Here is a 115343-nt window from a genome sequence, read left to right as displayed (position 1 = left end):
GCGCTGGAGTAGTATTTGAAAGTGTCCAGTTTGCCTGATTCATTACACCAGCTCTTATTCCGGCTGCGTTAGCAAATGGTGCTCCCGTTCCATTAAATTTACCTGATGTACCTAAAACATTTCCTGCTAAGGTTCCTGTGTAAAAAGAGCTCGTTCCTCCTACCAGACCTACAGGTATTACAGAAGAGTTTGGTCCGTCGGCGCAAGCCAAATCGTCCCAGCTTGCCTGAGAAGTCCCGGCACCAGAGCTACAATAAAAATAATGCAGCCCCGAGATAAAAGTTACACCGCCACTCTCAGGAATACCCGTACCACCCTGAAAAGCGATAACCTGATCTCCTACAGTCGATAAAGATAATCCGTTTGCAGGAGTACCCTCTCTTAAAGTAACCGTTCCGTTTGTAGTTAATGCAGCGGTATTTGGATCATAAGTAGAGGCCGTAAGACCTTTTATCATAATTTCTGTACCAACTGGAATAGCTGTTCCTGATGTCCAAGTAACGGTAGCTTCTGTAGAGAGGGCTGTTTGCCATACACCAGCACCAAAATAACCACGGTCAGTAAAATTAATTACTGTCCCCGCCGAAATATTGGTAAGAAGCACAAAGGAATAGACATCTCCCGCAGCGGGACTCGGATTGGAATCGTATCCAGTGAAGATAATATCTCCAGCTGACAGAGTCGTTTGAGAGTTAACAATGTAACTCTGTAAAAATATCCCCAGAAACAAGGCGATATTTATAAAATTCTTAATTTGAGCGTAAAAATGTTTCATAGTTAAATAGTTAAATTATAAAGAGGCAAACTGCTCGCCATTTTTTATACCAAAAGCGAGCAACTTGTACCCACTCATAAAACCTTCATCTGTATAAACAGTATTTATACGAAGCTGTGTATTATTGTAACATTGTATAATTAATCCCTTGTTTTCATTTATTTCTAAAATGGTCCCCGGGGAATGTGAATGTTCTGTAACATTTTTAGTAGGAGACACTTCAAGAATACGCATGTTCCATCCGCTCCATTGGGCGTAAGCGCCTTTATTCCAAGGATTACAGGCGTTTACTAATGCTTGTATTGATTTTGCATCCTGAGTTTCCCATCGAATACATACATCGCCTGCAGCTGCTTTTTTATAGTAATTTGCGTCTGTCTCGTCTTGAGGCACTCCCTTAAAATTGGTTTGCAACAGTGCTACTACTTCGGGCACCATTTGCGCTCCCAGATAAGATAAGCTAGTGCAAAGCATTCCGTGAGTGACATTAGCAGCTATTGGCAGCACACGTTTTAGCACTATATTACCGGTATCAATCTCTTTTTCAATCGTATGAACAGTAATTCCAGTTTCTTGCTTTTGTTGACGAATCGATTCAAAAACAGGATCACAACCACGCATTTCAGGTAAAAGTCCGTAATGAAAATTATAAAACAGGTTAGGATATTGTTCTATAATTTTTTCGGATAATTTCCAAGGAAACGTCATTGTAAAAACATACTTGATCTCACTGCTTTCAAGTAATCCCTGTAACTGATTTTCTACTTTTTCTTTTTCAAGCAATATTAAATTGACCCCTGTTTGACTTGCAAAAGCCGAACAAAAAGCCAGTACCTCATCGTTACCAACAGGTACTCCAATGGTGTGCAATTTATTCAGTCCATACAAGGTTTGCATCGCAGGAAAAGCCATGCGGTTATTACACAAAATAACGATGTCGCGTTGCATGCTCATGATTCGAGACAAGCATAGGCATTAAACCATGAGTTGGACGTTACATTCTGAACCGCCAGAATATGATATTGCAAACGGCTGCGTTCTTCGTCTAGATTTTCGGCTTCTGTGATATGCTCTAACTGACAGTTGCCTGTTTCTTTGTTTTTTGCAACTGTCGCGTAATAAATAGGCGCTGTAGAAAAACCTGTATCAGGATTCATATAGACTTTCCCCCTTGGCGAGTTGATTGTAACAGCGTCTAATGATTTTTCATTTGCAACTTCTATAAACAGAGCAGCTTCCCAGCCTAAAAGCGAGAATATATTGGCTTTGTTTTTTCGGATATTCTCCATGGTTGCAACAAAATCTTTATTTTCTTCGCTAACAATTTTTAATGACCAAGGAATAGAAGAACTCCAATCATATCCCGGATGAGGTATCTTACTTAGCCAAAATTCTTCTGCTGTAAAACCGCTTCCGTAAATTTTACTGGATATAATACTCTTAAATTTAGATGATTCTCTAAAAAAATCTTCTGCCATATCTCCGCAAAAAGAAGTCAAAAGGGCCGCATCTTTGTTTCCTTCAAGATAACCCGCCAATGGTTCCAAACTAAAATCTGAACGCTTCAAAGGCGTAATATGATTGTATGTGATAGATCCTCCTTTATCTTCAACTGAAGTTGAATAGGTATAAGGAGGACGATAACCTGCATCGTAAAAAGAACAGGTAAAAGCAAAATCCTTTAGCCCTTCTTCTGCTGCTTTACGAACAATCGCACGGGAACACAGATTACCTTCTAAAGAAATAAAATGAGCGTGTGATAATTTTTGTTGAAAGTTTGGAAAATGATAACCACTATCTAAGACGATCAGTAACTTTCCAGAATTTTCAAAAAGAGGATGAATAAATTCTGCTGTAATAGGATTTATATAAGCAATAATTATATCTGTATTATTGAGTAATAATTGTTCGCAGCAAATATAAATTTCTTCATTTTTGCCTGCCACACCTATATTCGATGATACGATTTCATGTTTGCCTTCTACTCCTAATTTTTTTAGAGAAGATTTAAAACCATCCATAATATCAAAAGCCATTGAAGGATAGATTACGGAACGCGTTAAGAGTAAAGCTATTTTCATAAACAATAATTAAAGATGTTTTATAACAAGGCAAATAACCCATTGGAAACATCCAATGGGTACATAAAATTAGTTTCTTGAAGGAAAAATTCCCATCAGGCATATTATATAATTCATCCCTAAATACGGCTGCTGAACTGGTATTGGCTGATTGCCTCCATTAATACCGATGGTAATCGATGCATTGATAGGTCTTAAAGACGTATCAGGTGTTTTTGTAGAATATAGGCCCGCTAAAGCCGCCAAACTATTTCCTGACGGAGATCCGTTATCTCCCTCATCTGAATAAGCCAATATGGTATAAGAACCAGTTCCCACATGTGTATGCGATGGCAAGTTTGCAATAGTTGCCGTTATATTATTAGATCCTGAAATTTGACCCAATTGATATTGATTGACAGTTCCTACGCCTGTACCCATAGGAACACGACCTCGCAAATCCGGCAGTGCAAATGTTTGTATACCATTGCCTCCGTAGGTTGTTCCTAAAAGACTAAATAAGGCTTGGTTTGTATTTATAGCAAGTAGTTGCCCTGCGCAAAAGGCCCAATATTTAGGCTCGAAATTGGGAGCAAATAAGCGAATTTCTGACATTGTTCCTTCCATGATTGATAGTTTTTAGGTTAGTTTCTAGTTGGAAAAATACCCTCAACGCAAATAATATAATTTGCAGATGTATAAGGTTGTATAATACTAAATGGGATTCCCTGACCAGCAGCTGCCAGATTTACAGTTGAAGTTTCAGGTTTTAGACTGGTATCTGCTGTCTCGGTAGAGTAAGCTCCAGTTAAGCCAGCTAACTCGGCATTGGTTGGAGAACCTGCTGTATCTGCCAGACTATAAGCCGGAATTGAAACGGTACCGGTTCCCATGTGGGTGTGTGCGGGCATTTGATTACTGGACATTACAGCAGTTTCTGCACCCCCAACCTGACCCAATATCATTTGCGGAAGTCCTGGTCCTTGACCTGTACCAACCGGAATGCGGCTGCGAAGATCAGGAACATTAAATGTTTGTACTCCGTCGCCCCCATAAGTAGTGCCAATTAGGGCATAAAGAGCTTCATTACCTGAAATGCTTAACGTACTGCCATCGCAAAATGACCAAGCCAATGGCGCAAAATTCCCTGCAAAAATGCGGATTTCTCCTATAGTTCCTTCCATAATAATCTTTTAAAGTTTATGATAAATTTGTATGTGTCTACTACTGGCGAGACGGAAATATTCCAAACATGCAAATAATGTAATTCAAACCAAGTGAAGGTTGGTTAAGAGTTAGTGGCTGGCTACTTCCTGCAATACTAACTGCCACACTAAAAGGCGCAGCTTTCATTGCTGTATCCCCTGCAATAGTACTATACATAGCAGCTTTTGCCGCTAAAACATTTCCGGTTGGGGAATTTGAATCTCCCTCATCTGAATAAGCCGGAATTGTAACATTACTTGTACAAACGTGAGTATGCGAAGGAAGCTGAGCATTGGTTAGCGTTACATTGTTTACCCCCGATTTTTGGCCTAAAGCATAATAAGACAGACCCGGTCCCTGACCTGTTCCTAAAGCGGTACGCCCTCTAAGATCGGGTAAAGCAAATGTGTTTTGCCCATCACCACCATAATTAGTTCCTAAAATAGAAAAGAGAGCAGTATTGCTTCTTATTTGAATGAGTGACCCATCGCAATACGACCAATCTCTAGGTGTAAATGTTGCTGCGAAAAGACGAATTTCTCCTATAGTTCCTTCCATAATTTATTCTTTAAATATTAATATTCAATTATTCAAAAGGTAGTTTTGTCACCTTATTTTACTTTCTATATTGTGACAGATTTTCAACACAAGACCAAATTACTTTAAATAAACGGTTCGAAACCAAGGGTATTTACCTGTTTTTAAATGATGTGTTAAAAAAATTCTTTCATTTGGTTTATAAAGTTGCTTACTTCTTCCTGCATTTAGAACTAAAAATACAGATCTAATTGCTCGTGACGGAATAATATGTCACAGAATGGCTTTTTCTTGTCATGAGATTATTCTTTAAAATAATTAAACATGAATAAATAGCGCTTTTACTTTTTGCTGCCTGTTTTTCTTTTGATGAAATAATTATTCTATTTGAATAAAAAGGAAAAATAATTGACGTAAATCGGGAAGTAGTAATTCTTGATTAAGGATATTGTAGTTGGCTAAAAATTATTGAGATCGAAACATTCATATTTCTGAAAAAGCATACAGGAGGAATAATTGATAAAAGTCGATGCAACTTTCAACAATAAAAAAAGGTTTTATACATCGTTTTACAACTTAGTTGCAATTGGATGGATAAAACCTTAGAAGGATTTAAAAAAAATCAGTAAAAAAAATAGCTCTTAAACAGCTTTTACTACATTGTGTGTATAAGTATTCTACAAAGGCGCAAAGCAGAAATTCATACAAGAAAATTCGAACGTAATCTAAAAAATACTCATGTTTTCAGGCTTGATCACAAATCCCAAACGCAACATGCTCGTGTGTTTGTTGTAATCAATCAGGCTTTCTGTGTAGCCCACAAACCATTGTAGCGTGAGATAATAATTCTGATTTTGGTAAGGCTTCCAGTTGACCTGTGTTTGCAAAGACCCATAATTAAGAAGCCCGCTTCCTTTTCTGAAAACAATATCTGCACTCCACCGTCCCGGAGTGATCTGATAAGTGGCACTTGCTTCGCCATACCCCACATATTTGGTAAGATCTGGATTGTCCTCCTTATCAACGATCGGAATCCATCCTCTCAAACCCACTGTCCATCGAGGCGAAAGCTGTGATTTTAGTGAAAAAGCAAGCATATTCCATGTTTTGGAATAAATAGAATCCCTACCGTTTGATTCGTGTTCAAACGAAATCGTTCCATACGTGAGTCTTCCGCCTTTTATATAAAATGGACGGACAATGGCAATACCTGGATTAAAATTAATTTCTGAAAATGGTTTTGAACTTGCATAAATATCCCAAAACGCTTCTTGAGTATACATTATATAAGGGAAAAAACCACCCAATAAAGGCTTTGAACTCAATCGCTGCTTAAAACTTACCTGATATTTTACATCAGCAGACTGGCGATTAATATCTGTATTAAGGGGAACCCCTGTTAGAAAATAATTGTCTTTATGAACAGAAAAACTAGCTTCTGTAAGTAAAGAATCTGCCGCTCTAAAATTTTTGTCATGTTCTAAAAACTGTGAATTTGCTGTGATTGAAAACAAAACACAAAAAATAAATAGGTATTTGAAATACATTTTTACGATTTAAATGAAAGCTTTTTGTAGCTTTTATACTAAGATACGTTATTTTAATGAATAAAAGATCTTAATGACTTCCTATTCGAGATTTCTGAATATTAAAAACGCCCGATAATTGGTTTGCATAAATGTCTTTTTAAATCTATTTTTGTAATACTCATGGAAAATATTACAATTACATACTTCATTAAAGTTACCCCGCCTTGATTTAAGCCTTTTGAATTGACAGGCAAAGCCTAAAAAATAGTACCGATATTATCTGTATGTTTTTCTGTTTCTAATAATGAACAGAGAAACATTACACCATAAACATATATTATGAAAAAAGTTTACAATCTATTCGACTTTTCACAACAAGTCAATTATAAAAATGAAATTCTAGCCGGTTTAACCGTAGCTATGACCATGATACCCGAATCTCTTTCTTTTGCTATTTTAGCAGGTTTTCCTCCTTTAATGGGATTATATGCCGCTTTTATCGCGGGACTGATTACAGCCGTTTTTGGCGGAAGACCCGGAATGGTTTCAGGTGGCGCGGGTGCCACTGTTGTAGTGCTAATCGCCTTGATGAAATCTAACGGACTTGAATATGTATTGGCAGCAGTCTCCCTAGCCGGAGTTTTTCAAATTTTATTAGGAGTTTTCAAATTGGGTAAATTTATCCGATTGGTACCGCAACCGGTAATGTATGGGTTTGTAAATGGTTTGGCTGTTATCATTTTCATGTCGCAGCTGGAACAGTTTAAAACGCTCATCAATGGCGAAATCGTTTGGCTTCAGGGCAATAGTCTTTACATTATGCTGGGATTGGTTGCCTTAACCATCGCTATTGTGTTTCTATTTCCTAAAATCACAAAAGCGATTCCTTCCTCATTAGTTGCCATCATCGTGATCTTTGTTTTGGTTTTGGTATTCAATATCCATACAAAAACTGTTCAGGATATTGCTTCTGTTCAAGGTGGTTTTCCTCCATTTCACATTCCACAAATTCCTTTAAATTTTGAAACTATAAAAATTATTATGCCTTACTCGCTAATAGTTGCGGCAGTTGGTCTAACCGAAGGTCTGCTGACATTAAACTTAGTAGATGAGATCACGGGTACACGCGGTAACGGCAATAGAGAATGTATTGCTCAAGGCGCCTCAAATATTACTAACGGATTCTTTTTTGGTATGGGAGGATGTCCTATGATTGCACAGACTTTGGTAAATCTTTCGGCAGGATCAAGAGCAAGACTGTCAGGAATTATAGCCGCCATTACCATTCTTCTAATTATTCTCTTCGGAGCACCGTTAATCGGAAAATTGCCAATGGCAGCATTAGTTGGTGTCATGATAATGGTCGCTTTCGGAACATTTGAATGGGCCAGCTTTAACATTATCAATAAAATGCCAAAGCACGATATTTTCGTCGGAATATTGGTGGCAGTAATCACTGTTCTGCTACATAATTTGGCTTTAGCTGTTCTTGTTGGAGTAATCATTTCGGCGCTTGTTTTTGCCTGGGAAAGTGCTAAACGCATTCGTGCAAGAACTTATATCGATGATAACGGAATTAAACATTACGAAATCTACGGACCTCTCTTCTTCGGATCAGTAATGAATTTTATGGGAAAATTTAATATTGAAGAGGATCCACAACACATTATAATAGACTTCAAAGAAAGCCGTGTCAGCGACATGTCGGCTATCGATTCTTTGAATAATCTAACAAGAAAATACAGTCAGGCCGGTAAAACAGTTGAATTAAAACACCTCAGTGCCGACTGCAGAGAACTCCTTAGAAATGCCGAGGCGGTAATAGATGTAAGCATAATCGAAGATCCTAATTACAGAGTAGCGGTGGATAAACGATAAAGAATCTATATTTTGACAGATATAGCTTATTTCAAAAGCTTACTTTCTTTAATAATTTTTCTAATTTCCTGTTCAAAATAATAAGCAATATCAAAATTTTCGTTCGCCTGATTTTCCATAACAATAACGCTGGTTTTAGTTTTTGGATAATAAAGATTGACCGATGTAAATCCTTCACTCGGATGAAAACCTGTATGTCCAATTTCCATAATACTGTCTTTATCATTTATTCGCAATCCATACCCATAACCAATAGGTTTATCACTAAAAAGTTGGTGTGTGTTAGTTATAGAATAAGTGGTCATCATTTTATAAGTATCCGGTTTTAATAACTTTCCCGTATGCAAACATTCGTTCCATTTTGCTAAATCGGGAGCTGAAACTATTAAATGACTGCCAAAATAATTATGAATGTCAAAATTTAATTGCTCGTTAAATTTAATAATTCCGTCTTTTTTTATAGTGTGCCCTTTTGTTAAAAACTTATTATTTATATCATTAGGGTAATAGCTATTGGTCATTTTACATTTTTCAAATAAGGCAGTTACTAACTCTTGAAAACTTTTATTACTTTGCTTTTCCAGAACTTGTCCTGCTACATAATAGCCAACATTGGAATAACGAAAAGCGGTTCCTGGTGCAAATTTTAAAGGTTTGTCAATATCTTCACTATCCAAGCCAGAGGTATTGTTGAGTAATTGATGAACAGTAATGGTGTCTGCCCAAGAATATTTAAAATCTGGCAAATATTTACGAATGGGTGTTTGTAAATTAATCGTCCCTTTTTCTACTTCTTGTAAAATAAGTGTCGCCGTAAATTGTTTGGCAATTGACATTGTCGAAAATCTATCAGAAGTTTTTAATATCGTTTTTTTATTGAAATTAGAATAACCGTATGCTTTTGCATATTTTATTTTTCCGTTTTGTTGAATAAAAACAACTCCATTAAAACTTCTTGGGGTTGTTACTTGAATCAAGCTGTCTATTTTTGTTTGATAGTCGTCTTTTATTTGTGAGAAAGAGTTGTGTGAAATAAATAAAATCGAAATGGCAATACAGGTTAGTTTAAAATAATATTTCATTTATGTATTAAAAATTATTAAGATGAATGTTTTTTTTTCGATAAAGACGATCGGATATAATAGTGTCATTTACCAGCATTTCTTTGTCAAAGAATCATTTGAATATTACAATTCTTATTCTATTTTGTGGCTTTAATTTGAATTTTAATTTTTAACGAATATAAGAATTATCTCAAATAAAAATCATTTCTATTTTTAAGTAAATACACACATTTAATAAGTATTTCATTTAGAGCTTTTAGCTTTTTAATCAGGATCTATAGTTATTCCTATTCTAACTGAATATTTCATTGCTATTTCGGTAAGCTTAATTGTTTTAGTAATCTGATTCTGGGTTTCCTCTTTTAGGTTACTGTAAAAATCACTCTGCACAATTTTATTTAAAAAATCATTTAATAAGTATGGATTTATTGTATTTTCCCATGAAGATAAAAACACCCTGCGGTCTTCAGGATTTGATTTTTGATAATAAAAATTAAAAGGGAATTTTTCTATATCTTTTTCTCCATATAATTGTTTTAACTCAACACTCTCATTTGTTATTAGGTCATGAAATTCCCAAGACAATTCAAAGAGATAATTATTATTTTTATATAGCTCATCATTATTATTCCAGTAAAAATCGTCACCGGGAATGATAAAATCTGCAATTGATTTTATATCTTCTAAATCATTTTTAAAAACATAAAATTCTTTTTGTGGTAATTGTAAATTAAGTGTTACTGGCATAAAATTCGATTTAAATCAATTAGATCTTTTTTTCTTTTTAAAAGTTTTTTATTCGTTATAATGTCTGCTATATTTAAATAGTTTACATCGTTATTATTAACAACTATAGTTCCTTTATTCTCAAAACTCTCCTTAAAAAGCAGACCATTCATTTGCGATATCAATTCTATCTTGCAATTATTCTTCACAATTTTAATATAAAAATTGTCTTCTATAAATGTATCAGATATAATTCCTGATTTTTGTAATTTTTCTATATTTTTCTTTTCGTTTTCAATCCAAATATCTAGATCATTAGGAAGTCTTTTAAATCCATTAAATAAGATTGCCCATCCACCAACCACTAAGTAATTGATAGAATGATTGGATAAATTTTCGATAATTTCAACATGTTCTTTTCTCATACGAATATTGATAGCATGCAAACTAAAAAGCAGAGTCGAAGTTACGGATTATAGTATCTTCATCATAATTTATAAAACAATAAATTATGATGAAGAAATCGAATACCCATGATAGGATTCGAAACAAAATCAATTTCAAATATTGGCTCCACAAAAAGCAAACAAATTACAAAATAACTTTCAAACCATAAAAAAAGCCTGAGAACATGGGTTCTCAAGCTTTTGCTAATTATTTGTGACCGCGGAGGGGTTCGAACCCCCAACCCTCAGAGCCGAAATCTGATATTCTATCCAGTTGAACTACGCGGTCAGTTTATTGTAAATTTATGATTTTAGAATTCAGATTTGAATTAAATCTGAATTCTAAAAGCTTTTTTTATACAAGTAATTTCTTAACGATTGTAGAAATGGTTTTTCCTTCGGCAGTTCCACCCAACTGTGCAGACGCCAATCCCATTACTTTACCCATAGATGCTATTCCAGAAGCTCCTGTTTCTGCAATAATTTTTGCAATTACAGCTTCTACTTCAGCTTCGCTTAATTGTGCTGGCAAAAACTTCTCAATTACCGCAATTTGTGCTAATTCTGGTTCTGCCAAATCAGGACGATTTTGTTCTGTAAAAATCCTAGCACTTTCTTTACGGGTTTTTACAAGTCTTTGCAATAATTTTATTTCGTCATCCCCTGTAAGTTCTTCTTTAGAACCTGATGCAGTTGCTGCCAATAACATTTCAGATTTGATTGCTCTTAATGCTTCCAATGCTACGGTATCTTTTGCTCTCATGGCGTTTTTAATTTCGTCCATGATTTGTATTTGTAAACTCATCTTTATTTTTATTTTAATAAGCCAGGCTTATATATTAATAGTTTTTTTGAATATTCTATAAAAATTGAAATTCTTTTATTTCTTCATTAGAAAGTCAAATTCTGAAATTCTGTGCGAAGATAAAAAAAATAACCCGAAAATTAAATCCAATTTTCGGGCTATCTCTATTTTGATGAAAGTAAAATTAATCTACATTGTCGTGCAAAAATGAATTATTTGAACGTAATTGCAAATCGTTATTACTATCTGTCCCTACTGAAATTCTAGAATTAGTTGGCCCTGACTGCGAATTAGATAAATCAATGCCTAATCTTTTGTAAGCAGGCTCTTTTTCGAGCTCATCAATTCTGGAAACATTATTATGAAATTTATAATTAAATTCCTTTAGCTTCTTTCTTCTTTCTTCAGCTCTTAATCGCAAAGTTTCTTCAATGGTCAATTCCATCGGAGAAATATTTTCAGATGCGTTAGAAGTAACTTCCTGAGCAAAATCAATTTTTGGTTTAAGCGTGATATTAAGTTCTGCCGGAATTACCTCTTCAATAGGTTTTTCAACCGGTTTCGAAGCGATCAGATCGTTCTCTACTTCCATGTACTCTTCTAAAGAATATTTAATTATTCCGTTTTCAGAAAGTTCTGTAACCGGAACAAACTGTACAGGATCGTGCACTTTTATATTACGCGTTTCGTTTGTTAATTCGAATAAAATTTTATTTTCTTCCTCAACAACAGGCTGTTTTTTTACTTCTGGCTCTTGTCTGAAAAGTGGTAAATCAAAAGAAAAAGTAGTTTGTTCTTCTCTTTCCATAAATCGATGTTGCACTGGTTTCACCTCTTCTACTTTGGTTGTTTCGGCAGCTGAAATGGTAAAATCGATATCGGTGATTGGCGAAACAATTTCAAAAGTTACATCCAGATTTTTAATAAATTCAGACATCACCACTAACTCCTCCTGATTGATCACTGGAGCAACAGCAATCGGAGTAGGTATTGTAGGAGCAACCGGATCTTCCATTAAATCAAAAACAATTTTCTCATCTGATTTAGCAGTAGTTGACTCCGCATTTAGATCAAAAGAAGTTAGTGTTTTATTGGTTAGATTATGAACACTTCTTTGCTCATCTTCTAAGGTATGTATGATTTTTTTAGGTTCTGTATTTACAATCTCGTTTTGTTGTTCGACATCAAAACCTGTTGCAATAATGGTTACAGCAATAGCATCACCAAGGGTATCGTCTTCACCAACCCCCATGATAATATTAGCATTAAAACCAGCTTCTGCCTGAATGTGATCATTGATTTCTCCGATTTCATCCAAGGTAATTTCGTTTGATCCAGAAACGATAAGCAACAATACGTTTTTGGCTCCTGTAATTTTATTATCATTTAATAACGGAGAATCCAACGCCGATACAATGGCTTCTTTTGCTCTGTTTTCACCAGCCGCAACAGAAGAACCCATAATCGCAGTTCCGCTATTAGACAATACGGTTTTGGCATCACGTAAATCGATATTTTGCGTATAGTGATGCGTTATAACTTCGGCAATACCTCTTGATGCGGTTGCCAAAACTTCGTCGGCTTTCGAGAATCCTGCTTTAAAACCAAGATTTCCGTAAACTTCTCTTAATTTATTATTGTTAATTACAATTAGAGAATCTACTTGCTTACGCAACTTCTCGATTCCTAAAAGTGCTTGCTCCTGACGCACTTTTCCTTCAAACTGAAAAGGGATCGTAACGATACCCACTGTCAGAATCTCTCTTTCTTTGGCTAATTGAGCAATAACCGGAGCAGCACCTGTTCCTGTTCCGCCACCCATACCGGCAGTAATAAAAACCATTTTGGTATTGCGATCCAACATTTTTTCGATATCGGCAATACTTTCAATAGCAGATTGCTGTCCTACATCTGGATTTGCACCAGCGCCAAGACCTTCTGTTAAATTAACCCCTAATTGAATCTTATTCGGAACGGCACTGTTTTGAAGTGCTTGCGAGTCTGTATTACAAACGATAAAATCTACCCCTTTAATACCTTGCTTAAACATGTGGTTGATAGCGTTACTACCACCTCCACCTACACCTATAACTTTTATAACATTTGATTGGTTTTTTGGTAAATCAAATGAAATGCTTCCAAATTCTGAGTTGCTCATCATGTTTTGGTTTTGAAATTCTTATTTAATACATTTTTTACTTCTTGACTTGGGGCAAAAAGTAATCCTTTTCTTTTTTTATTCTAATTTATTCTGCGTTGTCTAAAAAATCTTTGATTTTATCGACATATCGATCAAAAAATGATCTTCTTATTTTGGTCTCCGTAGATTCTTCTTTAACCACATTATTTCTAATTTCTCGTGGCGTTTCTTCGATAATTTCTACTCTTTCAACGTAATTTTCTTCTACTTCGTATCGTTGTTGCTGCACGGGTGGCGCATTTCTGTACACCACTTTTGTCTGCTCATTTACAACTTGCATTTGCACAGCACTTTGTGTACTATTTTCGATACTATTCATTACTAGACCAACTGCAGTTGCAAACAAAGGACTTGAGATTTCTTCACTAGAATTACCCGCCAGATGCTCGTTTGGATATCCAATTCTAGTGTCCATCCCCGTAATGTACTCTACCAATTGCTTAATATGCTTTAGTTGAGCGCCGCCACCTGTAAGTACAATTCCAGCAATCAATTTTTTGCGCGGATCTTCATGTCCGTATGCTTTTATTTCTGCAAAAACCTGTTCTATAATTTCAACCACACGAGCGTGAATGATTTTAGATAAGTTTTTAAGCGAAATTTCCTTAGGTTCTCTGCCTCTTAGACCCGGAATAGAAACGATCTCATTATCTTTATTTTCTCCCGGCCATGCAGATCCGAATTTTATTTTTAAAAGCTCTGCTTGTTTTTCGATAATAGAACAACCCTCTTTAATATCCTCTGTAATAACATTTCCTCCGAAAGGAATTACAGCGGTATGACGAATAATTCCGTCCTTAAAAATGGCTAAATCTGTTGTTCCTCCACCGATATCAATTAGCGCTACACCTGCTTCTTTTTCTTCCTGACTTAAAACTGCATCAGCCGAAGCTAAAGGTTCTAATGTTAAACCCGACAATTCGATTCCTGAGCTCTGAATACATCTTCCGACATTTCTGATAGAAGAAGCCTGACCTACTACGACATGAAAACTAGATTCCAATCTTCCGCCATACATACCAATTGGCTCTTTTATTTCAGATTGACCATCAATTTTAAATTCTTGTGGCAAAACATGAATAATTTCTTCTCCCGGTAACATGGCTAATTTGTTTACCTGATCAATCAAAAGTTGAATATCATTTTCGCCAATTACCTCTTCAGGATTGCTCCTGCTGATGTAATCTGTATGCTGAATACTTCTGATGTGCTGTCCGGCAATACCCACAACGACATCTTTTATTTTGTAACCTGAATTATTTTCTGCTTCAAGTATCGCTTGTTGAATTGACTGAATAGTTTGCGTAATGTTGTTTACAACTCCTCTGGCAACACCCAAACTTTTGGATTTTCCAATTCCTAAAATTTCCAACTTACCATACTCATTCTTCTTGCCTATCATGGCAACTATTTTGGTTGTTCCAATATCTAGACCTACTGCAATGTTATCTTTTCCCATTTTCTATTATTTTGTGCAAACTACTTGTTCCGTAAACCTTAAATCAATCTTTTTATATTTATAAAGCGAGCTATCTAAAACAGCTTTTTGAAAAAAGGCTTTATAATTTTCAAATTTTCGTTCAACATTTATCGTTCTTCCAAAATCAATGAAGTAATTATAATTTCTGTTAAACATTTTTAAGCTACCATTAGGCATAATTTGTATTGCAATGATGTTTTTCTTCAAAAACACATCGTCATAAATTAAGCGAAATAAAGTAGCTAAATCTTCGTTATTTTTTTCATTTATGGTTCCCGAAACAAGAGGAACTCTGGCTGTAAAATTATCAGAAAGCGGCATTCTACCACCCTTATAATCAATATAAAACGACCTTTGCCCGTCAAAAAAACGAGCTACAGGAGTCTTCTGTTTTACCACCGCTTTAAGAACCCCATCGATACTTACAAATACATCTGACTTTTCAATCATCTCTTGCGTATCAAGGGTTTTCTCTATTTTATTCAAATCTACTTCATCTTTTCTAATACTTGAAGCATCTCTTTTATTTTCTATCAACAATTTATTAACCGTTTCGGGAGTGACAAAAATTGTATTTTCTCCTACAAAAACTACCGTAGATTTTTTCAGTTTCCGATCTCCGTTTCGATGTTGAGCAAACGAATACAAAAAAAGTACAAGCCCAAAAATGAGCAGTAATCGAATGTTTGTCCAATTAAATAGTTTCATTTAACATTTTTTTGATTGACGGAACCATTTCTCCAATATCACCAGCTCCTATCGTAACAATTATTGGCACATCGCTAGCTTTGATGGACGCTAATAAATCTTCTTTTGCAACGATTTTTTTGTTCGAATTTGTCATTTTCCCCAACAACCATTCCGATGTCACACCTTCCATTGGTAATTCGCGTGCGGGATAAATATCCATCAAAAGTACTTCATCAAAAGCAGACAGACTTTCGGCAAAACCATCTATAAAATCTTTTGTTCTGCTAAATAAATGTGGCTGAAAAACAGCTAAAACTTTTTGATCAGGATATAATTCTCTAACCGCCTGATGCACTGCTTTTATTTCTGTTGGATGATGTGCATAATCATCAATATAAACTAATTTTTCGGTCTTAATCTGATACGAAAAACGTCTTCTGATTCCTCTGAATGAAGCAATAGCTCTTGCAATGGATTCGGTCGGGGTGCCAAACGTTTTGGCCATCGCAATAGCCATTAGCCCATTCATTAAATTGTGTTTTCCAGGCAAACCAAAATGCAAATCTTTGATAATTTCTGACGGCGTTTGCACATCAAAAACATAACTGGCGTTTTCTATACGAACATTAAAAGCTTTGTAAACCGCTTCTTCATTTATAGCACACTGAATGCCTTCTAAGGGTAATTCTTTGGTTATAAAAAGATTATTTTTGTCCGCTACTTTCGAAGCAAATTCTACGAACGATTCTTCGATAGCTTCACTTGTTCCGTAAATATCCAAATGATCGGCATCCATAGAAGTGATACACGCAATATTAGGATGCAAATGCAAAAAAGAACGATCAAATTCATCTGCCTCAACAACCGTAACGGTTTTTCCGCTTCCAATTAAATTCGAATTATAATTCTCTACAATTCCGCCCACAAAAGCGGTAACATCAGCGCCACTTTCAAATAAAATATGCCCTAAAATACTTGAAGTAGTGGTCTTTCCGTGCGTACCTGCAACTGCAAAACAAAACGTATCTTTTGTAATAATGCCTAAAACCTCAGCTCTTTTTTTGACCTGATATTCTCTTTCCAGAAAATAGTTCCATTCTGAATGCGATATTGGAACCGCAGGCGTAATAATCACCAATGTATTCTCTACGAAATAATCACTTGGAATTAAATTAATATTATCTTCAAAATGAATGTTAATACCGCTTTCAATCAGCTCATTTGTAAGCATTGAAGGCGTTTTATCATAACCAGAAACCTGTTTCCCTATGTTTTTAAAATAGCGGGCCAGTGCACTCATTCCGATGCCTCCGATACCAATAAAATAAACGTTATGTATCTGATTTAAATTCATTTTATTTTTATTTATAAGCGTCTAACTTTCGTTTTTATTTTATAAAAAACTAACTGTTAGCCCTTTGTCTTTTTACTTGTTTCTACGTTCAAGAAGCCCTAAAATAAGCTTCTGTTTTTTGATGCCGTTTTATAATTTCGATTAAAACTTACATTATAACAAATTAATAATCTGCGCTACAATATCTTTGGTAGCATTTGGCTTGGCCAACTTTTTTATATTGGCACCCAACTGTTTTTGTTTGCCGTCATCTTTCAACAGGGCTTCAAAAACAATACTAAATTGGCTTTCTAATTCTGATTCTTTCAATAAAATAGCTCCTTTTTCATCTACAATTGCCTGAGCATTTTTTGTTTGATGATCTTCTGCAACATTCGGTGATGGAATAAAAATAACAGGCTTCCCTACAATACATAATTCTGAAACCGATGAGGCTCCGGCGCGCGAAATGATCACATCCGCTGCAGCGTAGACAAAATCCATTCTTTCAATAAAATCAACGACTCTTACGTTTTGCTGACTGTGTTTTTTATACTCTTCAAAATATAATTTCCCACATTGCCAGATAATTTGAACATCCAGAGAAAGTAAAGTAGGCAATTCCTTTTCGATTAATTGGTTTAGCCTTCTAGCCCCCAAACTTCCGCCTAAAACCAAAAGTGTTTTTTTATTTGGATCTAAGCCATAAAAAGCAATTGCTTCATCTGTTTTACTGTCAATATCTATTAAATCCTGACGAACCGGATTACCCGTTAAAACCATTTTTTCTTTTGGAAAAAAGCGCTCTAAATTCTCGTAAGCAACACAGATTTTATTGGCTCTTCTGCTCAATAATTTATTGGTTATCCCAGGAAACGAGTTCTGTTCCTGAATAACTGTCGGGATTCCTGCTCCTCCTGCTGCCTGCAATAATGGACCACTGGCAAAACCACCTGTGCCTATCACTACATTAGGCTTAAATTGTTTGATAATACGTCTTGACTCCAGCAAACTTGTTGCCAATTTTAACGGAAACATCAAATTTTGCAGGGTTAATTTTCTCTGTAAACCAGCAATCCAAAGACCTTTTATTTCGTATCCCGCCTGCGGTACTTTTTGCATCTCCATTTTATTTTGGGCACCCACAAAAAGAAACTCTGCATCCGGAAATTGTAGTTTTAATTCGTTTGCAATAGCAATCGCAGGATAAATATGCCCTCCTGTTCCACCACCACTTAATATGAATTTATACTTAGTCATATTTTTTAAAATTATAACGCTTTAAAAACTATCTTTTTTTATTTATTTAAAACTGCGTTCATCGGATTTTTCGAATTATCTTCAATAGAATACATTTCTTCTTCCTGATCGCTTGGTAAATCTTCTTCGCTTAATTCCCTGTCAATTAATCGTTGAAGTGCTTCTTTGCGTTTTTCCTTTTCTATCTGCTCTTCGACAATTTCCTCGTCTTTTTTAGTCACGCTAATGATAATTCCGAGTGAAAAACAGGTCATCCAAATAGAACTACCACCACTACTTATCAGCGGAAGCGTTTGTCCTGTTACAGGCAATAATTCTACCGCTACTGCCATATTAATCATCGCCTGAAATATCATCGGAAACCCGAGGCCGACGACGACTAATTTTCCGAATAATGTATTAGCTTTGTGCGAGGCAATTACAAATCGAAACAAAAGCAATAAATACAAAAGCAAGATCGAAACTCCGCCAACAAGACCGTATTCTTCTACAATAATGGCGTAAATAAAATCGGAAGAGGATTGTGGCAAAAAGTTCTTCTGAACACTTTTACCTGGTCCTAAGCCTCCAAATCTTCCTGATGCAATAGCAATTTTTGCTTTTTCTATTTGATAATCATCTTCGTCTGGTTTGTCTGTCGTAAAATTTTCTATACGGCTTCCCCAGGTTCCTACCCTGCTAAAAAAACGTGATTCGGGAAATGCTTTCGCGATAAGCAAAAAGAAAACCAGCATAACAACACCTGAACCAATAATGAAACTAATATATTTTAAAGGATATTTACCAATAAATGTTAGCATAATTACCATTGAAAAAATCAACGCTGTTGTCGAAAAGTTAGCGGGTAAAATAAGTGCTAATGTGATAAAAACCGGTACCCACAACTGAATTAGGGAAGCCTGGAAGGGCTCATTTTCTTCTTTTGTTTTAGACAAATAACGAGCCACAAATATAAACAGCACAATAGCCGCCATTGTAGAAGTCTGAAAAGTGATTCCGATAAACGGCACCTGAATCCAACGACTCGCATTAGCGCCTGCAATTACAGTTCCTTTTAGTAATGTATAAAGCAATAGTATCCAAACGATAGGCAATGCAATTTTTGAAATCGCCCTAAAATAATGGTACGGTACTTTATGCACCCAATAAATGATCATGAAACCAATACAAATATGTGCCAAATGTTTGACCAAATAACCTAGTGTATTTCCTGTACCGTGACCTATGTAGGCCAAATTACTACTCGCACTAAAAACAGGCATAAACGAAAACAACGCCAATAAAGCCACGAATGACCATATTACCCTATCTCCTTTTAATTTGTTTACGAGTTGTTTCATATTTTTCTGTTTCACGTTTCTTTAGTTTCAGGTTTCAAGTTCGTCTAACCTGAAACTTAAAACTTGAAACTTTTTTTTATAAATTTTGCACCGCTTGTTTAAACTGCTTTCCTCTGTCTTCGTAATTTTCGAATAAGTCGAAACTTGCGCAAGCTGGTGATAATAAAACCGCATCTCCTTTTTCGGTTAAGCGTTGGGCTGTTTTTACAGCATCTTTCATATTATTGACTTCAACCATTATATCTACAACATCACCAAAAGCACTTATAATTTTGTGATTGTCTACACCAAGGCAAATAATTGCCTTTACTTTTTCGCGAACCAATGACATCAATTCGTTGTAATCATTTCCTTTATCAACACCACCTACAATCCAGACCGTTGGCACATTCATACTATCTAAAGCAAAGAAAGCAGCGTTTACATTCGTTGCTTTTGAATCATTAATATACTGTACATTCTGAATTTTCAGTACTTTTTCTAGACGGTGTTCAACACCTTGAAAATTAGATAAACTTTCGCGAATTGTTGCCTTTCTAATTTGCATCAATTTTGCTACAGAGCTTGCTGCCATTGCGTTTTTCATATTATGTTTTCCTTCTAACGCAATGTATTCTGTTTCCATTGTAAACTCTTCTTGGTTAATCTTTATTTCCATTTTATTGTCTTTTATAGAAGCCCCTTCATTGAATTCTTTAGACAATGAAAAAGGGATTAATTTTGCTTTTGTTTTGTTACTCTGTAACCATCCTGCGATTGCCTCATCATCTGCATCATAAATAAGGTAATCGCTCTCCGTCTGATTCATCGTTATTCTAAATTTAGAATTGATGTAATTTTCAAATTTATATTCGTATCGGTCTAAATGATCCGGACTAATATTGATGATGACAGCAATATCTGGTCTGTAATCTATGATTCCGTCCAGCTGGAAACTGCTTAACTCGAGCACATATACATCGTATTTGTCTTCGGCCACTTGCCATGCAAAACTTTTTCCGATGTTTCCTCCCAGCGCTACATTTAGCCCAGCGGATTTTAACAGATGATGGGTAAGCATTGTGGTGGTGGTTTTACCGTTACTACCCGTTATTCCTATTGTTAAAGCTTTGGTAAAAGGTTTTGCAAATTCGATTTCCGAAATCACTTTTATTCCAGCGGCAATAAGCTTTTTTACTATGGGAGATTTCTCTGGGATCCCCGGACTTTTCATGACAACATCGGCATTCAAAATCAGGTCTTCGGTATGTTTTTCTTCCTCCCAGTCAATTCCATTAATAATAAGAACTTCTTTATAACTTTCTTTTATCTTTCCAAAATCCGATACAAAAACATCGTATCCTTTTTTCTTTCCCAGAATAGCAGTACCTACACCGCTTTCTCCTCCTCCTAAAATGACTAGCCTCATCTATCGTAGTTTTAAGGTCACAATTGATAATATGGCCAACATGATAGCAACAATCCAAAAACGGGTCACGATTTTACTTTCATGGTATCCTTTCTTCTGATAATGGTGATGTAGAGGCGACATCAAGAAAATTCTTCTGCCCTCTCCAAAACGTTTTTTGGTGTATTTAAAGTAAGCCACCTGTAGAATTACAGAAGCGCTTTCTGCCAAAAAGATTCCTCCAAAGAGAACAATTAATATTTCTTTTCGAACTGCAATTGCCAAAACTGCAATAATTCCTCCAATAGTTAAACTTCCTGTATCTCCCATAAAAACTGATGCCGGAAACGAATTGTACCACAGAAATCCGATTAGCGCACCAACAAAAGCAGATATAAAAACCGTCATTTCTCCAGAATTGGGGATATACATTATATTCAGATAATTAGAAAAAATAATATTTCCCGAAACGAAGGTGAAAATCCCGAGTGCGAGGACCGATATTGCAGATGTTCCTGCGGCGAGACCATCTATACCGTCTGTTAAATTAGCTCCATTTGAAACCGCTGTTATGATAAAAATTACTACCGGAATAAAAATTAGCCAAGCCCATTTTTCGTATCCTTCACCTGTAAAAGCCAATATTTCAGCATAATCAAATTCGTTGTTTTTTACAAAAGGAATAGTCGTCGCTGTCGATTTTTCTTCTACAGGAGCAGGCAAAACCACCGTTGTATTGGTTGTTTTATAAATATCTGATCTTCCTGTATCGGTTCTAACAGTCACTGCAGGATTAAAATAAAGCACCGTTCCTACTATTATTCCCAAACCAACTTGTCCGATTACCTTAAAAATTCCTTTAAGTCCTTGTTTGTCTTTTTTGAATATTTTGATATAATCGTCAATAAAACCAATCGTTCCCATCCAAAGAGTGGTAACAATAAGCAATACGATATAGATATTATGCAAACGGGCAAATAACAAAACAGGTACCAGCGTTGCAAAAATGATGATCAGCCCCCCCATTGTTGGTGTTCCTGCTTTTTCATTTTGACCTGCAAGACCAAGCTCACGGACAGTCTCACCAACTTGCTGACTTCTCAAAAAATTGATAATTCTTTTTCCGTAAATCGTTGACAAAAGCAATGAAAGCATCAATGCCAGCGCCGATCTAAAAGTGATGTACTGAAAAACTCCCGTTCCCGGCACGTCTAATGTTTTGTCTAAATATTCAAATAAATAGTATAACATATATCTTGGTTTATCTGGTTAATCGTTAATTTGTTTATTCGTAAGTTTTTGATTTAATAATTATTCGACTAAACGAATAATCAATTAACCGATTAAACTTTTTTATTTTCCTAATTGTTCTAAAATTTCTTTCACCGTTTCCATATCATCAAAATGATGGCGAACTCCATTTACTTCCTGATAGGTCTCGTGTCCTTTGCCTGCAATCAGAATAATATCGTTAGGCTGTGCCAATTGGCAAGCTGTTTTTATGGCTTGTTTTCGATCGGTGATTCGTAGCATTTTTTTGTAATTCTGCGGTTCTACTCCTCTTTCCATTTCGTCCAAAATGACTTCTGGATTTTCGTTTCTCGGGTTATCCGAAGTTAAAATCGCTTTATCGCTAAGATCTGTAGCAATTTTGGACATTATAGGACGCTTTGTTTTGTCTCTGTTTCCTCCGCATCCCACAACCGTTATCAATTGCTCGTTTTTGGTACGGACATCTTCGATGGTTTTCAAAACATTCTCTAGCGCATCTGGAGTATGTGCATAATCAACGATAGCCGTAATATTACTCTCGGAAATTATATACTGAAAACGCCCTGAAACACTCTCCAAATCAGATAGCAATCGCAAAGCCTCAAGGCTATCCATTCCTAATTCTATAGCAGTTCCGTAGATAGCTAACACATTGTAGGCATTAAAAGTCCCGATTAGTTTTACCCAAACTTCGTTCTCGTTTACCTTCAATAACAAACCAGACATTTGGCTTTCTAAAATAATGGCTTTAAAATCTGCATAGGTTTTAAGCGCATACGTACGTTTTCTGGCTACAGTATTTTGCAACATTACCGCTCCATTTTTATCATCACTATTCGATAACGCAAAAGCTGTTTTAGGCAACGAATCAAAAAATGATTTTTTTACATCTCTGTATTCTGCAAATGTGGGATGGTAATCTAAATGGTCATGCGATAGATTTGTAAAAATTCCGCCAACAAAATGCAACGCTTCTGTTCTTTTTTGATGAATCCCGTGTGAACTCACTTCCATAAAACAATGCGTTACGCCAGCTTTGACCATTTCATTCAAATAATAATTGATCGTAATAGAATCCGGCGTAGTATGTGTCGCTTTATATTCTATCTTATCGACCATGATTTTTACAGTGGACAGCAAACCAACTTTAAAACCAGCGTTTTCAAACAATTGAAACAATAATGACGCAATAGTTGTCTTTCCGTTTGTCCCCGTTACCCCTACCAATTTTAACTTTTCAGAAGGATTTTCAAAAAAATTAGCTGCCATAAAAGCCAATGCAGCATTGGTGTCTTGTACTTTTATATAGGTAATTCCTTTTTCTAATTTTTCCGGCAAAGTATCGCAAATAATCGCAGTTGCACCTAACTGAATCGCTTTTTCGATAAAATCATGCCCATCAGAAAGTGATCCGCGAATGGCCACGAAAAGATCATTTTCTTCTATTTTTCTCGAATCAAAATCAATTTTATGAATGGCAATATCCGTCGAACCCGTTACAGATTCGATAGCTACTTTATATAATATGTCTTTTAATATTTTCACGATAATTCTAAAACTATGGTTGTATTTTTTACAATATTTTGTCCCGCCTGAATCGATTGATTCTTCACTTTTCCTACGCCATTTACTTTTACCTTTAAACCTAAATTTTCAAGCAAAGCAATAGCATCCATGCCAGGCATTCCTTTTAAATTGGGAATACTCTTGTGTTTTTTATTGACTTGCGCAGTGTAATTATCATAACTATTATCCTGCTTTGGTATTCTTTTTTCTAAATTTTTTATCTGATTTGTCGATGGTGCATCAGTAAATATTTTTTGGGCAATACGCTTAAAAACGGGCCCGGCGACATCTGCTCCGTAATAATTGTTTTTTGCCGTATTAGGTTTATGTACCACCACAATACACGAATATTTAGGATGATCTGCTGGAAAATAACCCACGAAAGAAGACGCATAATACAAGCCTTCTTTACCTGCTTTTCCGTAATTTACCTGAACTGTCCCTGTTTTTCCTGCCATCGAAAAATCTTTCGAGTATAATTTAGAACCAGTTCCTTTTTTAACCACATTTAACAGTACTGCTTTTAATTTTTTGATGGTTTCCGGCGAACAAACCTTTGGGTTAATAACCTCTACATCAAACTTTTTAATGGTTTTATTCCACTCTTTGATTTCTGAAACAAATTGTGGTTTTACCATTACACCATTATTCGCTACCGAATTATAAAAAGTCAAGGTTTGCATTGGTGTTACCGAAACTTCATAACCAAAAGCCATCCACGGAAGTGAAATACCAGACCAACCTCTTTCTCCCGGATACGGAATTACCGCTTTTCCTTCACCTTTAAAATGTAATCCTAGAGTTTTATTCAACCCGAAACTTCTAATATGATCTACAAATTTCTTCGGATTATTTTTATAGTTTTGATAAACCGCCTGGGCCATTACCGTATTTGACGAAAGTTCGAATCCTCTTGCCAACGATATTTTTCCGTAACCTCCTATGTGCGAATCACGAACAGACCTTCCGTAATACTTAACTACTCCTCCATGTGTATCATAAACAGTACTTGTATCTGCTACTTTATCTTCTAAAATAGCCATTAAATCGACTAATTTAAAAGTAGAACCCGGCTCATGAGATTCTGCTACCGCATAATTGGTCGTTTCATAATAAGAGCCGTCATCTGCTCTTCCTAGATTAGCAATTGCCTTTACATGACCTGTTTCGGTTTCCATCACCACAACGCAACCGTGATCGGCTTCATATTCTTGCAATTGTTTCAAGAGTGCATGGTGTGCGATATCCTGAATAAATACATCAAGAGTCGAAATCACATCAAAACCATCCTGAGGATCTACTTCGTTTACATCACGAATAGGTTTCCATTGCCCTTTGGCTATTTTTTGTTTTAAAATTTTACCGTCTTTTCCGTTCAAATAACTTTTAAAAGCCCACTCGATTCCTTTTCCAACCTCTACTCCAGTTGCCGGATCAACTCGATCGTAACCAATTGTTCTCTCAGCAATTTTCCCTATCGGATGCTCTCTAATTGTCTCTTGCTCAATGATTACACCGCCTTTGAATGCACCTAATTTGAACAATGGAAAACCTTTTATTTTTACATATTCTGTATAACTTAAATTTCGGGCAATCAAATAATAACGATTTTTATTTGCTCGGGCTTTTCTTAATTCATTCTGAAAATAACTACTTGATTTTCCTAAAACAGATGCCAAAGAATCTGCCAATGGTTTTACATTTTTCTCAAAAGTCTCTGTTTTTGGCGCTTGCGAATCAAAACGAATTTCATAATTTGGAATCGAAGTTGCCAGCAAACTTCCATCTGCCGAATAAATATTTCCTTTATTAGCTGGAATTACAAAATTTCTAACCGTACGCTGTTTGGCTAATTTTCTGTAATAATCTCCCTCAATCCACTGAATATTGGTCAATTTAACGACAATAGCAATTGCCATCACAAAGATGAAAACTGCTACCAGGTAAATTCTGTAGGATATATGTTTATCGTCTACTGCCATATTCTTTTAAAGAAACTTTTTTCTTCTTCTTTTTTAACTTCTATTTTTACAGGAGGCACTGTTGATGGAAAAATTTGCTTTTCGAGCATTTTATCCGATATGGTTGACTCCATTTTTAATTTCATTAATTCAGAGCGTCGGTCTACAAATTCTGACCGCAATTCTTTTACTTCATTGTTCAGTTTGGCTATTTCAAAAACCTTCTGCTCGTATCGCTGCGTATTGGCAATCATTATTATAGCAAGCAGGATGATAAAAACAATGAAACGCCAGTTTTTTACCGCATCATCATTGATAAGAAATCTGGCTTTTAAGATGTCAAATACTCCGCTCTTCATTACAAACTATTTATATTTTTTCGGCAATTCTCAATTTTGCACTTCTTGCTCTGTTATTCATTTTAATTTCGGCATCATCCGGAACAATTAATTTTCCGATGGTTTTAAACGGAACCGAAAAATTCCCATAAAAATCGCGCTCTGGTCCCCCTTCAAACATTCCGTTTTTAATGAATCTTTTTACCAGTCGATCTTCTAGAGAATGATACGAAATCACCGAAAACCTCCCTCCTGGATTTAAAATCTCAAGCGATTGCTCGATAAACTCTTTTAGTACATCCATTTCCTGATTTACCTCGATACGAATCGCCTGATAAATTTGAGCCAATATTTTATTTCGTACCCTTTCAGGTAAAAATTTCGCTAACACATCCTTTAACTCATCTGTCGTTTTGATGGGATGATTTTCTCTTGCTTCTATGATTGTTCTTGACAAAACGGGGGCGTTTTTCAATTCTCCGTAATCCAAAAACACTCTTCTCAAATTGGCATCGTCATACTCATTAACCACTCTGTAGGCGTTTAAATCGTTTTTCTGACTCATTCGCATGTCCAAATCGGCATCAAAACGGGTCGAAAAACCTCTTTCAGGAACATCAAACTGATGCGATGAAACACCTAAATCGGCCAAAATTCCGTCAACCCTTTTTATTCCGTGAAAACGTAAAAATCTTTTTATAAATCTAAAATTCTCATTAATTAAGGTAAACCTTTCATCCGGGAGCGCATTTGCAAGCGCATCTTCATCCTGATCAAAAGCAAATAATTTTCCGTTTGGCCCCAATCTTTTCAATATTTCTTTTGAATGACCTCCGCCGCCAAACGTTACATCTACATAAATACCGTCGGGTTTAATATTTAAACCATCAACTGTAGGATGAAGCAAAACCGGATTATGATATTCCATTGTCGTCGTCATTAATATTTCCCATTACTTCTTCGGCCAGATCTGCAAAATCCATATCTTCGCCGCTTATTGATTTTTCGTATAAATCTTTATCCCAAATCTCGACAATATTAACTGCAGATGAAAAAACCACATCTTTCGAGATACCCGAAAATGCTACCAAATCCTTCGGAACCAACAATCTTCCTAATGCATCAATTTCTACCACTTTTACACCAGCCGTAAATCTTCGGATAAAGTCATTGTTCTTTTTTACAAAGCGATTTAGCTTGTTGATTTTTTGCATCATCAAGTTCCATTCTTCCATTGGATACAATTCTAAACAAGGCTGAAAAACAGAGCGCTTCAAGACGAATCCGTCCTGAAGAGAAGAAGCCAATTGCTTTTTTAAGGGCGCAGGCATTAGGAGCCTCCCTTTAGCATCGACTTTACACTCGTATGTTCCTACAATTGTGTTCAAGAAAATGTATTAAAATGTTATACAGCAAAAATATAAAAAATATTACCACATTTTACCACTATATACCACTTTGTTAATAAGTTTAACCACTTTCTCCCTCAAAAACCTAATTTTTGGACAATCAGAAGATTAGCTGATTATTAGTTTATATTATGTATTGCCTAAATAATCGAAAAAAGCTTCCTTATTCTCTTAAAAAAATTGATTTTTGATTATTATTTTAACATTAAATAATACTATTCAAAAGTCAAAATACAACTGATTTTTAAGCATTTACTGATCAATAAAAAATTATGTAGTTAAAAAAGGTTTTCAAAAATTCATTTTTATGTATTAAACCCTATATTTGTCGAAATTGAAATTGGCATTAAATTAAATGGATAAACATTACAAAAAAGAAGGTAAATACAGCTATTATGAAGCTGGAGAGGGAACTCCTATCGTTATTTTACACGGCCTAATGGGAGGTCTTAGTAATTTTGACGCAGTTGCTGCCTATTTTCCAACGAAAGGATACAAAGTTGTGATTCCGGATTTGCCAATTTACACCCAGAGCATCTTAAAAACCAATGTAAAAAGCTTTGCGAAATACGTAAAAGATTTTATTACTTTTAAAGGTTTCGACAGAGTGATTTTGTTAGGAAACTCTTTAGGAGGCCATATCGCTCTTTATCATACTAAATTGTACCCAGAGAAAGTTGCAGGACTTATAATTACCGGAAGCTCTGGTCTTTACGAGAGCGCAATGGGCGACAGCTACCCAAAAAGAGGGGATTACGAATACATAAAAAAGAAAGCCGAAGACGTTTTTTACGATCCTAAAATAGCGACTCCGGAACTTATAGATGAAGTATATGCTACGGTAAACGACCGTATCAAACTAATCAAAACACTTACTATTGCCAAAAGTGCAATACGTCATAATATGGCAAAAGATTTGCCAAAAATGACTGTAGATACTTGTATTATTTGGGGTAAAAATGATGCTGTTACGCCTCCAAATGTGGCCGAAGATTTTAATAAATTATTGCCTAATTCAACCTTGTATTGGATAGACAAATGTGGACATGCCGCTATGATGGAACACCCTCAGGAATTTAATACTATTCTTGAAGAATGGCTTACTAAGACCAATTTATAGCATTCAACTTTCGACTTAAGGAGGTTTTTAAAACCAAAAAACATGAAAATTAATACAGCCGAATTTATCATTAGTAATTCTGATGTGTCAAAATGTCCCAAAGACTTTTTGCCGGAATATGCTTTTATTGGAAGGTCAAATGTAGGCAAGTCGTCATTGATCAATATGATTACCAACCATAAGAGTTTGGCGAAAACCTCTGGCAGACCTGGAAAAACACAATTAATCAATCACTTTAAAATCAATAACAATTGGTTTTTGGTCGATTTGCCGGGTTATGGATATGCCAAGGTTTCAAAAAAGACAAAATCAGTTTTTCAGCAATTTATTACCGATTATTTTGAAACCAGAGAACAATTGGTTTGTGCTTTTGTTTTAATTGATATTCGACACGAGGCACAAAACATAGACATCGAATTTATGTCGTACATGGGCGAAAGCGAGATTCCGTTTTGTATCATTTTTACCAAAGCCGACAAAATTAGCAAGACGAAAGTTGACTCGCATATTGCAGCCTACAAGAAACAAATGATGGCCAACAACTGGGAAGAGATGCCGCAGTACTTTGTAACTTCTTCTACAGAAGGCACTGGAAAAGAAGCTCTTTTAAGCTATATAGACGAAGTAAATCAAGACGTTTTTAAGAATAACAGCGAGTTTTAAATTTTAAAACATCAATAAAAAAATCCTAAATTTCAAGCTTTAAAACTGGAATTTAGGATTTTTTAATTACACTAAACTTTGCTCCTTCCAAAGATCAAAATACTTTTCTTTTTTCTCCAAAAGCAAATGATGATTTCCAGATTGTGATATCAATTGAAGTATAGAAGAGTTTTATAGAAAAAAAAATTACAGCCTTTCATTTTACACAATTTTTTATTTATTGAATTTAATACTATACGAATTGACCATAATAATGTAAACTCCTGATTGACTAAAAGTTAAATCAACTTCTTTTGAATCACTAGTTCCTTTTTGAATCAATTTACCAGACATATCATATATTTTATAATTACCGATAATTTTGTTACTGATTAATTTGTTATCCTTTTTAGCATAACCAATAACGAATTTACTATCCGCTTTTTGTTCGTTAGTATTTAAAATAGTGGAAGGTTTTAAAGTTACTGTATAATCTTCAACCTGACCATAGGCAGGTGTAGTACATACTCCGGTTTCCTCACTTGCTCTTACTCTGAATCTCAGAGGAGTATTAAGCGTTGCAGTTACAGGCGGAACAATATTTTTCGTCCAAATAGCATCAGTTGTAAATCCATTAGGAGTAGGTACTTTTGTAATAGAATTTGCTACCAATTCGGATGTTTCAAAAGTACCACTATTATCATAGTCTATCCAAGCTTGAATATATTGAGGGTTTCCAGTAATATTTATTTGAAGTGTATAGTTTTGTTCAACCGAAAGATCAGTAAATACAGAAGAATTTATACAATTTTGAGAAGAATAATTAACATAAAATTCTTTATTAGAAGTGCTTCTACCACCACTTTTATTGTTTATGTTTCCTAACGACACTAATGTAGGTCCTTCGCCATAATTATAATGACTAATAGGATCCGCTATCGTACAAGTTGTAGCTTTCAATGTACCCCCACCCGAATTATCTATTAAAGGAGTTGCCCCTAAAGATTGTGTTAGGTTTTCTCTATTAGTTAAAAATTGCAAAAGAGCTCTATCTCTTTGTCCCGGGGTAAATTTTCTATTGCTATTATAGCTCATCATGTTATATTGTATTCCATCATATAATTGATTAGTACAAGGATTTGTCATTGAATTATCGGGTAGAGGATTGAGATAAGCAGTATTAGGAGAAGTATCACAAACTTTATCATTATCGATAGTACAATCATTATTAACAGGACATACTTTAACCGCAGCATCAGGATCACTACCATCAAAAGTATGAATTAAACCTAATGAATGACCTAATTCGTGGGGTAATATTGATACATCAAAATTACTAGAACCTGTTACTAAATTAGATTGGAGAAAAGCATCATAGTTTGCATTAGGGTTACTCGGATAACCTGCAAAAGAGCGAACCGTATTCACAACATATATATTAAAATAAGATGATTCCTGCCAATGAGGTGCAAAAGTTCTAACTTCATCTGCCTGTACTCCTGAACTTCCAACACCATTAGTAGGATAGCTACTTAAAGTACTGGCGTCATATCTTACGATTCCTGTTGTTTCTGAACAGTCTTTTGTTCTTTTGGCCAATACTAGCTTAAACGGCATTACAGTACCATCATTATTTCCAACTCCTTCAGCAGAAAAAATTCCGCCATAAGTGGTTGCAAATATTTTGTTAAGATTATCAATCCATTTTTGTACTTCAGTATCAGATGGGTTATATAATGTTCCAATAGCTTCATTATTAGGAATTATGATATGTACAACTATCGGAATGGTGTACATGATTCCAGTATATTTCGTATTAGCATTTACTGTTGCTCCTTTTGATTTTAAAAACTTTCGAATATCAAGGGAGCGAAATTTAGCTTCATTGGCTTCTCTTTTTTCTTTTAAGGAAGGGTCTTTTGCTTCTAATTCTTTTTGTATTTCATCAGTAAAGCAAAAGTTTTTTTGTGCATGGGAGAAAAAAAATGCTCCACAGGCAATAATGAGTAAATATTTTTTCATGATAATAAATTATAAAAGTTCATAATGAAGTTATTTAAACCCTAATAAAAAGAAAAAATTTACAAAATTAATTTTTAAAGAATTAAAATTATAGTCCAAAACTTACAAACAAAGATAGGATAAAAAATTGAATTTCAAGATTTAAAACTGAAATTTAAAATTTTTATTTGTAGTCAAAATCTTTAAGAAAATAGCGGCAATAAATTAAAACAAAACTTTTTTAAACTACATTTGAAAACAATAAAATACAGTGTATGAAGCATTTCAGACCCGTCCTATTCCTTTTTCTCTTAATTCTATCCTCTTGCCAATCATCAAGCTACATGTTCATGACCGGACAAAGAACAGGAGTTGATTTTTCATCGGGAAAGTGGCTTTTGAATGAATTAGATTGTCCCAAAAATTCTAAAGATAAAATGACTTCAGAATCTTTAGCGTTTTTTAGAAAAAGCTTAGGAGACAGATTGTTTTATATTAATGACGTCAATGGATTATTGGTGACACGAAAAATTCATTTAAATCCTAATCGTTTCAAGCTAAAAGAACTCAAAGACGGAACTGGTTTTGACTTTTTTATTAACATCTCAACCAAGAAAAATAAAAGTGACTTTTCTACCATAGAGCTTTATCAGGATGATAGTGAGTCAGGGAAAAATGAGGCCGTTGTAATTCTGGAAATTTACGATTTGAACTTGCAGCAAATCATTTATTCCCAAAATGTAGTGGGTATCACTCACAAAGGAAATACAAAATCAATGTGGGAAACAGAAAAATCAAGCAAGCTTATAGACAATGTAACATTCTACAAAAATGCAAATAAGTTGATGCTGGGAGCTTTAAAACGAATTTTTAAAGACCTGAAGAAAAGATCGATTAAATAACAAAATAGAAAAATCCAAATTCCAGATCATTTAAATTGGAATTTGGATTTTTCTATTTAATAATTGAACATAGATTACTTCGTCAGTTCTAATTTTTCAGCGAAATAATCACAAAAATCTTTCATCGTATCCGACATTTTTTCGTCATCAGTAGCACGTCTAAAAGTGTCCGACATAGCAACCAAGGTCTGATGAAAGAAAATTTTCATTTCGTCTACAGGCATATCTTTCGTCCACAAGTCAATACGCATGGTTTCTTTGGCTCTGCTATCCCAAATTGAGAGCATAATCGCTTTGGCTTCTTCAGCTTCTACTCCGCCGTCCTGCGCACTCCACGATAATTTTTCCGGAACGCGGTTTTCGTCTAATTCTATATTGAATCTAATTTCTGAGTTTCTGGTATCTGACATTACTTTTTAGGTTTGTATTTTGATTTTTCAAATATTTCTTTTGCGTTGGTTTTTAACAATTCTGGCAAGGTAGCATTAGTGTTTTTCATGTAAGAACGCACGATTTGCCATCCAATCCAGGCGCCAACTCTTCCCGGACTATCATTGTCTATTTCTAAATAAAACTTAGAAAAAGGTGCCGGAGTCATAAATCGGGTCGTTAATTTAGGATCTGCGCTAAACAACATTTCACTTTCTATAAAATAACGCCACATATACGATTCATTTTCTTCGCACCACTTTATTTGCTCGGGCGTGTAACCCATTTTTTCTGCATCTGTATACGAAGGCAACAATAAATCTTTGGTATACAATTGTTTTCCTTCAAAAATCATTTGAGACAACAAAGTCTTATCAGGAAAAGGAGGAATATTTCTGAATGCAAAACTCGCAACCACATCGGGCATGATCTGTCTTTCTTCAAAATTTTGCTTCAAATAATTCGGAAATTCATAAAATTTATGTTCTTTTCCTAAATACAACTCCAATGCAATTACCACAAGATCATCTGCATAAATAGCTTTGGTATTATAATCCATCTCGCCAATAACGGTGATTACTTTGGGCGTTTTGGTTTTTGGAAAATAATATTTCACATGCTGAAACAAGGCATTGAATTCCTGACGAACCGGTTCGAAATTATTATATTTTTTTTGCACTTCGGTATACACTTCTCTCCAAAGCGGATCCTGCATTTTACTTAGCCACACCGCATCCTCATTTCCCGGAGGAAAAAAGATAGGATATTGTTTTTTTACTTTGGCTAAATCTTCTGGCTTAGCTTCAAAAAAAACTTTATCAAACCGTTCTACTTTAATATCAACCGGAATTTCTTCTACTGCTTTTTCTACTTTAGTTTTTTGATCACAGGACAAAAAAAACAAGCACAGAACCACTACAAAGCGATAAATTTTCATTTTATTTTAATTAGATTTGTGTTGCTATATTGTTAAGTAATTGAATACTTAAAATATTTTTGCAAATATACATCCCTGCATCTTAAAACATGAATTATTATGGCGAAAAAAAGTACTATTCAGACAGAAAAAGTAAATACTCACATTGTAGAGTGGTTAAAAAATTATGCTAACAATGCAAAAGTGAATGGTTTTGTGATTGGAATTTCTGGCGGAGTTGACTCTGCTGTTACTTCTACTTTATGCGCGCAAACAGGTTTTAAGGTTTTATGCGTAGAAATGCCCATTCACCAGGCCGAAAGCCATGTAACAAGAGCAAAAGAGCACATTGAACAATTGAAACAGCGTTTTCCAAACGTTTCGAGTATAGAAACAGATCTAACGGCCGCTTTTGGAGCTTTTAAAGACACAATGCCCGTTACGACTGATGAACCCAAGATGCACCTGTCATTGGCCAATACAAGAGCCCGTTTAAGAATGACTTCTTTATATTACTTAGCAGGAATTCATGGTCTTTTGGTAGCCGGAACTGGAAACAAAGTAGAAGATTTTGGTGTTGGTTTTTATACTAAATATGGAGATGGAGGTGTCGATTTAAGTCCGATTGCTGACTTAATGAAATCAGATGTGTATGCTTTAGGAGCTTTTTTGGAGGTTCCGGAATCAATTTTAACAGCAGCTCCTACAGATGGATTATTTGGCGACCACAGAACCGATGAAGAACAATTAGGAGCCAGTTATGATGAACTTGAATGGGCCATGCTTGCCTCGGAGTCAGGAAACACAGCATCTGACTATAAAGAGAGAGAAAAAACTGTCTTTGAAATTTATAAACGTTTAAACACCAACAACAAGCATAAAATGGAACCAATACCCGTTTGTTTGATACCAAAAACGTTAAAATAATATTTTTAACACTTTTAGAGAATTAATTACAGAATTTATTTATTAATTTTACAGCTCCAAAAACATGATTAATTCTAAAAAAGGTAAAAACTATGATTAAAGTATGTCTAGCAGACAACCATCCTGTGACTCACTTTGGCGTAAAGTCGTATTTTAAAGACCACGATCAGATTTCGATCGTTGCCAACGTAGGAAATTTTTCAATGGTAAAAGATATTCTTCAAACGAAGGAGATCGATATCCTAATTCTAGATCTAGAATTAGAAGGTCTTTCGAGTATATTTGAAGTAAAATCTGTACTGAAAAGCTTTCCAAAAACAAAAATTGTAATTTTCAGTGATCTTGCCGAGCAAATGTACGCTCCCAACGCCATTAAAGCTGGAGTATCAGGGTACGTACACAAAACTGAAAAATTAGAAACCTTAGGTATTTCAATTATCAAGGTTCAAGAAGGAAAAATTATCATCAACGAGACCGTTCGCAAAAACATGGCCCTTATTGCTAAACAAAGCAAGAGCGAACGTTTGTACAGAAAACTTTCTAATCGCGAGATTGAAGTTTTACGTTACCTAAGTGATGGTAAAAAGAACAATGAGATTTCTAAAATCTTAAGTTTAAACGAAAAAACAATCAGTACTTACAAGTTACGATTGTTGACTAAATTGAATGTTACTAACTTAGTAGATTTAGTAAATAAAGCAAAGACTTTAGAGATTATTTAATGGTATCGCGACATTACTCTTCCTAGTTTTTTCGAAAAAGAATTGACTAATTTTGAGTAATCAACAACCATAGACAAAAGCTCTGTATTATCTGAATTATCAGGTTGTATAGAGCTTTTTAATTATTGATAATTGATAACCACTACTCCTTTCGCCTTCGCTACTTTATTTTTTAAATCATTATAATCATTAGCCATAGAAAGAACTTCGCTATTATCCTCTTTAGGATCTGTTAATAATGAATTCTTTAAATCATCAATTAGCTTTATAATTAATAGCATGCGCATTGCCAAAATAGTCTGAGAAACGTTTAATGTTACAGTTGCAAACTTATCTTTAGCAAAAATATTTTGGCCTTCCCAATTGTGCAAAGAAACTTTTTCATCTTCCATTAAAATATCAGTCACTTCCTGAGCAAATTCTGGATGTAAACGCATCAGATATTGCTCTAAACTAAAATTTTCGTGATGATGATAAAAACTTATTAAATCATTATAAATATCTTTAAATAAATTATTTGAAAATTCAACTTCATCTTCCTGCAAACTCAGATAAATTTTATCATAAACTTTCATCTCTCTCTTTTCAACAATTTGTTCAGTTATTCCTTCGTCATTTAACTTAAAATAAACATCTTCAAAAACTTCAGTTATATTACCATAGAGTAATAATATTTCTATAATCTTTCTTTCAAAACGATATAAAATATCAACTTTTTCTACGGATTCTTTTATATACCCCGACTCTCCCAGATAATCTTCCGGTGGTCCTACTCTTGGATCTTCCGGATCTCCTCCGGAAAAACCAGTATTTTTTGGTTTTTGATTTCTATAAACTTCAAAAGGTTTTTGATCCTGCTTTTGCTTTTTATTTGCTTCTGCAATATCTTTTTGAATCAGCTGCGCCAACGTACTCATCAAAACCTGCTCAGAAATATCCATGATTCTGGCACATTCCTGAATGTAAATTTCGCGTTGAATACGATCTGGAATTTTAGAAATACTATTGACCATATCGCGAATCAAATCGGCTTTTTTTATAGGATCGTTTTTAGCATCTCCCATCAAGATAGAAGCTTTAAACTGTATAAAATCTTTACTATTTTCTTCTAAATAAGCTACTAAATCATCATGAGAATTTTTTCTGGCGAAACTGTCTGGGTCTTCTCCATCAGGAAAACTGCAAACTCTTACGTTCATTCCTTCTTCAAGAATCAAATCAATTCCCCGAATAGAAGCTCGTAGTCCTGCAGCATCACCGTCAAAAAGTACGGTTATATTTCTTGTCAGACGATTGATTAACCTAATCTGATCTGGTGTTAAAGCAGTTCCTGAAGATGCTACCACATTCTCAATTCCGGCCTGGTTAAACTGTATTACATCGGTGTAACCTTCTACCAAATAACAATTATTTTGTTTGGCTATTGATTGTTTGGCCTGAAAAATTCCGTAAAGCACTTTACTTTTATGGTAAATATCACTTTCCGGCGAATTCAGGTATTTGGCCGCTTTTTTATCATTGGTTAAAATACGACCTCCAAAACCCAAAACACGGCCAGACATACTCTGGATAGGAAACATCACACGCCCTTTGAAACGATCAAACGGACGATCTTCTCTTGCAATGGTTAATCCTGTACTTTCTAAAAACTCTAATTGATATCCTTTTCCTAATGCTTCTTTTGTAAAAGCATCCCAAGTTTCAGGAGAATATCCTAAGCCAAATTTTTTGATGGTTTCGTTGGTAAAACCTCTTTCTTTAAAATAAGAATAACCAATTGCCTTGCCTTCTTCAGAATTTAAAAGGACATCCTGAAAATATTTGGCAGCAAATTCAGAAACCAGATACATGCTTTCACGCACATCTGTTATGGCTTTTTCTTCGTCTGTTTGTTCGGTTTCTTCAATTTCGATATTGTATTTTTTGGCCAGATATCGAATGGCTTCCGGATAGGTAAACTGCGAATGCTCCATTAGGAATTTAACAGAATTTCCTCCTTTTCCGGTACTAAAATCTTTCCAGATCTGTTTGACAGGAGAAACCATAAACGAAGGAGATCGCTCATCAGAGAACGGACTCAATCCTTTGAAATTACTTCCTGCTCGTTTTAAATTAACAAAATCACCAATAACCTCCTCTACTCGAGCAGTTTCAAAAACAGTATCAATTGTATTTTGTGAAATCAAAACGTAAAATATTTATTAAAATTGAAAGCCTGCAAAAATACGCAAATCCTTCTTGAAAATTGGAAGATTTTAAATAAAAAAAGTGCCTCTTTTGAAGCACTTTTACAATTAACTAATTCAAACTTGTTTTTTAATTCAAGTCGAAACGAACTCCTAATGAAATATTTTTTTCATCTACCAGATTATCTTTAAACACAGGATTCAAATCATATTTTAAATACAAACTTGTTGATCCGTACCCGATATACGAACTCAGACCGTAGATAAAATTATTGACATTAAAATCTCCTTTTGTTTTCTCTGTACTTTTCAAATCGCCGGATTCATACTGTAAAATCTGCTTTGATTTTACATTGATTCCTGCGTAACCTCCAAACCCCATTCTAAATCCCTGATGCGTTCTAAAATAGCGCTGATCGCCATTGTGTCCGTCTTTCGAAAAATCAAATTCTAAATGTACTGGCGCAACCAAATACACACTTCTAAAACGAGATTCTTTAAGATGTACAGGATTTGTAACCAAATCTGTCTGATCGCCATTGACTACAAAGCTTTTATTATCTGTTGGGCGAATATTATTGTACATAACCGAAAGTCCGTATTTGGCATGTAACAAATTATTTTCTTTCAAGATCCTCGAATTGTAAGTCAGACCCCACTCATAAAAATGTGAACCTGTAAAACGGTATTTAGCATCCTGAAGCTTTCCATCGACCATTATATTGTTTAAACCCGCTGCAAATACAAATTGTGAAGTAGTTCTGCGCTCGCCGCGTATCGAATCGTTGTCTCTATTTTTACTGTTCCAGTTGAAGGTATAGGAATGTTTTCCATCTTCTGATTTAATTTTTCCCTCTACTTTTTGCTGTACCAAATCGCTGAGTTCGTTTTGCGCCAGCGTAACTTTTTCCTCGATAATAACGGCTCTGGCTTCTGCCAATTCTTTTTTACGCTTATCCGCTTGCTCTTTTGTGATTTTTCCTTCAGACAACTGAACATTGACAGCTTCTACTTCTTCTTTTAATGTTTCTTTCTCTTCTTTGGTAATTTTCTCTATTTTATCGCCAATTTTTTTTGCTTTGGATTCAAATGTTTCCTGGCCTAACACTTTACTGACAAATAAAAAAACTAAAATAACGAGGTAAACGGTAAAATTTTTCATAATTGATTTTTTTAATGATTGTTGATGATTTGATGATTGTTTGTTGTACTTCTAAATAAAATTGATGTCAAAGTTTATTCTTGCTGATTTCTATTGGCCAACGCGACTTTTACCGTCTGGTAATTTTTATTGACTTTGGTAATCATTTTTTCTCTAAACGAAAGCTCCAATTCGCCATCTACCTGATCGAGTAAATCGTTAGCATTAATTTTTATTTTCGTTTTTGGTTTAGCCAAATGCTCTGCCACCATAGGCTCTTTGGATGAGGATAACAACTGATCTGCACTTTCACTTTTTGAAGTTTCGACCATTGAATTTTGATTGTTAATGGATTGTTTTTCTTGATTGTTTTTGATGATGATTGAAGACTCCGCTACTTGATTTTGCTCTTTTTTTATTAATTGATTTGATTTTTGACTTGATTTTTGATTCTCTTTTTGACTTGATTTTTTTACAAATATCTCTTCTCTGCTCGCTACTAAAATTTTATTTGAATCATTTGTATGTAAAACAGGTTTTATAACCGAATCTTTTTGACTGTGTTCTTCAACAGCGACATTATTTTTTGGCATTTCTACTGCATGTTTTTTTTGTTGAAAGAAGAAAGTTCCAAGCAATAAAAATCCAACAAGGCTGGCAGCTACATACAGCCAACTTTTTTTCGCAGTTGGAAATGATCGAACTAGCGGTTTTTTTTCTTCGGCAATACTCAACATTGCATCTAGTCGGTCCCAGGCTTTATCGCTAGGTGCTATTGTGCGCTGATTTAGTTTTTTACGGAAATCCTTTTCAAAATTATTCGGTTCCATTATCTTGTTTTTTTAAAATAGTAATTTGTGTTTGCAGCATTTTACGTGCGTGCGATAATTGCGATTTTGATGTTCCTTCATTGATTCCTAACATCTTGGCAATTTCATTGTGCTTGTAACCTTCGATAGCGTATAAATTAAAAATCATTTTATATCCGTCTGGCAAAGAATCAATTAAAAACTGAATTTGATCTATCGTAAACTGGCTGTCAATTTCATTAAAACTTTCTTCTGTATAAATTTCATCTTCGGCAAATTTTACTTTTTTCTGAACTCTTAAATACGAAATACATTCGTTAACCATAATTCTGCGGATCCAGCCTTCAAAACTTCCTTTGTTTTCAAATCTGTTTAAATTGGTAAACACTTTCATAAAAGCCGTTATCATAACATCTTCGGCCAACTGAATGTCTTTTATATATTGACGACAAACACTGAGCATTTTAGGAGAAAACCTACTGTATATCTGCTGTTGCGCTTGTCGGTTATTTTCGACAGCCAACTTTATAAGTTCGGTTTCTTCTTGATGTAAATGAATAATTTTCATTAATAAGCGTTCAGATTTTGTGTTACTAACAGACTTCTATTAGCATAGACGAGTTACTTCGTAAAATAGTTGCATGGGGATTGAAAAATTTAATGATTAAAATATTTAAAAATTAAATTTACAAATACAAATAACTGAATATCAGTACATTTATCTAATTTAAAAATTTTCTAATTATCTAATTAAAAAATTTATTTTTTTCTCTCAATAACGTAGTTGACCATCAAAATGAGGGAGTCTTTAAACTCAGAATCTGGGTAATGCTCTAAAAGTGAAAGTGCTTCCTGCTGAAATTCGACCATTTTATTTTCGGCGTAAGCCAAACCATTATGGTCTTTTACAAAAGCAATGACTTCTTTGACGCGTTTTTTATCTTTATTATGGTTTTTGATCGAGTTGATCAACCACTTTTTTTCTTGCGGAGTACAAGTATTTAAAACATGAATTAAAGGCAAAGTCATTTTTTGCTCTTTTATGTCGATTCCGGTTGGTTTACCGATGGCTTCCTCGCTGTAGTCGAATAAATCATCTTTGATTTGAAAAGCCATTCCGATCAGCTCGCCAAATTTGCGCATATTCTCTACCTGAACCTCATCTTCAATGACCGATTTTGCGCCAAGAGCACAACAAGCAGCAATAAGTGTTGCTGTTTTTTTTCGGATGATTTCGTAATAGATATCCTCGGTAATATCAAGTCTTCTAGCTTTTTCTATTTGAAGCAATTCACCTTCACTCATTTCTCGAACAGCCACAGAAATGATTCGAAGTAAATCAAAGTCGCCATTATCTATTGAAAGCAATAATCCTTTCGATAATAAATAATCGCCTACCAGAACCGCTATTTTGTTTTTCCAAAGCGCATTTATAGAAAAAAATCCGCGGCGGCGATTACTATCATCCACCACATCATCATGTACCAAAGTCGCAGTATGAATAAGCTCAATCACCGAAGAACCGCGATAAGTACGTTCGTTTACAATTCCCGAAGAAACCATTTTTGCTGTTAAAAAAACAAACATCGGACGCATTTGCTTGCCTTTTCTGTTGACAATATAATAAGTAATGCGGTTTAACAAAGCCACTTTTGAAGTCATTGACTCGTGGAACTTTTTTTCAAAAAGTTCCATCTCGTTAAAGATGGGCTGTTTTATTTGAGAAGTAATATTCATTTCGGCTTCAAATATACTATATTAAATAAAAAAACGGTATCTATTTAAGGTTAGTATAACAGTATTTTATGTACTAATATAAAAAAAATTAGTCGCGATTAGTTTGTAAAAAAGCATTACAAACAAGATCGAGACTAGTTCGTAATGCTTTTTTTATCTAAAAATAAAATTATCCTTCTTTATTGGCCAATTGCCCGCAAGCAGCATCTATATCTTTTCCGCGACTGCGACGCACTTTTACGACAACACCAATATTTTCTAAAGCCTTTATATAAGACATGATAGACTCTTCTGAAGCTTGCTGAAACTCGCCATCATCGATCGGGTTGTACTCTATCAGATTGACTTTACAGGGCACGTATTTACAAAATTTAACCAAGGCATCAATTGACGCTTTATCATCGTTAATCCCTTTCCAGACAACATATTCGTAAGAGATTTTGTTTTTGGTTTTTTTATACCAATATTCTAAGGCTTCCCGCAAATCTGCCAGAGGGAAGTTTTTACTAAAAGGCATAATTCGAGCGCGAACTTCATCTATAGCCGAATGCAATGACACCGCCAGTTTGAACTTGACATCATCATCGGCCATTTTTTTTATCATTTTCGGAATTCCCGAAGTCGAAACCATAATTCGTTTTGGAGACATTCCTAAACCTTCCGGTGATGTAATCATATCGATTGCTTTGATGACATTATTGTAGTTCATCAAAGGCTCACCCATTCCCATAAAAACAATATTCGAAAGTGGATGATTGTGATACAAGCGACTTTCTTTGTCAATTGCAATTACTTGGTCGTAAATTTCGCCTGGCTCCAGGTTTCGCATACGCTTTAATCGCGAAGTGGCACAAAAATTACAATCTAGACTACAACCAACCTGGCTCGAAACACAGGCTGTCGTTCTGGTTTCGGTAGGAATTAAAACCGACTCGACCACTAAACCATCATGCAGGCGAACGGCATTTTTTACGGTTCCGTCGCTACTGCGTTGCATCGTATCAACCTTAATATGATTGATCACAAAATTATTCTCGAGCATTGCCCTTGTGGACTTTGCTACATTGGTCATATCCTCAAAACTGTGAGCACCCTTGCTCCAAAGCCATTCATACACTTGATTACCACGAAAAGCCTGATCTCCATTGGTAACAAAAAAATCACGCAATTGCTCTTTTGACAAGGCTCTAATATCTTTTTTCTCGGTTTGCATGGTGCAAAGTTACAAGTATTTATGGAAACCTTTTTGTTTCTGAAAAAACTTTACAATCAATCTTTATCAATTTGAAAATTTGGCACGAGAATTGTTTTTCAATCGAAAGAAAAATAATCTTACAAAGAGCTCAATCATTTAAATTTTGTATTTTTATTTTTTCACCTTTATAACCTTTATATTTTATCAACTAAAAACATTTAATTTATCATGAAAAAACAAATTTTAAGCGTAGCTGTTCTTGCATTATTAGCTTTAGGTCTTCAATCTTGTGGAGACAAAAAAGAAACAAAACCTGAAGACGAATTGACTATTGGGAACAAAGTAGATACTTTGGCAACAGATATCGAAGAAGCTAAAGACACAGCGGTAACCAAAGTAAAAGATGCAGCTGATGACGTAAAAGATGCGACTAAAAAAGCGGCAGATGATGTAGAAAGCGCTGCAAAAAAAGGAGCTGAGAAAGTAGAAAACGCAGCCAAAGCTGTAAAAGACGGAACTGTAAAAACAGCCAAAGAAGTGGATGCTGCTTTGAAAAAATAATTTTTTGAAACCATTATCTGAAACCATTCGTTACGGCGAATGGTTTTTTTATGGAAAAAAGTGAGCCGATATTTTGTATTTTTGCTTTTCAAAATTTAGATGATACTACTCATGCATTTTATATCACAAGACCTAGAAGATTATATCGAACAACATTCTGAAAACGAACCCGAATTATTGGCTCGACTGAACAAAGAAACGTATCAAAAAATTCTTTTACCCCGCATGCTGAGCGGGCATTTTCAAGGGCGGGTTTTAAGTATGCTGTCTAAATTGATTCGTCCTGTAAATATTCTTGAAATCGGAACCTATACGGGTTATGCGGCTTTGTGTTTGTGCGAAGGCATGCAGGAAAATGGACAACTCCACACGATTGATATTAAGGAGGAATTAGTAGATTTTCAGCGAAAATATTTTGATCAATCTCCATGGGGGAATCAAATTTTTCAACATTTGGGCGAAGCGGTACATATTATTCCGAATCTCGATGTGAAATTTGATTTGGTTTTTATTGATGCCGACAAAGAAAACTACCTTAATTATTGGGAAATGATTGTCCCGAAAATGAACAAAGGCGGCATTATTTTGTCTGATAATGTTTTGTGGAGCGGTAAAATCCTCGAACCTGTACACCCAAATGATATAAGTACTAAAGTACTGTTGGAATACAATTTACTTCTAAAAAATGATACAAGAGTAGAAACGGTTTTACTGCCTATTCGTGATGGTTTAACGGTGAGTAGGGTGCTGTAAAAGTTTCTGAGACGCTAAGTTGCTAAGATGCTGAGTTTTTTTGTTGGTTTGAATGTTTATCATTATTGTAAAAAAAATCAAAAATAAAGGTTTTGTACCAAACATCAACAACTTCCAAATGGATTAGAATGGAGCGAGAAAACGGTTCTGAAAAACTGATTTTTATTTTGAAACCTAGAGCCCTAGCCCAGATGGGAGCGGCATCCTTTTGTTTTTTTCTTTAAAAAACAAAAGATACAGCGGACAGCTGGAAATAGCTCCTGAAAATTATCCCGGAAAGTAACGAGGCTTTAGTTTTTGATAAATTTTGAAAAGTGTAAAACCAAAAAGAGCTCCGAAGAAATAACCTGCAAGAATGTCTCCCGGATAATGCAAACCTAAATAAATTCGGCTATAAGCGAAGATCAATGGCCATAAAAATAAGAATCCCAAATACTTGAATTGGTCTCTAAAGATTAAATACAAAAAGGTAGCGACTGCCATAGTGTTGGCAGCATGACCAGAGAAAAAACTGTATGATTTTCTGACCTGAACTACTCGGATAATCTTGTTGATATCTGTATTATTACACGGACGTAGACGCTCGAAGGTGTGTTTGAAAAGATTGGTGATTTGATCTGTAAAAGTAAGCAAAACGGCTACGAAAAGCACAATAAACAACAGTTGTTTGGCGCCTACTTTTTTATAAATTACATAAAACATCAACAAAAAAAAGGGTGTCCAATTGAGCTGACTCGTGATAATGAGCCACAATTGATCGTATTTTTCAGCACCTAAACCATTAAGAAATATCAGTAAACTTGTATCTAATTCTTGTATTTTTTCGAGCATTACATTTGGCGTTTTACAGGTCCTGAGATACTATCTATGTCTTCTTTTACTTGATTGATTTCTGTGGCAGTATCACCCAAAAGACTGTTGCTATCTCCTAACAAATTTGTTTTGGCATTATTGATTTCGGCATTGATATTTCCGGTGATATCGGTCAAAGATCTAGTATCAAGTCCGTTTGATTCGGCTCCTTTTTGTATTTCACTTTTAATATCATTGGTGGCATTTTTAAGCTGCGCCATTGCCTTACCCATAGTACGTGCAATTTCCGGCACTTTGTCTGAACCAAAAAGCATGAGTACTACAAACAGTATGAAAACTAATTCTCCTCCTCCTATACCGAACATATCGTTTTTATTTTATGTGTTACAAAGATATTAAATTTTGTTTCCGAGAGTTTTAAAATTTACTTAAAAAAAAAAGACTCTTTTCAGAGTCTTTCTAGTGTTATGGTTAGTCAAATTTTGACTTTTCTTCTACTTTAGGCCAAGTGTTGTTGGTTACATCAATATCGGCAGTCATCAATTTTGGATCAATCTGAATGCTCTTAATTGCTTTTGAAGTAGCGTATACTTTTCTGGCAGTGTCATTGTTTTTTCTCCAGATTTGTGCCGGATACTGGAAGTTTTCTTTTGTACCGTCTTCATAAGTAAGCTCTACCAAAATTGGCATAATCATGCCGCCTGGTTTATTAAACTCTACTTCATAGAAGTATTTTGGCGATTTTAAAGCTGCTTTTTCTTCGGCAGTAAAAGTTTGATTTATATAATCAGACAATGGCTTCAAATCATCTATTTTTAAGGCTTTTTTGTTTGATGCACTCACCTCTGCATTGTCTCCGGAAACTAAATACACAAAAGGGCCTTTGTCAAATCCGAAACGTCCTTTTCTTACTTTTACATCTTTAAGATCAGCAGTTGGAGTTTCAGAAACATAATATTGTTTTACCTCTTTGATGCCTATGTCTACGAAATCTGTTGAATAAAACCATCCTCTAAAAAACCAATCTAAATCTACGGCCGAAGCATCTTCCATCGTTCTGAAGAAATCTTCCGGCGTTGGATGTTTGAATTTCCAACGGTTTGCATACGTTCTAAAAGCATAGTCAAATAACTCTCTACCCATCACCACTTCTCTCAAAATATTAAGTCCTGTAGCCGGTTTTCCATAAGCATTGTTACCAAATTGTACAATAGTTTCAGAGTTTGACATAATAGGCTCTAAAAACTTTTGGTCACCACTCATATACGGCACTATATTTTTTGCAGGCCCGCGTCTTGAAGGAAAATTGGTTCCTAATTCCTGTTCTGCCATGTACTCCATAAACGAGTTCAAACCTTCATCCATCCATGTCCATTGACGCTCATCTGAGTTAACAATCATAGGAAAAAAAGTATGTCCTACTTCGTGAATCACCACGCCTATCATTCCGTTTTTTACTTGCTCGCTAGTCACTCCATTTTCATCAGGACGACCAAAATTCCAGCAAATCATCGGATATTCCATTCCCTGATCTTCTGCAGAAACAGATACCGCTTTTGGATAAGGATAATCAAATGTATGCGAAGAATAACTTTTTAAAGTATGTGCAACTGTCATCGTAGAAGTTTCGCCCCAAAGCGGATTGGCTTCTTTTGGATAAAGTGATTCTGCCATCACTACTTTGCCACCTAATTTTACTGCCATTGCATCATAAATGAATTTTCGTGAAGATGCAATACCGAAATCACGTACATTTTTGGCGCTAAATTTCCATGTTTTTTTCTTTTCAGAGAAACCTTTTTCAGTAACTTCAGCTTCGGCTTGTGTAACAATCACAACTGGTTTATCAAACGATTTCTGAGCTTGCTCATAACGTTTTACCTGTTCTGCTGTAAAAACCTCACTTCTATTGGTTAATTCTCCTGTTGCATCAACTACGTGATCTGCTGGAGCCGTAAAATTGACATCAAAATTTCCAAAAGGCAAAGCAAACTCTCCGCTTCCCCAGAATTGCATATTTTGCCATCCTTCGACATCATTATACACTGCCATTCTTGGGTAGAACTGAGCAATTACATATAATTTATTACCTTCTTTTTCGAATAATTCGTAACCAGAACGTCCTCCTTCATTTCTATAATTATTAATGTTGTACCACCATTTTATAGCTAAAGAAATTTTCTCTCCTGCTTTTAATGGAGTAGCCAAATTGATACGCATCATCGTTTCGTTGATGGTATACGACATTGGATTGCCTTTTGCGTCTTTTACATATTCGATATTAAAACCACGCTCTAAATCTTTTTTCAAATATTCGCTTGAAAATTTGTCAAGAGGTAAAACCTGATTGATTTTTTCGCTTTCTACCAAACTTGATTGTGTATTGGCTTTGGCTTGGTTTTGGTCTAACTGAATCCATAGATACTCCAGATTATCCGGCGAATTGTTTGAATAAGTAATAATTTCTGAACCAATTAATTTTGAGTTTTTATCATCCAGCTCCACATCAATCTTGTAATCTGCTTGTTGCTGATAATAGGCTGGACCTGGTGCTCCAGAGGCCGTACGAAACATATTTGGGGTTGCCAACAAATCATACATTTGACTAAATTTGTTGGTATCATATTTACCTTGTTGTTTTGGTGCAACAACAGTATTTTTTTCCTGAGCCAGAAGCATAGCAGGAAAAATTAGTAGTAACGAAAGCTTTTTCATAAAAAGTTTTTGGATTTTTTTGAGGCTGTGAAAATAGCAATTAAAATAATAATTTTAACGATTTATTAGTACTTTAACACTTCTTTCCTTGAAGATTCTGTAAACAGAACGGTCTTTTTACCTCCGAAGGCAGTAATATGTGTAATATTCTGTTGTTCAGCATTCCAATCTAGTAAAATAGTATTCGAAATTTCTAAGATATTGAATTTGTCAACAGCCGTAATTCTGGCATAACAAACCAAAACATCATCGGCTTCTAATTCTTTCGAGAGAAAGACAACAGATTTTGTTTGCCCGTTTATTTTTATGGCAAAATTTTCTGAAAGATATTTTTTCAACAATTCAACATCCGCATCAGTTTCTTTTTCTGTGCCCAAAAATGTCTTTTTATTGTATTTTTTTTCTATTCCTTTACGTAAATCATCTACAAAAATTCTGGATGTAATTTGAAGCATTTTTTTCTCAGAGGCATAATTAATCTGAAAAACACCCATATAAAACTTATGAAACGAAAAAGCTGAAAACAAAAAAAAACATAAAATTAGTAAGGGGTAAAAAACAATTTTTCTCATTTTCCCTCAACTGTAACTTTTTTAAACTCTTGATTTTTGGTAATCATAAAATCCATCAAGTGAAACTGATCCTCCGGCTTTAAATATTTTTTTGACGCAACATCATTCGAACAAAACAATAAAAACAAATCTATTTCATCCTTTTTTAGATTTAATGTTTTACTGTAAAAATCTGATGTAAAATTAAGTTTTGCATATTCAATAAAAGCAACATCACTAATTTCTTCTTCTTTCAGATCTTCACTTTCTTTTTTATGCAAAAGCTTTTTTACATCTTTAAAAATTCGAACAAAATCAGTTCCGTATTTAATGGTCTGATCCGATAACATGGCTATATTTTTGGCCGTCGATTGTTTATCATCTTCAAACTGCGTGTCTATTATACCCTGCGAACCTCCTCTAAATGCTTTTACTTTTAATTCTTTGCCAATAATTACTTCTTTCAGTTTATTATTGACAATATCCAAATGCACTAAAAAAAGACGATCATCACAATTTTTCTGGGTTAATACAATTTTTTTAGATTGAAACGCCAAACTCGAAAAAAGCAATGTATCATTGGGTTGAGCCATTATATCAAATAATCCGTTGGAGTTGATAAATGTTTTAATGTTTGCATTAATATTCAGTACATAACCACTTTCTAAAACGATAGAATCGTTTACCACTTGCCCGTGCAATGGTTTTCTAGAATTAGTTTGCCCTAATGCAAATTGACATAACATACATAAAAAGAATACTCCTATTTTATTTTTCATTTTCAATAATTTTAAGATATTGTTGAGCCAAACGTGTAATTAAAAACATACTCATCGTTTTGTTCTTAGTATCCAAAGATACGGCAAATTCAGGATCATTGACACAATAAATTTGAAAGCCTTTTATATAATTTACATTAATTTTAAGTCTTTCTGTGTAATATGCCTCATCAAAAAGATACTCTAATTTATGAAAAAGTGCTTCTTTTTTCTCTACTGCAATTTCTTTTTTAAGCATTGATTTGCGTCCAGAAATACTATTGAGCAAACCATCAATACCGTTTCCGGAAGTGGCTGTGTATAACTTTCGCTCGGCAGGCGTATACGTTTTTTGACCTCTGGGAACAATACCCAAATTTTCGGCATTGATATCTGCATTTTCGTTTACAATAACCTCTTTCAACTCAATTTCTTTAGCTGTCATTTTTATTTGAAAAGAGGTCGTATTTAGATCTTCGGCAGATATTCTGCGTTTAAACGGCTCCAGATTGACAGCAGAAAAAACCAAAACATCGCCTTCCCTGACCAAAATCGAAAATATTCCGTTTGCATCAGAAACGGTAGTATGTTGTGTATTATTATTGATGATATTTACGCCTTCAACCGAAGTGGATTGTTCTAAAATTTGCCCAAAAATTTCTTTGGAATTGGCAGTCTGCCCCAATGAAATTTGAAAAAAAAGTAAAAGTAAAACCAGTAATGTATTATTATTTTTCAATGGCAAGTATTTCTTTGTATTTGACCGCTAATTCTCCGAGCAAAAACTCTGTTGATGTTTTGTTTTTTGAATTCAAAATTACTGTAAACTTATCATTTTCAACAACAAAATATTCAAAGCCTTTTACATATTCGAGAGGAATTTTTAGTACATCTACAAAATGTTCTGTAGAAAACATTTTCTCCAGTAGCTTCATATCAAACTGTTTTTTCTCTACTTTTAATTCTTTTTTAAGCATTGCTGTTCTTCCAGAAAGGAGATTCAAAAAAGAATCTGCAGAGATCGAACCACCCGCCATTCCTCCTATTGAAGCTTTTGCATCTAAATCTGTCGCTGTAAATAATTTTCGTTCTGCTTCTGTGTATGTTTTTTGTCCTTTGGGAACAATTCCCAACGAAACGGCATTGATGTTATCATATCTCTTGATAATCACTTCCTGCAGTTGATGAATGACAGGACTTAGTTTTATAATAAAATTCAAATCTGAAAAACTGTCAGGTGTTAGTAAAATTCTGGATTCTTTAAATTGAATGGAAGAAAAAACAAGTGTATCACCCACTTTTGCAGCTATCGAAAAAGCACCAGAAGCATCTGTTGTACCCATGACTTCTGTTTGCACGTTTACCACGTAAACCCCTTCTAAATCACCATAATTGGCACTAATTTTTCCCTCAATCACTTCTTGTCCCAACACTAACTGAGTCAATCCTAAAAACAAAACACAAGCAACTTTATTTATCAAAATATAAAAAAATTAGATTTTCTCTTAAAGTTGTAAAAATATCCTAATATCTTCCAAATTTAGTATTAAGAACATGGTAAAAAAATGTTAATTCGTTTTGTTATGCATTTAAAGCAAGTTAAAATTATAAAATAATTCTTATAAAAGAAACAATTGGCATATAAATTGTAAGAAATGAATTATAATAATTTAAATAGAAGAAACAATGAAAAAGACAATTTTATTATTTAGCATTTTAGCTTCCAGTATGATTTTTGCACAGGAAGAAATTAATTCTACTAATTCATGGTTAAAAGCTGGATTAAACGTTGGGATGCCTGTTGGTGATTTACATGATTTCTCATCGGTGGCAGTTGGAGCAGATTTAAGAGGTCAATATTTGGTAACACCGCATTTTGGAATTGGAGGTGCTACCGGTTACACTCATTTTTTTGGAAAAAACGGTGGCGACGATTTTGGCTTAATTCCAGTAGCAGCTTTTGCCCGTTATTACTTTCAGACTGAAGGGGTATTTATTGGCGCAGATTTAGGCTACGGATTTCTGACAAATGCACAAGACAACGCTGGTGGATTGTATGTAAATCCTCAGATTGGTTACCATAACTCTAAATGGAATATTTATGGTTTTTTTCAAAACACATTTGCAGAAAATGATGTAAATATTCAGAATGTAGGTATTGGAGCGACTTATAATTTAAAATTCTAAAATTTCTAAAATTAAAACTCTAAAGGCTGTATCCATTCGATACAGCTTTTTTTATTCCCTCTAATCAAAATTCACGATTCATGTTTTAGTATCTTTGTTTTCGTATTTTACTTAAACCAATTTATACCAGAACATGAAAAGTATTATCATTGCTAGTACATCTACGCTACATGGAGGAAGTTATTTAGACTATCTTTTACCTACTTTACAACAACATTTTAAAGATTGCAAAACCATTCTTTTTATTCCTTATGCCCGTCCAAGCGGAATTTCTCACGAAGAATATACACAAAAAGTGACAGCCGCTTTTGCGAAAATTAATATCGAGGTAAAAGGAATCCATGAATTTGAAAATCCTCAATCTGCCATAAAAAACGCTGAAGGAATTTTTACCGGAGGCGGAAATACCTTTTTACTGGTCACTCAGTTGTATAAAAACGACCTTATGCAAATTTTATCTGAAACCGTAAAAAAGGGAACACCATACTTAGGAACCAGTGCAGGCAGCAACATCTGCGGACTCTCTATGCAAACTACCAACGACATGCCAATCATTTACCCGCCAAGTTTTCAAACGCTGGGTTTAATTTCTTTCAATTTGAATCCGCATTATTTGGATCCGGAAAATCAGTCTACACACATGGGTGAAACTCGCGAAACCAGAATAAAAGAATTTCATGCGTTTAATGCTATTCCGGTTTTGGGCCTTAGAGAAGGAAGCTGGCTGGAAGTAAAAGGAGAAAAAATCACGTTGAAAGGCGACTTAAAAGCACGTTTATTTTTGCAAAACAAAACTCCCGAAGAATTAGAAACCGAAAGTGATTTAAGCGCTTTAAACTAAAACAAACTCTAAAAGTTATAAAAACAAAAAAGCCTTAAACTAAAGTTTAAGGCTTTTTGAAGAGCGAAAGACGAGGCTCGAACTCGCGACAACCAGCTTGGAAGGCTGGAGCTCTACCAACTGAGCTACTTTCGCATTAACAGGGTGCAAAGATAAATAATAAAATCAATTAAAAAAATAAATTAATTAAAAATCTAGCAAAATTTCAAATTTTATAAAAAAACCGAAACATTTAAGTTCCGGTTTTTAGAGCGAAAGACGAGGCTCGAACTCGCGACAACCAGCTTGGAAGGCTGGAGCTCTACCAACTGAGCTACTTTCGCATTACTGGTGCAAATATAAAAAATAAGTTAAGTTTAAAACAAGCTTTTCAGGTAAAAAATTCAAATAAACTGCGCTATTTTTTATAATCTATTTAAAACTAAAAAGTTATCGCTTATTTTTTTCTCGTCAATTATGAATAATATTAAAGAAATTACCCCGAAAGAAACACATATTGTACGTCATTCTGTTTTAAGAAAAGGAAAACCGATAGAAAGTTGTCACTTTGATGGTGACGATTTAAACACTACGCATCATTTTGGTTTGTTTTCTGAAGAAAATCTTACAGGAATTATTTCGTTATTTTCAACTAGCAATGCTATATTTGCAGCTCAAAAACAAGCTCAGATTCGAGGAATGGCAGTTTTAGAAACGCATCAAAAAAGAGGAATTGGCGAAGCTTTGGTGAAGCATGCAGAAAAATATTGCATTGAAAATCAAGTAAATACAATATGGTTTAACGCTCGAACAGCAGCAGTAAAATTTTACGAAAAATTAGGCTATCAGGTAGTTGGCAAACCTTTTGATATCAAAGAAGTCGGGGAACACTATTTAATGTATAAAGAATTAAAATATGAATAAACTTTACTTTTGCTTATTACTTTTAGCCATTACCAGTTGTAAAAAGGAAGAACCTGTTACAAAAAAAGCACCTTCTATTATTTTAAGTGATGAAAGAAAAGTCCTTATTGATACTGCTGTAATTAACTCTTTTAAAAACGAAAACGTAAAACTTTTTTATCTTTCTTCTGAGAATAAAACGGTTTGGGGAAATCTTAAAAAAAGAAAATTTGTTTTAAATCAGTTAAAAAAATCTGAAAAATTAGGATTAAATCCTGATGATTATCATGTACCGAAACTTATTCAGTACGAAAAAAACATCAGCGGTCTTAATGACAAACAATTAGCTCATTACGACGTTATGCTAACCTATAATTTTGAAAAATACCTGACTCATTTATACAAAGGAAAATTAAACCCTAAATTACTTTACAGAGATTGGGCATTGGAAGAAAAATCTTTTGATGTGAATACTGTTCTGATAAAAGATTTCAACCAAAATCATCTGGACAGTCTTGTAGAAAAAATTCAACCTAAAACACTTACTTACAAACAATTATTAAAGTCTTTACAGTTAATAGATCAATTTCCTGACGATAACATCAAAAAAATTGAATCGGCAGAAAAAATAACGTTAAACGATACTAATCCAGCATTAATAAACATCAAAAAAAGGCTTTTTTACTGGAAAGATCTCACAGGACGAAAAGATAGCCTGACTAAAATCTACGACACTAAAACATTCGAATCTATAAAAAGATTTCAGAAAAGACATGGTCTTGCTGCTGATGGTGTGATTGGCGCAGGAACTTTGAATGCTTTGAATTTTACTAAAAAACAAAGAAAACAACAAATTATAGCCAATTTGGAACGCTGGAGATGGTATGCCAATGATTTTTCGAAAAACTATTTTATTATCAATATTCCGAACTACAGTTTAAATGTTGTCGAGAATAATGATACAACTGTAGTACGAAATGTTGTTGTTGGCACCTATAAAAGAAGAACTCCGATTTTAACATCAAGGCTAAAGACTGTCGTTTTTAATCCCACCTGGACTGTTCCTCCTACTATTTTAAGAGAAGATGTTGTGCCTGCAATGCTGCGCAACAGAAACTACTTATCACGTAAAAATATTACCATTTACAATAGCGCCGGAGACATTGTAGATCCTTTTGAATGGAATCCTAAAAAGCCACATAGTTATCGCTACGTACAAAGTCCCGGCTACAATAATTCTTTGGGATTAATGAAAATATTATTTCCTAATAATTATAGCGTTTATCTGCACGACACCAATCATCGTGACTATTTTGGCAGACATAATCGCTCTTTGAGTTCTGGTTGTGTACGGGTAGAAAATCCGTTGGAATTGGCGCAACACATCCTAAATGACAGCTTAAACAATTGGCCAAAACGAAAAATAGATTCGATTATAACTACCAAAAAAACGACAAATATAAAAATTGCTAAAAAATACAAATTATACCAATGGTACTGGACCGCTTGGAGCGAGAAAAATAAATTGATTTTTAGAAATGATATTTACAATCTTGACGCCGATTTGTACAGCAAACTACGAAATTAATTTCTCTTCTGAAACAAAACTTCTTGACGGATGGTAAATAAACAAACAAGATTTGTTTTTTATTACCTCGATAATTGCATTCGTTAATTCTACAGGAAGAGCCGGGCAACCCTGACTTCTTCCTAAACGTTTGTTACCTCTTATAAAAGATTCAGAGACATAATCAGCGCCATGAATAACGATAGCTCTTTCGCGGGCATTATCATTTACACCTTTTTCTAATCCATCCAAACGAAGCGAAAGCCCGTGTTTCCCTTGGTAAACTTCTCCTGTTGCATAAAAACCTAAACTACTTTTGTTGGATGAATTTTGGTTCGAAAAAAAAGAAGCAATTTCGTCTCCGGTATTTTTGCCATGTGCTACAAGCGAGTGAAAAAGAATTTTGTTTGCTACTAAATCGATCACCCAAAGGCGTTTTGTATTTGAGGAAAGGCTAAAATCTACCAAAGTGAGAATATCTTTTTGGATAAGACCTTTTTCTTTCAATAAATAAAAACCTTTTAAGGCTTCCGAAAAAGATTTCATTTCAGGAAGTACAAAATGATTAGAATCTATCATGTGATAAACACTTTCGATCTTAGCATCAATTGTCAAATTATCAACTTTTGCGAACGTCTTAGTTTCTAATTTTTTAGTCTCAGAAGTATTTTTAGAATCTGTGCCAAACGACAAAAACAAAAATAATAGCGCGGGATAAATCTTATAAATCATTGAATTTCTTTAGGTTAATCTTAGGTTGGGGTTTGGCAAAAGTATAAAAAAAATATAGCCAGCAAAATTAATGACACAAAAAGTGCCCTTTTTTATGAATTTTTAACAATTCAGTAATATAATGAGCTAATTTTATGCTTTTAATAATTGCCTTTGGGGTAATTTTAACAAGCTAAACCTTCCAACAATTTGATTTACAATTAATTAATACAAAAATCAACTTTATAAATCAACTTTAAAAAGTGTACCAATTGCTTTCAGATAAAATTCTTCCTTTTTCAGCTCTCGTGATGAGTAAAACAATGGTCTCAAAAAAATTTGTTCTTAAGGCTTTACTTTATTCGTTTTTTTCGTGATAACAAGAGAAAATCAATATCAAATCATTAGCCAATAGAATCTTTAAAATACTTTTTTTTGATTTGTCTAAAATATTTCACGATACGAATACCTTCAAAAACAGGATTACAAACAGTGTTATGTATGAATAAATTTTAAAAAATAAACACTTCTACAATTAAATTAATATTTTTTATAGGGCTAAATTTCATAAAACATAATTGTCAAAATGCTTTCCTTCACGTTTTATAAATGGCTTATCTTTGTAAAAACTAAAAACTAATGAACAAGAAAGTAATCCTTATGATTTTGGATGGTTGGGGAAAATCTCCTGACCCTAAAGTATCTGCAATAGACAATGCAAATGTTCCTTTTATAAACAGCCTGTACAAAAATTACCCAAGCGCTCAACTTCGCACCGACGGATTAAACGTTGGTTTGCCGGAAGGACAGATGGGTAATAGCGAGGTAGGTCACATGAATCTTGGTGCCGGGAGAATTGTGTACCAGGATTTGGCCAAAATAAATCTTGCGGTAGCCCATAAAACGCTCGCAAAAGAACAAGTGCTTATTGATGCTTTTACTTATGCCAAAGACAACCATAAAAAGGTACATTTTGTGGGATTAGTTTCAGATGGAGGCGTTCACTCACATACGTCTCATCTACGCGGATTAATTGACGCTTCGCAAGAATATGGTTTACAAAATGTTTTTGTTCACGCTTTTACAGACGGTCGTGATGTTGATCCTAAATCTGGCGCCAAGTACATTCATGATTTAGAAGATTATATCAAAGATACTCCTGTAAAAATTGCTTCGATCATTGGTCGTTATTATGCCATGGATCGCGACAAACGTTGGGAGCGCGTAAAATTGGCGTATGATTTGATCGTAAATGCGATCGGAACTCCATCAAAAAATGCGGTTGCAAGTGTCCTTGAAAGTTATGCCAATCAGGTAACGGATGAGTTTATTGAACCGATCATAATGGTCGATGAAAATGAAATCCCGCTGGCTACGATTGTAGAAGGCGATGTTGTGATCTTTTTTAATTTCAGAACAGACAGAGGCCGTGAACTTACTGAAGCACTTTCGCAACAGGATTTTCACGAGCAAAACATGCACAAGCTCAACTTGTATTATGTAACGCTAACCAACTACGACGAAACGTACCAAAACGTAAAAGTAGTTTACAACAAAGATAATATTACTGAAACTTTGGGCGAAGTTTTAGAAAAAGCAGGCAAAAAACAAATACGCATTGCCGAAACAGAGAAATATCCGCACGTGACATTTTTCTTTTCTGGTGGTCGAGAAACTCCTTTTGAAGGTGAATCCCGTATTTTAAGAAATTCTCCAAAAGTGGCAACATACGATTTACAACCCGAAATGAGTGCGTTTGAACTTACAGCTGCCCTTGTTCCGGAACTCAATAAAGGAGAAGTAGATTTTGTATGTCTGAATTTTGCCAATGGCGATATGGTAGGACATACGGGAATCATGAGCGCCGCAATTTTGGCTTGTGAAGCTGTTGATGCATGCGTTAAACAGGTTATAGAAGCCGCTCTTGAAAACGATTATACGACTATTGTAATTGCCGATCACGGAAATTGCGAAACCATGATTAATCCTGATGGTAGCCCAAATACAGCGCATACAACAAATCCGGTGCCGATTATTTTGGTCGATAAACACTTGAAAAACATTCAGAATGGTGTGCTTGGTGACATCGCTCCAACTATTTTAGAATTGATGGGGATTCCGCAACCTAATGCTATGACATGTCATTCATTATTATAGAAAAAATCTTTTTTTTAGATACTTTACATGAGCTGCTTTTACTATAAGAGCAGCTTATTTTTTACCTAAATAAAAGTTAAAATTTCTATATTGATAGTAATACTATTATATTTGCATTTTAAATAACTTTTATGGAAATTATACTATCAAATTTAAAAATGCAAGTCAACGAAAAGATCTATGTAAAAGATCCCGAAACATCTGCATTGGGAAAAAAAATTCTCGAGCAAAGTATTCTCCTCATTGACGAGATTGGTTTTGATAATTTCACATTTAAAAAATTAGGAGAAAAAATAGGATCTAACGAAAGTTCTATTTACCGCTATTTCGAAAACAAACATAAGCTACTAGTCTATTTATCTTCATGGTATTGGAGCTGGATGGAATATAAACTGGTCTTTAGCACCACAAATATTTTAGATAAAAAAGAAAAACTAAAAAAAGCCATTACCATAGTTACAGAAAAAATAACGCATGATGCTTTAGCAGATCATATTAACGAAGCCATCCTCAATAAAATAATAATTGCAGAATTTACAAAAACACTGCATACTAAAGAAGTTGATCAGGAAAACAAAGAAGGTTTTTTCTTAATATACAAAAGAGTTATCAATCGAATTGTTCTGATTGTAAAAGAAGTAAATCCCGAATATCCGTTTGCAAGATCATTAGTTTCAACTATTGTGGAAGGAAGTTTGCACCAACATTTTCTAACAGATCATCTAAAAACAATTACAGATTGTAATGAAACTGTGACAACAACTCAATTTTACCTCAACCTTGCAGAAAACGCTTTGCGCTAATTATAAAAACAATATGACACCACTAAAAAGATTTTACAACTTACTCAGGCTAGACAAAAAAGATATTTATCAGATTTTTTTCTATGCTATTTTTGCTGGATTAATCAGTTTATCGCTTCCGCTGGGAATTCAGGCAATTATTACTTTTATACAATCCGGAAGAGTTAGTGCCTCTTGGATTGTGCTAATTATACTTGTTGTTGCCGGGGTTGCGCTTGTAGGCGTTCTCTCTTTGATGCAATTACGAATCACAGAAAACTTACAGCAAAAAATATTTGTGCGCTCCTCTTTTGAGTTTGCTGGTCGTTTGCCAAAAATAAAATCAGTCGAATTATATGGCACTTATTTACCAGAATTAACGAATCGTTTTTTTGACACTATGACCATCCAAAAAGGAACTTCAAAATTATTAATTGATTTTTCGGCTGCTTTACTGCAAATTACTTTCGGAATCATATTACTGTCGCTGTACCATCCTTATTTTATTGTCTTTGGACTTTTATTGTTCTTGCTTTTGTACTTTATTTTTAAATTTTCGTACAGATCTGGTTTAGAAACCAGTTTGAAAGAATCTAAATTCAAATATAAAGTGGCAGGTTGGCTGCAAGAAATGGCCCGCAATAATTTTAGTTTCAGAAATGAATTAAACTATGATTTTGCACTTCAAAAAAACAATTCTATAGTGACTGACTATATCAATTATCGAGAGAAACATTTCAACGTTATCAAAAAGCAATTTACACAACTAATCATTTTCAAGATTATCATTACGGCGGGTTTACTGTCTATTGGAGGATATTTGGTATTGAGCCAACAGATGAATATTGGGCAGTTTGTAGCCGCAGAAATCATCATTTTATTGGTCATTAATTCTGTTGAAAAAATCATCCTTGGTCTTGAGAGTTTTTATGACGTTTTGACTTCTGTTGAAAAAATAGGCCAAGTAACGGATTTAGAATTAGAAGAAAATACCGATTTGCAAAACGAAATTTGCTACAACAACATCACTTTAGAAACTGAAAATTTAAAATTTAAGTTTCCGGATTCTCCAACCAACACGCTGGATTCTATCTCTCTTAAAATAGAACAAGGTGAAAGAATTGTAATTGAAGGCGAAAATGGTTCGGGAAAAACAACACTCATCCGATTATTATCAGGTTTATTAAAACAGAATTCTGGTGCTTTTTATATCAACGATGATACTTTTAGAAAAATAAGTTTAAAACAATATCGCTCGCAAATTGGAAGTATCATTCATAATGAAACCCCATTTGAAGGAACAATTTTAGAAAACATCACTTTTAATAACCCGGCAATAAGTTCTGAAGACTTAAAATGGGCCCTTGATGGCGTTCAGCTAAGCTCATTTATAAAATTACAGCCAAAAGGTTTAGAAACCCATATTTATCCGGAAGGGAAACAATTATCTTCTTCTAATGCTCAGAAAATCCTACTGGCACGAAGTATTATTCATAAGCCAAAAGTGCTTTTTTATGAAGATCCGACAGACACGATGGATGAAAATGCTGCTAATGAAATTATTGATTTTATCACTTCTGATAAAAACAAATGGACGATTATTGTTTCCTCTAAAAATCCGTATTGGAAAACAAAAGCGACACGAAAAATAACGATGAAGAACGGCATTATATTACTTGATCAAAAAAACAATACGCCATGCTAAACATATCTGACAATAAAACAAAACTACAGCCACTTGATCACTACGAGACTGTAAAAAACCTCAGCAACAGGCCTCATTTCAGAATTTTAAATAAAATAATAATAGGTACATCCATTTTAGGAATCGTTGCTCTTTTCCTGCCATGGACACAAAATATCTCGGGATCGGGTTCTGTAACGACTTTAAAACCCAACCAAAGACCACAATCGATACAGAGTGTTATTTCGGGTAGAATTGAAAAATGGTACGTACAAGAAGGCGATTTTGTAAAAAAAGGTGATACCATTTTGTTTATTTCTGAAATAAAAGAGGATTACATGGATCCTAATTTGGTTGCAAATACCAAAAATCAGGTTGATGCAAAAAAGAATTCGCTAGAATCTTATGATGATAAAGTGAATACGCTTTCGACTCAAATTCAATCTATAGAAAACGAAAAAATATTAAAACTTGAGCAAGCCCGAAACAAGGTCAAACAATCGATCTTAAAAATAAAAAGTGACAGCATGGATCTTGTGGCTGCAAAAACACAATTGAGAATTGCGAATACACAATACAACCGTTCTGTACAACTGAACAAAGAAGGTTTGAAACCGCTGACCGATGTCGAGGAAAAACGCTTGAAATTACAAGATGTTGATGCTAAAATTATTACACAGGAAAACAAATATCTCACCAGCAAAAATGAATTTATCAATGCTCAGGTTGAAATCAACCGAATTGGCGCTGAATATGCTGAAAAAATATCCAAAGCAAAAAGCGATCAGTTTACGACTTTGAGTAATAAATTTGATACAGAAGCTCAGGTGAGTAAATTAGAAAATCAGTACGCCAATTACAGTTTACGAAACGGAATGTACTACATCAGAGCGGTTCAAAGTGGCTATATCAACCGAGCATTGCAGGCAGGTTTGGGCGAAACTATAAAAGAAGGAACGCCAATTGTAACCATTATGCCTTCTCAGTACGATATTGCAGTAGAAACTTTTATCAACCCGATTGATTTACCTCTGATTAAAAAAGGAGAAAAAATACGCATTTGGTTCGACGGTTGGCCTACTATTGTATTTTCAGGATGGCCGGATATTTCCTATGGTACTTTTGGAGGGAAAGTGGTTGCTATCGAAAATTTTATAAGTGAAAATGGTAAATACAGAATCTTAATTGCCCCAGATCCAAACGAAGCACATTGGCCAAAACAATTGAGCATTGGCTCTGGTGCTCAAACAATTGCACTATTGGATACAGTACCAATTTGGTTTGAAATTTGGAGAACCTTAAACGGATTTCCTCCTAATTATTATAAAAGTGGAGAAAAAGTAACTAAAGAAAAAAAATAATGAAACCAATATGTATCGCTTTTCTTTTTTTGGCTTGTACCGTTTTTGGCCAGCAACCCATTTCTAAAGAACTTACCTACAATGAGTTTCTTGGATATGTAAAAAAATACCATCCTTTGGTAAAAAATGCGAATTTAGAAATAAGTAAAGCACAAGCCAATTTGATGATGGCCCGAGGTGGTTTTGACCCCAAAATTGAAGTCGATTTTAGTCAAAAACAATTTAAGGATAAAGAATATTATTCTATTCTAAACAGTAGTTTTAAAATACCAACCTGGTACGGAATTGAGTTAAAAGCAGGTTTTGATAATAACGAAGGTGTTTATCTAAATCCCGAAAATACGACCCCAAATCAAGGATTAACTTCTTTTGGAATCAGCGTTCCGATTGGTCAGGGATTATTAATCAACCAGAGAATGGCTGATGTTCGCAAAGCTAAAATTCAGATAAAACTAAGTGATTCTGAAAGAAAATTGCAAGCCGTAAACGTTTTGTACGATGCTTCAATTGCTTATTTTAATTGGAAAAAGAATTTTGAAGAAATGAAACTTTACGAAAATTACAACAAAAATGCTGAAATACGTTTGGAAGGAATAAAATCCTTAATTACGCAAGGCGATAAACCTGCCATAGATAGCATTGAAGCCGGAATTATAGTAAAAAACCGAGCATTAAGTCTAGAAGATTCTAAATTAAAACTAGCCAAAGCAAAACTAGAATTGTCCAATTTTATGTGGCTGGAAAACAATATTCCGTTAGAAATTTCTGAAGAACTGGTGCCGGAAACTGCGCTCGAAGCTACATTGCAGGAAACGTTAAAAACAAATGATTTGTTGCAAAACGATTTTAATCCGGAAACACATCCAAAATTAAATGCTTTGCAAAACAAAATAGACATTTTGAATGTAGAAAAAGATCTGAAGCAAAATATGCTTTTGCCGAAAATCAATGTAGGTTACTCCTATTTATCAGAACCAAGCTACATCGACAATTATCGTTTTGATGATTATAAAATTGGCTTAGAATTTTACTTCCCTTTATTTTTAAGAAAAGAACGAGGAAGTTTGAAATTGGCAAAATATAAAGTTCAAGAAAGCCAATTTGCTCTAGCTTTAGAGAAAACTCAGCTGACCAATAAAATAAATGCCCAAAAAACTGAAATTAATTCGCTGTTAAAGCAAAAAAAGTTAGCAAAAGATCTGGTAGAAAATAATATTACCATGCTGGACTCAGAGGAACGTCTATTTTCGTTTGGAGAAAGTTCTTTGTTTTTAATTAACACGCGAGAGAACAACCTTGTAAGTGCAAAACTGGCTTCTATTGCGCTCGAAAACAGATTTTACATGTCCAATTCAGAGCTTTTTAAAATCATGGCAAATCCTGATTAAAGGTTGCTGTTATTCTCATGAGTGATATGGGTTTATCATAACTCATATCACTTTTGGGATTACAATACAAAGTGATGATAGACGGACTCGAAAGCATAAATTACGAGCCCGATTAGCCCGCCAACAAGCGTTCCGTTGATTCTGATGTACTGTAAATCCTTCCCTATTTCTAATTCTAATTTTTCAGAAACTTCTTTTCCATCCCAACTTTTTACGGTTGAAGCAATCAAATCTCCAATTACTTTTTTATTATTAATCAGCACCGAAAGCACATCATTTTTGATAAAATTATTGATCTTATTCAGCATAGCATGATCTTCTTTAATGCCTTTTCCAAAAGTCTGAATCAGATTGGAAATATTATTTTTTATAGAAGACTGATCTCCTTTATCTAAATCATGATGGATGGACGTTTTTATTTCATCCCAAATTCCGTTGATGTAATCCTGAACTTCTTTTTTTCCGGCAAAACCTAAAATTACATTATTGATTTTACCCCTCATTTCCTCTGAATTTTTTACTTTATCGAGAAAATCATACACATATTGGTCAATCTTGGCGCGTATATCGCTTTCTGGATTTTTGGCTTCATTCAAGAAATCATACAAACCATTAAAAACACCTTCTGAAATGCTTTTATCGGCTAAGCCAAAGGTCAAAATTGGCGTTGATTCTTTTACTTTTTTTCGAATCAAATCTTTATTATCGATGAGTTCGTTGCACAAAACATCTATAATATTGGTTAGCATTTGTTCTTTCAATTGTCCTTTTTGCAACGGTTCTAATGCCAAAGCTACCCAATCTCCAAAATTAATTGCCTCGAGTTTTTCTTTAAATTGAATTTGAATAAAATGCTTGATATCTTCGTCGTTGATGGTTTTTAAAATACCCGGAATAATATTGACTGCGACCAGATTGGCAATTTTAACAGCATTTTCTTTTTCTGATAACCACTCTGAAGCTTTTGTTGCAAAATTAAATTCTTCTAATTTGATTTCTAATTTTTCACGGTTTAGAAATTCTTCCGAAACGAAACTGCCTAGGTTTTCGCCAATTTCGTTTTTCTTTAAAGGAATAATCGCCGTGTGCCAAATAGGGATTCCCAATGGATGGCGAAACAGCGCAACCACCGCAAACCAATCTGCAATTCCACCTACCATTGCAGCTTCGCTAAAAGCCTGTAGCATCGGAATTTTAAAATAAATGGCTACTATAAAAAGCAATACGGCAACTCCTAAAAGCGCCAAAGCATTGTTTTTCATTTTATTCAAAGCCTTTTGTTTGGATATAATTTCTTGATCTGCAGTGGTTTTCATAATTAAAAAATTCATTCTTTCGCTAATTTACGGCTTTTCTGCCAATTAAAATTTGAAAACACTTTTGAGCCGAATGGAATACGTAACATTTAGCGGTTTTTAAAAATTATTTGTTGAAATTAAATTCAAAATCAAAAACAAAAAGAATAATATTAAAATTGTACTTTTGCCAACTGAAAATCCGAAATTATGATTATTGTAAAATCACGTGAAGAAATCGAGTTGATGCGCGAAAGTGCGTTGATCGTTTCTAAAACTTTAGGTATGATTGCTTCTGAGATAAAAGAAGGAGTTACCACATTATATCTGGACAAACTGGCCGAGGAATTTATTCGTGACCACGGAGCGGTACCTAGTTTTCTGGGGTTGTATGACTTCCCGAATTCGCTTTGCATGAGCCCAAACGCCCAAGTTGTACACGGAATTCCGAACAATACACCTTTAAAAAGTGGCGATGTGATCTCTGTAGATTGTGGCGCTTATAAAAACGGATATCACGGTGATCACGCTTACAGTTTTGAAATTGGAGAAGTTGCTCCTGAAACCAAAAAACTATTGCAGGTAACCAAAGAATCTTTGTACGTAGGAATTAGAGAATTTAAAGCTGGAAATCGTGTGGAAGATGTTGGAAATGCGATTCAGAAATATACAGAATCTCACGGTTACGGGGTTGTACGCGAATTGGTAGGACACGGTTTAGGGCAAAAAATGCACGAAGAACCAGAAATGCCAAACTACGGAAAAAAAGGTCGCGGAAAACTTTTTGTTGAAGGTATGGTGGTTGCGATTGAACCGATGATAAACATGGGAACAAGAAACATCAAACAACTAAAAGATGGCTGGACAATCCTAACTGCCGACGGAAAACCAAGTGCCCATTTTGAGCATGATGTTGCTTTAGTAGACGGAAAACCAGAAATTTTATCGACTTTCTATTACGTCTATAAAGCACTCGGAATCGAAAGCAACGAAGAAGATGAATTTAGAAAAGTGCCATTAGTCCTATAAATAAAAACCCGAATCTAATCCTGTGAAAAAACTTTTCAAATTAGTACTTAACACTATTCCACGCCCATTATTAATTCGTTTGAGTTATGTAGCTCGTCCGATTTTGGCTCTTTCATTAAAAGGAAGCAAATATACTGATCCGATTGACGGAAAAAGTTTTAGAAGTTTTTTGCCTTACGGATACGGAAAACAGCGTAACAATGTGCTTTCGCCAAGCACGCTTTCGCTGGAGAGACATCGTTTGCTTTGGTTGTACTTAAACGACCAAACCGATTTTTTTACAGCACCCAAAAAAGTACTCCATTTTGCGCCCGAACAAGCTTTTTACAAATTGTTCCGCAAACAAAAGAATCTTGATTATACAACAACAGATTTACTTTCGCCTCTGGCAGATGTAAAAGCCGATATTTGTAATTTGCCTTTTAAAGATAATGAATATGATGTGATTTTGTGTAACCACGTTTTAGAACACATTCCGGATGATACAAAAGCCATGCAGGAATTGTTTCGCGTTTTAAAACCAGGTGGAATGGCCGTTTTGCAAATTCCGCAAGATTTATCAAGAGCAGTAACTTTTGCAGACGATACAATTACCGACCAAAAAGAGCGTGCTAAAATATTCGGACAATACGATCACGTTCGCATCTACGGTCGGGATTATTTTGACAAGTTAAGAAGCATTGGTTTTATTGTTATTGAAGAAGATTACACCAATAAGATGACGCCTGAAATGGTTGAAAAATACTGTTTGGCAAAAGGTGAAATTATCCCACTATGCTTTAAACCGGAAAATTAAACCCTATTTTCATCCTATAAATAATATAAGTTCATTTAAAAAGTTTTCAATTTATTGCTATTTTGAAAACTTTTTAATTTTAGATAATTTCCTAAATTACACCCCAACCAAATCCCTCAACTTGGAACCTTCGAAATCATTTCAATTTTGTTTTGACATCGGTTTAGATAAAAACCTGGATACTTATATTCCAACAGCTTACATTCTTGAGCATACGGATGAAATTAAATATTTAAATAAAAAAGCAAGTCCGGATGTACTGGAAAGTTTCGGAATTGTTTTTGAAAATTTAGATGCCAGTACAAAAAAAATACTCACTGTTTGCGAGTCTTTAAAATCTGAGTTTATTTTCAAGAAATTCAGTACCAAAATCAAATCGGCAAAAACAATTGCTGATTTGCAAAAAGATGCCAAAATTGAGTTTGCCATTCGCCAGCATTTAAAAACAAATTTGAACATATTTTACACTCTGATTGTAGAAGAAAAATTTCCATTGTCTGTCAATATGGGCGTTGAAAAGGATTTTTATCGATCCAGAGTTGCTACAGCTGCGCTTTATTTAGAACCTCAAATTCAATTTGAAAAACATTCCGAAGGAATTACATACACACTTTCTTTAAAAGAAAACCAAACGTTATTTTCGCCAATGGATAGCAGCATAACTATTCTTTTGGATGAACCTGGCTGGTTGATTATCGACAAGAAATTAGGGCAATTAAAAGACCTGAATGCTAAAAAACTCTCGCCTTTTTTAAAGAAAAAATCAATTGAAATACCCTCAAAACTAGTTGATACTTATTTTAAAAATTTTATTCCAGAAATTGCCAAAAAAATAGACATCGAAGCCACCGGTTTTGAAATCGAGCATCGCGATAAAATTACTTCGTGTACGCTGCAATCTGTTTATGATTTTTTTAAAAACTGTTATTATATCACGCTTTGTTTTGATTATGATGGCTATTTATTTGATGCCAATAAAACAAAAACAAAACATACTTTTGTTGATTTTAGTATTTCAAATGAACCCAGAATAATTCAACACAAAAGAAATTCTGATGAAAATTTGTACACCAACAAATTACTCGAAATTGGACTATTAAAAATTAAAAATGAATTGTTTGGATGCAGTCGTGATGAAGAAATTCATGATCCGTACGCCAATATTCAGTTTATTATTGATCATAAAGAAGCTCTAAAAAATCTGGGATTTACAATAGAAAATTTAAAACTCGAAAGTAAAGAAATCAGTACAGAAAAGGCTATTATTTCCTCTTCTACAGCAACAACAAAAGAAGATTGGTTTGATGTAAAAATAATCATTACCAGCGGTACATTTAGTTTTAGCTTTAGCGAAATTATCACAAACATAAAAAGCAAAGAAAGACTCTTTTTGTTGCCTGACGGCAGTTATTTTCTGATCCCTTTAGAATGGCTCACCAAATACAGTTCGCTAGCCAAATTAGCCAAAACTGAAAATGGAAACCTTCTTTTGCGTAAAAATAATTTTGCAGTTTTGGATGCATTTCCGGAACTAAAAACAACCTCAACTCCAATTTATAATGCAGAATATACTGCCTCTGAATTGCTAAAAGCGACTTTAAGACCGTATCAAATTGAGGGTGTAAAATGGCTTTTAGGACATTTTAACTCGAATTTGGGGGCTTGCCTGGCCGATGATATGGGACTTGGAAAGACATTACAAACCTTAGCCGTTCTGGTTGCAGTGCAAGAGCAATTAGGCTTTACAACGAAGACAACAAACTTTGATTTGTTTCAAAATGAAACTGTTGTAGAAAGAGAACCTCTAAAAACCTTAATCGTTTTGCCTTCGTCACTGGTTTTTAACTGGTACAACGAGGCTCAAAAGTTTACGCCGCATTTTTCAAAAATGCAATATGTTGGCAATGACAGAAAACTATTGTCGCATAAGTTGGCTTCATCAGATTTGATTTTTACCAGCTACAATATTGTTCACCGCGATATTGCAATTTTAGAAAAATATAATTTCCGTTACTTAATTTTAGACGAAAGTCAATACATTAAAAACAAAAACTCTAAAATTTTTAAAGCGATTAATCAAATAAATACGGCTCATAAGATTGCATTGAGCGGTACACCAATCGAAAATTCCTTAGACGATTTGTGGTCGCAAATGCAATTTATCAATCCGGATATTTTGGGGAGTTATGCTTTTTTTACAGAAAATTTTAAAATTCCGATCGAAAAAAAGCAGGACGAGAATAGTTTGGCTGAATTAAAAACACTTATTCAGCCTTACATTTTAAGAAGAACCAAAGAACAGGTTTTGAAGGACTTACCCGAATTATCAGAACAAATTTATTATTGTAATATGGATCCTGAGCAGGAGAAATTATACGAAAAAGAAAAATCAAAAGCCCGGAATTTTTTATTAAAAACAGATGGTTTTAGCCCTGACAAAATTAGCATCATCAACACTTTGATGAAGTTGAGACAACTAAGCAATCACCCGAAAATGATCGATAACGAGTCTGAAATTGATTCCGGAAAATATATTGCAGTCACCAATTATCTAGAAAATCTGGTGAAAGGAAAACAAAAAACCATCATTTTTAGCTCCTTTGTTACTAATTTGAGTTTTTACACTTCTTGGTGCAAAGAAAACAAAATTGATTTTTGCGAAATCACAGGGGAAACCAATACCAAAAAAAGAGAGCAGCAAGTAAACCAGTTTCAGGAAAACGAAAATACTTTGTTCTTTTTTATTTCGCTAAAAGCTGGCGGCGTTGGACTGAATATTACCAAAGCATCGTATGTTTTGTTTTTAGACCCGTGGTGGAACCCTTTTGCCGAAAAGCAAGGTGTGGGAAGAGCACATCGAATTGGACAATTAAACAAGGTCAATGTTATTCGTTTTATCTCTAAAAATACGGTCGAAGAAAAGATAATCAAATTACAGGAAAACAAAAAGCTGCTTTCGGATTCGCTTTTAGAAGAAAGCTACATCAGCAACGAGATAGAAGCCAATTTAGAATACATTTTAAGCTCTTAATACATTTTATTTTTAAAAGCATTAAAACGCAGCCTCTTCTTACGTTACATAAAATTGTTATATTTACAATCTTACAACATAATATGATGGTAAAATTTTTGTATCAAAAAATACTGCTGCTTTTTATTTTTTCTTCGGCTACAGCTCAGGTAATACAGACCGAAGTTGCTCCTCCATACAATATCAAAACAGTGACATTTGTTCAAAATGGCAGTAATGTTGTGCCTATTTTTGAGTTAGGTTCTGAATTTGAATTGCAATTTGATGATTTATTTGGCAATGAGGCTAATTATTATTTTGAAATCATTCATTGCGACTATAACTGGAAACCAACCGATATTCTGAAGAATGATTACATCGCAGGAATGGATAATCAAAGGATTATGAATTATTTGAATTCATTCAATACGCTTCAAAATTATTCACATTACAAACTATCTTTTCCTAATCAATTTACGACTCAATTGCGTATTTCAGGTAACTATATGCTGAAGATCTTAAACGAAGACAGAGAAGTTGTTTTTTCGAGAAAATTATTATTGTACGAAAATCGCGCAACAGTTAGCGCTCAGGTCAAACGAAGCCGAAACCTTAGTAATATTGATCATAAACATAATCTTGATTTTACCGTAAATTCTAACGATATTGTCTTTCAAAATCCTATAAAAAGTATAAAAATATTTTTGATGCAAAATGGAGACTTCAATACTTCTATAAAAAATATCGTTCCACAATATACTTTAGGCAATCAATTGGTTTATAAATATGATGCCGAAACACAATTCTGGGCCGGAAATGAATATTTATACTTTGAGAACAAAGACATTCGTACAGTTAGCAATAACATTGGAAAAGTGGGTTTGAATAGTGACATTTACAGCTCTTTTTTATTCACAAGTCCAGCCAGAGCAAACCTTATTTATACCTTAAACCAAGATATAAATGGAAATTTTTTGGTTAAAAACATCAACGGCTCTGATAACGCCATCGAAGCTGATTATGCGTGGGTTTACTTTAGTCTCTCGGCACCCGCTTTTAGACTTAACAAAGACATTTATATCACCGGAATGTTTAATAATTACAATTTGACGCCCGAGTACAAGATGGATTATAATTCGGATAAAGGCACTTACGAAAAAGCCGTTATGATCAAACAAGGTTTTACTAATTTTCAGTTTACGGTAGCGGATAAAAATGGACAAGTTGATTACGAAAATGCCATTGACGGAAACTTTTACCAAACCGAAAATGAGTACACTATTTTGGTGTATTACAGAGAAAGTAATGACCGATATGAGCGCATTATTGGAAAAGGAAATGCTAACTCGATCAATATCATCAATTAAAACATTGTTAAAAGGATTTCGATCGAATCATTTTTTTTTGTAAATTTGCAGTTATAACGCACACATATATACTACATTAGTATGGTTTCTCAAATTACAAGAGGCATAAAGATATCGGTTCTAACTAGTTTTGAAGGTACTTACTTCAAGAACTATAAGATTCATTTTGCCTTTAGTTATGTGGTTACCATAGAAAACCACAGCAAAGATTCGGTACAACTAACTTCTCGCCACTGGGAAATTTTCGATTCCTTAAACGACCTAGAAGTCGTTGATGGAGAAGGCGTTATCGGCAAAAAACCCGTTCTTAAACCCGGAGAAAATCATACTTATAGTTCAGGTTGCCTCTTATCGTCTCCTTATGGCGCAATGAAAGGTCATTTTAATATGATTAATTTTACGACCACCAAAATCTTTAAGGTAATTGTTCCTACCTTTAGAATGTGTGCTCCTTTTGCCATAAACTAAGGCTTTATTCAAAAACTATCTTTTTTATCGTTATCTTAATCATAAAATTGTCAAATTATTAATTTGTACTTTGTACTTTTGTGCTGCATTAGATTTTTCGTAACAAAACGAATCCTCTTGCTCATAAATTGTCTAATTATCTAATTTTAATAACATGCTAAAAGGATTCTTTCATGTACCAAAAGCGGTAAACGAGCCTGTAAAAAGTTACGCACCGAATTCACCAGAAAAAGCCGCTGTTCAGGCAGCCTATACTTCCATGTGGAACTCTACAATAGATGTTCCTTTGTACATTGGTAGTGAAGAAATTAAAACTGGAAACACTAAAACAATTTCAGCTCCGCACGATCACAAACACATTGTGGGAACCTACCACTTAGCTGAAAAACAACATATTGAAAAAGCAATTGCAAACGCACTTGAGTCAAGAAAAGCATGGGCAAATATGGCATGGGAACAACGTGCTGCTATTTTCTTAAAAGCGGCCGAACTTATTGCTGGCCCTTACAGAGCCCGCATTAATGCAGCGACTATGATTGGTCAGTCTAAAAATATTCATCAGGCAGAAATTGATGCTTCTTGCGAATTGATCGACTTTTTACGTTATAACGTAGAATTTATGACTCAAATTTACGGAGACCAGCCGAAATCTGACTCTACAACTTGGAATCGCCTAGAATACAGACCTCTGGAAGGTTTTGTTTACGCTATTACGCCTTTCAACTTTACCGCTATTGCAGCAAATCTTCCAGCAAGCGCAGCAATGATGGGGAACGTGGTCGTTTGGAAGCCAAGTGACAGTCAAGTTTTTTCTGCAAAAATTATTATTGAAGTTTTTAAAGAAGCAGGTGTTCCTGATGGCGTTATTAACGTTGTTTTTGGAGACGCTCTAATGATTACAGATACTGTTTTGGCAAGTCGCGATTTTGCGGGAGTTCACTTTACAGGATCAACTCACGTATTCAAAGACATTTGGGCAAAAATTGGAGCCAATATTCATCATTATAAAACATATCCAAGAATCGTTGGTGAGACTGGTGGTAAAGATTTTATCATTGCACATCCAAGCGCAAATGTAAAACAAGTGACAACAGGAATTACTCGTGGTGCATTTGAGTTTCAAGGTCAAAAATGTTCTGCAGCCTCAAGAGCTTACATTCCGCAAAGTTTATGGCCAGCTGTAAAAGAACAATTGATTACAGATGTAAAATCAATGAAAATGGGCTCTCCGGAAGATTTCGGAAACTTCATTACAGCGGTTATTCACGAAGGTTCTTTTGATAAATTGGCCGGTTTTATTGATCAGGCTAAAAAAGATGCTGATGCCGAAATCATCATCGGAGGGAATTATGATAAATCTGTTGGATACTTTATTGAGCCAACCGTTATTGTAACGACAAACCCAAAATACGCGACAATGGAAACCGAATTATTCGGACCCGTAATTACTATTTATGTTTACGAAGATGCCAAATGGGAAGAGACTTTAGAATTGGTAGATACTACTTCTGAGTATGCTTTAACGGGAGCTGTTTTCAGTCAGGATCGCTATGCAATTGAGGTAGCTACAACAAAATTGCAAAATGCTGCAGGTAACTTCTACATCAATGATAAACCAACGGGAGCTGTTGTGGGAATGCAGCCTTTTGGTGGTGCAAGAGCTTCAGGAACTAATGATAAAGCTGGGTCGGCATTAAACTTATTACGTTGGGCTTCGCCTAGAACAATAAAAGAAACTTTTGTAACTCCAGAAGATTACAGATATCCGTTTTTAGGTTAGTCTTAATGTCAAAAGTCTTAAATGACTTTGTCAATGTACAAAAGCCGAATCTTAATTAAAGATTCGGCTTTTTACTTTATGACATTCGACCTTAAGACTATCTTTTCTAAGCCTGAAACTTCAATGGCAAATGCACTACTTTTTTAGTTTCAAAAAATTCATCTTCAAAAATTGTTGACAAATCATATAAAGTAGCTTTAGGAAAAGAGGCCAACTCTTCGGTTAAATCTCCTCCTTTTAGGTATAAAATTCCGTTTTTTAGGGTATGCTTGTGTTGCTTTTTGATTTTATCATGAATCCAAGAAACAAAATCAGGCATATTGGTCACAGCCCGACTAACGATAAAATCAAAATCTCCTTTTACCAATTCGGCACGTTTTTGTTCTGCTTTTACGTTTTTCAATTCTAAGGCATCTACTACGCCCTGAACCACTTTTATTTTTTTTGCAATTACATCAATTAAGTAAAAACGCGTTTCGGGAAACAAAATCGCCAGCGGAATTCCCGGAAAACCACCGCCAGTTCCTACGTCAAGAACAGTAGCTCCGGGCTCAAACTTCATTATTTTTGCAATTCCAAGTGAATGCAAAATGTGTTTGGTATATAAGGCATCAATATCTTTACGTGAAATAACATTTATCTTTTCATTCCAATCATGGTATAAAAAATCTAATTTTTGAAATTGTTCGATTTGAATGTCGGTCAAATCAGGAAAATATTTCAGAATCTCGTCCATTGCTCTATTTTTTTAACAAAAGTACTACTTTACTATTAAAATATTTAACTCAATTTTGTAAATTGAAAATTTATAATAATTACCTTTGAAAACTATTTAATTTTTTTATGAATAATACGGCACCAACATTTGCAAAGCAAGACAATCTGAAGTTTTTCAGAACACTTAACTCTCGAGTAAACAATTACTTTAAGGAAAATAACATCCAGAAAACCGGAAACTGGAAACTTCACCTTAAAGCAGTGATTTTGTTTGCTATTTTCTTAACACCTTATTTTTTAATCCTTACACTTGATATGCCTTTTTGGGGCCAACTATTATTGAATATTTTAATGGGAATTGGAATGGCAGGAATAGGCATGAACGTAATGCATGACGGTAATCACGGCTCTTATTCTTCTAAATCATGGATTAACAAAATCATGGGAGGAAGCATCTATATTTTGGCCGGTAATGTACACAACTGGCAAGTACAACATAATGTTCTGCATCACACCTACACCAACATACACGGTCATGATGAAGACTTGGACGCAGGAAGAATCATTCGTTTTACACAAAATGCCGAATGGCATCGTTTTCATAAATTTCAACATTATTATTCTTTCTTTTTATACGGATTATTGACTTTTAACTGGTCTTTGACTACCGATTTTAAACAAATGAAAAATTATTTAAAAAGAAAATTATCATACGGAACGCCACAAAGTCCTGCCAAATTATGGACAGTTTTGGTGATCACCAAGATTATCTACGCAGTAATCTGGATGGTATTGCCAATGGCTTTAGGAGTGTCTTGGTGGAAAGTTGTAATCGGATTTTTTGTAATGCATTACACAGCCGGACTAATTTTAAGTATTGTTTTTCAATTGGCACACGTTGTGGAGGAAACCTCTAATCCGGTTCCGAACGAAAATGGAGAAATCGAAAACACCTGGGCCATTCACCAATTGTACACGACAGCTAATTTTGCACCAAAAAACAAAATTGTAAACTGGTTTACTGGTGGATTAAATCATCAAATTGAGCATCATATTTTTCCAAATATTAGTCATGTTCACTACGGGAAAATTGCAGAAATTGTAAAAGAAACGGCACAAGAATGCAACTTGCCTTATTATGAGTTCAAGACCATGAGAAGCGCAATTGTAGCACATTACAAGCATTTGAAAGATCTTGGAATGAAACCTGAACTAGCGTAATTTATCATTACAAAATAGTGTATTGTAGCAATGTATAATCATGCTTTGCTACAATACATTCAACACAATATTAAACCGCAATTAACTACAAAATGAATCACATTCTTTCGGACAGAATTAACAACTTAGCGACTTCACAAACATTAGCAATGGCTGCTTTAGCGCGCGAATTAAAAGCACAAGGAAAAGATATTATCAGCTTAAGTTTAGGCGAGCCCGACTTTAATACGCCTGATTTTATAAAAGAAGCTGCAAAAAAAGCTATTGACGAAAACTACAGTACTTATTCTCCAGTTGATGGATATCAGGACCTAAAAGAAGCTATCTGTAGAAAATTTAAAAGAGACAACGGATTAGAATACAAACCAACCCAAATCGTAGTTTCTACAGGAGCAAAACAATCGTTATACAACATTGCGCAAGTAATGCTAAACGATGGCGACGAAGTTATTTTGCCAGCACCATACTGGGTTTCTTATTTCGAAATTGTAAAACTTTCTGGAGGAATTCCTGTAGAAGTTCCAACGTCTGTAGAAACAGATTTCAAAATTACACCAGAACAACTAGAAGCTGCCATTACACCAAAAACCAAAATGATGTGGTTTAGCTCTCCTTGCAACCCTTCTGGGTCTGTTTACAGCAGAGAAGAGCTTACTGCACTTGCAAAAGTTTTAGAAAAATACCCAAACATATATGTAGTTGCCGACGAAATCTACGAACACATCAATTTCTCAGGAACTTTCTGCAGCATCGGTTCTATCCCGGGAATGCTGGAAAAAACCATTACTGTAAACGGTGTAGCAAAAGCTTTTGCCATGACAGGATGGAGAATTGGTTACATTGGAGCTCCGGAATTTATTGCAAAAGCATGTACAAAAATTCAGGGACAAGTAACCTCGGGAGCCAATTCTATCGCACAACGCGCTACCATTACTGCTGTCGATGCAGACCCAAGCGTATTAAACGAAATGGTTCAGGCGTTTCACAGCCGTAGAGATTTAGTCGTGGGATTATTAAAAGAAATTCCTGGTGTAAAAATCAACGTTCCAGAAGGCGCTTTTTACGTTTTTCCAGACGTTTCTTCTTTCTTCGGAAAAACACTAAGAGGAACCGAAATTAAAGATGCCAACGATTTATCAATGTATCTTTTAGCAGAAGCCAACGTTGCAACTGTAACAGGCGACGCTTTCGGAAATCCAAATTGCATTCGTTTCTCTTACGCAACAAGCAACGACATCTTAAAAGAAGCATTACGCAGAATCAAAGAAGCTTTGGTTGCATAACAACTTACATAACTTTTCTACAAACGGCTTAAGATATAGAGTTTCATTACTTTATACTTTAAGCCGTTTTTTTATGGGGTTGCCTCCGGCCGGGCTGTCCGCTATATCTTTTCCTAGCTAAAAAGCCAGAAAAAGGATACCGCTCCCATCCCTAACCCGAACCAACTTATAAGACATATATCGCTCAAAAAGAAATATTGAGTTTCAAAATTTCCATTCTATAATCTTATAAATCAACATTGTAATTCTATAATAAACCAGCCTCCATAAAATCTCATCTTTGTAACAACATTAATTTAAAATTAGTATTATGATACATACAGAGGAAACCACAAAAGAAACAGTAAGCACATTAAACGGATTAATTGCAATACTGGAAGATGGAAAATTAGGTTATACAAATGCTGCCGAACAAGTAAGTAGCCCAGCTATAAAAACCGACTTTTTAGAGTATGCTCGTGAGCGCGCACTTTTTATTGTAGAATTGCAAGATGAAATTAATAAATTAGGAAAATCAACAGACGCTGCAGGTGGCGGACCACTAGGAGCTCTACACCGTGCCTGGATCGATATCAAATCTTCTTTTACAAGTGGTGACACCGAGGCCATTATCAATGCTTGTATTACAGGCGAAGAAGCAGCTATCGAAAAATACAAAATGGTTTTAGAAGAAAAAAATCTTCCGGCTGGGCAAATTGCAATTGTTTCAAAACAATTAAACAGCATTCAAAATACTTTGATCAAAATTAAAGCAAAAAAATTGCTATCCTAAATCAGTTTTCTGAAACGGTAAAAAACTACTTGATAAACAAATGGATATCAAGTAGTTTTTTTTGGCTTACCACTTATTTTCAATGATAGAAACACAATTCACAAAAATAAAAAATCATGGATAAAAAATACAGCACCACAAACAATGACGAAAAAAGTCAGAAAGAACGTTTGGGCGACAATGACAATGCGACACAAAAAGACACTTCAACAACTGCTGATAAAAAAGAATTCCCTATTACAACCGATTTGATCGAGGATCTGGATAAAGGAAAAATTGATCCTTTGACTGAAGGCAATACCAATTTAGGTTATGAAGAAAAATCGCCAAGAAAAAAAGAATTAGAACAAAAAGAACATCTGGATAGAGACGATAAATAATGTACTTCTATGTTGTGCTTCTATTTATAAAACTATTTCAAAAAAAGTCACTTCAGCATTAGCAAACTCAAATAAATTATAAGAACTTTGCACACTTTTTTCGTGCATTCGCGAAAAGCTAAAGTTTTAAAAATGAAGAAGAAAATTGAGATATTAGCTCCAGCTAAAGATTTGATTCAGGGAATGGCTGCCATAAATAGTGGTGCAGATGCACTCTATATTGGCGCTCCGCAGTTTGGCGCACGGTCTAATGCCACCAATTCTATCGAAGATATTGCCTCTTTGGTACAATATGCACACTTATTTAATGCTCAGGTTTTTGTGGTAATGAATACGATTTTGTACGACAACGAACTCGAAACCTGTCGCCAAATGATTTATCAGTTGTATGATATTGGCGTAGATGCCTTGATTATTCAGGACATGGCAATCATGGAAATGGACTTGCCTCCTATCGTACTTCATGCCAGTACCCAGGCCAACAATCGTGATGCCGACAAAATTAAATTCCTGAAAGATGCCGGAATCAAACGTGTGGTTTTGGCCCGCGAACTCAACTTACACCAAATAAAACAAATAAGCGATCACGCAGATGTTGAACTAGAATTTTTTGTAACAGGTGCTTTATGTGTTTCCTTTAGCGGAAATTGCTACATGAGTGTTGCCAACGGAGAACGCAGCGCCAATCGCGGTTCTTGTGCTCAAAACTGCCGTTTACCTTACAACTTAATCGACGGAAACGGAGAAACATTAATCAAAAACAGTCACTTACTTTCTATAAAAGATTTAGATATTTCAGACCAAATTCCGAATCTAATCGAAGCCGGAATTTGCTCTTTTAAAATTGAAGGCCGACTAAAAGATATAGTGTACGTAAAAAATAATGTCTCGTATCTGCGTCAAAAATTAGATAGCTTTCTAGAAGGAGAAGGAAGCGAAAAATACACAAAAGCTTCTTCTGGAAAATGTACTTTTACCTTCGATTCTTCTTTAAACAGAACTTTTAATCGTGGTTACACCGATTATTTTGTAAACGATAGGCACAACTCTATCGGCTCTTGGGAAAGCCCAAAATCAAAAGGCCAATATATTGGAAAATTAATCCAAACTACCGGAAATGCTTACGAAATAGAAAACGGCGAGTTATTAAACAACGGTGACGGACTTTGTTTTATCAATGAAAATAATGAAGCAGACGGAATTTACGTCAACAAAGCCGAAAACGGTAAAATATATCCAAACGTTTTAAAAGAAATAAAACCTGGAACTTTTATTTACCGAAATAATGACGCTGCTTTCATCAAAATTGTAGAAAGAGAAGACAGTGCAGTTCGAAAAATTAGCACAACTTTAGTGCTAACCGAAAACGAAACTGGCTTCGAACTTACTGCAACCGATGAAGACGGAAATGTAAGCATCGTGACTTTAGAACATTCAAAAGAACAAACTAAAACCGGCGAATCAATCGAAGAAAACATCAAAATACAATTGGCAAAAACAGGTTTTACGCCTTATACTGCAGATGAAATCAATGTGATGTTTTCTCAAAACTGGTTCCTTCCTATTTCAAAAATCAACGAAATGAGAAGAACAGTTTACGATCAACTGACCCAAATTCGTTTAGCCAACTACAAACGCGAAGAACACCAATTGGTCAAAACATCGCATCCTTACCCAGAAACCAAATTAGATTTTATGTACAACGTTTCCAACAAAACGGCACGTAAATTCTATGAGCGTCACGGTGTAACCGAAATCGAAAAAGCTTTTGAACTGCAATGGGATCCGGGAAAATCGCGTGTAATGACAACGAAATATTGCATTAAATACGAATTAAAAAAATGCCCTATACACCAAAAAGACATAGTTGGTGTCAAAGTAAAAGAACCGTTAGTACTGAAACAAGGCGAATTAGAATACAAATTAAAATTCAACTGCAAACCTTGCGAAATGGAAATCTGGGAAAAAGATGCAGAATTTGAAATCGAAGAAGATCATCTTCATTAAAATACAAAACCGATGCTTTTTATAAAGTGTCGGTTTTTTTATTTTGGGCGTGACCACAAGGGTCGGGCTATCCGCTACAAGTCCTCGCTCTTCCTTCGTCAGGCTGTGGGCTTTCCGCTTCTATCCCTCACGCAAACGGCTTAACAAGAACTTTTATTCATAATTACATTTTACATTTACACAATATTGTCATTTCGACGAAGGAGAAATCTCCGCGAGAATAAACTTCATTTTTTTTAAACTCACAACAACAACTTTGCATTCCTTGCGTAAATCTTTGCGAACTTTGCGGTTAAAAACATTTTTCGCTACTTTTACTACTCGAACATTACAAAACTCCACAATGAAAATACTACTTCTAGGTTCAGGGGAATTAGGCAAAGAATTTCTCATTGCCGCACAACGAATCGGACAGACCATAATTGCAGTTGATAGTTACGAAAATGCTCCCGCAATGCAGGTTGCGCACGGTTTTGAAGTCATTAACATGCTCGATGGCGAAGCTCTTGACCGAATTGTTGCCAAACATAAACCCGATTTTATCGTTCCCGAAATAGAAGCCATTCGCACCGAACGATTTTATGATTACGAAAAACAAGGTATAACCGTAGTCCCTTCAGCGAAAGCGGCCAACTTTACCATGAATCGTAAAGCCATTCGTGATTTAGCTTCAAAAGAACTCGGACTAAAAACAGCCAAATACCAATACGCAACTTCTGCCGAAGAATTGCAAAAAGCCGTGCAGGAAGTCGGAATGCCATGTGTGGTAAAACCTTTAATGTCTTCTTCGGGAAAAGGGCAATCAACCATTAAAACCGAAAGTGATATCGAGAAAGCGTGGCAATATGCTGTAGCAGGCTCTCGTGGCGATGTAATTGAAGTAATTGTTGAAGCTTTTGTAAATTTTCATTCAGAAATTACACTTTTGACCATTACACAAAACAATAATCCAACCTTATTTTGTGCTCCCATTGGCCACAGACAAGAGCGTGGCGATTATCAGGAAAGCTGGCAGCCCGCAAATGTTGCTGATGCCGATTTATACGAAGCGCAGGATATGGCCGAAAAAATTACCGAAGCTTTGGGAGGGGCAGGACTTTTTGGTGTAGAATTTTTCCTGACTAATGAAGGTGTTTATTTCTCTGAACTTTCTCCACGTCCTCATGATACCGGAATGGTAACTTTGGCAGGAACACAAAATTTTAACGAATTCGAATTGCATTTACGTGCTATTTTATGCCTTCCCATTTTTGAGATTACACTTGAAAAAGCTGGAGCAAGTGCCGTAATTTTAGCTTCTGAAGATTCTAACAATCCTACTTTTACCGGAATCGAAAAAGTAGCCGCTTTACCCAAAACTGACTTTAGAATTTTTGGAAAACCAACCTCAAGACCTTACCGCAGAATGGGCGTTGTATTAAGTCATGATACTTTAGGAACTCCAATCGAAAATGTGGTAGAGCGCGCCAAAACAGCTTCAAAATTAATAACCGTAAATTCATAAAAAATGAAAAAAACACTCTTTGTACTATTCCTTTTTATCGGAATTGCAACTCAGGCACAAGACAATAAAACAAAAGAAAAACCTCAAATCGTAGAAGCAGCTTGCGGCGAATGTCAATTTGGTATGAAAGGCAATGGTTGTGATTTAGCCGTTCGCATCAATGGAGAGTCTTATTTTGTTGATGGTACAAAAATCGATCAACATGGTGATGCACATACGAAAGATGGCTTTTGCAATGCTATTAGCAAAGCTTCTGTTACCGGAAAAATCCAGAACAATCGCTTCAAAGCAACTTCATTTACCTTGATAAAAGAAAAATAATGGCTTTAATTCTCGAAAATATTGCTAAACTAGTTTCGCTAACTCCAGAAGAACAAGCACTTTTTATATCAAAAACTGAAACACATTTTTACAAAGCAAAAACCATTTTACTTAGTGCAGGAGAAGTTTGCAAACATTCGTATTTTGTGAATTCTGGTATTTTGAGAAGCTTTACTATCAATGATAATATTGTAGAGCATGTTCTTGCCTTTTCTTGCCAAGGATGGTGGATGAGCGACATGTACAGCTATTTTTCGCAAAAACCTGGGCAACTTTTTATCGAAGTTTTAGAAGATGCCGAAGTGGTTTCTATTTCTAAAGAAAATCAGGAACAGCTGTATCTTGAGATTCCAAAATTAGAGCGTTTTTTTAGAATTTTAATCGAAAATTCTTTGGTTGCCAATCAGCAGCGCTTAATGGATAATTTGAGTTTACCTGCTGAAGAAAGATTTGAGAAATTTTGCTCCAAATACGGAACGCTGGTCCATAAAGTACCTCAAAAGCAAATTGCATCTTTCATTGGTGTTACACCCGAATTTTTTAGTAAAATGAAAGCGCGACTTTTGAAGAAATAAAGTTTTGTTTATTTGCCACGAATTTCACAAATTTCCACGAATTATATTGACTCACAGATTGAATTAAAATTCGTGTGAATTCTTGAAATTCGTGGCAACATTTTTTTAATCCTTTTAATCTGTGAAATCTGTGGCAAAAAAAAACACGGCTAAACAGCCGTGCTCTTTATGAATTAAAATTGCTCCACCTCTGTAGAATGCTTCATTGCCGTGGTTGTTGATTTTCCTATAGTTACCGTATTTTGTACAGCATCAAAGTATGATGTCCCTACAAAAGCTTGGTGTTTTACCGCTCTGAATCCGTGTTTCTGCAACGCAAATTCTCTTTCCTGCAATTCAGAATAACCCGCCATTCCGCGCTCTTTGTAAGCTTTAGACAATTCGAACATACTGGTATTTAAAGCATGGAATCCTGCCAAAGTGATGAATTGGAATTTGTATCCCATAGCCGCCAAATCTTCTCTAAAAGTTTCCATTTCTGCCACTGATAATTTTGCCGCCCAGTTAAAAGAAGGCGAACAATTGTAAGCCAACATTTTATCAGGAAACTCTTTTTTCATAGCATCAGCAAACTTTTTTGCATATACCAAATCAGGATTACTGGTTTCCATCCAAATCAAATCAGCATAAGGAGCGTAACTCAAACCTCTCGCAATTCCTTGATCTATTCCGCTGTTAACATAGAAGAAACCTTCGTTGGTTTTTTCTCCTGTAATAAATTTTGCATCTCTAGGGTCAGCGTCGCTGGTCAATAAGTTAGCCGCATCAGCATCTGTTCGCGCAACAATCAATGTCGAAACTCCCATAACATCTGCTGCCAAACGTGCCGCTATCAATTTATTAATCGCCTCTTGTGTTGGTACCAAAACTTTGCCTCCTAAATGCCCACATTTTTTTGCAGAACTCAATTGATCTTCAAAATGAACCCCGGAAGCTCCTGCTTCTATCATCGATTTCATTAATTCAAAAGCATTTAGATTACCTCCAAAACCAGCTTCGGCATCCGCTACAATCGGAACCAGATAATCTTTTTTATCTTCAACCTCGTTTACTACCTGAATCTGATCTGCTCGTAACAAGGCACTATTTATTTTCTTTACGACCATCGGCACACTATTTACTGGGTATAACGATTGATCTGGATACATCTCTCCCGCCAAATTAGCGTCGGCGGCTACTTGCCATCCGCTTAAATAAATCGCTTCCAAGCCTGCATCAACTTCCTGAATGGCCTGATTTCCAGTTAAAGCACCCAAACCAGCAACATAATCCTGACTTTTTAACTTTCTCCATAATTTTTGCGCTCCCATTTTGGCAATAGAATGCTCAATTTGATACGATCCCTGAAGTTTCACTACTTCTGTAGCCGTATAGGGACGTTCAACACCTTTCCATCTCGGGTTCGTAATCCAATCGTTAATCAATTCCTGAATTCTGTCTTCTGTTGTTTTCATAAATAATATAGTTAAGTTGGTTAGTAAAGCATTTTTATAAATATTTGTAACATGGAATCGTCAAAAAGTCAATAAAATCAGTATTTACGACTAATCTTTCTAAAACTTTTTCGGCCAAAGGAAACTGTCTTTTTTCGTAAATTTCCTCACCCAATTCGTCTTTAATTTTCTTAAATTCACCCAAGGCCAATTCGTGATAATAGGCCAGATCTAATTTTCGACCATTATCCAAAACCACATTATTTTGGAGCCATTGCCACAATTGCGATCTTGAGATTTCGGCAGTTGCTGCGTCTTCCATCAAATTGTGTAATGCTGCTGCGCCTTGCCCATTCAGCCAAGAAGCCAAATACAAAACGCCCACATTGATGTTTTTACGAACGCCATTTTCGGTTATAATTCCAATCGGTGGCTCGATCAAATCTGCTTCGGTAATTTTGCGGTGTTCTCTTTTGATGTGAATTTGATTCGGACTTGGCATTCCGGCATCAAAAATCTCTTTTGCCAACGGTACCAAATCCGGATGCGCAACCCACGTTCCGTCGTGGCCATTGCGAACTTCTCGTTCTTTATCGGTTTTTACTTTCGCGAAAGCGACAGCATTAGCCTCTTCATTATTTTTTATCGGAATTTGAGCCGCCATCCCGCCAATAGCGTGAATCCCACGTTTATGACACCTCTGAATTACTAGATTCGAATACGCATTCATAAACGGTGAAGTCATATTAACCTGATCGCGATCAGGAACGATAAACTTCGGATTTTTACGAAATTTTTTGATGTATGAAAAAATGTAATCCCAACGACCACAATTCAATCCTACGATATGTTCTTTTAATTCGTAGATAATTTCATCCAGCTGAAAACTCGCTGTGATAGTTTCTATTAAAACCGTTACTTTGATCGTTCCTCGCTCCAGTTTCAAATAATCTTCGGCAGAATCAATCACCGTATTCCACCAGCGTGCTTCTAGGTAATGTTCTAATTTTGGAATATAGAAATACGGCCCAGAATTGTTTTCGAGCAATTTTTTATGATTATGAAAAACATACAAACCAAAATCTACCAGCGAACCCGAAACTGGATTTCCATCAATTAGAAGATGCTTTTCTAAAAGATGCAAACCTCTTGGGCGAACAATTAAAGTTGCAATTTTGTCATTTAATTGGTACGATTTGTTTTTAACGTCATCAGTATAAGAAATCGTTTTGTTTACCGCATCTATCAGATTCAATTGTCCATCCATCAAATTTTGCCAGGTTGGCGAAGTACTGTCTTCAAAATCGGCCATAAAGGTTTTGGCTCCTGAATTTAATGCATTAATGATCATTTTACGATCAACCGGACCTGTAATTTCAACTCTTCTGTCTAATAAATCTTTCGGAATTTGACCCGCTACCCAATTACTTTCTCTGATGGTTTTGGTTTCTGAAGGAAAAGTTGGCATGACACCTTTATCAAATTCGACTTGTTTTTGATCGCGCTGTAAAAGCAACAATTTGCGTTGCGATTCGAATTTTCGATGCAAATCCATAATAAAGGCAATGGCTTCATCTGTCCAGATTGCTGGATAAGAAAGCTTCTTTTCGGCTAAAAATTCCATTGCCGTCTCGGTAATCTCTAATTGGTTTTTCATAGCGGTTGATTTATCTGTTTCAATATTTTTAATAGAAAATTGATGTTCAATACTTTCGACACCACAATATTAGAAAAAAGTTTTTTACAAAACAAGCGAACGTTCGCTAAATGTGTAAAATATTTTTTTGGCGATTATTTTTTTAATACTTATATTTGATTTATGGACATCGAAAAAGACTATATAAAGCTGATCTTTGGGCTCAAACTCAAGCAAATCAGAACGCAAAAAAATCTTTCTCTTTTTGGCTTAGCCAAATTGACAAATCTTTCAAAATCGTATCTGAACGAGATTGAAAAGGGAAAAAAATATCCAAAAACCGATAAAATTTTGCTTTTGTGTGAACATTTGGAGACCAGTTATGACCAAATGGTTTCCTTAAAACTCGACAATAATCTCGCTCCGATTGGCGAAATCTTAAAATCAGGAATTTTAAAAGAGATTCCGCTTGAGCTTTTTGGTATTCAGGAGGCTGATTTGATTGACATCATTGCCAATGCTCCCGCAAAAGTCAATGCTTTTATTAGTACCATTATCGAAATTGCACAACATTATAACTTAAGCCGAGAAAGTTTTTTTCTGGCTGCTTTACGCTCGTATCAGGAAGCGCACAGTAATTATTTTGAAGATTTAGAACAGAAAGTAATTGAATTTTCTAATTCCTTTCAAATTAATCTAAATTCGAAAATTAGCATTGAGGAATTAGAAGCTATCCTAAAAGAAGAATACGATTATACCATTAAAGAAATTGCTTTTAAAGATCAGGAAGCTTTGGGCGATTTGCGCTCGATTTATGTGCCAAAAAGCAAGACTTTATTGCTTTCTACAGAAATCGACGCGCCTCAGAAAGCCTTTGTTTTAGCCAAAGAAATCGCTTATAATTACTTGCAATTATCAGATCGTTTATTAACGTTTAGCTGGATAAAATTCGACAATTTTGATCAGGTTTTGCATAATTTTTATGCTTCTTACTTTGCAGGAGCACTACTCTTGCCAAGACAATTAGTTGTAGAAAAGATTAATAATTTCCTAAATAATGAAAAACCAAATCCAGAGGAATTTGTTGCTCTTATAGCAAGTTTTGAAGTTTCTCCAGAATCTTTTTACCAGAGGTTGACCAATTTATTACCGAAAGATTTTCATTTGAAAAATTTATTCTTTTTGAGAATGTCTCACAAAATTGGCTCGGATAAATATCGAATAAAAAAAGAGTTGCATATTACCAACCAACAAGAACCGCATGCCAATGAAACCAACGAGCATTATTGCAGAAGATGGGTTTCTACAAAAACTATAGATGAGGCCATTAGGCAAAACAAACCACACTTTTTTGACGCTCAGATTTCGAGTTATGAAAATAGTGGCAATGAATATTTGGTCTTTTCATCGGCTACAAAAGATCCTTTTGTAGAAAATTGCATCAGAAGTATTTCGGTTGGGATTTTGATTAATGCCGCTATGAAAAAGAAATTCAAATTTATAGAAGGCAAACCTTTGGTGAAAAGAATTGTGGGTGTTACCTGCGAAACCTGCGCTGTAAAAGATTGCTTAGAAAGAGCTGCTCCGCCGATTGCGCTCGAAAAGAAAAAACGCCATGAAGATACTGATGCCGTGGTGCAACAGTATATTACGCAGTATAGCTAAGGTTTTTTATTGCTGATTTTAGATTGTTGATTTTTGATTGCTGATTGCTGATTTTGTGCGCAATCTTGTCATTCCGAGGAACGAGGAATCTCCGCGAGTAGCTCGACAAAGATTGGCGATTTACGTTATGGAGTTGCTTGTGGAGATCCCTCCTTCGTCGGGATGACAGACTGTGTGGTTACTTTGTCTTTTAATCAATACAACGCAACGTTTTTAAAACCTTTGTCACTTTGTTACTTTGTACCTTAACCCCTTAGCACCTTTTCTCACATGACTAATTATGAAAATAAAATTTCTAGTGTAGCCCTGATAGCAGCGGCATCCTATTGTTGCGGGGTTCGCAACAATAGATATAGCGAATAGCAGGACGAGAAGTATTTTGAAACTAAAATTACTGCTCCTGAAAAAATCTTCAACGCAGGACCTCAGCAACTTTCTTAATCTAGGTTAAGTGCCTTTTAGTGATGTTGGTCGTAAATTTGTACCATAGAATAATAAAACACATAGATCATGGAAAATATAGTCGTACACAAAGCAGCAACAAGAGGAAATGCGAACCACGGATGGCTTAATGCTTACCACAGTTTTAGTTTTGCAAGCTGGTATAACCCAGAAAGAATTCAGTTTGGAGCACTTCGTGTTTTAAACGATGATACGATTGCGGGCGGAATGGGTTTTGGGACACATCCTCACGACAATATGGAGATCATTACGATTCCGCTAGAAGGAGATTTAGCCCACAAAGACAACATGGGAAACACCGAAATCATCAAAAATGGTGATATTCAGGTAATGAGCGCCGGAACTGGGGTACAGCACAGCGAGTTTAACCCGAATGCCGATCAGCAAACAAAATTGTTGCAAATTTGGTTGTTTCCGAGCAAAAGAAATGTAACACCTCGTTACCAACAAATAACATTAGACGTAGCAGACAGACACAACAAATTTTCGCAAATTTTGTCTCCAAATGCAGACGATGAAGGAGTTTGGATTCATCAAGATGCCTGGTTTAATATGGGTAATTTTGACGCAGGTTTGACATCTGAATACAAAATAAAAAAAGAAGGCAATGGTGTTTATGCATTCGTTTTAAAAGGAAATGTAACCATCAACGGTCAGGAATTAAACACTCGTGATGCCATCGGAATTTCTGAAACTGACGTTTTGAACATCAAAGCCAATACAGACGCTGAGTTGTTATTAATGGATATTCCGATGAATTATTAAGTAGCGAAACAACACCTACTTTTTTCTCAAGAAACGATAAATTGCATGATTTTACAGGTATTTATCGTTTCTTTTTTTTTCCGCTTTCGCTAAAACGACCCAAAACTCCTAAACAACACCGAAACTTTACATCACGGACGTGAAACTTTACGTCAAGGACGTGAAATTTGGCGTCACGGACGTGAAATTTTACATCAAAGACGTGAAATTTGACGTCACGGACGTGAAATTTGGCATCACGGACGTGAAATTTGACATCACAGACGTGAAATTAGACATCACAAACGTGAAATTTCACGTAAATTGACACTGTTTCTTTCTATAATGTATCTTACTTCGTTTGTCTCCTATTCAAGCTCATAAAAAATCTCAGAATTCCTTCAGATAACATACACACTTTTATTTCTTAATCTAGGTTAAGTGCGTTTCGAATACTCTGATCGTAACTTTGTCCTATCAAAATGAAATAACTATTTAAAAATAAAAATTATGGCAACTACAAAATGGGCAATTGACCCAACACACTCAGAAATTGGTTTTAAAGTTAAACACATGATGTTTACAAATGTTTCAGGAAAATTCGGAACTTACGATGCATCAATCACTACAGACGGTGATAATTTTGAGAATGCAGCTATCGAATTCTCTGGCGATATCGCTTCTATCGACACTGCTAATGCAGACAGAGATGGTCACTTAAGAAGCGCCGATTTCTTTGATGTTGAAAACAATCCAAAACTGACTTTCAAAGCTTCATCATTCAAAAAAATTGATGCAGGAGATTATGAAATAACTGGAGATTTAACTATCAAAGGCATTTCTAAATCAGTAACTTTTCCTGTAGATTTTAGCGGAATCATGACTGACCCATGGGGAAATACAAAAGTGGGATTGAGTATTGAGGGAAAAATCAATCGTAAAGATTGGGGACTAAACTGGAACTCAGCTCTTGAAACTGGTGGTGTTTTGGTTGGTGAAGAAGTAAAATTGAATATCGAATTACAATTTGCAAAACAAGCATAATACGCATAATAATAGGTTTAATTTGGTTGGTTAAAAAGCCTGCACTTTTTAGGAAGTGCAGGCTTTTTTTGTTTGCCGTCATGTCCTAAAAAAAGTTTGCCTCGAATTACACAAATTTTCACTAATTTTTTTCTGTAAAAAACGGGATCTTTTCCTGTCCCAGATTAGAAGATTTTTAAAGATTCAAAATCAAAATAATCCTTTAATCTGTGGCAAAAAAATTAAACTAATAATTCGTGGAAATTTGTGTAATTAGTGGCAAAGTTATATTGGAGTATTTCGAAATTCGGTGGAAAACATTCCGGTTTGTTTTTGAAAAGTGCAGGCATTTTTTTTTAGTTTGCCACAGATTAAACGATTCTATAGATTTAAATCTGTGAAAATCTTTTTAATCTGTGGCATAAAAATATTTTAGTCAATAAACGAAAAAATAATTCGTGGAAATTTGTGTAATTCGAGGCAAAGTTATCTTGAAGTATTTCGAAATTCGGTGGGAGACATTCCGGTTTGTTTTTGAAAAGTGTAAGCATTTTTTTTTGTTTGCCACAGATTAAACGATTCTATAGATTTAAATCTGTGAAAATCTTTTTAATCTGTGGCATAAAAATATTTTAGTCAATAAACGAAAAAATAATTCGTGGAAATTTGTGTAATTAGTGGCAAAATCATCTTGGAGTATTTCGAAATTGAGTAGGAGACATTCCGGTTTGTTTTTTGAAAAATCTGGAGAAATACGAGTAATCTTCGTACCCAACTTTATAAGCCACTTCATTAACTGCTAATTCTTTGTCTATCAACATTCTTTTTATTTCCAGAGTTACGCGATCTGTTATTACTTCTGTTGCTGTTTTTTGTAAAATTTCATTGCAGATTCTGTTTAAATGTTTCAATGTAATATTTAGTTTCTCTGCATAAAAGGAAGGTAGTTTTTGAGTTTTGAAATATTGTTCTAAAAGAGCTTCAAATGTGCTTATTTTAATATTGTACGAATGTACTTGATGCGAATAGGTCTCACTGTATTTGCGGGCAATTTCGATATGAATGCAGTCTAAGAGATTCAACATTTTATCTAATTGCAATTTATTGTTTTGAAGATTCTCCTGAAACAACAAATCAAAATAAGGTACTATTTTCAGTATTTCTTCTGTTTCAAAAACCATTTCAGGTCTGTTAAGAATCGAATTATAAAAATTATAATCTTTGATTTTTTTCTGTCCGAAGTATAAATTATATAATTCTTGTGAAAAAATAATCACAAAACCTTCAATATCTTCTGATAAACTCCAATGATGCATTTGTCCAGGCTGTAAAACGAATAGACTTCCTTTTTTTATTTCGAATTGATCAAAATCAACTTCATGTTGTCCTGAACCATTCGTAAAAAACACCATTAAATAAGAATCATGACGATGTGGTTCTTCGACAAAACTGTGGCTTTTGAGATGCTCTTTAAAAGTATTCACATAAAAATCACGATGAATATCATTGCAGCTAAAATTCTGAACACTATATATTGGATATTTTTTCATGCAAATGTCTTTATTGTGCTATAAGTAGCGAAGATATAAAAAAGACTTTTATAAGCAGCTGAATTACCTTTGTATAAATAAAAAACAACAAGATCATGTCAAGTGCATTAACACATATTTTAAGTAACGAATGTCCTATTTGTCATAAAGGAAAAGTTTTTAAAGACAAAAATATTTTCCTGAATTTTGGTTTACCAAAAATGAATGAAACTTGCAGCCATTGCCATTATAAATTTCAAAAAGAACCTGGATATTTTTTTGGTGCTATGTACGTAAATTACGGATTAACCGTTGCGCAAGGTATTGCTACTTATTGTATTGCACAATTTTTTTTCGAAAAAACTTTCGATTTACGAATCATTCCAATTATTGCCGTTGTAATTATCTTACTCACTTCTTTCAATCTCCGATTTTCAAGATTAGCATGGATTTACATGTTTAAGGATTATACGAGCTAAAAAAATACTATTTTTGCCTTTCAATTGAAGCTAATTTTTCAATTATAAAAAATTCAATCTTTAAATTAGACAAATGAAAGCATACGTATTTCCGGGTCAGGGCGCACAATTTACAGGAATGGGCAAAGACTTATATGAAACATCGGCTTTGGCCAAAGAATTATTCGAAAAAGCCAATGAAATTTTAGGTTTTAGAATTACAGATATCATGTTTGAAGGTACTGCCGAAGAACTAAAAGAAACAAAAGTTACACAACCAGCAGTATTTTTACACTCAGTTATTTTAGCCAAAACTTTAGGAGCAGATTTTAAGCCCGAAATGGTTGCAGGACATTCGTTAGGCGAATTTTCGGCATTAGTTGCCAACGGAACTTTGTCTTTTGAAGACGCTTTACAATTAGTTTCAAAACGTGCTTTGGCGATGCAAAAAGCCTGCGAAATTAAACCTTCTACAATGGCTGCCGTTTTAGGATTAGCAGATAATATAGTCGAAGAGGTTTGTGCTTCTATTGATGGTGTTGTGGTTGCTGCCAACTACAACTGCCCGGGACAATTAGTAATTTCTGGCGAAACAACTGCTGTCGAAAAAGCTTATGAAGCCATGAAAGCAGCAGGGGCAAAACGTGCTTTGATTTTACCTGTTGGAGGAGCTTTTCACTCACCCATGATGGAGCCTGCAAGAGAAGAATTGGCCGCCGCTATTGAGGCAACAACATTCTCGACACCTATTTGTCCGGTATATCAAAATGTAACGGCAAACGCTGTTTCTGATGCAAACGAGATCAAAAAGAATTTAATTATTCAGCTTACAGCACCTGTAAAATGGACACAATCTGTACAACAAATGATCGCTGACGGCGCTACTTTATTTACCGAAGTTGGACCAGGAAAAGTACTAACAGGCCTGATTGGAAAAATTGATAAAGAAGCGGTTACTGCTAATGCATAATTTGTAGACAAAAACTAGTTTTTCATAGAAAATCTACATAAAGCAAAGTCCTCATAAACTAAATAAGTTTGTGAGGATTTTTTATTTCAGAGCTCTTTTGCTTCGATACAGTAATTATTAATAATACCCGTTATCAAATAATTCTGATCTCTTTTTTCAAAGAAAATATACCAAGTTGTTCGTGTATTCGTTTTATAAAAAACATATTGAGAACCTAAATATTGTAGTGAATGCGGTGATTTTTTGTGAGGAATCTTTTTTACTCTTTCAGGAATTACATCATAAATAGCAGAAACATATTCTTCCGCAGATTCTACAAAACCAAAATATTCTTTTTTATATAAAACTCTAACTAAATCATCAAGATACCGAATAACATCTGGGGTAAAGAAAACTACTATTTTCCCCACCATTCTCTGATTCTTTTAATAGATTCCTCTTTTGCTTCCTCCAGAGTCAGTCCTTTGGCAAACTCAGCATCAAAATCAAAAGTATCTGGGTCTATGCGTTTAAATTTTGATTGCTGAGGATCGTATTGTAGGGCCGGTTCTTCAACTTTATTGTTATTATTTTCTTTCTTCTCGTTCATAATCCGTTTCTTTAGATAACGAATTTACAATAAATTCATTACAACAAAAAATCCCAAATAATCAAAATGATCATTTGGGATTTTATTTTTTATCTAAAAAGTGCTATTTCAACTCAGACTAAGAGCGAACCTTCTGCTCCCATTTCCATGCACTTTCCATTGCATCGTCTAATGTTAACTGTGCTTTCCAACCTAAAACAGTATTTGCTTTATCTGTATTAGCATACGCTTCAGTGATATCGCCTTCGCGACGTGGCATAAATTGGTAAGGTATTTTCTTTTCGCTTACCTTTTCAAAACTAGTAATAACCTCCAAAACAGAACTTCCTTTGCCTGTTCCTAAATTGAAAGTCTCAACTTTGTGCAAATTCTTTTTATTCAGCAAGCGTTGCAATGCTATTACATGCGCTTTCGCTAAATCGACAACATGAATGTAATCACGAATCGCAGTCCCGTCTGCTGTTGGATAATCATTTCCAAAAACAGATAATTCTTTTCGTAATCCTATTCCGGTCTGGGTAATAAACGGAACCAAATTTTGAGGAACACCTAATGGTAATTCTCCAATTTCAGTAGTTTCATGAGCTCCTACCGGGTTAAAATAACGCAACAAAATTGCGCTGATATTGGTAACTTTTGCCGTATCTGTAATTATTTCTTCTCCTATTTGTTTGGTATTTCCATAAGGAGACATTGCAACCTGTACAGGAGCATCTTCTGTAATTGGCATCTTTTCGGCTTGACCGTACACTGTACAAGAAGAGCTAAAAATAAAGCTTGCCTCTGTTTTTTGCTGTAATTCTTGTAACAGATACACTAATGCGCTAATATTGTTTTCATAGTACAACAAAGGGTTTTCGACACTTTCTCCCACTGCTTTTGAAGCTGCAAAATGAATGACTCCGGCAATATCACTGTGTTTCTTAAAGAAATTCTGAACCGCTGTCTTTTCTCTTAAATCTAACTTTTCAAATAAAGGCTCTTTTCCTGTTATCTTGACAATCCCTTTCAAAACATCTTCCGAAGAATTTGAGAGGTTATCGATTATCACCACTTCAAAGCCTTCATTTTGCAGTTCGACTACAGTATGCGAACCAATAAATCCTAATCCTCCTGTTACTAATATTTTCATTTTTAATTATTTAAAAACTCTAAAACAGAATCTGTAATAAACTTAATTTGCTCATCATCTAACTCGGTGTGCATTGGCAATGCAATTACTTCTGTACACAACTGATTGGTTACAGGAAAATCTTCTTCCTGGTATCTTGAACTAGCATACGCTTTTTGGCTATGCAACGGAATCGGGTAATAAATGGCACATGGAATCCCTTTATCCTGCAAATGCGCTAACAATCCGTCGCGTTTTCCGTTCAGAATTCTGATAACATACTGATGAAAAACGTGGCAATCACAGCTTTCACAAATCGTTGGTGCCCAAATATCCGGACTCACACTTAGAGCCAAACTATATTTTCTAGCCGCATCTTGTCGTGCTTTATTGTAAGCGTCTAAATTGGGCAATTTAGCTTTTAAAACTCCCGCCTGAATACTATCTAAACGAGAATTTACCCCTACTACATCATGATGGTATCTTTCGTACATTCCATGATTTACAATACCTCGCAAGATGTGCGCCAACTCATCATCATTAGTAAAAATTGCTCCTCCATCTCCGTAACAACCTAAATTTTTAGAAGGGAAAAAAGAAGTTGCGCCCACATGACCAATTGTTCCTAATTTCTTTTTAGAACCATCTTGAGACTTATAATCGGCTCCAATTGCTTGTGCATTATCTTCGATTACATAGAGATTATGCTCGTTCGCAATTTCCATAATGGCATCCATATTGGCTGCACGACCAAATAAATGTACAGGAACAATTGCCTTGGTTTTTGGCGTAATCGCTTTTCTAATTCCGTCAAGCGAAATATTCATATTATTCATATCAACATCCACCAAAACTGGCGTAAGTTGAAGCAAAGCGATAACTTCAACAGTTGCTGCAAATGTAAAATCTGCCGTGATTACCTCATCGCCGGGTTTCAAATCAAGCCCCATCATAGCAATTTGCAATGCATCGGTTCCATTAGCACATGGAATAACGTGTTTAACATCTAAATATTGCTCTAAATCAGCTTGAAATTGATGAACTAAAGGCCCATTTATATAAGTATTTGTTTCTAAAACCTCTTGAATTGAAGCATCTACAGTCGCTTTTATTTTCTCGTATTGACCTTTTAAGTCAACCATTTGAATTTTTTTCATTTATCTTTCTTTAATTTAAAACTTTAAGATTTGATTTTACAACCGAATCATCAAAACAAAGAACAAAAATAGTTATTTAATACCTTCAAACAATGAAAATAATCGAAAGAAACGTATTTTAGCCCAAAAAATAAACTCATGCTTTTTCTCTATAATTTAGTTGTTTCTATTGCGTCGTTTTTTCTAAAAATCATCGCACTTTTTAGCCCAAAAATTAAACTTTTTGTTGAAGGCCGAAAAAATGTATTTGCAGTTTTGGAGCAAAAAATAAATCCTTCAGACAGAACGATCTGGTTTCATACAGCTTCACTTGGCGAATATGAACAAGGTCTGCCAGTGATAGAAAAAATAAAAGAAAAACATCCTTCTCACAAAATTATCATTACTTTTTTTTCGCCTTCAGGTTATGAGGTAAGAAAAAACAATACTGTTGCCGATGTCACTGTATACCTGCCTTTAGACACCAAAAACAATGCAAACAAATTTTTAAAATTGGTACATCCGGAAATGGTTTTCTTCATAAAATACGAATTTTGGCTGAACTATCTCAACGAATTAAAAAAACTAAAAGCACCTACTTATTTGATCTCAGGAATTTTTAGAGACAATCAAATGTTTTTTAAATGGTATGGCGGATTTTATCGAAAAGCACTTGAAACTTTTACGTATTTTTTTGTTCAGAATCAAAGTTCGAAAGAAAAAATTGAGGCTATTGGTTTCCATAACGTAATTATTTCTGGCGATACCCGATTTGATCGCGTGGCAGCAATTCTGGAACGAGACAATCATGTAGATTTTATAGCCGCATTTACAAACAACAAACCCACTGTAATCATCGGAAGCTCTTGGCCAAAAGACGAAACCCTGCTAATTGAATACATCAACCAAGCTCCCAAAAACATAAAATTTATCATTGCTCCTCATAATATAAAAACAGAACAAATTGCCAATCTTAAAGCTCAAATCACAAAATCTACAGTATTATTCTCAGATAAAGAAAACAAAAATTTAGCCGATTACACAGTTTTTATTATTGATACCGTTGGGTTATTGACCAAAATCTACAGCTACGGAACGATTGCTTATGTAGGCGGAGGCTTTGGAAATCCTGGTATTCACAACATATTAGAACCCGCAACATTTGGAATTCCGATTGTGATTGGACCAAATTATTCTAATTTTGCAGAAGCAGTTCAATTGGTAGCTATAGGAGGCTGTATGGTTATTGCTAACAAAGAAGAGTTAAATTCTACTTTTGATCGACTGCTTACAGATGAAAGTTTTCTGAAAGAAAAAGGTACAATTTGCAAGTCGTACATTCAAGACAACAAAGGAGCAACAGACTGCATATTAAAAACGATATCCTGAGCATTCTAAAACACCAATACATAGTTTTGATACTAATTTTACAAAAAAAATGCTTTAAAGGAGTTTATTTTCGCTTTTGCGGCTTATCGAATAATCAATCAAAAGGAAAATAAACTGCAACTAAACAAATCAAAAAAGCCAATTGTTTTTTAAAAATTCAACAAAAAATAAATAATACAAAAAATACAATAATATATTGCAATATTGCAGTTTTGGCATATTTATTGATAAATAAGATAATCGTGAGCAGCGAAAATATTTTAAAAAAAATATGAAAAAATATTTTACATATTAAAAAATTTATATCTTTGCCACGAATTAATAATTAACCTTTTATAATAAAGTAAGATGAAAAAAGTATTTTTAAGTTTAGCTGTTGTTGCTGTTTTAACTGTTGTATCTTGTAAAAAAGCTGACGCTGCAGCTACTGAAGCTGTAGATTCTACTGCTGTAACTGTTGATTCTGCTGCTGCTGTAGTTGATTCTGCTGCTGCTACTGTAGATTCAGCTGCTGCTACTGTTGATTCAGCTGCTGCAAAAGTTGAAGAAGCTGCTAAAGAAGTAAAAAAATAATTAGAACTTAGTTCTAACGATTTTAAAACCATCCATTGTGATGGTTTTTTTTTATTTGATTAAATTTTAATCAGTTGCAATAAAAAAAAGCGTTTTGAAATATTCAGAACGCTTTTTTTTATTCAATCACCTCTTGACCTACCATCTCATCTTCAAAAATCGAATCATTAGAAGAGAAATCCAAAATCTCTGCCTTAGCCCCATATTGCACAATTTCTTTTATACCTTTTTGCAAAAGCAATTCTGTTGTGTATTTTCGACTTGTAGCAAAGTGATCGCTACCCAACATCAATTTAAAGAAATACTTCCCTCCTGAGCCTTTAAACTTTAAAAAGTTAGCCGTTTCGATACTTGCTTTAAATCTTTCAATATCTTCTTCACATTCAAACTTCAATTCATAACTTAAACTTGTAAAAATCACTTTTCCTTTCCGAGAAGTAAATACAAATTTATATTCATCATTAAACCTTTTACTAATTACAAAAGCACCCATTTAAAGTTGATTGTTGATTGTTGATTGTTGATTGTTGATTGTTGATTGCTGATTGCTGATTGCTGATTGCTGATTGCTGATTGCTGATTGCTGATTGCTGATTGCTGATTGCTGATTGCTGATTGCTGATTGCTGATTGCTGATTGCTGATTGCTGATTGCTGATTGCTGATCTGCGAAATAAATTTACTTCGCAAATTTATTTTTACTAACAACTAAGTTTACACCATAAAAAAAGCCTCTTCAAAAGAAGAGGCTTTAGTACTCAGAGCGGGACTTGAACCCGCACGAACATTGCTGTTCACTGGATTTTAAGTCCAGCGTGTCTACCAATTTCACCATCCGAGCATTGTATAGTTTTGAGCGAAAAACGGGGCTCGAACCCGCGACCTCGACCTTGGCAAGGTCGCGCTCTACCAACTGAGCTATTTTCGCGTTTCAAATTCTAGTAAGAACTGCAACACCAGAGTTGTTCTGTATTGCGGATGCAAATTTAGGACATTTATTCAATTAAACAAGCCTTTTTTCAAAAAAAATTACACTTATTTTATAACCTTCTGATAACCTAAACTTTAAACACTAAAATTATTTCCTAACCAACATTCTTTTTATCTCATTAAGCTTCATCAGTGCTTCTACAGGCGTAATTGCATTGATATCTAAGGTTAAAATTTCCTCTTTTATCTGTTCTAACAACGGATCATCTAAATTAAAAAAGCTCATTTGCATCTCGTCATTTGCAGATTTGATTCCGTTTAAAGCATCGCTGGAATGATTTTTTTCTAATTTCTTTAAAAGTTTTTGTGCTTTCAAAATAACCGTTTGTGGCATTCCGGCCATTTTTGCCACATGTATACCAAAACTATGCGCACTTCCTCCTTTTACCAGTTTTCTGATAAAAAGAACGGTATCTTTCAATTCTTTTACAGCCACATTGTAATTCTGAATTCTTGGTAATGATTCTGTCATTTCATTCAGCTCGTGATAATGTGTCGCAAACAACGTTTTTGCTCTTCCCGGATGCTCATGCAAAAATTCGGCAATAGCCCAGGCAATCGAAATTCCGTCATAAGTACTCGTTCCTCTTCCTATTTCGTCTAATAAAACCAAACTTCTGTCTGAAATATTATTCAAAATTGATGCGGTTTCATTCATTTCGACCATAAAAGTAGATTCTCCCATCGAAATATTGTCCGACGCACCTACTCTGGTAAAGATTTTATCTACAATACCCATTCTAACGCTGTCAGCCGGAACAAAACTTCCCATTTGAGCCAATAATACGATGAGAGCCGTTTGGCGCAAAATAGCCGATTTACCCGACATATTCGGACCTGTAATCATGATAATCTGTTGACTTTCTCTGTCCAGATAAACGTCGTTGGCGATATAAGGAGTACCAACAGGCAATTGTTTTTCGATAACGGGATGACGCCCATTTTTGATTTCAAGTTCAAAAGTATCATCAATTTCGGGACACACATATTTATTTTCGACCGCCAATTGCGTAAAGGAGCACAAACAATCCAATTGCGCAACCAAATAAGCATTCATTTGAACGGGTTTAATATATGTTGCAATCCAAGCCACTAATTGCTCAAAAAGTTCCGATTCTATTTTCTGGATTTTTTCCTCGGCACCCAAAATTTTAGTTTCGTATTCTTTTAATTCTTCGGTAATGTAACGTTCTGCATTTACTAAAGTTTGCTTCCGAATCCATTCTGGCGGCACTTTGTCTTTATGCGTATTTCGAACTTCAATATAATATCCAAAAACATTATTGAAAGATATTTTTAAAGAAGAAATCCCTGTACGCTCCGATTCTCTTTTTTCTATGCCTTCTAAATATTCTTTTCCTGAAGAAGAAATAGCCCTCAAATCGTCTAATTCTTCATTAATTCCTTTCGCAATGGCATTTCCTTTTGCAACCGCAACTGGCGCATCCTGATTAAGCGTTGTTTTAATTTTTTCTCTCAGCAAATCACAACTGTGCAAACTGTCTCCAATAACTTTAACAGCTTCTTGCGGACTCTCGAGCGCCAATGTTTTTATCGGAATGATAGCATCTAATGATTCTTTTAAATAAACTATTTCGCGTGGAGAAACTTTCCCTGCTGCGATTTTAGAAATCAAACGTTCTAAATCTGAAATTTGCTTGATTTGATATTGAATATTATTCAGGATTTCAGGATTTGATTTCAGATACGAAACCACATCGTGACGCCCTTTTATCTTACTCGCTTCTTTTAAAGGTAGCGCCAACCAACGTTTCAGCAGTCGGCCGCCCATTGGCGAAAGCGTTCTGTCTATGACATCCAAAAGCGTTACAGCATTCGGATTGTAACTGTGATACAATTCCAGATTTCGAATCGTAAAACGATCCATCCAGACATACGCATCTTCTGCTATACGCTGAATTGCAGTGATGTGCTGTACGCGGTTATGCTGTGTTTCGGAGAGATAATACAAAATGGCGCCAGAGGCAATAATACCGTCTTTTAAATCCTCTACTCCAAAACCTTTTAAAGAAATAGTTTGAAAATGCTTGGTGATGATTTCTAAAGCGTAATCTTCTTTGTATATCCAATCTTCGAGGTAAAAACTATGAAAATCTTCCCCAAAAGCTTCTTTAAAATCATTTTTATTGTTTTTTGGAACCAGAATTTCACTTGGATTAAAATTCTGCAGCAATTTATCTATGTATTCTGCATTTCCCTGAGCTGTCAAAAATTCGCCCGTCGAAACATCCAAAAAAGAAACTCCGATACTTTTATTCGCAAAATAAACAGATGCTAAAAAGTTATTGGTCTTGGATTGCAACACTTCATCGTTTAAAGAAACTCCGGGCGTTACCAATTCTGTAACACCACGTTTTACGATAGTTTTTGTCATTTTCGGATCTTCTAACTGATCACAAATTGCGACACGAAGACCTGCTTTTACCAATTTTGGTAAATACGTATTAATAGAATGATGCGGAAAACCAGCTAAGGCCGTCTCAGTCTCCGAACCAGCCCCCCTCTTGGTTAATGTTATTCCGAGGATTTTTGACGCCCGAACAGCATCTTCACCAAAGGTTTCATAAAAATCCCCTACTCTAAAAAGCAGACATGCATCAGGATATTTTCTCTTGATTTCGTTGTACTGTTTCATCAAGGGCGTTTCTTTCACCACTTTTTCTTTCGCTGCCAAATCTTTGTTTTTTTAATTGAAAAATCAGATAGCGAATTTATGCTATTTTGAAGGAATAATAAACTGCTTCAAAAATTAAAATTTTTAAGGAAAATTTAAGTTCATATTTAAGAATTTTACATAGCTTTGTTGTTAATTAAAATAAAGATTCTAAAAGATGAAAAAAATAATTTTATTTGCTATGATAGCAGTATTAGGAGTAACCACTGCTAACGCTCAAGCTACTAAAAAAGCCAAAGCTAAAGTTGCCAAAGTTGAAGGAGCTGGAATGGCTTTTGAAACAGAAACTATCGATTACGGAACTATTGCTCACAATGCTGATGGTAAACGTGAATTTGTTTTTGTAAACAATGGAACTAAACCATTAATTATTACTAACACACAAGGATCTTGTGGTTGTACAGTACCAACAACTCCAAAAGAGCCAATCGCTCCAGGAGCAAAAGGTATAATTGGTGTAAAATATGCTACTGACAGAGTGGGTGCTTTTACAAAAACAGTAACTGTAACTTCTAATGCTGAAGGTCAACCAACAAAAATATTGACTATTAAAGGTACTGTTTTACCAGATCCAGTGAAAAGCTAATCTGAAAGCATTATAAAAAAATCTAAAAGCTTCCTTATCTTTGGAAGCTTTTTTTATGACTTGAATGTAACTCACATGAGAAAACTTGAAAACAGTGAACTAGACCGAAAGTCGGTTGAGGATTTTAAAAAATCGACAAAAACACCTCTAATTTTAGTATTAGACGATATTCGTAGTTTGCATAATATTGGTTCTGTTTTTAGAACTGCTGATGCTTTTTTGATCGAAAAAATAATCTTGTGCGGGATCACGGCTACGCCTCCAAACAAAGAAATTCATAAAACTGCTCTTGGCGCCACCGAAACTGTTGCTTGGGAACACCACGACAATATTTTGGAAGTTATTGAAAATCTAAAAAAAGAAAACGTTATTACACTCGCTATTGAACAAGTTGAAAGTTCCGTTTTTCTTCAGGATTTTACTGTCGAAAAGGATCAGAAATATGCTCTTGTTTTCGGAAATGAAGTCTATGGAGTGGCACAAGAAGCCGTTGCTCTTTGTGATGGTTGTATCGAAATTCCGCAATTGGGTACCAAACATTCTCTAAATATTGCTGTAAGTGCCGGAATTGTAGTTTGGGATTTATTTCAGAAACTCAGTTGGCCTAAATAAGAATGTGTTAATTGGATAATTCAAAAAATTATCTAATCGTCATATCAGCCGATTACCTTTTGAATTTCCTCCAAAATAAAAAGATAATCCTCGTGTTTTTTTACAAAATCACGATCTGAAACATCAATGATCAGTACATTCAAGTCGGTTTGGGATTTAATGTATTCTAAATACCCGTTATTGATTTTATCTAAATAATCGGCTGCTATATTTTGCTCGTAATGGCGTCCTCGTTTTTTAATATTTTGCAATAATCGCTCTGTATTTTGATACAAATAAATGTACAAATCCGGCTTTGGCATTTCTTTATAAATAATATCAAATAAGTTGCGGTACAAACGATATTCGTCTTCTGCCAGTGTGATTTTAGCAAAAATTAAGGATTTGAAAATATGATAATCGGCTACAATAAAATCCTTAAACAAATCAAATTGTGCCAAATCATCTGATAACTGCTGATAACGATCGGCCAAAAAAGACATTTCGAGCGGAAAAGCATATCGGTTTTGGTCTTTATAAAATTTAGGTAAAAAAGGATTGTCGGCAAAACGTTCTAAAACTGTTTTTGCATTAAAATCTTCGGCGATTTTGTGTGCCAAAGTAGTTTTTCCCGCACCAATATTACCTTCAAAAGCAATATAATTGAAGGTTTCTAACGGAATTTCCTTCAGCGGGTCTTTCAAATTCTGCACCACACTGCAAATACTATCGTCTGGTGTGATAGCAATCAACTCGGAGACTGTTTTTTGAAAAATAGGATGTTTCCAATCCAATTTTAAATCCTGCATGGGCAGCAAAACAAAATTTCGATTTTGCATCAAAGGATGCGGCACTTTTAATTTCTCCGATTCTATAATTTCGTAATCAAAAGCAATCAAATCAACATCAATAATTCTAGATTGGTAACCTTGCTCGCCCGAACGAATTCTGCCCAGTTGCTTTTCAATTTTCAAAACCTGATTCAATATTTTTTGTGCTGATGCATAACTATGTACAACCAACGCACAATTATAAAATGCATCACTCTCAAAACCCCAGGCTGGCGTTTCGTAAAGTTTAGAAACCTTAATTACAGTTCCCACTCCCTGATGTATCAAATTGATACACGTTTGGATGTTTTCTAACCGATTTCCCTGATTGCTGCCTATTGATAAAACGACCTGATGCTGTGATTTCATAATTAATGCAAATTAACTAAAACTATTTTAGAATTGATCGTATTATTTACTGAGATAGTGATGCATCAACACAAGAAGACCATCGAGCAAGTTGTTTTTATCAGACCAAAAAATATATTTTTATAAAAATTATCCGCACTACTTACTTTATTTTCAAGAGAATAGTTCTTGTCTCGAATTAGTCATTCACATTCAAATAACATGTATGGTTCAAAATAATGACTTGTTTTTTACCGTTAAAAATTTCAACATTTTTAGATTATATTTGTAACGAACCAACCTTTTTTGATACTTATTAAAAAAATATATTTATGAAATTTCTTGGAAATATAATCGCCACAGTTATTGGCATTTTTGTTTTTATTATGTTATCCTTTTTTGGTATAGTCCTTATAGGAGCAATTTTTGGAGGAGATGATAAAGTCTCTGTTAAAGCAGATTCTGTTATAGAACTTGATTTAAAAAACATTCAAAATGACTATGCCGGAAAATACAAAGATCCTTGGGTAACGGTTTTCTCCGGCCAAAAAGGAGTTGGTGTAACCGATGTAATCAATGCTATCGAAGCCGCAAAAAAAGATGAAAAAATAAAAGGAATATCAATTCTAAATGACCAATCATCATTAGGCTTAGCGCAATATAAAGACTTAAGAAATGCTCTGGAAAGCTTCAAAAAATCGGGCAAATTTGTTTGGGCGTATGCCAATACTTATTCCCAAAAAGAGTATTATTTAAACTCCGTTGCCAACACTATTTATCTGAATCCGGCGGGAGATTTAGACTTTAAAGGACTTTCTTCTGAAGTGATGTTTTTTAAAGATTTTCAAGAAAAATCAGGTATTCACATGGAAGTTATTCGCCACGGAAAATACAAAAGTGCGGTAGAACCTTTCTTAGAAAATAAAATGAGCGATGCCAATAGAGAACAAATTACGGCGCTTCTCAACTCACTTTGGAGTACTGTTGCCAGCGATATTGCAAAAAGTCGTAATATTTCGCTACCAAAACTGAATGAAATCGCCAACGGACTGTTAGCTAGAACGCCAGAAATGGCAAAAGCGCAACATTTGGTAGATATTGTAGCTTATGAAGATGTGTATCATAACGACATCAAAAAAGCATTAAAAGTGACCGGAGATGATGATTACAATAAAATTTCGATTTTAGATTACACTCAAAATAACGTGACAACAGCTTTAACAGATATTTCAAGCGATCAAATTGCGATTATTTACGCTCAAGGCGAAATTGAAAGTGGCGAAGGAGATGTAACCGTGATCGGAGAAGGTGCAATGCGTCGGTCATTGCAGGAAGCCAGAAAAAATGAAGACGTAAAAGCAATTGTGCTAAGAATTGATAGTCCAGGCGGAAGCGCTCTGACTTCAGACTTGATCTGGAGAGAAATTGAAATTACGAAAAAAATCAAACCAGTAGTGGTTTCTATGGGTAACTACGCAGCTTCTGGCGGCTATTATATTGCTTGCAATGCCAATAAAATTTTTGCAGAAAACAATACGATAACAGGTTCTATAGGTGTTTTTGGAGTTTTGCCCAACTTTACTTCACTGGCTACTAAATTAGGAGTTAATACGGAACAAGTAAAAACACATGAAAACGCAGCTAATTACAGTCCGTTTGTGCCTGTTGATGAAAAGTTTAAAGCCTTTACACTAGAAGGAGTTGAAAACATTTATAATACTTTTGTGACTCGTGTAGCACAAGGCCGAAAAATGACTTTTGCACAAGTAGATGCCATTGCGCAAGGAAGAGTTTGGTCAGGTTCTGAAGCCTTAAAAATAGGATTGGTAGATAAAATTGGAGGATTAAATGATGCCATTGCAGAAGCTGCTAAAATGGCAAAAATCAAAAGCTATAGTACACAAAACTATCCTGAATACGAGAAAAACTTAGATGATCTTTTGTCTAATTTGCCTTTTGCAAAATCTAAAGAAGCGTTTATAAAAGAAGAAATTGGCGAAGAAAATTATATTTTGATAGAACAAATCAAAAGGTATCAAAACAAAAAAGGCGTTCAGGCCATGATGCCATTTGGACTAAAAATTCAGTAAAATAACATAAAATCATTAATAATCCGTTTGAGTATCAATTCAAACGGATTTTTTTTATTTAACAAAAATAAAATATTTCTTACTTTTTATGAAAATTTTATCTTGGAACTCACGTAAAAAAAGTTATTTTTGTATGCATTAGTATCCATTTAAAACCCCAAAATCCAATATAAATTATGTTTAAAAAAGTTTTAAAAATCGCCGGAATCGTCATAGTGGTGCTTATTGCTGCTTTATTTGCTATTCCATATTTTTTCAAGGATGAAATAAAAGCAAAAATTACAGAAGCCATTAACGAAAGTGTCGATGCCAAAGTAAGTTTTGCAGATGCTGATCTAAGTTTGTTCAAGAACTTTCCAAATGCAACTGTTTCTATCGAAAAATTAGCCATTATAAACAAAGCTCCTTTTGAAGGTGATACTTTGGTTTCATTAGGCGAATTGAATTTAAAGATGAGTATTAAAGAGCTTTTCAAAGGAAAAGAAGAGCCTTTAAATATTCAGGGAATTACCTCCGAAAAGGGTTTGATCAATATTATCTTTAATAAAGATGGTGTTGGAAATTTTGATATTGCGCTAAAAGACCAAGAAAAAACAGCAAAAGAAGAAGAAAGCAAACCTCTTTCATTAAAAATTCAAAATTATAAAATTGAGAATTTTACTTTTAGGTATTTTGATGAAAGTTCTAAAATAAAAATGGTAATTGACAGCCTTAACCACGAAGGAACGGGTGATTTTACCAATTCAAAATTAGACTTGAATACCAAAACGACAGCAAAAGTTTCGCTGGACATGGACAAAGTCAATTATATGAAAAAAATAGCATTGACTCTGGATGCCGTTTTAGGAATAGATTTAGAGCAAAGCAAATATACTTTTAAAGAGAACAAAGCCTTGATAAATCAGTTGCCGCTAGAATTTGATGGTTTTATTCAGATGGTAGAAGCAGGTCAGGTTTATGATTTGAAATTTAAAACGCCAACTTCATCATTTACCAACTTCTTAGGTTTGATTCCTTCGGCCTATGCCTCAAGTTTAGATGGGGTAAAAACCACAGGTGATTTTACAATTGTTGGTTTTGCAAAAGGACAATTGACAGATACAACGGTTCCTAAATTTAATATTGCGATTGCTTCACACAATGCCTCTTTTCAATATCCGAACTTACCAAAATCGGTTGAGAATATTGTAATTGACACCAAAATCATTAACGAAACAGGAATCCTAAATGATACTTATGTTAATTTGGATAAACTTTCGTTTAAAATTGATCAGGATGTTTTTAGCGCCAAAGCGAATGTTAAAAACATTACGGTTAATCCTTACGTAAAAGCAGCTCTAAAAGGTACGATCAATTTGGCTAACCTTTCTAAAGCTTATCCTATAAAAATGGACAAACCGTTGGCAGGTATTTTGAAGGCAGATGTTACAACAGAATTTGACATGGCTTCGGTAGAAAAAAGCCAATATGAAAACATCAAAAATGCGGGAACAATGAGTTTGTCCGGCTTTAAATACACCGATGAAAACAACAAATCGATGAACATCAGCATTGCTGAAGTTGTGTTTGATCCGGCAAAAATTAATTTAAAGAAATTTAATGCTACTACCGGAAAAAGTGATATTGCCATCAATGGGGTATTAGAAAATTTCTATGGTTTTATGTTTAAAAAACAAGAGCTGAAAGGTAACTTTAATATGAGTTCTAACCAATTGGCGGTGGACGATTTTATGACTACCGGAGAACCTGCAACCGAAAAAACAGAGGCCAAGCCTACAGAAGCTATGAAAATTCCGGCTTTTTTAAACTGTACTTTAAATGCTAAAGCTACTACTGTTTTATATGATAATTTAAAGCTAAAAGATGTATCGGGAAGATTGCTTATTAAAGATGAAAAAGCAACCTTAGAAAACTTTAAAACTTCTATTTTTGGAGGAACAATTGGTTTGAACGGAGCTGTTTCTACCAAAACTAAAGTACCGACTTTTGACATGAGTTTAGGATTTAATCAAGTAGATATTGCGCAAACTTTTACGCAATTGGATATGATGAAAAAAATCGCTCCGATAGCAGGAATCATTAATGGAAAATTAAATTCGACTATAAAACTAAATGGAAATTTAGATGCTAAGGAGTTAACTCCCGACTTAAAATCGATTTCTGGAGATTTACTTGGGCAATTGCTTTCTACGACTGTAAATGCTAAAAATTCTACCTTGTTGAGTGCTTTAGGATCGAATATCAAATTTCTTGACGTGAATAAATTGAATCTTAACGACCTGAAAATGGCTTTGACTTTTGATAACGGAAAAGTAAACGTAAAACCATTTGACATCAAATACCAAGATATTAAAGCAACCATTGGAGGAACTCACGGTTTTGATCAGACGATGAATTACAATTTAAAACTGGATGTTCCAGCCAAATATTTAGGATCTGAAGCAAATGCTTTTATTGCTAAAATGTCACCTGCCGATGCTGCGAAACTGGAAAACATTCCGGTAAACGCATTGATCACAGGTAATTTTTCGACTCCAAAAATTAGTACAGACATGAAAAGTGCGGTTAGCAGTTTGGCCAGTCAGGTCGCTAATCAGCAAAAACAAAAGCTGACTCAAAAAGGCACCTCAGCCCTGACAGACTTAATCAATAAAAACACCAAAGCCAAAGACACCACAAAAGGTGCGGCAACAGAAAAAGAAAAAAAGACCGAGGAAGTAACCAAAAAAGCTGGGGACTTACTAAACGGACTGTTTAAGAAGAAGAAATAAAATAAGCAGGATTAAAAGTAAAAGGCCAATCAAATTTGATTGGCCTTTCTTTTTTAAGTATTAGCTGAAAAGATAATTTGATAGTTTTTTAATTATTCTTTCGTATTTCTATGAATGATCTACTACTTTCTATACTGCTTTAGAATAGTATTTTAATTTGCCGTTATTCAAAATAGAATCGATAATTTTAAAATAATCTTCCAGAAGAACTGTATTGGTATCAATTCCGATGCTGCAATTATCATACGGCTCGTATTTTTTAAGATTGGATACTGAAAACAATCCTACTGTAGGCGTATGAACTGCGCTTGCCAGATGCATGATCCCGCTGTCAGCGCCAATAAACAAGTCGGCATTTGCAATAACACTGCCTATCTCACGAATATCTTTACTATAAAATGTGGGCGCCTGAAAAGCAATTTGCGATACATTTTCGACAGGTAAAATTTCTATGATATTATAAGTATTGTATACTTTTTTTAATGCTGCATAAAAATCCTCCCACCAATTCTCCGAGAAACATTTAGTACCTGTGGCATAAGTAAAAATACAAATGGTCTTTTTAGATTCGTCTGTCATACTAACGAGTAACTTTTTTCCTTCTAATAGCTCAGAGGTACTCAATTTTAGATCTAAAGGAGCAATTATCTTATTACTCGTTTTAAGTGCTAATTTTGACAGGTAGTTTCTGAAATTATACACTGGATATTTTGCAATATGGTCATAATCGTTTTTAGGAGATTCTTCTTCATTGATCAAATCACCGTAAAATTTGTATTTGGCATTAGAAAATTGTGTGGCCAGTCTTCCAGATGAAGAGTTTTGATCTACATTTATTGCCACATCGTATTTTTGTCTTTTCAATGAAATCCAAACACTAAAATATTCTCCTAAACTTTTAAAAGGTTTTTTAGGCAAGTGAATTGTTTTGGCAACATGATCATAATTTTCAAATATAATAGGTGCTAATGTTCCCTTAACAAACAAATCTATTTTACAATTTGGAAACATTTCGCTTACTTCCTGAACAAGAGGCGTAATCAAAAGAAGGTTTCCTAATCGCCCGTTAGGTCTGCAAATCAAGACTCTTTTAACGTCGTTTTTATCGACCAAAAAAATACTTCCATCCAATTTAGATTTCCCAATATTCTTGGTCAGATTGCGCATTACACCTCTTCTAAAATGATTTATTTTGCCTAAAACACTCATCCGTTAAACGATTTTAAAGAATTATACAATCTCTATATTAAATTTAAAAAAAACAAAAATTAACCTATTCAAAGCTAGGTTCTTTTTTTTTCTAAAATTAAATTCTTCTAACAAGCAATTATTACAAAATTGTAATCAAATGTATCAAAATTTACATTTTCTTATTGTTGAAAAGTTAAAAATACGATAATTATCATCGTAACCCAAAAAATATTAGACCGTTAGAAGTAAACAGACGACCGTTTACTGATAAAACTAGATGTTGATGGTCACAATATATCCTTCGGAACCACGAATATTAAAAACGGTACCATTTTCAAAAATTAAATATTGTCCTTTGATACCTACCAGTTTTCCCTGAAAAGAAGGTGTTTTGTCTAAATTTAAACTCGCCACTTTACCAGGATAGTTTAAAACCGGATAATGCAATTGGTATACATCCTCTTTTTGGGCATAAAAATATTCCTGAACTTCTGACGGGATCAAGCGTTCTACTTTTGCTTTTTCTTCCAATAAATCAAAAGTTTCAGCTGTATTCTGAAGCATTTTTCTCCAATTGGTTTTATCTGCATAATGCTCCTTGAGTGCTACCTCGGTAATTCCTGCCAAGTAGCGGTTTGGCACTTCAACGATTGCAATTGCCTGAGTCGCTCCCTGATCAATCCATCGAGTGGGCACTTGTGTTTTGCGCGTTACACCTACTTTTATTTCGCTTGACGAAGCCAAATATACCACATGGGGCTGCAATTGCACTTTTTCTTCGTAAACCAAATCTCGATCTGCAATACCCAAATGTGCAGTACTTAATTCGGGTCTCATAATCCAGTCGCCTACCGCCGGGCTTGAATAAAAACAATCGTAGCAAAAACCTTGTCTAAATATTTTTTTCTTTTTATTGCAATTTAGGCATTGGTAACCCACAAAATTTATTTCGATTTCCTTACTCAATAACTGATTCATATTCAAGAAACTATCTTCAAAAACAAGGTAATATTGAATAGGATCGCCAATTTCGGTTTGCATTTTTGTAAGTACGCCTTGGTATGTCATCTGATTTTAAATTGTTGAATATAGATTTTAGATTCTTCTTCCTGCCTTGAATTTATAAGAATTAATTTCGCTTTTGAATTGGAATCTTTACTAAAATTAAATTGTTTTTTGTAAAAAAATACTATTTTTGATACAATCACAAAGTTAGTATTTGTATATCGATATTCAAATTTTAAATTTCTGGCTTTACTACCTATAATTGAATCAGAAATCTAAAATCTAAAATTTATAATAATCCATGCCTTTATCTATAATCAACTCATTTGCTTCTTGGGTTCTCAAACAACGAATTCATCAAATAGAGCTTTTTCTAAAATATCCTAATGAAGTTCAGGAAGAGCTGCTGCATAATTTAGTGCAGTCTGCTGAACACACCATATTTGGAAAACAATATGAGTTTTCTTCGATTAAATCGTATACCACCTTTGCCGAAAGAGTACCTATTGCCACTTACGAAGAATTGCAACCTTTGATCGAGCGTACGCGTCAGGGTGAGCAAAATGTAATTTGGGAAACTCCGATAAAATGGTTTGCCAAATCCAGCGGAACCACCAATGCCAAAAGTAAATTTATACCTGTAAGTAATGAGGCTCTGGAAGACTGCCATTATAAAGGCAGCAAAGATTTGCTTTGTTTGTATTTGAATAACAACGAAGATTCGGAATTGTTTTTAGGCAAAAGTCTTCGCTTGGGCGGAAGCTCTCAAATTTACGAGAACAACAATACTTTCTTTGGCGATTTATCTGCAATTCTGATTGAAAACATGCCTATTTGGGCCGAATTCAGCAGTACTCCGAGTAATAAGACTTCGTTGATGACCGAATGGGAATCAAAAATTGCGGCGATTATCAATGAAACAAAAAATGAAAATGTAACCAGTTTTGCGGGTGTTCCATCCTGGATGCTGGTGCTTATGAATAAGGTGTTAGAAAATACAGGCAAAAGCAACTTATTGGAACTCTGGCCCAATCTGGAAGTTTATTTTCATGGTGGTGTGAGTTTTTCTCCGTACAAAGAACAATACAAAAAAATATTACCAAGCAAAGATTTCAGATACTACGAAATTTATAATGCCTCTGAAGGTTTTTTTGCCATTCAGGACCTTAATAACTCCTGTGATTTATTGCTGATGCTGGATTACGGGATTTTCTACGAATTTATTTCGATGGATACTTTTGAAACTCCAAACCAAAAGATAGTGCGTCTGGCCGATGTAGAGCTCAATAAAAACTACGCGATTGTCATTACAACCAATTCTGGATTGTGGCGTTATTTGATTGGCGACACGGTACGTTTTACATCTTTAAACCCTTACAGAATAAGGGTTACAGGTAGAACCAAACATCATATTAATGTGTTTGGAGAAGAATTAATGGTCGAAAATACCGATCAGGCGATCGCCAAAACCTGCGAAATTACCCAAACCGAAGTAATTGATTACACCGTTGCCCCTATTTTTATGCAAGACAAAGAAAAAGGTGCTCACGAATGGATGATTGAATTTAAGAAAAAACCAGCTGATGTTGGACTTTTCCAGAAAGTGCTAGACGAGACTTTGCAAACCTTAAACTCTGACTACGAAGCCAAACGCTACAACAATATGACGCTAAATCCTTTGGTGATTAATGTGGCGCGCGAAAATTTATTTTATGATTGGCTAAAGGAAAGAGACAAACTAGGCGGACAACACAAAATTCCGAGACTCTCGAACCAAAGAGACTATTTGGAGCAGTTGAAGGAGATGTAGGCATAAAACCCTACTGACTGTATTATTTAAAAAACTACCGTAAGAGACTAAGAAGGCATAGCACAGTATTGTGCTCTTTTGTGCTGTAGCAAAACTGCTAACCATTTTCAATAACTCTTTATCTCAACAGATTTATAGGCCAAATTTGGCATCAGCGATGTGAAGTTTCACGTCTGTGATGTGAAATTTGGCGTCTTTGACGTGAAGTTTTACATCCGTGATGTGAAATTTGACGTCTATGATGTGAAATTTGGCGTCTTTGACGTGAAGTTTTACATCCGTGATGTGAAATTTCACGTCAGCGATGTGAAATTTGGCGTCTTTAACGTGAAATTTTACGTCTGGGATGTGAAATTTGGCGTGTTGAACAAAAAATGGTGTTATGAATACAAGATCGCATGAGGGATAGGAGTGAAAATCCTTTTGTGCCGGGGTTCGGCACAAAAGATTGTAACGGATAGCCCGACCCGCTTTTTCTGCGGGGCATGCCCATAAAAAAACCTTAGACCTAAAACAATCTAAGGTTTTTGTATTTGATTGTCGAGCTACTTACGGAGATTCTTTGTTCCTCAGTATGACGTAATTTGTGTTATTTAATGCCTTTACATCATGTCGATGTATCGGTCGTGGTAGCCCAATAGGTACAAAACACCATCGAGACCGAGGCTAGAGATCGAGCTTGCGGCGTTTTCTTTTACTTTTGGTTTGGCGTGAAAAGCGATGCCGAGGCCAGCCAAATTGAGCATTGGCAAATCGTTGGCGCCGTCTCCAACAGCAATGGTTTGGTTGATGTGTATGCCTTCTTTTTCGGCAATTGCTTTTAGGTGTTCGGCTTTTTTAAGGCCGTCTACGATGTCGCCCAAATATTTGCCAGTTAGTTTGCCATCTTTAATTTCGAGTTGGTTGGCATGCACATAATCGATGCCCAGCTCTTTTTGCAAATAGTGTCCAAAATAGGTGAATCCTCCCGATAAAATGGCAGTTTTATAGCCGTAATATTTTAAGGCTTTCATCAAGCGGTGTGCGCCTTTTGTAATAGGAAGATTTTCGGCAACGGTTTGCAATACGTCTTCACTGAGGCCTTCTAACAGGGCCATGCGTTTTTTGAAACTTTCGTTAAAATCAATTTCGCCATTCATTGCCGCTTCTGTAATTGCTTTTACCTGCTCGCCTACTCCGTGTAGTTCGGCCAGCTCGTCTATTACTTCTGCCTGAATTAGGGTAGAATCCATGTCAAAACAAACCAAGCGTCTGTTTCTGCGGTAAATATTATCTTCCTGAAAAGAAATATCGACGTCTAAAGTTCTGGAAATCTCCATAAAACTTGCCGTCATGGCGATCTTGTCTACAATATTTCCTGTTACCGATAATTGTATGCAGGAACGTGGATATTGCTCGATTTCTACCACAGAAGTTCTGCCGGTTAATCGTATAATAGAGTTAATATTCAGGTCCTGATCTGATACTATTTTGGTTACGCCAGCCAGCTGTGAAGCGGCTAATTTTTCGCCCAAAACGGTTATAATGTACCGTTGTGTCGACTGCGATTTTACCCACTTTTCGTAATCATCAATAGAAACCGGAATAAATTTTACTTTAATTTCTAGTTCGTACGCCTTAAACAACAGGTCTTTTAGCACAGGCCCTGAAGTAGAACCAGCCTGAATTTCGAACAAAATTCCCAACGAAAGTGTGTCATGAATATCGGCCTGACCGATATCTAAAATAATAGCGTCATACGTTGCCAATACGGATGTTAAACCCGCAGTTACCCCCGGTTTGTCGTGACCTGAAACTTTTAGTAAAATAATCTCTTTATCTTCTATCGCCATTTTAGCTGTATTGATTTTTGAAGCGACAAAAATCGACAATCTATTGTTGATAAAAAAGTATATCCTTTGTTTTTTTGTAAACAAAAAGCACATAAAGATGTACTTTCTGAATTAATTTAACAATTATGTTTCTGTATTAGAATAACATAACTTTTACATTATTGGTTGTGTTCGTTTTCATCGAAATTGACCATCCAATTGATTCCGAATTTGTCTTTAAACATTCCGAAATAAGCACCCCAGAACGTTTTATTCATCAGCATTTCGACTTTGCCTCCAGCTGAAAGTCCGTTAAAAATTCTGTCTGCTTCATCGGTACTTTCGGTATTGATAGAAACTGAGAAATTATCTCCAAAACCTACTTCTCCAAATTTTGGATGACTGTCACTGCCCATTAAAATTGTATTTCCAACAGACAGCGAAACGTGCATAATTCTGTTTGAATCTTCGTCAGAAAGTACTTCATCTCCTTCTTCTGCTGGCCCGTCTTTGAATTTTCCGATATACGGAAATTCTCCTCCAAAAACTGATTTGTAAAATAAAAATGCTTCTTCGCCTTTTCCGTTAAAAATTAAATAAGGGTTTACTGTTGTTGCCATGATTTGATATTTTTATAGTTTTTGTATTGTTTTTTACGCTTCTGAAAGTTGTTTTACTATTTCTAAACCTTTTGGGAAAGCTTGTTTAAAATAGTCCATGTATTTTTCTACCACATCCACCTGCGCTATCAAAACAGTAAACTCGCCATCAGGAATCAATCGATAGGTTTCTCTTGCGCCACTCCATTTTTTGGTCTCTTCATCGATTGGCAGTTCTTTAAAATCTTTGATTTCGCCAATATGCTTAAAAGCCATGTACTCATTATGGTTTTTCGTTTCTATAATACTATACATTCCTCGTCCGTCTGGAGACATGAAATGTATTGTATTGCCTTCGTTCCAATCGCTCACTGCGTAAGATCCTTCGCAAAAAGATGTTGTCCATTTTTTGTAGGTCTCATCCTCCCATAAAACAGACCAGACTTTTTCTACTGTGGCCTTGATTCTAATTGTAAAATCTAATGTTTCCATATCTAATTTATTTAGGTATTTTATCAAAATCCATGAATAATATGTTCCAGCGATGCCCTATAATACAATTTAAGTTTAGCTCAAAAAATTTATTATCCCTTTAAAAAACTAATTATTCTCAACATACTTTTTAAAATTATCCAAAATTGCCTGCCATCCTGCGCGTTGCATTTCTTCAGGATTTTGTGTTTCAGGATCGAAACTTTCAATTATTTCCACTCCATCTGGAGTCTCTTTAAATGTAATTTCAACTTTTCTTCCGTCGCCTATTCTATACTGAATGGCTTCGTTTTGTTGTACCAACGTATATTCTCCCTCAAAGTCAAAACTCATACTGCTATCTTTAGCAGCCATGTTGGTGGTAAATTTTCCTCCAACTCTCAAATCATTTTCTGCATATTGACTATGCCAATCGGGAGAAGCAAAACTCCATTTTGTAATATGTTCTGGCAATGTCCAGAACTGCCAGACCTTTTCTATTGGTGCATTAATCGTTGTTTTTATTGTAATCATATTATTTCTATTTAAAAGATTTATTTATTTTTCGTGGCTTTTATCCATTCGTTTATAATTTTTTCCAGTTCCACTTTTCCAATTTCAATTTCTTGGCTGTTTTTAAAAGTGATGATGGCTCTGTCGTTTTCTTTCCATACTAACATTTTACTGTTATTGGCAATCAATTTGCCCTTCGGCTGTTCTTGCTTTTTTGCTCCTCTATGAAAAATCAATTGAATTTGAGTGCTTACAGGCTTTATCTTCATTGTAATTAGGTCATCTTTTTCAAAGCAATAATTTGGTGCATTCCATTTTATATTTTCAGTCAAATTTTTATTTGATGCTAAAATGATCTTTCTTAATTCCTCTATTTCTTCTCTAAGCGGATGGTTAAGTTGGTCTAGAAATTCAGTTACCTCGCTGTTTTTGATTATTTGCTTAGTCCCTGAGTTGGCTTCAACATACTTTTTGAAATTATCAATAACTCCCTGGCAAAATTGCTCTTGCTCACTTTCAGGATTTTCTTTATTGGGTTCAAATATTTCTGTGATTTTTACCTGATTATCTTGATCTTCAAACTGAACACTCCCTATTCTGTTGTCGTAAAGTTTGTATGTTATAAGAGAAAAATGTTCGACTTGAGTATAAATTCCTTCATAATCAAAAGAGACCCTTTTATCTTTGGTAGCCATCGTGTATTTGAATTTCCCTTCTGGCCTCAAATCGTTCTCTATATATGGCGTATGCCAATCATCAGTGGGATTATTCCATTTCTGAATATGTTCCGGAATTGTCCAGTATTCCCAAACTATATCAATCTGGGCATTTACAGTAGTTTGTACAGTTATCATACTTTAAATTTCTTGTTTAAAAAAACACTAATTCATCTGTGGCATCTGAGTTTCATCCATAAAGAAAACCTCCCAATGATGACCATCCATATCCAGAAAAGTGCGATGATACATCCAGCCATAATCCTGCACCTTCATGTATTCTGAACCACCGGCCTTGATAACTTTTTCGATCATTTCATCTACTTGTGCGCGAGTTTCAACAGCTATCGAAATAATAACTTCGCTTGTGGTAGCGGTATTGCAAATTTCCTTTTTAGTAAAGGTTTTGTAAAACTCTTCAACCAAAAGCATTACATTACTATTTTCGCCAATAACCAAACAAGTGCCTTTTTCATTTGTAAATTTTGGATTGAACGAAAATCCTAATTGGGTAAAAAATGCGATGGTCCGATTTAAATCTTTAACAGGAAGGTTCAGGAAAATTTTTGTTGTCATTTTTAATAAAATTACAAATTATTCAAGACAAATTTAAAATTTCAAAACCGACATTAAACTACATAAAAAGTCAACTTTAGGGTCATTTAAGACAAAATTTATATCTTCGTTACATTCTAAAAGCTAAAATCATGAGTAAGAAAGTAGGTTTAATTATTCCGCACGACTATAAATTATTAAGTATAGCAGCCATTTTAGAAGTTTTTGAAACGACCAATAAACTACATAACGAAAACGAAAAGCCTTTTGAAATAATGACTTTTCAATCGGCTGAGCAAATAACTCAGAAACAGCTCTTTGGTTATGAAGTGCGGTCTATTCAGGATTCAGATGTAAATTTAGACCTCATTTTGATTCCCGCTTTTACCACCGACAACATGAGTGAGATGATTGCCAAGAATAAAATGTTTATTCCCTGGTTACAAAAGCAACATCGGTCTGGAGCAGAACTGGCGAGTTTTTGTACGGGCGCTTTTTTGTTTGCCGCTTCTGGACTACTTAACGAGAAACTCGCTACTACACATGTTGATGCCTGTAGTGCCTTTACAAAAGCTTTTCCGTTAGTAAAATTAAAATCGGAGGAAACATTAACGGCAGATGGAAGTTTATATACCAGTGGCGGCTCGACGTCAACGTTTCATTTACTGATTTTGCTGGTTCAGAAATATTGCGGAAACGAAATTGCCGTTCAGATTGCAAAGATTTTCTCTATTGATTTAAACCGCTACAAGCAAAGCTATTTCAGTACTTTTAGACCCAATCATTTGCACAACGACAATCTGGTAGCCATGCTGCAGCAAAAAATCGA

General features: G+C 34.8%; 105 protein-coding genes and 5 tRNA genes (2 of these 110 only partly in view). 44 read left to right on the top strand and 66 right to left on the bottom strand.

Annotation, left to right across the window (positions count from 1 at the left end):
* The 7 genes from J3495_RS01240 to J3495_RS01210 all read right to left on the bottom strand — a co-directional run.
* A protein-coding gene (locus J3495_RS01240; RefSeq protein ID WP_210664741.1) for a T9SS type A sorting domain-containing protein crosses the window boundary here: on the bottom strand, positions 1–775 show its start. It extends 6077 nt beyond the left edge of the window; 775 of the gene's 6852 nt are visible here — the first part of the coding sequence; its start codon is at positions 773–775; the stop codon falls past the left edge of the window.
* Between the two features lie 15 nt (positions 776–790).
* Positions 791–1729: a formyltransferase family protein gene (locus J3495_RS01235; RefSeq protein ID WP_210664740.1), complete on the bottom strand. Its 939-nt coding sequence runs from the start codon at positions 1727–1729 to the stop codon at positions 791–793.
* Positions 1726–2856: an ABC transporter substrate-binding protein gene (locus J3495_RS01230; protein WP_210664739.1), complete on the bottom strand. Its 1131-nt coding sequence runs from the start codon at positions 2854–2856 to the stop codon at positions 1726–1728. The genes J3495_RS01235 and J3495_RS01230 overlap by 4 nt, the downstream gene beginning before the upstream one ends.
* 69 nt (positions 2857–2925) lie before the next feature.
* On the bottom strand, positions 2926–3462 hold the full coding sequence (locus J3495_RS01225; protein WP_210664738.1) for a phage tail protein: 537 nt from the start codon (positions 3460–3462) through the stop codon (positions 2926–2928).
* 17 nt (positions 3463–3479) lie between these two features.
* Positions 3480–4019, bottom strand: coding sequence for a phage tail protein (locus J3495_RS01220; protein ID WP_210664737.1), 540 nt, complete (start codon positions 4017–4019; stop codon positions 3480–3482).
* 40 nt (positions 4020–4059) lie between these two features.
* Positions 4060–4599, bottom strand: coding sequence for a phage tail protein (locus J3495_RS01215; RefSeq protein ID WP_210664736.1), 540 nt, complete (start codon positions 4597–4599; stop codon positions 4060–4062).
* Between the two features lie 704 nt (positions 4600–5303).
* Complete coding sequence (locus J3495_RS01210; protein WP_210664735.1) at positions 5304–6125, bottom strand: phospholipase A; 822 nt, start codon at positions 6123–6125, stop codon at positions 5304–5306.
* A gap of 321 nt (positions 6126–6446) precedes the next feature.
* Here J3495_RS01210 and J3495_RS01205 point away from each other — a divergent pair, with 321 nt between their 5' ends.
* Positions 6447–7985 (top strand): SulP family inorganic anion transporter, encoded by a 1539-nt coding sequence (locus tag J3495_RS01205; RefSeq protein ID WP_210664734.1) that lies wholly within the window; start codon positions 6447–6449, stop codon positions 7983–7985.
* A gap of 26 nt (positions 7986–8011) precedes the next feature.
* On the opposite strand, the gene J3495_RS01200 is transcribed toward J3495_RS01205, so the two are convergent.
* From J3495_RS01200 to J3495_RS01115, 18 genes are all read right to left on the bottom strand, one after another.
* Positions 8012–9067 carry a serine hydrolase domain-containing protein gene (locus tag J3495_RS01200; RefSeq protein WP_210664733.1) on the bottom strand — a complete coding sequence of 352 codons (1056 nt, stop codon included), beginning with the start codon at positions 9065–9067 and terminating at the stop codon, positions 8012–8014.
* Between the two features lie 246 nt (positions 9068–9313).
* Positions 9314–9796 carry a hypothetical protein gene (locus tag J3495_RS01195; RefSeq protein WP_210664732.1) on the bottom strand — a complete coding sequence of 161 codons (483 nt, stop codon included), beginning with the start codon at positions 9794–9796 and terminating at the stop codon, positions 9314–9316.
* Complete coding sequence (locus tag J3495_RS01190; protein ID WP_210664731.1) at positions 9787–10200, bottom strand: hypothetical protein; 414 nt, start codon at positions 10198–10200, stop codon at positions 9787–9789. Before J3495_RS01190 ends, J3495_RS01195 begins: the two co-directional genes overlap by 10 nt.
* A 236-nt stretch (positions 10201–10436) precedes the next feature.
* Positions 10437–10510 (bottom strand) — tRNA-Arg (locus J3495_RS01185).
* Between the two features lie 66 nt (positions 10511–10576).
* Entirely contained in the window at positions 10577–11026 is a 450-nt protein-coding gene (locus J3495_RS01180) for a GatB/YqeY domain-containing protein (protein WP_210664730.1), read from the bottom strand.
* A gap of 184 nt (positions 11027–11210) precedes the next feature.
* A complete protein-coding gene (gene ftsZ / locus J3495_RS01175; RefSeq protein WP_210664729.1) occupies positions 11211–13187 on the bottom strand; it encodes a cell division protein FtsZ in 1977 nt (658 codons plus the stop codon).
* An 85-nt stretch (positions 13188–13272) separates the two neighbouring features.
* Positions 13273–14685 carry a cell division protein FtsA gene (gene ftsA, locus J3495_RS01170; RefSeq protein WP_210664728.1) on the bottom strand — a complete coding sequence of 471 codons (1413 nt, stop codon included), beginning with the start codon at positions 14683–14685 and terminating at the stop codon, positions 13273–13275.
* A gap of 6 nt (positions 14686–14691) precedes the next feature.
* Entirely contained in the window at positions 14692–15414 is a 723-nt protein-coding gene (locus J3495_RS01165; protein WP_210664727.1) for a cell division protein FtsQ/DivIB, read from the bottom strand.
* Positions 15401–16750, bottom strand: a complete 1350-nt coding sequence (murC, locus tag J3495_RS01160) for a UDP-N-acetylmuramate--L-alanine ligase (RefSeq protein WP_210664726.1) — start codon at positions 16748–16750, stop codon at positions 15401–15403. The genes J3495_RS01165 and murC overlap by 14 nt, the downstream gene beginning before the upstream one ends.
* 153 nt (positions 16751–16903) lie before the next feature.
* Positions 16904–17989, bottom strand: a complete 1086-nt coding sequence (gene murG, locus J3495_RS01155) for an undecaprenyldiphospho-muramoylpentapeptide beta-N-acetylglucosaminyltransferase (RefSeq protein ID WP_210664725.1) — start codon at positions 17987–17989, stop codon at positions 16904–16906.
* A 38-nt stretch (positions 17990–18027) separates the two neighbouring features.
* Entirely contained in the window at positions 18028–19329 is a 1302-nt protein-coding gene (locus J3495_RS01150; protein WP_210664724.1) for an FtsW/RodA/SpoVE family cell cycle protein, read from the bottom strand.
* 76 nt (positions 19330–19405) lie between these two features.
* Positions 19406–20737 carry a UDP-N-acetylmuramoyl-L-alanine--D-glutamate ligase gene (murD, locus tag J3495_RS01145; protein ID WP_210664723.1) on the bottom strand — a complete coding sequence of 444 codons (1332 nt, stop codon included), beginning with the start codon at positions 20735–20737 and terminating at the stop codon, positions 19406–19408.
* Positions 20738–21967: a phospho-N-acetylmuramoyl-pentapeptide-transferase gene (mraY, locus tag J3495_RS01140; RefSeq protein WP_210664722.1), complete on the bottom strand. Its 1230-nt coding sequence runs from the start codon at positions 21965–21967 to the stop codon at positions 20738–20740.
* Positions 21968–22069: 102 nt separating this feature from the next.
* A complete protein-coding gene (locus tag J3495_RS01135) occupies positions 22070–23533 on the bottom strand; it encodes a UDP-N-acetylmuramoyl-L-alanyl-D-glutamate--2,6-diaminopimelate ligase (protein WP_210664721.1) in 1464 nt (487 codons plus the stop codon).
* Positions 23530–25536, bottom strand: a complete 2007-nt coding sequence (locus tag J3495_RS01130; RefSeq protein ID WP_210664720.1) for a penicillin-binding protein — start codon at positions 25534–25536, stop codon at positions 23530–23532. The genes J3495_RS01135 and J3495_RS01130 overlap by 4 nt, the downstream gene beginning before the upstream one ends.
* Positions 25527–25874: an FtsL-like putative cell division protein gene (locus tag J3495_RS01125; RefSeq protein WP_210664719.1), complete on the bottom strand. Its 348-nt coding sequence runs from the start codon at positions 25872–25874 to the stop codon at positions 25527–25529. The genes J3495_RS01130 and J3495_RS01125 overlap by 10 nt, the downstream gene beginning before the upstream one ends.
* 10 nt (positions 25875–25884) lie before the next feature.
* Complete coding sequence (gene rsmH / locus J3495_RS01120; protein WP_210664718.1) at positions 25885–26793, bottom strand: 16S rRNA (cytosine(1402)-N(4))-methyltransferase RsmH; 909 nt, start codon at positions 26791–26793, stop codon at positions 25885–25887.
* Positions 26768–27241 carry a division/cell wall cluster transcriptional repressor MraZ gene (locus J3495_RS01115; protein ID WP_210664717.1) on the bottom strand — a complete coding sequence of 158 codons (474 nt, stop codon included), beginning with the start codon at positions 27239–27241 and terminating at the stop codon, positions 26768–26770. Before J3495_RS01115 ends, rsmH begins: the two co-directional genes overlap by 26 nt.
* A 376-nt stretch (positions 27242–27617) precedes the next feature.
* On the opposite strand from J3495_RS01115, the gene J3495_RS01110 reads away from it, so the two are divergent.
* A complete protein-coding gene (locus tag J3495_RS01110) occupies positions 27618–28382 on the top strand; it encodes an alpha/beta fold hydrolase (RefSeq protein ID WP_210664716.1) in 765 nt (254 codons plus the stop codon).
* Between the two features lie 42 nt (positions 28383–28424).
* The gene (gene yihA, locus J3495_RS01105; protein ID WP_210664715.1) at positions 28425–29045 is read left to right on the top strand and encodes a ribosome biogenesis GTP-binding protein YihA/YsxC; all 621 of its coding nucleotides are present in this window, start codon (positions 28425–28427) and stop codon (positions 29043–29045) included.
* Between the two features lie 213 nt (positions 29046–29258).
* Here the strand turns inward: yihA and J3495_RS01100 are convergent, their stop codons facing one another.
* Positions 29259–31046, bottom strand: a complete 1788-nt coding sequence (locus J3495_RS01100) for a GEVED domain-containing protein (RefSeq protein ID WP_210664714.1) — start codon at positions 31044–31046, stop codon at positions 29259–29261.
* 329 nt (positions 31047–31375) lie between these two features.
* Here J3495_RS01100 and J3495_RS01095 point away from each other — a divergent pair, with 329 nt between their 5' ends.
* On the top strand, positions 31376–31927 hold the full coding sequence (locus tag J3495_RS01095; RefSeq protein WP_210664713.1) for a hypothetical protein: 552 nt from the start codon (positions 31376–31378) through the stop codon (positions 31925–31927).
* A 74-nt stretch (positions 31928–32001) separates the two neighbouring features.
* Here J3495_RS01095 and gldC read toward each other — a convergent pair whose 3' ends face one another.
* Both gldC and gldB read right to left on the bottom strand, forming a co-directional pair.
* A complete protein-coding gene (gene gldC, locus J3495_RS01090; protein ID WP_210664712.1) occupies positions 32002–32337 on the bottom strand; it encodes a gliding motility protein GldC in 336 nt (111 codons plus the stop codon).
* Positions 32337–33293 (bottom strand): gliding motility lipoprotein GldB, encoded by a 957-nt coding sequence (gldB, locus tag J3495_RS01085; RefSeq protein WP_210664711.1) that lies wholly within the window; start codon positions 33291–33293, stop codon positions 32337–32339. The genes gldC and gldB overlap by 1 nt, the downstream gene beginning before the upstream one ends.
* A 99-nt stretch (positions 33294–33392) precedes the next feature.
* Between gldB and nadE the strand changes: the two genes are divergently transcribed.
* Both nadE and J3495_RS01075 read left to right on the top strand, forming a co-directional pair.
* Complete coding sequence (gene nadE / locus J3495_RS01080) at positions 33393–34199, top strand: NAD(+) synthase (protein WP_210664710.1); 807 nt, start codon at positions 33393–33395, stop codon at positions 34197–34199.
* Positions 34200–34291: 92 nt separating this feature from the next.
* Positions 34292–34921: a response regulator transcription factor gene (locus tag J3495_RS01075; RefSeq protein WP_210664709.1), complete on the top strand. Its 630-nt coding sequence runs from the start codon at positions 34292–34294 to the stop codon at positions 34919–34921.
* A 122-nt stretch (positions 34922–35043) separates the two neighbouring features.
* Here the strand turns inward: J3495_RS01075 and dnaG are convergent, their stop codons facing one another.
* From dnaG to rlmN, 6 genes are all read right to left on the bottom strand, one after another.
* Entirely contained in the window at positions 35044–37107 is a 2064-nt protein-coding gene (gene dnaG, locus J3495_RS01070; protein WP_210664708.1) for a DNA primase, read from the bottom strand.
* 130 nt (positions 37108–37237) lie between these two features.
* Complete coding sequence (locus J3495_RS01065) at positions 37238–38269, bottom strand: hypothetical protein (RefSeq protein ID WP_210664707.1); 1032 nt, start codon at positions 38267–38269, stop codon at positions 37238–37240.
* 74 nt (positions 38270–38343) lie between these two features.
* Positions 38344–39078, bottom strand: coding sequence for a hypothetical protein (locus J3495_RS01060; RefSeq protein ID WP_210664706.1), 735 nt, complete (start codon positions 39076–39078; stop codon positions 38344–38346).
* Positions 39065–39625: an RNA polymerase sigma factor gene (locus J3495_RS01055; RefSeq protein ID WP_210664705.1), complete on the bottom strand. Its 561-nt coding sequence runs from the start codon at positions 39623–39625 to the stop codon at positions 39065–39067. The genes J3495_RS01060 and J3495_RS01055 overlap by 14 nt, the downstream gene beginning before the upstream one ends.
* Positions 39626–39816: 191 nt before the next feature.
* Positions 39817–40794 carry a polyprenyl synthetase family protein gene (locus J3495_RS01050; RefSeq protein ID WP_210664704.1) on the bottom strand — a complete coding sequence of 326 codons (978 nt, stop codon included), beginning with the start codon at positions 40792–40794 and terminating at the stop codon, positions 39817–39819.
* A gap of 169 nt (positions 40795–40963) precedes the next feature.
* A complete protein-coding gene (gene rlmN / locus J3495_RS01045) occupies positions 40964–42007 on the bottom strand; it encodes a 23S rRNA (adenine(2503)-C(2))-methyltransferase RlmN (RefSeq protein ID WP_210664703.1) in 1044 nt (347 codons plus the stop codon).
* A gap of 210 nt (positions 42008–42217) precedes the next feature.
* Between rlmN and J3495_RS01040 the strand changes: the two genes are divergently transcribed.
* Positions 42218–42550: a hypothetical protein gene (locus J3495_RS01040; RefSeq protein WP_210664702.1), complete on the top strand. Its 333-nt coding sequence runs from the start codon at positions 42218–42220 to the stop codon at positions 42548–42550.
* Between the two features lie 111 nt (positions 42551–42661).
* Positions 42662–43303, top strand: a complete 642-nt coding sequence (locus J3495_RS01035; protein ID WP_210664802.1) for an O-methyltransferase — start codon at positions 42662–42664, stop codon at positions 43301–43303.
* Positions 43304–43570: 267 nt separating this feature from the next.
* On the opposite strand, the gene J3495_RS01030 is transcribed toward J3495_RS01035, so the two are convergent.
* From J3495_RS01030 to J3495_RS01000, 7 genes are all read right to left on the bottom strand, one after another.
* Positions 43571–44134: a phosphatase PAP2 family protein gene (locus J3495_RS01030; protein WP_210664701.1), complete on the bottom strand. Its 564-nt coding sequence runs from the start codon at positions 44132–44134 to the stop codon at positions 43571–43573.
* Positions 44134–44481 (bottom strand): Sec-independent protein translocase subunit TatA/TatB, encoded by a 348-nt coding sequence (locus J3495_RS01025; protein WP_210664700.1) that lies wholly within the window; start codon positions 44479–44481, stop codon positions 44134–44136. Before J3495_RS01025 ends, J3495_RS01030 begins: the two co-directional genes overlap by 1 nt.
* A 106-nt stretch (positions 44482–44587) precedes the next feature.
* A complete protein-coding gene (locus tag J3495_RS01020; protein WP_210664699.1) occupies positions 44588–46831 on the bottom strand; it encodes a M1 family metallopeptidase in 2244 nt (747 codons plus the stop codon).
* Positions 46832–46896: 65 nt separating this feature from the next.
* Positions 46897–47403: a DUF6702 family protein gene (locus J3495_RS01015; RefSeq protein ID WP_210664698.1), complete on the bottom strand. Its 507-nt coding sequence runs from the start codon at positions 47401–47403 to the stop codon at positions 46897–46899.
* Positions 47400–48161 carry a hypothetical protein gene (locus J3495_RS01010; RefSeq protein WP_210664697.1) on the bottom strand — a complete coding sequence of 254 codons (762 nt, stop codon included), beginning with the start codon at positions 48159–48161 and terminating at the stop codon, positions 47400–47402. Before J3495_RS01010 ends, J3495_RS01015 begins: the two co-directional genes overlap by 4 nt.
* Entirely contained in the window at positions 48151–48879 is a 729-nt protein-coding gene (locus J3495_RS01005) for a carboxypeptidase-like regulatory domain-containing protein (protein ID WP_210664696.1), read from the bottom strand. The genes J3495_RS01010 and J3495_RS01005 overlap by 11 nt, the downstream gene beginning before the upstream one ends.
* Positions 48869–49621, bottom strand: coding sequence for a hypothetical protein (locus J3495_RS01000; RefSeq protein WP_210664695.1), 753 nt, complete (start codon positions 49619–49621; stop codon positions 48869–48871). The genes J3495_RS01005 and J3495_RS01000 overlap by 11 nt, the downstream gene beginning before the upstream one ends.
* A 205-nt stretch (positions 49622–49826) precedes the next feature.
* Between J3495_RS01000 and J3495_RS00995 the strand changes: the two genes are divergently transcribed.
* Both J3495_RS00995 and pepE read left to right on the top strand, forming a co-directional pair.
* Complete coding sequence (locus J3495_RS00995) at positions 49827–50327, top strand: hypothetical protein (RefSeq protein ID WP_210664694.1); 501 nt, start codon at positions 49827–49829, stop codon at positions 50325–50327.
* A gap of 133 nt (positions 50328–50460) precedes the next feature.
* Entirely contained in the window at positions 50461–51168 is a 708-nt protein-coding gene (pepE, locus tag J3495_RS00990; RefSeq protein ID WP_210664693.1) for a dipeptidase PepE, read from the top strand.
* Positions 51169–51230: 62 nt separating this feature from the next.
* Here pepE and J3495_RS00985 read toward each other — a convergent pair.
* Positions 51231–51303, bottom strand: a tRNA-Gly gene (locus J3495_RS00985).
* 115 nt (positions 51304–51418) lie between these two features.
* Positions 51419–51491: transfer RNA gene (locus J3495_RS00980), tRNA-Gly, on the bottom strand.
* A gap of 133 nt (positions 51492–51624) precedes the next feature.
* Between J3495_RS00980 and J3495_RS00975 the strand changes: the two genes are divergently transcribed.
* Positions 51625–52071 carry a GNAT family N-acetyltransferase gene (locus J3495_RS00975; RefSeq protein WP_210664692.1) on the top strand — a complete coding sequence of 149 codons (447 nt, stop codon included), beginning with the start codon at positions 51625–51627 and terminating at the stop codon, positions 52069–52071.
* A complete protein-coding gene (locus J3495_RS00970) occupies positions 52064–53638 on the top strand; it encodes a L,D-transpeptidase family protein (RefSeq protein ID WP_210664691.1) in 1575 nt (524 codons plus the stop codon). Before J3495_RS00975 ends, J3495_RS00970 begins: the two co-directional genes overlap by 8 nt.
* Here the strand turns inward: J3495_RS00970 and J3495_RS00965 are convergent.
* On the bottom strand, positions 53627–54349 hold the full coding sequence (locus J3495_RS00965; protein ID WP_210664690.1) for a murein L,D-transpeptidase catalytic domain family protein: 723 nt from the start codon (positions 54347–54349) through the stop codon (positions 53627–53629). The two genes, J3495_RS00970 and J3495_RS00965, sit on opposite strands and share 12 nt — an antisense overlap.
* Before the next feature lie 618 nt (positions 54350–54967).
* Between J3495_RS00965 and gpmI the strand changes: the two genes are divergently transcribed.
* The 5 genes from gpmI to J3495_RS00940 all read left to right on the top strand — a co-directional run bounded on the left by gpmI (position 54968) and on the right by J3495_RS00940 (position 61700).
* Positions 54968–56485 carry a 2,3-bisphosphoglycerate-independent phosphoglycerate mutase gene (gpmI, locus tag J3495_RS00960; protein WP_210664689.1) on the top strand — a complete coding sequence of 506 codons (1518 nt, stop codon included), beginning with the start codon at positions 54968–54970 and terminating at the stop codon, positions 56483–56485.
* A 131-nt stretch (positions 56486–56616) separates the two neighbouring features.
* A complete protein-coding gene (locus tag J3495_RS00955; RefSeq protein ID WP_210664688.1) occupies positions 56617–57288 on the top strand; it encodes a TetR/AcrR family transcriptional regulator in 672 nt (223 codons plus the stop codon).
* A 13-nt stretch (positions 57289–57301) separates the two neighbouring features.
* Entirely contained in the window at positions 57302–58972 is a 1671-nt protein-coding gene (locus tag J3495_RS00950; RefSeq protein WP_210664687.1) for a peptidase domain-containing ABC transporter, read from the top strand.
* Positions 58966–60312, top strand: a complete 1347-nt coding sequence (locus J3495_RS00945) for an HlyD family secretion protein (RefSeq protein WP_210664686.1) — start codon at positions 58966–58968, stop codon at positions 60310–60312. Before J3495_RS00950 ends, J3495_RS00945 begins: the two co-directional genes overlap by 7 nt.
* Positions 60312–61700, top strand: coding sequence for a TolC family protein (locus J3495_RS00940; protein WP_210664685.1), 1389 nt, complete (start codon positions 60312–60314; stop codon positions 61698–61700). The genes J3495_RS00945 and J3495_RS00940 overlap by 1 nt, the downstream gene beginning before the upstream one ends.
* A gap of 59 nt (positions 61701–61759) precedes the next feature.
* Here J3495_RS00940 and J3495_RS00935 read toward each other — a convergent pair whose 3' ends face one another.
* Positions 61760–63031, bottom strand: a complete 1272-nt coding sequence (locus J3495_RS00935) for a DUF445 domain-containing protein (protein ID WP_236025366.1) — start codon at positions 63029–63031, stop codon at positions 61760–61762.
* A gap of 174 nt (positions 63032–63205) precedes the next feature.
* On the opposite strand from J3495_RS00935, the gene map reads away from it, so the two are divergent.
* The 6 genes from map (at position 63206) to pruA (ending at position 71445) form a co-directional block, all read left to right on the top strand.
* Complete coding sequence (gene map, locus J3495_RS00930; protein WP_210664684.1) at positions 63206–64024, top strand: type I methionyl aminopeptidase; 819 nt, start codon at positions 63206–63208, stop codon at positions 64022–64024.
* Between the two features lie 22 nt (positions 64025–64046).
* Positions 64047–64820, top strand: coding sequence for a methyltransferase domain-containing protein (locus tag J3495_RS00925; protein ID WP_210664683.1), 774 nt, complete (start codon positions 64047–64049; stop codon positions 64818–64820).
* Between the two features lie 121 nt (positions 64821–64941).
* Positions 64942–67851, top strand: coding sequence for a DEAD/DEAH box helicase (locus J3495_RS00920; RefSeq protein ID WP_210664682.1), 2910 nt, complete (start codon positions 64942–64944; stop codon positions 67849–67851).
* A gap of 86 nt (positions 67852–67937) precedes the next feature.
* Positions 67938–69197: a type IX secretion system plug protein gene (locus J3495_RS00915; RefSeq protein ID WP_210664800.1), complete on the top strand. Its 1260-nt coding sequence runs from the start codon at positions 67938–67940 to the stop codon at positions 69195–69197.
* Between the two features lie 81 nt (positions 69198–69278).
* Entirely contained in the window at positions 69279–69665 is a 387-nt protein-coding gene (gene apaG, locus J3495_RS00910) for a Co2+/Mg2+ efflux protein ApaG (RefSeq protein WP_210664681.1), read from the top strand.
* A 154-nt stretch (positions 69666–69819) separates the two neighbouring features.
* On the top strand, positions 69820–71445 hold the full coding sequence (pruA, locus tag J3495_RS00905; protein ID WP_210664680.1) for an L-glutamate gamma-semialdehyde dehydrogenase: 1626 nt from the start codon (positions 69820–69822) through the stop codon (positions 71443–71445).
* 106 nt (positions 71446–71551) lie between these two features.
* Here the strand turns inward: pruA and rsmG are convergent, their stop codons facing one another.
* A complete protein-coding gene (rsmG, locus tag J3495_RS00900; protein WP_210664679.1) occupies positions 71552–72181 on the bottom strand; it encodes a 16S rRNA (guanine(527)-N(7))-methyltransferase RsmG in 630 nt (209 codons plus the stop codon).
* A gap of 107 nt (positions 72182–72288) precedes the next feature.
* Here rsmG and J3495_RS00895 point away from each other — a divergent pair, with 107 nt between their 5' ends.
* From J3495_RS00895 to J3495_RS00860, 8 genes are all read left to right on the top strand, one after another.
* Positions 72289–73383 carry a fatty acid desaturase family protein gene (locus tag J3495_RS00895; RefSeq protein WP_210664678.1) on the top strand — a complete coding sequence of 365 codons (1095 nt, stop codon included), beginning with the start codon at positions 72289–72291 and terminating at the stop codon, positions 73381–73383.
* Positions 73384–73475: 92 nt separating this feature from the next.
* Positions 73476–74666 carry a pyridoxal phosphate-dependent aminotransferase gene (locus J3495_RS00890; RefSeq protein ID WP_210664677.1) on the top strand — a complete coding sequence of 397 codons (1191 nt, stop codon included), beginning with the start codon at positions 73476–73478 and terminating at the stop codon, positions 74664–74666.
* Between the two features lie 310 nt (positions 74667–74976).
* A complete protein-coding gene (locus J3495_RS00885; RefSeq protein WP_210664676.1) occupies positions 74977–75438 on the top strand; it encodes a ferritin-like domain-containing protein in 462 nt (153 codons plus the stop codon).
* A 116-nt stretch (positions 75439–75554) separates the two neighbouring features.
* A complete protein-coding gene (locus J3495_RS00880) occupies positions 75555–75818 on the top strand; it encodes a hypothetical protein (RefSeq protein WP_210664675.1) in 264 nt (87 codons plus the stop codon).
* Between the two features lie 132 nt (positions 75819–75950).
* On the top strand, positions 75951–77825 hold the full coding sequence (locus J3495_RS00875) for a peptidase U32 family protein (RefSeq protein ID WP_210664674.1): 1875 nt from the start codon (positions 75951–75953) through the stop codon (positions 77823–77825).
* A gap of 343 nt (positions 77826–78168) precedes the next feature.
* Positions 78169–79329: a formate-dependent phosphoribosylglycinamide formyltransferase gene (purT, locus tag J3495_RS00870; RefSeq protein WP_210664673.1), complete on the top strand. Its 1161-nt coding sequence runs from the start codon at positions 78169–78171 to the stop codon at positions 79327–79329.
* Between the two features lie 3 nt (positions 79330–79332).
* Complete coding sequence (locus J3495_RS00865) at positions 79333–79650, top strand: DUF6370 family protein (protein ID WP_210664672.1); 318 nt, start codon at positions 79333–79335, stop codon at positions 79648–79650.
* Positions 79650–80225 (top strand): Crp/Fnr family transcriptional regulator, encoded by a 576-nt coding sequence (locus J3495_RS00860; RefSeq protein WP_210664671.1) that lies wholly within the window; start codon positions 79650–79652, stop codon positions 80223–80225. Before J3495_RS00865 ends, J3495_RS00860 begins: the two co-directional genes overlap by 1 nt.
* Positions 80226–80398: 173 nt before the next feature.
* Here the strand turns inward: J3495_RS00860 and aceA are convergent, their stop codons facing one another.
* Positions 80399–81679, bottom strand: coding sequence for an isocitrate lyase (aceA, locus tag J3495_RS00855; protein WP_210664670.1), 1281 nt, complete (start codon positions 81677–81679; stop codon positions 80399–80401).
* 34 nt (positions 81680–81713) lie between these two features.
* Positions 81714–83315, bottom strand: coding sequence for a malate synthase A (gene aceB, locus J3495_RS00850; RefSeq protein WP_210664669.1), 1602 nt, complete (start codon positions 83313–83315; stop codon positions 81714–81716).
* A gap of 162 nt (positions 83316–83477) precedes the next feature.
* On the opposite strand from aceB, the gene J3495_RS00845 reads away from it, so the two are divergent.
* From J3495_RS00845 to J3495_RS00835, 3 genes are all read left to right on the top strand, one after another.
* On the top strand, positions 83478–84959 hold the full coding sequence (locus J3495_RS00845) for a helix-turn-helix domain-containing protein (RefSeq protein ID WP_210664668.1): 1482 nt from the start codon (positions 83478–83480) through the stop codon (positions 84957–84959).
* Positions 84960–85469: 510 nt separating this feature from the next.
* Positions 85470–86186, top strand: a complete 717-nt coding sequence (locus J3495_RS00840; protein ID WP_210664667.1) for a pirin family protein — start codon at positions 85470–85472, stop codon at positions 86184–86186.
* A 489-nt stretch (positions 86187–86675) separates the two neighbouring features.
* Positions 86676–87209, top strand: a complete 534-nt coding sequence (locus J3495_RS00835; protein ID WP_210664666.1) for a YceI family protein — start codon at positions 86676–86678, stop codon at positions 87207–87209.
* A gap of 665 nt (positions 87210–87874) precedes the next feature.
* On the opposite strand, the gene J3495_RS00830 is transcribed toward J3495_RS00835, so the two are convergent.
* The gene (locus J3495_RS00830) at positions 87875–88738 is read right to left on the bottom strand and encodes a helix-turn-helix domain-containing protein (RefSeq protein WP_210664665.1); all 864 of its coding nucleotides are present in this window, start codon (positions 88736–88738) and stop codon (positions 87875–87877) included.
* A 95-nt stretch (positions 88739–88833) separates the two neighbouring features.
* Here J3495_RS00830 and J3495_RS00825 point away from each other — a divergent pair, with 95 nt between their 5' ends.
* Together J3495_RS00825 and fabD are read left to right on the top strand one after the other, a co-directional pair.
* Positions 88834–89196, top strand: coding sequence for a DUF983 domain-containing protein (locus tag J3495_RS00825; protein WP_210664664.1), 363 nt, complete (start codon positions 88834–88836; stop codon positions 89194–89196).
* A gap of 73 nt (positions 89197–89269) precedes the next feature.
* Positions 89270–90145, top strand: coding sequence for an ACP S-malonyltransferase (gene fabD / locus J3495_RS00820; RefSeq protein WP_210664663.1), 876 nt, complete (start codon positions 89270–89272; stop codon positions 90143–90145).
* An 86-nt stretch (positions 90146–90231) separates the two neighbouring features.
* On the opposite strand, the gene J3495_RS00815 is transcribed toward fabD, so the two are convergent.
* From J3495_RS00815 to J3495_RS00800, 4 genes are all read right to left on the bottom strand, one after another.
* Complete coding sequence (locus tag J3495_RS00815; RefSeq protein ID WP_210664662.1) at positions 90232–90558, bottom strand: hypothetical protein; 327 nt, start codon at positions 90556–90558, stop codon at positions 90232–90234.
* Entirely contained in the window at positions 90543–90734 is a 192-nt protein-coding gene (locus J3495_RS00810; protein ID WP_210664661.1) for a hypothetical protein, read from the bottom strand. The genes J3495_RS00815 and J3495_RS00810 overlap by 16 nt, the downstream gene beginning before the upstream one ends.
* A gap of 118 nt (positions 90735–90852) precedes the next feature.
* Positions 90853–91866 carry a UDP-glucose 4-epimerase GalE gene (galE, locus tag J3495_RS00805; RefSeq protein WP_210664660.1) on the bottom strand — a complete coding sequence of 338 codons (1014 nt, stop codon included), beginning with the start codon at positions 91864–91866 and terminating at the stop codon, positions 90853–90855.
* A gap of 2 nt (positions 91867–91868) precedes the next feature.
* Positions 91869–93002: a DegT/DnrJ/EryC1/StrS family aminotransferase gene (locus tag J3495_RS00800; protein WP_210664659.1), complete on the bottom strand. Its 1134-nt coding sequence runs from the start codon at positions 93000–93002 to the stop codon at positions 91869–91871.
* Between the two features lie 138 nt (positions 93003–93140).
* Between J3495_RS00800 and J3495_RS00795 the strand changes: the two genes are divergently transcribed.
* Both J3495_RS00795 and J3495_RS00790 read left to right on the top strand, forming a co-directional pair.
* A complete protein-coding gene (locus J3495_RS00795; RefSeq protein WP_210664658.1) occupies positions 93141–94370 on the top strand; it encodes a 3-deoxy-D-manno-octulosonic acid transferase in 1230 nt (409 codons plus the stop codon).
* Between the two features lie 348 nt (positions 94371–94718).
* A complete protein-coding gene (locus J3495_RS00790; RefSeq protein WP_210664657.1) occupies positions 94719–94943 on the top strand; it encodes a PG1828 family lipoprotein in 225 nt (74 codons plus the stop codon).
* A 118-nt stretch (positions 94944–95061) separates the two neighbouring features.
* Here the strand turns inward: J3495_RS00790 and J3495_RS00785 are convergent, their stop codons facing one another.
* The 4 genes from J3495_RS00785 to mutS form a co-directional block, all read right to left on the bottom strand.
* Positions 95062–95436 (bottom strand): DUF1508 domain-containing protein, encoded by a 375-nt coding sequence (locus J3495_RS00785; RefSeq protein ID WP_210664656.1) that lies wholly within the window; start codon positions 95434–95436, stop codon positions 95062–95064.
* A gap of 261 nt (positions 95437–95697) precedes the next feature.
* A tRNA-Leu gene (locus J3495_RS00780) sits at positions 95698–95783 on the bottom strand.
* Between the two features lie 14 nt (positions 95784–95797).
* Positions 95798–95870 (bottom strand) — tRNA-Gly (locus J3495_RS00775).
* A gap of 150 nt (positions 95871–96020) precedes the next feature.
* Positions 96021–98627 (bottom strand): DNA mismatch repair protein MutS, encoded by a 2607-nt coding sequence (mutS, locus tag J3495_RS00770; RefSeq protein ID WP_210664655.1) that lies wholly within the window; start codon positions 98625–98627, stop codon positions 96021–96023.
* Positions 98628–98784: 157 nt separating this feature from the next.
* Between mutS and J3495_RS00765 the strand changes: the two genes are divergently transcribed.
* Together J3495_RS00765 and J3495_RS00760 are read left to right on the top strand one after the other, a co-directional pair.
* Positions 98785–99213 carry a DUF1573 domain-containing protein gene (locus tag J3495_RS00765; RefSeq protein ID WP_210664654.1) on the top strand — a complete coding sequence of 143 codons (429 nt, stop codon included), beginning with the start codon at positions 98785–98787 and terminating at the stop codon, positions 99211–99213.
* A gap of 75 nt (positions 99214–99288) precedes the next feature.
* Positions 99289–99825 carry an RNA methyltransferase gene (locus J3495_RS00760; protein ID WP_210664653.1) on the top strand — a complete coding sequence of 179 codons (537 nt, stop codon included), beginning with the start codon at positions 99289–99291 and terminating at the stop codon, positions 99823–99825.
* Positions 99826–99869: 44 nt separating this feature from the next.
* On the opposite strand, the gene folK is transcribed toward J3495_RS00760, so the two are convergent.
* Positions 99870–101003, bottom strand: coding sequence for a 2-amino-4-hydroxy-6-hydroxymethyldihydropteridine diphosphokinase (gene folK, locus J3495_RS00755; protein ID WP_210664652.1), 1134 nt, complete (start codon positions 101001–101003; stop codon positions 99870–99872).
* A 311-nt stretch (positions 101004–101314) separates the two neighbouring features.
* Between folK and sppA the strand changes: the two genes are divergently transcribed.
* Complete coding sequence (gene sppA / locus J3495_RS00750; protein ID WP_210664651.1) at positions 101315–103072, top strand: signal peptide peptidase SppA; 1758 nt, start codon at positions 101315–101317, stop codon at positions 103070–103072.
* A gap of 176 nt (positions 103073–103248) precedes the next feature.
* Positions 103249–105843 carry an AsmA-like C-terminal region-containing protein gene (locus J3495_RS00745; RefSeq protein WP_210664650.1) on the top strand — a complete coding sequence of 865 codons (2595 nt, stop codon included), beginning with the start codon at positions 103249–103251 and terminating at the stop codon, positions 105841–105843.
* A 129-nt stretch (positions 105844–105972) separates the two neighbouring features.
* Here the strand turns inward: J3495_RS00745 and J3495_RS00740 are convergent, their stop codons facing one another.
* Positions 105973–107052 carry a glycosyltransferase family 9 protein gene (locus J3495_RS00740; protein ID WP_210664649.1) on the bottom strand — a complete coding sequence of 360 codons (1080 nt, stop codon included), beginning with the start codon at positions 107050–107052 and terminating at the stop codon, positions 105973–105975.
* Between the two features lie 255 nt (positions 107053–107307).
* Entirely contained in the window at positions 107308–108102 is a 795-nt protein-coding gene (locus tag J3495_RS00735; protein ID WP_210664648.1) for a DUF2797 domain-containing protein, read from the bottom strand.
* 238 nt (positions 108103–108340) lie between these two features.
* On the opposite strand from J3495_RS00735, the gene J3495_RS00730 reads away from it, so the two are divergent.
* Positions 108341–109849: a GH3 auxin-responsive promoter family protein gene (locus tag J3495_RS00730; protein ID WP_210664647.1), complete on the top strand. Its 1509-nt coding sequence runs from the start codon at positions 108341–108343 to the stop codon at positions 109847–109849.
* 602 nt (positions 109850–110451) lie between these two features.
* Here J3495_RS00730 and serB read toward each other — a convergent pair.
* The 6 genes from serB to J3495_RS00700 form a co-directional block, all read right to left on the bottom strand.
* On the bottom strand, positions 110452–111681 hold the full coding sequence (gene serB / locus J3495_RS00725) for a phosphoserine phosphatase SerB (protein WP_210664646.1): 1230 nt from the start codon (positions 111679–111681) through the stop codon (positions 110452–110454).
* Positions 111682–111839: 158 nt separating this feature from the next.
* Positions 111840–112280 (bottom strand): VOC family protein, encoded by a 441-nt coding sequence (locus tag J3495_RS00720; protein WP_210664645.1) that lies wholly within the window; start codon positions 112278–112280, stop codon positions 111840–111842.
* A 33-nt stretch (positions 112281–112313) separates the two neighbouring features.
* Positions 112314–112751, bottom strand: coding sequence for an SRPBCC family protein (locus tag J3495_RS00715; RefSeq protein WP_210664644.1), 438 nt, complete (start codon positions 112749–112751; stop codon positions 112314–112316).
* Positions 112752–112859: 108 nt separating this feature from the next.
* Positions 112860–113264, bottom strand: a complete 405-nt coding sequence (locus J3495_RS00710) for an SRPBCC family protein (RefSeq protein ID WP_210664643.1) — start codon at positions 113262–113264, stop codon at positions 112860–112862.
* A gap of 20 nt (positions 113265–113284) precedes the next feature.
* Positions 113285–114097 carry an SRPBCC domain-containing protein gene (locus tag J3495_RS00705; protein WP_210664642.1) on the bottom strand — a complete coding sequence of 271 codons (813 nt, stop codon included), beginning with the start codon at positions 114095–114097 and terminating at the stop codon, positions 113285–113287.
* A gap of 27 nt (positions 114098–114124) precedes the next feature.
* The gene (locus tag J3495_RS00700) at positions 114125–114535 is read right to left on the bottom strand and encodes a VOC family protein (RefSeq protein ID WP_210664641.1); all 411 of its coding nucleotides are present in this window, start codon (positions 114533–114535) and stop codon (positions 114125–114127) included.
* Between the two features lie 131 nt (positions 114536–114666).
* On the opposite strand from J3495_RS00700, the gene J3495_RS00695 reads away from it, so the two are divergent.
* A protein-coding gene (locus J3495_RS00695; RefSeq protein WP_210664640.1) for a GlxA family transcriptional regulator crosses the window boundary here: on the top strand, positions 114667–115343 show its 5' portion. The gene runs 289 nt beyond the window's last position; the window shows 677 of its 966 coding nt (coding positions 1–677); the start codon lies at positions 114667–114669; its stop codon lies off the right edge, out of view.

The sequence above is a fragment of the Flavobacterium geliluteum genome, assembly GCF_017948595.1.
Lineage (GTDB): Bacteria > Bacteroidota > Bacteroidia > Flavobacteriales > Flavobacteriaceae > Flavobacterium > Flavobacterium flavipigmentatum.
This window is presented reverse-complemented; position numbering and strand designations above follow the sequence as displayed.

Coding starts and splice junctions, on each gene's coding strand:
- J3495_RS00765 (WP_210664654.1), top strand. CDS start 98,785: ATGAAAAAAATAATTTTATTTGCTATGATAGCAGTATTAGGAGTAACC.
- J3495_RS01180 (WP_210664730.1), bottom strand. CDS start 11,026: ATGAGTTTACAAATACAAATCATGGACGAAATTAAAAACGCCATGAGA.
- J3495_RS00995 (WP_210664694.1), top strand. CDS start 49,827: ATGAAAAAGACAATTTTATTATTTAGCATTTTAGCTTCCAGTATGATT.
- J3495_RS01015 (WP_210664698.1), bottom strand. CDS start 47,403: ATGAGAAAAATTGTTTTTTACCCCTTACTAATTTTATGTTTTTTTTTG.
- J3495_RS00865 (WP_210664672.1), top strand. CDS start 79,333: ATGAAAAAAACACTCTTTGTACTATTCCTTTTTATCGGAATTGCAACT.
- J3495_RS00715 (WP_210664644.1), bottom strand. CDS start 112,751: ATGGAAACATTAGATTTTACAATTAGAATCAAGGCCACAGTAGAAAAA.
- serB (WP_210664646.1), bottom strand. CDS start 111,681: ATGGCGATAGAAGATAAAGAGATTATTTTACTAAAAGTTTCAGGTCAC.
- J3495_RS01110 (WP_210664716.1), top strand. CDS start 27,618: ATGGATAAACATTACAAAAAAGAAGGTAAATACAGCTATTATGAAGCT.
- J3495_RS01065 (WP_210664707.1), bottom strand. CDS start 38,269: ATGAAAAATTTTACCGTTTACCTCGTTATTTTAGTTTTTTTATTTGTC.
- J3495_RS01055 (WP_210664705.1), bottom strand. CDS start 39,625: ATGAAAATTATTCATTTACATCAAGAAGAAACCGAACTTATAAAGTTG.
- pruA (WP_210664680.1), top strand. CDS start 69,820: ATGCTAAAAGGATTCTTTCATGTACCAAAAGCGGTAAACGAGCCTGTA.
- ftsZ (WP_210664729.1), bottom strand. CDS start 13,187: ATGATGAGCAACTCAGAATTTGGAAGCATTTCATTTGATTTACCAAAA.
- J3495_RS00915 (WP_210664800.1), top strand. CDS start 67,938: ATGGTAAAATTTTTGTATCAAAAAATACTGCTGCTTTTTATTTTTTCT.
- J3495_RS00795 (WP_210664658.1), top strand. CDS start 93,141: ATGCTTTTTCTCTATAATTTAGTTGTTTCTATTGCGTCGTTTTTTCTA.
- J3495_RS00700 (WP_210664641.1), bottom strand. CDS start 114,535: ATGACAACAAAAATTTTCCTGAACCTTCCTGTTAAAGATTTAAATCGG.
- sppA (WP_210664651.1), top strand. CDS start 101,315: ATGAAATTTCTTGGAAATATAATCGCCACAGTTATTGGCATTTTTGTT.
- gpmI (WP_210664689.1), top strand. CDS start 54,968: ATGAACAAGAAAGTAATCCTTATGATTTTGGATGGTTGGGGAAAATCT.
- J3495_RS01030 (WP_210664701.1), bottom strand. CDS start 44,134: ATGCTCGAAAAAATACAAGAATTAGATACAAGTTTACTGATATTTCTT.
- folK (WP_210664652.1), bottom strand. CDS start 101,003: ATGAAATCACAGCATCAGGTCGTTTTATCAATAGGCAGCAATCAGGGA.
- J3495_RS01010 (WP_210664697.1), bottom strand. CDS start 48,161: ATGAAAAATAAAATAGGAGTATTCTTTTTATGTATGTTATGTCAATTT.
- J3495_RS01225 (WP_210664738.1), bottom strand. CDS start 3,462: ATGGAAGGAACAATGTCAGAAATTCGCTTATTTGCTCCCAATTTCGAG.
- J3495_RS01095 (WP_210664713.1), top strand. CDS start 31,376: ATGACCGGACAAAGAACAGGAGTTGATTTTTCATCGGGAAAGTGGCTT.
- mraY (WP_210664722.1), bottom strand. CDS start 21,967: ATGTTATACTATTTATTTGAATATTTAGACAAAACATTAGACGTGCCG.
- J3495_RS01220 (WP_210664737.1), bottom strand. CDS start 4,019: ATGGAAGGAACTATAGGAGAAATCCGCATTTTTGCAGGGAATTTTGCG.
- rsmG (WP_210664679.1), bottom strand. CDS start 72,181: ATGGACGAGATTCTGAAATATTTTCCTGATTTGACCGACATTCAAATC.
- J3495_RS00785 (WP_210664656.1), bottom strand. CDS start 95,436: ATGGGTGCTTTTGTAATTAGTAAAAGGTTTAATGATGAATATAAATTT.
- J3495_RS00730 (WP_210664647.1), top strand. CDS start 108,341: ATGCCTTTATCTATAATCAACTCATTTGCTTCTTGGGTTCTCAAACAA.
- purT (WP_210664673.1), top strand. CDS start 78,169: ATGAAAATACTACTTCTAGGTTCAGGGGAATTAGGCAAAGAATTTCTC.
- J3495_RS00975 (WP_210664692.1), top strand. CDS start 51,625: ATGAATAATATTAAAGAAATTACCCCGAAAGAAACACATATTGTACGT.
- J3495_RS00815 (WP_210664662.1), bottom strand. CDS start 90,558: ATGGTGGGGAAAATAGTAGTTTTCTTTACCCCAGATGTTATTCGGTAT.
- J3495_RS00890 (WP_210664677.1), top strand. CDS start 73,476: ATGAATCACATTCTTTCGGACAGAATTAACAACTTAGCGACTTCACAA.
- J3495_RS01205 (WP_210664734.1), top strand. CDS start 6,447: ATGAAAAAAGTTTACAATCTATTCGACTTTTCACAACAAGTCAATTAT.
- J3495_RS00740 (WP_210664649.1), bottom strand. CDS start 107,052: ATGAGTGTTTTAGGCAAAATAAATCATTTTAGAAGAGGTGTAATGCGC.
- J3495_RS00720 (WP_210664645.1), bottom strand. CDS start 112,280: ATGGCAACAACAGTAAACCCTTATTTAATTTTTAACGGAAAAGGCGAA.
- J3495_RS00800 (WP_210664659.1), bottom strand. CDS start 93,002: ATGAAAAAAATTCAAATGGTTGACTTAAAAGGTCAATACGAGAAAATA.
- J3495_RS00735 (WP_210664648.1), bottom strand. CDS start 108,102: ATGACATACCAAGGCGTACTTACAAAAATGCAAACCGAAATTGGCGAT.
- J3495_RS01200 (WP_210664733.1), bottom strand. CDS start 9,067: ATGAAATATTATTTTAAACTAACCTGTATTGCCATTTCGATTTTATTT.
- J3495_RS01075 (WP_210664709.1), top strand. CDS start 34,292: ATGATTAAAGTATGTCTAGCAGACAACCATCCTGTGACTCACTTTGGC.
- J3495_RS00935 (WP_236025366.1), bottom strand. CDS start 63,031: ATGAATTTTTTAATTATGAAAACCACTGCAGATCAAGAAATTATATCC.
- J3495_RS00955 (WP_210664688.1), top strand. CDS start 56,617: ATGGAAATTATACTATCAAATTTAAAAATGCAAGTCAACGAAAAGATC.
- J3495_RS01215 (WP_210664736.1), bottom strand. CDS start 4,599: ATGGAAGGAACTATAGGAGAAATTCGTCTTTTCGCAGCAACATTTACA.
- map (WP_210664684.1), top strand. CDS start 63,206: ATGATTATTGTAAAATCACGTGAAGAAATCGAGTTGATGCGCGAAAGT.
- J3495_RS01190 (WP_210664731.1), bottom strand. CDS start 10,200: ATGAGAAAAGAACATGTTGAAATTATCGAAAATTTATCCAATCATTCT.
- J3495_RS01235 (WP_210664740.1), bottom strand. CDS start 1,729: ATGAGCATGCAACGCGACATCGTTATTTTGTGTAATAACCGCATGGCT.
- apaG (WP_210664681.1), top strand. CDS start 69,279: ATGGTTTCTCAAATTACAAGAGGCATAAAGATATCGGTTCTAACTAGT.
- gldC (WP_210664712.1), bottom strand. CDS start 32,337: ATGTCAGATACCAGAAACTCAGAAATTAGATTCAATATAGAATTAGAC.
- murG (WP_210664725.1), bottom strand. CDS start 17,989: ATGACTAAGTATAAATTCATATTAAGTGGTGGTGGAACAGGAGGGCAT.
- J3495_RS00760 (WP_210664653.1), top strand. CDS start 99,289: ATGAGAAAACTTGAAAACAGTGAACTAGACCGAAAGTCGGTTGAGGAT.
- J3495_RS00875 (WP_210664674.1), top strand. CDS start 75,951: ATGAAGAAGAAAATTGAGATATTAGCTCCAGCTAAAGATTTGATTCAG.
- murC (WP_210664726.1), bottom strand. CDS start 16,750: ATGAATTTAAATCAGATACATAACGTTTATTTTATTGGTATCGGAGGC.
- nadE (WP_210664710.1), top strand. CDS start 33,393: ATGGCGAAAAAAAGTACTATTCAGACAGAAAAAGTAAATACTCACATT.
- J3495_RS01100 (WP_210664714.1), bottom strand. CDS start 31,046: ATGAAAAAATATTTACTCATTATTGCCTGTGGAGCATTTTTTTTCTCC.
- galE (WP_210664660.1), bottom strand. CDS start 91,866: ATGAAAATATTAGTAACAGGAGGATTAGGATTTATTGGTTCGCATACT.
- J3495_RS00840 (WP_210664667.1), top strand. CDS start 85,470: ATGGAAAATATAGTCGTACACAAAGCAGCAACAAGAGGAAATGCGAAC.
- rlmN (WP_210664703.1), bottom strand. CDS start 42,007: ATGCAAACCGAGAAAAAAGATATTAGAGCCTTGTCAAAAGAGCAATTG.
- J3495_RS00885 (WP_210664676.1), top strand. CDS start 74,977: ATGATACATACAGAGGAAACCACAAAAGAAACAGTAAGCACATTAAAC.
- J3495_RS01230 (WP_210664739.1), bottom strand. CDS start 2,856: ATGAAAATAGCTTTACTCTTAACGCGTTCCGTAATCTATCCTTCAATG.
- ftsA (WP_210664728.1), bottom strand. CDS start 14,685: ATGGGAAAAGATAACATTGCAGTAGGTCTAGATATTGGAACAACCAAA.
- J3495_RS00845 (WP_210664668.1), top strand. CDS start 83,478: ATGGACATCGAAAAAGACTATATAAAGCTGATCTTTGGGCTCAAACTC.
- J3495_RS01165 (WP_210664727.1), bottom strand. CDS start 15,414: ATGAAACTATTTAATTGGACAAACATTCGATTACTGCTCATTTTTGGG.
- J3495_RS01150 (WP_210664724.1), bottom strand. CDS start 19,329: ATGAAACAACTCGTAAACAAATTAAAAGGAGATAGGGTAATATGGTCA.
- aceB (WP_210664669.1), bottom strand. CDS start 83,315: ATGAAAAACCAATTAGAGATTACCGAGACGGCAATGGAATTTTTAGCC.
- J3495_RS00745 (WP_210664650.1), top strand. CDS start 103,249: ATGTTTAAAAAAGTTTTAAAAATCGCCGGAATCGTCATAGTGGTGCTT.
- J3495_RS01130 (WP_210664720.1), bottom strand. CDS start 25,536: ATGGCAGTAGACGATAAACATATATCCTACAGAATTTACCTGGTAGCA.
- J3495_RS00970 (WP_210664691.1), top strand. CDS start 52,064: ATGAATAAACTTTACTTTTGCTTATTACTTTTAGCCATTACCAGTTGT.
- J3495_RS01020 (WP_210664699.1), bottom strand. CDS start 46,831: ATGAAAAAGCTTTCGTTACTACTAATTTTTCCTGCTATGCTTCTGGCT.
- J3495_RS00945 (WP_210664686.1), top strand. CDS start 58,966: ATGCTAAACATATCTGACAATAAAACAAAACTACAGCCACTTGATCAC.
- J3495_RS00940 (WP_210664685.1), top strand. CDS start 60,312: ATGAAACCAATATGTATCGCTTTTCTTTTTTTGGCTTGTACCGTTTTT.
- J3495_RS01060 (WP_210664706.1), bottom strand. CDS start 39,078: ATGGAACCGAATAATTTTGAAAAGGATTTCCGTAAAAAACTAAATCAG.
- J3495_RS01050 (WP_210664704.1), bottom strand. CDS start 40,794: ATGAATATTACTTCTCAAATAAAACAGCCCATCTTTAACGAGATGGAA.
- J3495_RS01195 (WP_210664732.1), bottom strand. CDS start 9,796: ATGCCAGTAACACTTAATTTACAATTACCACAAAAAGAATTTTATGTT.
- J3495_RS00950 (WP_210664687.1), top strand. CDS start 57,302: ATGACACCACTAAAAAGATTTTACAACTTACTCAGGCTAGACAAAAAA.
- J3495_RS01125 (WP_210664719.1), bottom strand. CDS start 25,874: ATGAAGAGCGGAGTATTTGACATCTTAAAAGCCAGATTTCTTATCAAT.
- J3495_RS00965 (WP_210664690.1), bottom strand. CDS start 54,349: ATGATTTATAAGATTTATCCCGCGCTATTATTTTTGTTTTTGTCGTTT.
- yihA (WP_210664715.1), top strand. CDS start 28,425: ATGAAAATTAATACAGCCGAATTTATCATTAGTAATTCTGATGTGTCA.
- J3495_RS00860 (WP_210664671.1), top strand. CDS start 79,650: ATGGCTTTAATTCTCGAAAATATTGCTAAACTAGTTTCGCTAACTCCA.
- gldB (WP_210664711.1), bottom strand. CDS start 33,293: ATGAAAATTTATCGCTTTGTAGTGGTTCTGTGCTTGTTTTTTTTGTCC.
- J3495_RS01025 (WP_210664700.1), bottom strand. CDS start 44,481: ATGTTCGGTATAGGAGGAGGAGAATTAGTTTTCATACTGTTTGTAGTA.
- rsmH (WP_210664718.1), bottom strand. CDS start 26,793: ATGACGACGACAATGGAATATCATAATCCGGTTTTGCTTCATCCTACA.
- J3495_RS00810 (WP_210664661.1), bottom strand. CDS start 90,734: ATGAACGAGAAGAAAGAAAATAATAACAATAAAGTTGAAGAACCGGCC.
- J3495_RS00830 (WP_210664665.1), bottom strand. CDS start 88,738: ATGAAAAAATATCCAATATATAGTGTTCAGAATTTTAGCTGCAATGAT.
- murD (WP_210664723.1), bottom strand. CDS start 20,737: ATGAGGCTAGTCATTTTAGGAGGAGGAGAAAGCGGTGTAGGTACTGCT.
- J3495_RS00895 (WP_210664678.1), top strand. CDS start 72,289: ATGAATAATACGGCACCAACATTTGCAAAGCAAGACAATCTGAAGTTT.
- J3495_RS00790 (WP_210664657.1), top strand. CDS start 94,719: ATGAAAAAAGTATTTTTAAGTTTAGCTGTTGTTGCTGTTTTAACTGTT.
- fabD (WP_210664663.1), top strand. CDS start 89,270: ATGAAAGCATACGTATTTCCGGGTCAGGGCGCACAATTTACAGGAATG.
- J3495_RS01210 (WP_210664735.1), bottom strand. CDS start 6,125: ATGTATTTCAAATACCTATTTATTTTTTGTGTTTTGTTTTCAATCACA.
- pepE (WP_210664693.1), top strand. CDS start 50,461: ATGAAAAGTATTATCATTGCTAGTACATCTACGCTACATGGAGGAAGT.
- aceA (WP_210664670.1), bottom strand. CDS start 81,679: ATGAAAACAACAGAAGACAGAATTCAGGAATTGATTAACGATTGGATT.
- J3495_RS01035 (WP_210664802.1), top strand. CDS start 42,662: ATGCATTTTATATCACAAGACCTAGAAGATTATATCGAACAACATTCT.
- J3495_RS00825 (WP_210664664.1), top strand. CDS start 88,834: ATGTCAAGTGCATTAACACATATTTTAAGTAACGAATGTCCTATTTGT.
- J3495_RS00835 (WP_210664666.1), top strand. CDS start 86,676: ATGGCAACTACAAAATGGGCAATTGACCCAACACACTCAGAAATTGGT.
- J3495_RS00710 (WP_210664643.1), bottom strand. CDS start 113,264: ATGATTACAATAAAAACAACGATTAATGCACCAATAGAAAAGGTCTGG.
- J3495_RS00880 (WP_210664675.1), top strand. CDS start 75,555: ATGGATAAAAAATACAGCACCACAAACAATGACGAAAAAAGTCAGAAA.
- J3495_RS00705 (WP_210664642.1), bottom strand. CDS start 114,097: ATGATAACTGTACAAACTACTGTAAATGCCCAGATTGATATAGTTTGG.
- J3495_RS01040 (WP_210664702.1), top strand. CDS start 42,218: ATGAAAAAACAAATTTTAAGCGTAGCTGTTCTTGCATTATTAGCTTTA.